115 protein-coding genes (2 of these 115 running past the window's edge) are annotated in these 112091 nt (G+C 62.0%); 43 read left to right on the top strand and 72 right to left on the bottom strand.

The window, feature by feature from the left end; all coding sequences use genetic code 11:
* Positions 1–17 carry the start of an FMN-binding negative transcriptional regulator gene (locus C9411_RS15255; protein WP_107227402.1) on the bottom strand. The gene continues 613 nt to the left of window position 1, outside the view, so 17 of the gene's 630 nt are visible here — the first part of the coding sequence; it begins with the start codon at positions 15–17; its stop codon lies beyond the left edge, outside the window.
* Between the two features lie 56 nt (positions 18–73).
* Positions 74–1498: an MFS transporter gene (locus C9411_RS15250; protein ID WP_107227401.1), complete on the bottom strand. Its 1425-nt coding sequence runs from the start codon at positions 1496–1498 to the stop codon at positions 74–76.
* A 99-nt stretch (positions 1499–1597) separates the two neighbouring features.
* On the opposite strand from C9411_RS15250, the gene C9411_RS15245 reads away from it, so the two are divergent.
* Complete coding sequence (locus C9411_RS15245; protein WP_107227400.1) at positions 1598–2437, top strand: helix-turn-helix transcriptional regulator; 840 nt, start codon at positions 1598–1600, stop codon at positions 2435–2437.
* Here C9411_RS15245 and C9411_RS15240 read toward each other — a convergent pair.
* From C9411_RS15240 to prpB, 4 genes are all read right to left on the bottom strand, one after another.
* Positions 2434–3063 carry a LysE family translocator gene (locus C9411_RS15240; protein WP_048321374.1) on the bottom strand — a complete coding sequence of 210 codons (630 nt, stop codon included), beginning with the start codon at positions 3061–3063 and terminating at the stop codon, positions 2434–2436. The two genes, C9411_RS15245 and C9411_RS15240, sit on opposite strands and share 4 nt — an antisense overlap.
* 79 nt (positions 3064–3142) lie before the next feature.
* On the bottom strand, positions 3143–4594 hold the full coding sequence (locus tag C9411_RS15235; RefSeq protein WP_107227473.1) for a bifunctional 2-methylcitrate dehydratase/aconitate hydratase: 1452 nt from the start codon (positions 4592–4594) through the stop codon (positions 3143–3145).
* A 40-nt stretch (positions 4595–4634) separates the two neighbouring features.
* Positions 4635–5798, bottom strand: coding sequence for a 2-methylcitrate synthase (gene prpC, locus C9411_RS15230; protein ID WP_107227399.1), 1164 nt, complete (start codon positions 5796–5798; stop codon positions 4635–4637).
* Positions 5799–5831: 33 nt separating this feature from the next.
* Positions 5832–6722: a methylisocitrate lyase gene (prpB, locus tag C9411_RS15225; protein WP_063988801.1), complete on the bottom strand. Its 891-nt coding sequence runs from the start codon at positions 6720–6722 to the stop codon at positions 5832–5834.
* 245 nt (positions 6723–6967) lie between these two features.
* Between prpB and prpR the strand changes: the two genes are divergently transcribed.
* Positions 6968–8557: a propionate catabolism operon regulatory protein PrpR gene (prpR, locus tag C9411_RS15220; RefSeq protein ID WP_107227398.1), complete on the top strand. Its 1590-nt coding sequence runs from the start codon at positions 6968–6970 to the stop codon at positions 8555–8557.
* Between the two features lie 3 nt (positions 8558–8560).
* Here prpR and C9411_RS15215 read toward each other — a convergent pair whose 3' ends face one another.
* Positions 8561–9469 (bottom strand): DMT family transporter, encoded by a 909-nt coding sequence (locus C9411_RS15215; RefSeq protein ID WP_107227397.1) that lies wholly within the window; start codon positions 9467–9469, stop codon positions 8561–8563.
* 136 nt (positions 9470–9605) lie between these two features.
* Here C9411_RS15215 and C9411_RS15210 point away from each other — a divergent pair, with 136 nt between their 5' ends.
* Positions 9606–10040 (top strand): Lrp/AsnC family transcriptional regulator, encoded by a 435-nt coding sequence (locus C9411_RS15210; RefSeq protein ID WP_063988798.1) that lies wholly within the window; start codon positions 9606–9608, stop codon positions 10038–10040.
* Here C9411_RS15210 and dinG read toward each other — a convergent pair whose 3' ends face one another.
* From dinG to C9411_RS15190, 4 genes are all read right to left on the bottom strand, one after another.
* Positions 10041–12239 (bottom strand): ATP-dependent DNA helicase DinG, encoded by a 2199-nt coding sequence (dinG, locus tag C9411_RS15205; protein WP_107227396.1) that lies wholly within the window; start codon positions 12237–12239, stop codon positions 10041–10043.
* Positions 12240–12305: 66 nt separating this feature from the next.
* Entirely contained in the window at positions 12306–12698 is a 393-nt protein-coding gene (locus C9411_RS15200) for a tautomerase family protein (RefSeq protein ID WP_107227395.1), read from the bottom strand.
* Entirely contained in the window at positions 12688–13020 is a 333-nt protein-coding gene (locus C9411_RS15195) for a carboxymuconolactone decarboxylase family protein (RefSeq protein ID WP_049200944.1), read from the bottom strand. The genes C9411_RS15200 and C9411_RS15195 overlap by 11 nt, the downstream gene beginning before the upstream one ends.
* 124 nt (positions 13021–13144) lie before the next feature.
* Complete coding sequence (locus C9411_RS15190; RefSeq protein WP_107227394.1) at positions 13145–13801, bottom strand: glutathione S-transferase family protein; 657 nt, start codon at positions 13799–13801, stop codon at positions 13145–13147.
* A 241-nt stretch (positions 13802–14042) separates the two neighbouring features.
* Between C9411_RS15190 and ompC the strand changes: the two genes are divergently transcribed.
* The 3 genes from ompC to C9411_RS15175 all read left to right on the top strand — a co-directional run bounded on the left by ompC (position 14043) and on the right by C9411_RS15175 (position 17018).
* Complete coding sequence (ompC, locus tag C9411_RS15185) at positions 14043–15140, top strand: porin OmpC (RefSeq protein WP_025302059.1); 1098 nt, start codon at positions 14043–14045, stop codon at positions 15138–15140.
* A gap of 178 nt (positions 15141–15318) precedes the next feature.
* On the top strand, positions 15319–16170 hold the full coding sequence (locus C9411_RS15180) for a GNAT family N-acetyltransferase (protein WP_107227393.1): 852 nt from the start codon (positions 15319–15321) through the stop codon (positions 16168–16170).
* Positions 16171–16187: 17 nt separating this feature from the next.
* Entirely contained in the window at positions 16188–17018 is an 831-nt protein-coding gene (locus tag C9411_RS15175) for a 5'-nucleotidase, lipoprotein e(P4) family (protein WP_063988794.1), read from the top strand.
* A gap of 389 nt (positions 17019–17407) precedes the next feature.
* Here C9411_RS15175 and C9411_RS15165 read toward each other — a convergent pair whose 3' ends face one another.
* The 8 genes from C9411_RS15165 to C9411_RS15130 all read right to left on the bottom strand — a co-directional run bounded on the left by C9411_RS15165 (position 17408) and on the right by C9411_RS15130 (position 23218).
* Positions 17408–18055, bottom strand: coding sequence for a hypothetical protein (locus tag C9411_RS15165; protein ID WP_107227391.1), 648 nt, complete (start codon positions 18053–18055; stop codon positions 17408–17410).
* Positions 18056–18186: 131 nt separating this feature from the next.
* Positions 18187–18585 (bottom strand): GNAT family N-acetyltransferase, encoded by a 399-nt coding sequence (locus tag C9411_RS15160; protein WP_107227472.1) that lies wholly within the window; start codon positions 18583–18585, stop codon positions 18187–18189.
* A gap of 50 nt (positions 18586–18635) precedes the next feature.
* Positions 18636–19154: a GNAT family N-acetyltransferase gene (locus C9411_RS15155; RefSeq protein WP_107227390.1), complete on the bottom strand. Its 519-nt coding sequence runs from the start codon at positions 19152–19154 to the stop codon at positions 18636–18638.
* A gap of 2 nt (positions 19155–19156) precedes the next feature.
* Positions 19157–19726, bottom strand: a complete 570-nt coding sequence (locus C9411_RS15150; RefSeq protein ID WP_063988792.1) for a helix-turn-helix domain-containing protein — start codon at positions 19724–19726, stop codon at positions 19157–19159.
* Positions 19727–19794: 68 nt separating this feature from the next.
* On the bottom strand, positions 19795–20106 hold the full coding sequence (locus C9411_RS15145) for an AzlD domain-containing protein (protein ID WP_038880577.1): 312 nt from the start codon (positions 20104–20106) through the stop codon (positions 19795–19797).
* Positions 20103–20813, bottom strand: coding sequence for an AzlC family ABC transporter permease (locus tag C9411_RS15140; RefSeq protein WP_063988791.1), 711 nt, complete (start codon positions 20811–20813; stop codon positions 20103–20105). Before C9411_RS15140 ends, C9411_RS15145 begins: the two co-directional genes overlap by 4 nt.
* A gap of 71 nt (positions 20814–20884) precedes the next feature.
* Entirely contained in the window at positions 20885–21733 is an 849-nt protein-coding gene (locus tag C9411_RS15135; protein WP_107227389.1) for an AraC family transcriptional regulator, read from the bottom strand.
* Between the two features lie 30 nt (positions 21734–21763).
* Entirely contained in the window at positions 21764–23218 is a 1455-nt protein-coding gene (locus tag C9411_RS15130) for an MFS transporter (RefSeq protein ID WP_063988790.1), read from the bottom strand.
* Between the two features lie 103 nt (positions 23219–23321).
* On the opposite strand from C9411_RS15130, the gene C9411_RS15125 reads away from it, so the two are divergent.
* From C9411_RS15125 to C9411_RS25840, 4 genes are all read left to right on the top strand, one after another.
* Positions 23322–23975: a metalloregulator ArsR/SmtB family transcription factor gene (locus tag C9411_RS15125; protein WP_063988789.1), complete on the top strand. Its 654-nt coding sequence runs from the start codon at positions 23322–23324 to the stop codon at positions 23973–23975.
* Positions 23976–24152: 177 nt separating this feature from the next.
* Positions 24153–24647: a DUF2878 domain-containing protein gene (locus C9411_RS15120; protein ID WP_107227388.1), complete on the top strand. Its 495-nt coding sequence runs from the start codon at positions 24153–24155 to the stop codon at positions 24645–24647.
* A 110-nt stretch (positions 24648–24757) separates the two neighbouring features.
* Complete coding sequence (gene yedA, locus C9411_RS15115) at positions 24758–25678, top strand: drug/metabolite exporter YedA (protein ID WP_063988787.1); 921 nt, start codon at positions 24758–24760, stop codon at positions 25676–25678.
* 106 nt (positions 25679–25784) lie between these two features.
* On the top strand, positions 25785–25961 hold the full coding sequence (locus tag C9411_RS25840) for a hypothetical protein (RefSeq protein ID WP_016928550.1): 177 nt from the start codon (positions 25785–25787) through the stop codon (positions 25959–25961).
* On the opposite strand, the gene C9411_RS15110 is transcribed toward C9411_RS25840, so the two are convergent.
* On the bottom strand, positions 25949–26860 hold the full coding sequence (locus C9411_RS15110) for a LysR family transcriptional regulator (protein ID WP_107227387.1): 912 nt from the start codon (positions 26858–26860) through the stop codon (positions 25949–25951). The two genes, C9411_RS25840 and C9411_RS15110, sit on opposite strands and share 13 nt — an antisense overlap.
* A 98-nt stretch (positions 26861–26958) precedes the next feature.
* Here C9411_RS15110 and C9411_RS15105 point away from each other — a divergent pair, with 98 nt between their 5' ends.
* The 3 genes from C9411_RS15105 (at position 26959) to C9411_RS15095 (ending at position 28530) form a co-directional block, all read left to right on the top strand.
* Entirely contained in the window at positions 26959–27324 is a 366-nt protein-coding gene (locus C9411_RS15105) for a DUF6516 family protein (protein WP_107227386.1), read from the top strand.
* A gap of 2 nt (positions 27325–27326) precedes the next feature.
* The gene (locus C9411_RS15100) at positions 27327–27704 is read left to right on the top strand and encodes a MarR family transcriptional regulator (RefSeq protein ID WP_063988874.1); all 378 of its coding nucleotides are present in this window, start codon (positions 27327–27329) and stop codon (positions 27702–27704) included.
* Positions 27705–27810: 106 nt separating this feature from the next.
* Positions 27811–28530 (top strand): SDR family oxidoreductase, encoded by a 720-nt coding sequence (locus C9411_RS15095; protein WP_107227385.1) that lies wholly within the window; start codon positions 27811–27813, stop codon positions 28528–28530.
* A 6-nt stretch (positions 28531–28536) separates the two neighbouring features.
* Here the strand turns inward: C9411_RS15095 and C9411_RS15090 are convergent, their stop codons facing one another.
* The 8 genes from C9411_RS15090 to C9411_RS15055 all read right to left on the bottom strand — a co-directional run bounded on the left by C9411_RS15090 (position 28537) and on the right by C9411_RS15055 (position 36441).
* Positions 28537–29298, bottom strand: a complete 762-nt coding sequence (locus tag C9411_RS15090) for a phosphate/phosphite/phosphonate ABC transporter substrate-binding protein (RefSeq protein ID WP_107227384.1) — start codon at positions 29296–29298, stop codon at positions 28537–28539.
* A 28-nt stretch (positions 29299–29326) separates the two neighbouring features.
* Positions 29327–30100: an ABC transporter permease gene (locus C9411_RS15085; protein ID WP_048233049.1), complete on the bottom strand. Its 774-nt coding sequence runs from the start codon at positions 30098–30100 to the stop codon at positions 29327–29329.
* Entirely contained in the window at positions 30097–31032 is a 936-nt protein-coding gene (locus C9411_RS15080; RefSeq protein ID WP_107227383.1) for an ABC transporter ATP-binding protein, read from the bottom strand. The genes C9411_RS15085 and C9411_RS15080 overlap by 4 nt, the downstream gene beginning before the upstream one ends.
* Complete coding sequence (locus tag C9411_RS15075) at positions 31029–32183, bottom strand: ABC transporter permease (protein ID WP_304574453.1); 1155 nt, start codon at positions 32181–32183, stop codon at positions 31029–31031. The genes C9411_RS15080 and C9411_RS15075 overlap by 4 nt, the downstream gene beginning before the upstream one ends.
* Positions 32184–32250: 67 nt before the next feature.
* Positions 32251–33180, bottom strand: coding sequence for an ABC transporter substrate-binding protein (locus tag C9411_RS15070; RefSeq protein ID WP_060442279.1), 930 nt, complete (start codon positions 33178–33180; stop codon positions 32251–32253).
* A gap of 40 nt (positions 33181–33220) precedes the next feature.
* Positions 33221–34252: a fatty acid desaturase gene (locus C9411_RS15065; protein ID WP_107227381.1), complete on the bottom strand. Its 1032-nt coding sequence runs from the start codon at positions 34250–34252 to the stop codon at positions 33221–33223.
* A gap of 865 nt (positions 34253–35117) precedes the next feature.
* Complete coding sequence (locus C9411_RS15060; protein WP_063991274.1) at positions 35118–35486, bottom strand: cell envelope integrity TolA C-terminal domain-containing protein; 369 nt, start codon at positions 35484–35486, stop codon at positions 35118–35120.
* Positions 35487–35529: 43 nt separating this feature from the next.
* Positions 35530–36441 carry a LysR substrate-binding domain-containing protein gene (locus C9411_RS15055; RefSeq protein ID WP_063991273.1) on the bottom strand — a complete coding sequence of 304 codons (912 nt, stop codon included), beginning with the start codon at positions 36439–36441 and terminating at the stop codon, positions 35530–35532.
* A 140-nt stretch (positions 36442–36581) separates the two neighbouring features.
* On the opposite strand from C9411_RS15055, the gene C9411_RS15050 reads away from it, so the two are divergent.
* The 3 genes from C9411_RS15050 to C9411_RS15040 are packed head-to-tail and all read left to right on the top strand — an operon-like array spanning position 36582 to position 39711.
* A complete protein-coding gene (locus C9411_RS15050; RefSeq protein ID WP_046686653.1) occupies positions 36582–37226 on the top strand; it encodes a hydrolase in 645 nt (214 codons plus the stop codon).
* 46 nt (positions 37227–37272) lie between these two features.
* Complete coding sequence (locus C9411_RS15045) at positions 37273–37818, top strand: antibiotic biosynthesis monooxygenase (RefSeq protein WP_038880135.1); 546 nt, start codon at positions 37273–37275, stop codon at positions 37816–37818.
* Positions 37819–37839: 21 nt separating this feature from the next.
* Positions 37840–39711 (top strand): amidohydrolase, encoded by a 1872-nt coding sequence (locus tag C9411_RS15040; RefSeq protein ID WP_107227380.1) that lies wholly within the window; start codon positions 37840–37842, stop codon positions 39709–39711.
* 102 nt (positions 39712–39813) lie between these two features.
* Here the strand turns inward: C9411_RS15040 and C9411_RS15035 are convergent, their stop codons facing one another.
* From C9411_RS15035 to C9411_RS15025, 3 genes are all read right to left on the bottom strand, one after another.
* Positions 39814–40944: a Gfo/Idh/MocA family protein gene (locus C9411_RS15035; RefSeq protein WP_063991271.1), complete on the bottom strand. Its 1131-nt coding sequence runs from the start codon at positions 40942–40944 to the stop codon at positions 39814–39816.
* 228 nt (positions 40945–41172) lie between these two features.
* On the bottom strand, positions 41173–41796 hold the full coding sequence (locus tag C9411_RS15030) for a glutathione S-transferase family protein (RefSeq protein WP_107227379.1): 624 nt from the start codon (positions 41794–41796) through the stop codon (positions 41173–41175).
* A 9-nt stretch (positions 41797–41805) separates the two neighbouring features.
* Complete coding sequence (locus C9411_RS15025; protein ID WP_107227378.1) at positions 41806–41988, bottom strand: DUF1127 domain-containing protein; 183 nt, start codon at positions 41986–41988, stop codon at positions 41806–41808.
* Positions 41989–42168: 180 nt separating this feature from the next.
* Here C9411_RS15025 and C9411_RS15020 point away from each other — a divergent pair, with 180 nt between their 5' ends.
* Complete coding sequence (locus C9411_RS15020; RefSeq protein WP_107227377.1) at positions 42169–43608, top strand: PLP-dependent aminotransferase family protein; 1440 nt, start codon at positions 42169–42171, stop codon at positions 43606–43608.
* Here C9411_RS15020 and C9411_RS15015 read toward each other — a convergent pair.
* Positions 43596–44018, bottom strand: coding sequence for an NUDIX hydrolase (locus C9411_RS15015; RefSeq protein WP_107227376.1), 423 nt, complete (start codon positions 44016–44018; stop codon positions 43596–43598). The genes C9411_RS15020 and C9411_RS15015 overlap by 13 nt on opposite strands.
* Before the next feature lie 106 nt (positions 44019–44124).
* Between C9411_RS15015 and sseA the strand changes: the two genes are divergently transcribed.
* Positions 44125–44970 carry a 3-mercaptopyruvate sulfurtransferase gene (gene sseA, locus C9411_RS15010; protein ID WP_063991266.1) on the top strand — a complete coding sequence of 282 codons (846 nt, stop codon included), beginning with the start codon at positions 44125–44127 and terminating at the stop codon, positions 44968–44970.
* On the opposite strand, the gene C9411_RS15005 is transcribed toward sseA, so the two are convergent.
* The gene (locus tag C9411_RS15005) at positions 44967–45836 is read right to left on the bottom strand and encodes a LysR substrate-binding domain-containing protein (protein WP_107227471.1); all 870 of its coding nucleotides are present in this window, start codon (positions 45834–45836) and stop codon (positions 44967–44969) included. The two genes, sseA and C9411_RS15005, sit on opposite strands and share 4 nt — an antisense overlap.
* A 105-nt stretch (positions 45837–45941) precedes the next feature.
* On the opposite strand from C9411_RS15005, the gene C9411_RS15000 reads away from it, so the two are divergent.
* The 3 genes from C9411_RS15000 to C9411_RS14990 all read left to right on the top strand — a co-directional run bounded on the left by C9411_RS15000 (position 45942) and on the right by C9411_RS14990 (position 48359).
* The gene (locus tag C9411_RS15000; RefSeq protein ID WP_107227375.1) at positions 45942–46511 is read left to right on the top strand and encodes a DUF4865 family protein; all 570 of its coding nucleotides are present in this window, start codon (positions 45942–45944) and stop codon (positions 46509–46511) included.
* Between the two features lie 76 nt (positions 46512–46587).
* A complete protein-coding gene (locus C9411_RS14995; protein WP_107227374.1) occupies positions 46588–47805 on the top strand; it encodes an FAD-dependent oxidoreductase in 1218 nt (405 codons plus the stop codon).
* A gap of 41 nt (positions 47806–47846) precedes the next feature.
* Entirely contained in the window at positions 47847–48359 is a 513-nt protein-coding gene (locus tag C9411_RS14990; RefSeq protein WP_063991262.1) for a GNAT family N-acetyltransferase, read from the top strand.
* A 22-nt stretch (positions 48360–48381) separates the two neighbouring features.
* On the opposite strand, the gene C9411_RS14985 is transcribed toward C9411_RS14990, so the two are convergent.
* On the bottom strand, positions 48382–48894 hold the full coding sequence (locus C9411_RS14985; RefSeq protein ID WP_063991261.1) for a DUF2165 family protein: 513 nt from the start codon (positions 48892–48894) through the stop codon (positions 48382–48384).
* 134 nt (positions 48895–49028) lie between these two features.
* On the opposite strand from C9411_RS14985, the gene C9411_RS14980 reads away from it, so the two are divergent.
* Together C9411_RS14980 and C9411_RS14975 are read left to right on the top strand one after the other, a co-directional pair.
* A complete protein-coding gene (locus C9411_RS14980; RefSeq protein WP_107227373.1) occupies positions 49029–49292 on the top strand; it encodes a type II toxin-antitoxin system ParD family antitoxin in 264 nt (87 codons plus the stop codon).
* 71 nt (positions 49293–49363) lie between these two features.
* On the top strand, positions 49364–49576 hold the full coding sequence (locus C9411_RS14975; protein ID WP_233221914.1) for a type II toxin-antitoxin system RelE/ParE family toxin: 213 nt from the start codon (positions 49364–49366) through the stop codon (positions 49574–49576).
* Between the two features lie 7 nt (positions 49577–49583).
* Here C9411_RS14975 and urtE read toward each other — a convergent pair whose 3' ends face one another.
* The 15 genes from urtE to trpS form a co-directional block, all read right to left on the bottom strand.
* Positions 49584–50282 (bottom strand): urea ABC transporter ATP-binding subunit UrtE, encoded by a 699-nt coding sequence (urtE, locus tag C9411_RS14970; RefSeq protein ID WP_063991260.1) that lies wholly within the window; start codon positions 50280–50282, stop codon positions 49584–49586.
* A gap of 12 nt (positions 50283–50294) precedes the next feature.
* Entirely contained in the window at positions 50295–51101 is an 807-nt protein-coding gene (gene urtD / locus C9411_RS14965; RefSeq protein ID WP_049195077.1) for an urea ABC transporter ATP-binding protein UrtD, read from the bottom strand.
* Positions 51098–52174, bottom strand: coding sequence for an urea ABC transporter permease subunit UrtC (urtC, locus tag C9411_RS14960; protein WP_107227372.1), 1077 nt, complete (start codon positions 52172–52174; stop codon positions 51098–51100). The genes urtD and urtC overlap by 4 nt, the downstream gene beginning before the upstream one ends.
* The gene (gene urtB, locus C9411_RS14955) at positions 52174–53754 is read right to left on the bottom strand and encodes an urea ABC transporter permease subunit UrtB (RefSeq protein ID WP_063991258.1); all 1581 of its coding nucleotides are present in this window, start codon (positions 53752–53754) and stop codon (positions 52174–52176) included. Before urtB ends, urtC begins: the two co-directional genes overlap by 1 nt.
* A gap of 56 nt (positions 53755–53810) precedes the next feature.
* The gene (gene urtA / locus C9411_RS14950) at positions 53811–55079 is read right to left on the bottom strand and encodes an urea ABC transporter substrate-binding protein (RefSeq protein ID WP_063991257.1); all 1269 of its coding nucleotides are present in this window, start codon (positions 55077–55079) and stop codon (positions 53811–53813) included.
* Between the two features lie 26 nt (positions 55080–55105).
* Complete coding sequence (locus tag C9411_RS14945) at positions 55106–55825, bottom strand: GntR family transcriptional regulator (protein WP_107227470.1); 720 nt, start codon at positions 55823–55825, stop codon at positions 55106–55108.
* Positions 55826–55839: 14 nt separating this feature from the next.
* Complete coding sequence (uca, locus tag C9411_RS14940) at positions 55840–59460, bottom strand: urea carboxylase (protein ID WP_107227469.1); 3621 nt, start codon at positions 59458–59460, stop codon at positions 55840–55842.
* Positions 59461–59462: 2 nt separating this feature from the next.
* On the bottom strand, positions 59463–61298 hold the full coding sequence (atzF, locus tag C9411_RS14935) for an allophanate hydrolase (RefSeq protein WP_107227371.1): 1836 nt from the start codon (positions 61296–61298) through the stop codon (positions 59463–59465).
* Between the two features lie 254 nt (positions 61299–61552).
* Entirely contained in the window at positions 61553–64696 is a 3144-nt protein-coding gene (locus tag C9411_RS14930) for a right-handed parallel beta-helix repeat-containing protein (RefSeq protein WP_107227370.1), read from the bottom strand.
* A 188-nt stretch (positions 64697–64884) separates the two neighbouring features.
* The gene (locus C9411_RS14925; RefSeq protein WP_004939471.1) at positions 64885–65349 is read right to left on the bottom strand and encodes a DUF1456 family protein; all 465 of its coding nucleotides are present in this window, start codon (positions 65347–65349) and stop codon (positions 64885–64887) included.
* A gap of 231 nt (positions 65350–65580) precedes the next feature.
* A complete protein-coding gene (gene phnE, locus C9411_RS14920) occupies positions 65581–66480 on the bottom strand; it encodes a phosphonate ABC transporter, permease protein PhnE (protein ID WP_107227369.1) in 900 nt (299 codons plus the stop codon).
* Complete coding sequence (phnE, locus tag C9411_RS14915) at positions 66477–67340, bottom strand: phosphonate ABC transporter, permease protein PhnE (protein ID WP_107227368.1); 864 nt, start codon at positions 67338–67340, stop codon at positions 66477–66479. Before phnE (C9411_RS14915) ends, phnE (C9411_RS14920) begins: the two co-directional genes overlap by 4 nt.
* Positions 67341–67418: 78 nt before the next feature.
* Positions 67419–68351 carry a phosphonate ABC transporter substrate-binding protein gene (gene phnD, locus C9411_RS14910; protein ID WP_025302014.1) on the bottom strand — a complete coding sequence of 311 codons (933 nt, stop codon included), beginning with the start codon at positions 68349–68351 and terminating at the stop codon, positions 67419–67421.
* A 41-nt stretch (positions 68352–68392) separates the two neighbouring features.
* Entirely contained in the window at positions 68393–69226 is an 834-nt protein-coding gene (gene phnC, locus C9411_RS14905; RefSeq protein WP_063991253.1) for a phosphonate ABC transporter ATP-binding protein, read from the bottom strand.
* A gap of 117 nt (positions 69227–69343) precedes the next feature.
* A complete protein-coding gene (trpS, locus tag C9411_RS14900) occupies positions 69344–70351 on the bottom strand; it encodes a tryptophan--tRNA ligase (protein ID WP_107227367.1) in 1008 nt (335 codons plus the stop codon).
* Between the two features lie 290 nt (positions 70352–70641).
* Here trpS and C9411_RS14895 point away from each other — a divergent pair, with 290 nt between their 5' ends.
* Positions 70642–71517 carry an NAD(P)-dependent oxidoreductase gene (locus C9411_RS14895; RefSeq protein ID WP_107227366.1) on the top strand — a complete coding sequence of 292 codons (876 nt, stop codon included), beginning with the start codon at positions 70642–70644 and terminating at the stop codon, positions 71515–71517.
* 33 nt (positions 71518–71550) lie between these two features.
* On the opposite strand, the gene C9411_RS14890 is transcribed toward C9411_RS14895, so the two are convergent.
* The 3 genes from C9411_RS14890 to C9411_RS14880 form a co-directional block, all read right to left on the bottom strand.
* Positions 71551–72078, bottom strand: a complete 528-nt coding sequence (locus C9411_RS14890) for a cysteine hydrolase family protein (RefSeq protein WP_107227365.1) — start codon at positions 72076–72078, stop codon at positions 71551–71553.
* 29 nt (positions 72079–72107) lie between these two features.
* Positions 72108–73211 (bottom strand): suppressor of fused domain protein, encoded by a 1104-nt coding sequence (locus C9411_RS14885; RefSeq protein ID WP_038880072.1) that lies wholly within the window; start codon positions 73209–73211, stop codon positions 72108–72110.
* 163 nt (positions 73212–73374) lie between these two features.
* Positions 73375–74247 (bottom strand): oxygenase MpaB family protein, encoded by an 873-nt coding sequence (locus C9411_RS14880; protein WP_063991250.1) that lies wholly within the window; start codon positions 74245–74247, stop codon positions 73375–73377.
* Between the two features lie 241 nt (positions 74248–74488).
* On the opposite strand from C9411_RS14880, the gene C9411_RS14875 reads away from it, so the two are divergent.
* From C9411_RS14875 to C9411_RS14860, 4 genes are all read left to right on the top strand, one after another.
* Positions 74489–74932, top strand: a complete 444-nt coding sequence (locus tag C9411_RS14875) for an acetyltransferase (RefSeq protein WP_015377088.1) — start codon at positions 74489–74491, stop codon at positions 74930–74932.
* A gap of 263 nt (positions 74933–75195) precedes the next feature.
* On the top strand, positions 75196–76221 hold the full coding sequence (locus C9411_RS14870; protein WP_063991249.1) for a methionine ABC transporter ATP-binding protein: 1026 nt from the start codon (positions 75196–75198) through the stop codon (positions 76219–76221).
* Positions 76214–76882: a methionine ABC transporter permease gene (locus tag C9411_RS14865; protein ID WP_033637581.1), complete on the top strand. Its 669-nt coding sequence runs from the start codon at positions 76214–76216 to the stop codon at positions 76880–76882. Before C9411_RS14870 ends, C9411_RS14865 begins: the two co-directional genes overlap by 8 nt.
* A gap of 19 nt (positions 76883–76901) precedes the next feature.
* Positions 76902–77720, top strand: coding sequence for a MetQ/NlpA family ABC transporter substrate-binding protein (locus C9411_RS14860; RefSeq protein WP_063991248.1), 819 nt, complete (start codon positions 76902–76904; stop codon positions 77718–77720).
* A 282-nt stretch (positions 77721–78002) separates the two neighbouring features.
* On the opposite strand, the gene C9411_RS14855 is transcribed toward C9411_RS14860, so the two are convergent.
* Entirely contained in the window at positions 78003–78647 is a 645-nt protein-coding gene (locus C9411_RS14855; protein WP_063991247.1) for a TetR/AcrR family transcriptional regulator, read from the bottom strand.
* Positions 78648–78823: 176 nt separating this feature from the next.
* On the opposite strand from C9411_RS14855, the gene C9411_RS14850 reads away from it, so the two are divergent.
* The 3 genes from C9411_RS14850 (at position 78824) to dapF (ending at position 80521) form a co-directional block, all read left to right on the top strand.
* Positions 78824–79081, top strand: a complete 258-nt coding sequence (locus tag C9411_RS14850) for a DUF1471 domain-containing protein (protein WP_033637578.1) — start codon at positions 78824–78826, stop codon at positions 79079–79081.
* A 193-nt stretch (positions 79082–79274) separates the two neighbouring features.
* On the top strand, positions 79275–79532 hold the full coding sequence (locus C9411_RS14845) for a YdgH/BhsA/McbA-like domain containing protein (protein WP_004939517.1): 258 nt from the start codon (positions 79275–79277) through the stop codon (positions 79530–79532).
* Positions 79533–79645: 113 nt separating this feature from the next.
* Positions 79646–80521 (top strand): diaminopimelate epimerase, encoded by an 876-nt coding sequence (dapF, locus tag C9411_RS14840; RefSeq protein ID WP_107227364.1) that lies wholly within the window; start codon positions 79646–79648, stop codon positions 80519–80521.
* On the opposite strand, the gene C9411_RS14835 is transcribed toward dapF, so the two are convergent.
* Positions 80496–81794, bottom strand: a complete 1299-nt coding sequence (locus C9411_RS14835; RefSeq protein ID WP_063991244.1) for an SLC13 family permease — start codon at positions 81792–81794, stop codon at positions 80496–80498. The two genes, dapF and C9411_RS14835, sit on opposite strands and share 26 nt — an antisense overlap.
* Positions 81795–81878: 84 nt before the next feature.
* On the bottom strand, positions 81879–82784 hold the full coding sequence (locus C9411_RS14830) for a helix-turn-helix domain-containing GNAT family N-acetyltransferase (RefSeq protein ID WP_107227363.1): 906 nt from the start codon (positions 82782–82784) through the stop codon (positions 81879–81881).
* Between the two features lie 501 nt (positions 82785–83285).
* Here C9411_RS14830 and amyA point away from each other — a divergent pair.
* Both amyA and C9411_RS14820 read left to right on the top strand, forming a co-directional pair.
* Positions 83286–84776: an alpha-amylase gene (amyA, locus tag C9411_RS14825; protein WP_107227362.1), complete on the top strand. Its 1491-nt coding sequence runs from the start codon at positions 83286–83288 to the stop codon at positions 84774–84776.
* 120 nt (positions 84777–84896) lie between these two features.
* Positions 84897–85745 carry a PA4780 family RIO1-like protein kinase gene (locus C9411_RS14820; protein ID WP_063991241.1) on the top strand — a complete coding sequence of 283 codons (849 nt, stop codon included), beginning with the start codon at positions 84897–84899 and terminating at the stop codon, positions 85743–85745.
* 9 nt (positions 85746–85754) lie between these two features.
* Here the strand turns inward: C9411_RS14820 and C9411_RS14815 are convergent, their stop codons facing one another.
* Complete coding sequence (locus C9411_RS14815) at positions 85755–85973, bottom strand: hypothetical protein (protein ID WP_107227361.1); 219 nt, start codon at positions 85971–85973, stop codon at positions 85755–85757.
* A 69-nt stretch (positions 85974–86042) separates the two neighbouring features.
* Here C9411_RS14815 and C9411_RS14810 point away from each other — a divergent pair, with 69 nt between their 5' ends.
* A complete protein-coding gene (locus C9411_RS14810) occupies positions 86043–86870 on the top strand; it encodes an AraC family transcriptional regulator (RefSeq protein WP_063991240.1) in 828 nt (275 codons plus the stop codon).
* Here the strand turns inward: C9411_RS14810 and C9411_RS14805 are convergent.
* The 3 genes from C9411_RS14805 to lsrG all read right to left on the bottom strand — a co-directional run bounded on the left by C9411_RS14805 (position 86846) and on the right by lsrG (position 88806).
* Positions 86846–87436, bottom strand: a complete 591-nt coding sequence (locus C9411_RS14805) for a LysE family translocator (protein WP_107227360.1) — start codon at positions 87434–87436, stop codon at positions 86846–86848. The genes C9411_RS14810 and C9411_RS14805 overlap by 25 nt on opposite strands.
* Before the next feature lie 83 nt (positions 87437–87519).
* Positions 87520–88425: an EamA family transporter gene (locus C9411_RS14800; RefSeq protein WP_107227359.1), complete on the bottom strand. Its 906-nt coding sequence runs from the start codon at positions 88423–88425 to the stop codon at positions 87520–87522.
* An 87-nt stretch (positions 88426–88512) separates the two neighbouring features.
* Positions 88513–88806: a (4S)-4-hydroxy-5-phosphonooxypentane-2,3-dione isomerase gene (gene lsrG, locus C9411_RS14795; protein ID WP_043146917.1), complete on the bottom strand. Its 294-nt coding sequence runs from the start codon at positions 88804–88806 to the stop codon at positions 88513–88515.
* 192 nt (positions 88807–88998) lie between these two features.
* On the opposite strand from lsrG, the gene lsrK reads away from it, so the two are divergent.
* From lsrK to C9411_RS14765, 6 genes are all read left to right on the top strand, one after another.
* Positions 88999–90564, top strand: a complete 1566-nt coding sequence (gene lsrK, locus C9411_RS14790) for an autoinducer-2 kinase (protein ID WP_165384397.1) — start codon at positions 88999–89001, stop codon at positions 90562–90564.
* Positions 90565–90785: 221 nt separating this feature from the next.
* Positions 90786–91970, top strand: coding sequence for an MFS transporter (locus C9411_RS14785; protein ID WP_063991236.1), 1185 nt, complete (start codon positions 90786–90788; stop codon positions 91968–91970).
* A gap of 59 nt (positions 91971–92029) precedes the next feature.
* A complete protein-coding gene (locus tag C9411_RS14780; RefSeq protein WP_107227358.1) occupies positions 92030–92923 on the top strand; it encodes a LysR family transcriptional regulator in 894 nt (297 codons plus the stop codon).
* A gap of 79 nt (positions 92924–93002) precedes the next feature.
* Positions 93003–93344: an HNH nuclease YajD gene (gene yajD, locus C9411_RS14775; RefSeq protein ID WP_016928619.1), complete on the top strand. Its 342-nt coding sequence runs from the start codon at positions 93003–93005 to the stop codon at positions 93342–93344.
* Positions 93345–93615: 271 nt separating this feature from the next.
* Positions 93616–94251: an AAA family ATPase gene (locus C9411_RS14770; RefSeq protein WP_033637564.1), complete on the top strand. Its 636-nt coding sequence runs from the start codon at positions 93616–93618 to the stop codon at positions 94249–94251.
* Entirely contained in the window at positions 94248–94550 is a 303-nt protein-coding gene (locus C9411_RS14765) for a hypothetical protein (protein WP_033642294.1), read from the top strand. Before C9411_RS14770 ends, C9411_RS14765 begins: the two co-directional genes overlap by 4 nt.
* Positions 94551–94575: 25 nt before the next feature.
* On the opposite strand, the gene C9411_RS14760 is transcribed toward C9411_RS14765, so the two are convergent.
* The 5 genes from C9411_RS14760 to C9411_RS14740 form a co-directional block, all read right to left on the bottom strand.
* Positions 94576–96819 (bottom strand): molybdopterin cofactor-binding domain-containing protein, encoded by a 2244-nt coding sequence (locus tag C9411_RS14760; RefSeq protein WP_063991233.1) that lies wholly within the window; start codon positions 96817–96819, stop codon positions 94576–94578.
* Positions 96820–96821: 2 nt separating this feature from the next.
* A complete protein-coding gene (locus C9411_RS14755; protein ID WP_063991232.1) occupies positions 96822–97274 on the bottom strand; it encodes a (2Fe-2S)-binding protein in 453 nt (150 codons plus the stop codon).
* 16 nt (positions 97275–97290) lie between these two features.
* Positions 97291–98622, bottom strand: a complete 1332-nt coding sequence (locus C9411_RS14750; RefSeq protein ID WP_107227357.1) for a cytochrome c — start codon at positions 98620–98622, stop codon at positions 97291–97293.
* Complete coding sequence (locus C9411_RS14745) at positions 98619–99143, bottom strand: MarR family winged helix-turn-helix transcriptional regulator (RefSeq protein WP_063991231.1); 525 nt, start codon at positions 99141–99143, stop codon at positions 98619–98621. The genes C9411_RS14750 and C9411_RS14745 overlap by 4 nt, the downstream gene beginning before the upstream one ends.
* Before the next feature lie 168 nt (positions 99144–99311).
* A complete protein-coding gene (locus C9411_RS14740) occupies positions 99312–100067 on the bottom strand; it encodes a CDP-diacylglycerol diphosphatase (protein WP_175089884.1) in 756 nt (251 codons plus the stop codon).
* Between the two features lie 236 nt (positions 100068–100303).
* On the opposite strand from C9411_RS14740, the gene C9411_RS14735 reads away from it, so the two are divergent.
* The gene (locus tag C9411_RS14735; protein WP_107227355.1) at positions 100304–101104 is read left to right on the top strand and encodes an alpha/beta fold hydrolase; all 801 of its coding nucleotides are present in this window, start codon (positions 100304–100306) and stop codon (positions 101102–101104) included.
* A gap of 28 nt (positions 101105–101132) precedes the next feature.
* Here the strand turns inward: C9411_RS14735 and C9411_RS14730 are convergent, their stop codons facing one another.
* From C9411_RS14730 to C9411_RS14710, 5 genes are all read right to left on the bottom strand, one after another.
* Complete coding sequence (locus C9411_RS14730; protein ID WP_107227354.1) at positions 101133–101858, bottom strand: substrate-binding domain-containing protein; 726 nt, start codon at positions 101856–101858, stop codon at positions 101133–101135.
* Entirely contained in the window at positions 101851–102630 is a 780-nt protein-coding gene (locus tag C9411_RS14725; RefSeq protein WP_107227353.1) for an ABC transporter ATP-binding protein, read from the bottom strand. The genes C9411_RS14730 and C9411_RS14725 overlap by 8 nt, the downstream gene beginning before the upstream one ends.
* Positions 102623–103624 carry an iron ABC transporter permease gene (locus C9411_RS14720; RefSeq protein ID WP_063991226.1) on the bottom strand — a complete coding sequence of 334 codons (1002 nt, stop codon included), beginning with the start codon at positions 103622–103624 and terminating at the stop codon, positions 102623–102625. The genes C9411_RS14725 and C9411_RS14720 overlap by 8 nt, the downstream gene beginning before the upstream one ends.
* A complete protein-coding gene (locus C9411_RS14715; protein WP_041033993.1) occupies positions 103621–104670 on the bottom strand; it encodes an ABC transporter substrate-binding protein in 1050 nt (349 codons plus the stop codon). Before C9411_RS14715 ends, C9411_RS14720 begins: the two co-directional genes overlap by 4 nt.
* Positions 104671–104856: 186 nt before the next feature.
* A complete protein-coding gene (locus C9411_RS14710; protein WP_038879962.1) occupies positions 104857–105249 on the bottom strand; it encodes a hypothetical protein in 393 nt (130 codons plus the stop codon).
* Between the two features lie 352 nt (positions 105250–105601).
* Here C9411_RS14710 and C9411_RS14705 point away from each other — a divergent pair, with 352 nt between their 5' ends.
* Entirely contained in the window at positions 105602–106630 is a 1029-nt protein-coding gene (locus tag C9411_RS14705; protein WP_107227352.1) for a methyltransferase, read from the top strand.
* Here the strand turns inward: C9411_RS14705 and C9411_RS14700 are convergent.
* From C9411_RS14700 to C9411_RS14690, 3 genes are all read right to left on the bottom strand, one after another.
* Positions 106627–107550 (bottom strand): PEP phosphonomutase, encoded by a 924-nt coding sequence (locus C9411_RS14700; RefSeq protein WP_107227351.1) that lies wholly within the window; start codon positions 107548–107550, stop codon positions 106627–106629. The two genes, C9411_RS14705 and C9411_RS14700, sit on opposite strands and share 4 nt — an antisense overlap.
* 73 nt (positions 107551–107623) lie before the next feature.
* Positions 107624–109921, bottom strand: a complete 2298-nt coding sequence (bglX, locus tag C9411_RS14695) for a beta-glucosidase BglX (RefSeq protein ID WP_107227350.1) — start codon at positions 109919–109921, stop codon at positions 107624–107626.
* A 112-nt stretch (positions 109922–110033) separates the two neighbouring features.
* A complete protein-coding gene (locus C9411_RS14690) occupies positions 110034–110954 on the bottom strand; it encodes a LysR substrate-binding domain-containing protein (RefSeq protein WP_107227349.1) in 921 nt (306 codons plus the stop codon).
* 118 nt (positions 110955–111072) lie between these two features.
* On the opposite strand from C9411_RS14690, the gene C9411_RS14685 reads away from it, so the two are divergent.
* A protein-coding gene (locus C9411_RS14685) for a methionine aminotransferase (RefSeq protein ID WP_107227348.1) crosses the window boundary here: on the top strand, positions 111073–112091 show its 5' portion. The gene runs 136 nt beyond the window's last position; only the first 1019 of its 1155 coding nucleotides appear in the window; its start codon is at positions 111073–111075; its stop codon lies beyond the right edge, outside the window.

Genomic DNA, 112091 nt, shown 5'->3' with positions numbered 1-112091 from the left:
GCGGCGGGTTGAAACATCAGTGTGGCTCCTTACGCTCTCTCATGATGACGACAGTAAAGCACCCGCCGGCGGCCTACTTAAGATCCGCTTTCTGACTATTTCGAGTGATCCGGTTTAACAAGATCAGGGCAATGCCCATCGCCAACAGATTAAATACCATGGCGCCGGCAAAGGCCTGCGCATAGCGTTCCGCCGCGCCGCCGTTCGCCAGCAGCGGCACGAAGCCGACGCCGCTGACCACGATGCCCAGCGCGCCTCCCACCTGCTGCACGGTGGCGACCAGGCCCGCCGCCATGCCCGCCTGCCGCTCCGGCGCCAAACCGAGCACCAGATTCAGCAGCGGCGTCATGCTCAGCGCCTGGCCGAATCCCAGCACCACTAACCCCGGCAGCAGCCGCAGCGGATGCGCCAGCCCCGCGCCCCACAGCGCCTGGGCCATCAACAGCGCCAACCCGGCGGCGTAAATCGCCACGCCCACGCTCAGTACGCCGTTGCCCCAACGCAGCGCCAGCCGAGGCGCGAGCATCGACGCCAGCATAAAGGCCGCGCTGGCCGGGGCGAACAGGCTGCCCGCTTGAAAAGGCGTCAGCCCCGCCCCCGCCTGCAGCAGCAGCGCGAAGCACAAGAAAAACGAGGAGGCGGTGGCATAAATCGCCAGCACCACCGCCATGCCCGGCGCGAAGCCTGCCTGGCGTAACAGCGCCGGATCGAGCACCGCATCACCGCCGCGCCGCGCCAGACGGCGCTCCCAACGCAGGAAGCCCCACAGCGTCACCATCGCCAATGCCAGCATCGGCGCTATCCACCACGGCCAGCCGCGCGCCGGCCCTTCCAGCAGCGGCAGCAGCAACAGCGACAGGCCGATCGCCGCCAGCCACAGGCCTACGCCGTCCAGCCGCTGCGCCTGCGCCACCCGCGATTCGGGAATCCGCCGCGCCGCCCACAGCGCCAGCGCGCCGATCGGCAAATTGATCAAAAAGATCATGCGCCAGCCGCTGCCGAACAGGTTGGCCTCGATGATAAATCCGCCGAGGATCTGGCCGAAGATCGCCGCCAATCCCAGCGTCATGCCCAGCCAGGCGAAGGCGCGCCGCCGCTGTTGCGGCGCGTACAGCACCCGCATCAAGGCGTAAATTTGCGGAAACAGCAACGCCGCCGTCGCCCCCTGCAGGATACGCGCGGCGATCAGCAGGTTGAGCGATCCCGCCAACCCGCATAGCAGAGAGCTCAGCGTGAATCCCAGCATGCCGAGGCTGAACAGACGCCGGCGTCCGAAGCGATCGCCCAGACGCCCACCGGCGATCAGCAGCACCCCAAACGCCAGTTCATAACCGGCGACGATCAGACCGACACCGGCGAAATCGGCGGCGAACTGCCGCTGGATCACCGGCGCCGCCACGTTGACCACAAACAGATCGAACACCGTGACGAAGCCGCCCAACAGCAGTACCGGCAGGCCGGGCAGCGCTCGCCGCTCACGAGATAATGAATATTCCATACCACCTCCAGAGATTATGATGGTCGCAGTATGGAACAGGGTTTAAACTGTTACTATATAGCCATTTATACTATTACTAACAGCAACAGGACGGCCGACATGCCCCCACGCACCCTCGAGCGCACCCGCCACGAACTGGCGGATTTTCTACGTCAAAAGCGAGAACAGCTGTCGCCGGAGGCGGTCGGTTTGCCGAGCGGCAGCCGCCGCCGCACGCCGGGGTTGCGGCGCGAGGAGGTCGCGGCGCTGGCCGGCGTCGGCCTCACCTGGTACACCTGGCTGGAACAAGGCAGGGAAATCAATGCGTCGGTGGCATTTTTGGAAAACCTGGCGCGGGTGCTGCAGCTCGACGCCGCCGGCCGCTACCACCTGTTTTTATTGGCGCATCAGCGGCCACCGGTGCCGGTCGGCCATCAGTGGTGCCAGGTCTCGCCGCTGGTGCGGCGGCTGCTGGACGACCTGCCGCTGCGGCCGGCCTACGTCATGAACCTGAGTTGGGACATCATCGCCTGGAACCCGGCGGCGCAGCGGCTGTTCGCCATCGGCGAACGCCCGGCGGAAGAGCGCAACATGTTGTGGATGCTGTTTGCCGATCCGCAGCTTAATGCGCGCCTGTTGGAGTGGGAGGCGCAGGCGCCGCAAATCCTGGCCAGCTTCCGCCGCGACTACGCCCGCGCGCCGGAGGATGAGGTAATGCGCCAACGGGTACAGGCGCTGGAGCGGGTATCGCCGCCGTTCCGCCGGCTCTGGCGGCAGCACGATATCCACGGGCGCTGCCAGGGGCGGCGCAGCTTCACCCTCCCGGAAATCGGCCCGGTCACCTTTGACCACGCCTCTTTCATCGTCGACGAAGAGAACCACCTGCGGCTGGTAATGTACAGCGCGCTACCGGAGGAACCGGCCAGCGCGGCGTTTGAAGCGCTGCTGCGCGAGGGCTAGCGGCGGCTGTCGAAAATGAGCTTGCAGGCCAGCCCGGCGAACACCCCGCTCAGCAGATAGTTCGGCCAGCGGGCGCTGAAGCGGCGGCCGGCGAAGCGGCTTTTCATGCCGCTGACCGCCAGGATCACCCCGCCGTTAATCAGCAACCCCACCAGATTCAGCACCGTCGCCAGCGCCAGCATCTGCACCACCACCGAGCCTGAACGCGGATCGATAAACTGCGGGAACAGCGCCAGCACGAACAGCGCCATTTTCGGGTTGAGGATGTTGGTGAACAGCCCCTGGCGGAAGATGCGCGCCGTCGGCACCGCCTGCAATCCGGCAGAAGCCTGCAAACTGCTGCCGGATCGCAGCGTTTTCCACGCCAGATAGAGCAGATAGGCGGCGCCCAGCATTCTCACCGCGTCGTAGGCCAGCGGCACGGCGACGAACAGTTGCGACAACCCCAGCGCCGCCGCCAACGCGTGGCAATACGTGCCGAGCTGAATGCCCGCCAGCGAAGCGAAACCGGCGCGTCGCCCCTGGCTGACGCTGCGCGAAGCGATCAGCAGCATATCCGGGCCGGGGGTCAGCGCCAGCGCCACGCAGGCACCGGAAAACAACAACAGCGTTGCGGCATCAATCATGAATCACCTGATAAGAAGATGGACGGGAATGGAGCGTCCATCATAGCGACGCCGACGTGGCTTGTCAGCGTCGCTCGCGTCAGATCACCCACAGATCGAGGTATTCGTTGACCGGCATCTGCGCCAGCCGCTGCCGGTCCAGCGACACCTCGAGAATGCGCTGCTGCTGCAGGGCCGGGAACTGGCGCGCCAGGTTGGTTTTGAACTTCTCGATCAGCAGTGGGATGCCCTCTTCGCGCCGCCGCGCATGGCCGATAGGGTACTCCACCGCCACCTCATCCAGGCGGCTGCCATCAGCGAACTCTACCGTCAGCGCATTGGCGATCGATCGTTTTTCCGGATCGTGATAATCGCGGGTGAAGGCGGGATCTTCATGGCAATGGATCTTGCCGCGCAATGCGTCGATGTGCGGATCCTCGGCCACCCGATCCTCGTAGTCCCCCGCCGTCAGCCGGCCGAACAGCAGCGGGATCGCCACCATATACTGAATACAGTGATCGCGATCCGCCGGGTTATCCAGCGGCCCCTGCTTGTCGATAATGCGCAGGCAGGCCTCGTGGGTGCGGATGCTCACCCTGGCGATGTCGGCGGCGGTTTTGCCGGCGGCCTGCATCTGGCGGTGCAGCGTCATGGCCGCCTCCACGGCGGTCTGGGCATGGAACTCCGCCGGGAACGAAATTTTAAACAGCACGTTCTCCATCACGTACGCGCCGTACGGCCGCTGGAAGCGGAAGGGTTTGCCGTTGAATGAAACGTCGTAAAACCCCCAGGTCGGCGCCGTCAGCGCCGAGGGATAGCCCATTTCGCCGGTGGCGGCCATCAGCGCCAGCCGCACCGCGCGGGCGGTCGCATCCCCCGCCGCCCAGGATTTGCGGGTGCCGGCGTTCGGCGCGTGGCGATAGGTACGCAGCGACTGCCCGTCCACCCACGCCAGCGACACCGCGTTCAGGATCTCCGCCCGGCTCAGGCCGAGCAACTGCGCCACCACCGCGGTGGACGCCACCTTCACCAGCAGCACGTGATCCAACCCCACCCGGTTGAAGGCGTTTTCCAGCGCCAGGCAGCCCTGGATCTCATGCGCCTTGATCATGGCGATCAATACCTGCCGCATGGTCAGCGGCGCCTTGCCCGCCGTCACCGCCTGGCGCGAGAGCCAATCGGCCACCGACAGGATCCCGCCCAGGTTGTCCGACGGGTGGCCCCACTCCGCCGCCAGCCAGGTGTCGTTGAAGTCGAGCCAGCGGATCATGGCGCCGATATTGAACGCCGCCTGCACCGGATCCAGCTGGAAGCGGGTACCCGGCACCCGGCTGCCGTTCAGCACCTCGGCGCCCGGCACCACCGGCCCCATCAGTTTCTTGCAGGCCGGATAGCTCAGCGCCTCCAGCCCGCAGCCGAGGGTATCGAGCAGGCAATAGTGGGCGGTGCGGTACGCCGCCGGGGTATCGACGGCCTCTTTCATCACATAATCGACGATATCGATCATTTCGCGATCGAACGGCGGACGGCGGGTATTGGCAGACTCAAGCATCATGATTCCCGAAGACTCCATAGTGAATAACAATCGGCGCTCAGCGCTGATCCAGCGGTACGAACGCCCGTGCTTCCGGCCCGGTATAGTTGGCGGACGGGCGAATGATTTTGTTGTCCTGCCGTTGCTCGATGATGTGCGCCGACCAGCCGCTCACCCGCGCCATGACAAACAGCGGCGTGAACACTTCGGTGGGCACCCCCAGTTGGTGATAAGACACCGCCGAGAACCAGTCGAGGTTGGGGAACATGTTTTTGGTGTCGCGCATGACGCTTTCCAGCCGATCGGCGATGTCATACAGCTTCATCGCGCCCGCCTCCTGCGACAGGCGCAACGCGATCTCTTTGATCACCTGATGGCGCGGATCGGAGACGGTGTACACCGGGTGCCCGAAGCCAATCACCACCTCTTTGTTGTCGATGCGGCGACGAATGTCGGCTTCCGCTTCGTCCGGCGTTTCATAACGTTGCTGGATCTCCAGCGACACCTCGTTGGCGCCGCCGTGTTTCGGCCCGCGCAGCGCGCCAATGGCGCCGACGATCGCCGAATAGACGTCGGATCCGGTGCCGGCGATCACCCGGCCGGCGAAGGTCGAGGCGTTGAACTCATGCTCGGCGTACAGGATCAAGGAAGCGTGCATCGCCTGTTCCCAGCTGGCGGAAGGCGTTTCGCCGTGCAACAGGTGCAGAAAGTGGCCGCCGATGGAATCGTCGTCGGTCTCCGGCTGAATGCGCTCGCCGTTGTGGCTGTAGTGATACCAATACAGCAGCATCGATCCCAGCGACGCCAGCAGCCGGTCGGCGATGTCGCGCGCGCCGGCCGCGCCGTGCTGCTCTTTTTCCGGCAGCGTGCAGCCAAGGGCCGAGACGCCGGTGCGCATCACGTCCATCGGGTGAGACGCCGCAGGCAGCGCCTCCAACACCGTGCGCACGCTGGCCGGCAGGCCGCGCAGCGCTTTGAGACGGTGTTTATAGGCCTGCAGCTCGTCGCGGTTGGGCAACTTGCCGTGGATCAGCAGGTGGGCGACCTCTTCAAACTCGCAGTGGCGCGCGAGATCGAGAATGTCGTAACCGCGGTAGTGCAGATCGTTGCCGCTGCGCCCTACGGAGCACAGCGCGGTATTCCCGGCGGGTACGCCAGATAACGCCACGGATTTTTTCGGCTTAACGCCAGTCGGGCTTTGCGGGGGGATCGCTTGGCTCATACTGTCCTCATTTGGCTTCTGCGTGAATGGCGCCTATTCGTCGCGCTGGCGAGCGAACAGGGCGTCGAGTTTCTCTTCGAACAAATAGTAGTTGATGCTTTCGTACAGCTCGTTGCGGGTCTGCATGGTGTCGATGACGCTTTTCTGCGTGCCCTCCTCGCGCAGGGCGCGGTATACCCGCTCCGCCGCGCGGTTCATCGCCCGGAAGGCCGACAGCGGATACAGCGCCATATCCACCCGAGCGCTGCGCAGCTCGTCGATGGTAAACAGCGGCGTCGCGCCGAATTCGGTGATGTTGGCGAGGATCGGCACCTGCGTCGCTTCGGCGAAACGGCGATACATGCCCAATTCGGTGATCGCTTCCGGGAACAGCATGTCGGCCCCAGCCGCCACATAAGCCTGAGCGCGCTCGATGGCCGCCTCCAGCCCCTCCACCGCCAGCGCATCGGTGCGCGCCATGATCACGAAGTCCGGATCGCTGCGCGCATCCACCGCCGCCTTGATGCGATCCACCATCTCTTCGGTGGAGACGATGGCCTTATTGGGGCGATGGCCGCAGCGCTTGGCGCCGACTTGATCTTCGATATGCAGCGCCGCCGCCCCGGCCTTGCTCACCGAGCGCACCGTGCGGGCGACGTTGAACGCCGAAGCGCCGAAACCGCTGTCGACATCCACCAGCAGCGGCAGCGGGCAAACGTCGGTGATGCGGCGAATGTCGGTCAGCACATCGTCCAGGGTCGAAATGCCCAAATCCGGCAGCCCCAACGAACCGGCCGCCACGCCGCCGCCGGAAAGGTAGATGGCCTGGAACCCGGCCCGCTGGGCCAGCAGCGCATGGTTGGCGTTGATCGCGCCGGCGATTTGCAGAGGTTTTTCTTTACTCAGGGCCTGACGAAAGGCGAGCCCGGGTGAGCGCAGCGTCATGACGTTCTCTCCGATTAGCTAGATGAAACAGACAGAGCAAAGGGCGGGCCAGGTTGTACTTCGGTGAGGAGAAAAATTAAAAACGTTAAAAATAAGTGAGTTAAAAAATCTGCAGCGCCATTGGCCAGGCAAAGGAATAAAAAACGTTTCAGTTAACGTTTCAATTGCTGTTGCACGTAGCGAATTTGAAACATAGCTGAAACCGGGCTACACCTAATGCAGTCTCTTCCATTCGGTAACCCGCCATGAGCGATCACATCACGCCGGACAAACCGGTGATCTGGACCGTCTCCATCACCCGCCTGTTCGATCTGTTCCGGGACATCAGCCTCGAGTTCGACCATCTGGCGACCATCACCCCGATCCGCCTCGGCTTTGAGGAGGCGGTGCAGCACATCCGCGCTCGCCTGGCTACCGAGCCTTGCGACGCCATCATCGCCGCCGGCTCCAACGGCGCCTACCTGAAAAGCCGCCTGTCGGTGCCGGTCATTTTGGTCAAGCCCGGCGGCTTCGACCTGCTGCAGGCGCTGAGCAAGGCGCGCAGAACAGCCGATCGGATCGGCGTCATCACCTATAAAACCCCCCTGCCCGCGCTGCTGGAGTTCCAGCAGACCTTCGATCTGCCGCTGGAGCAGCGCAGTTACGTCACCGAAGAGGACGCCCGCGGCCAGATCGCCGAGCTGAAAGCCGTCGGCATTCAGGCCGTGGTCGGCGCCGGCCTCATCAGCGATCTGGCGGAAGAGGCCGGGCTCACCGCCATTTTTCTCTATTCCGCCGCCACCCTGCGCGCCGCCTTCAGCGATGCGCTGGACGTAACGCGCCTGATGCTGGGCGGCGGCAAACGCGGCGGTGACTACGCCGCGCGCAATACCCTGCAGCCGCGCTACGGGCTGGGCGATTTGCAGGGCGAGTCCCCGCAGATGGAGCAGGCGCGGCGCACCATCATGCTGTACGCCCGCTCGCCGGCCGCGGTATTAATTGAAGGAGAAACCGGCACCGGCAAGGAGCTGGCGGCGCAGGCGATCCACCGGGAATACTTTTCCCGACGCGGCGCACCGTCCAGGGGCGCGACGCCGCCGTTCGTCGCCATCAACTGCGGCGCCATCGCCGAATCGCTGCTGGAGGCGGAGCTGTTCGGCTATGAGGAAGGCGCCTTCACCGGCTCACGGCGCGGCGGCCGACGCGGGCTGCTGGAAACCGCCAACGGCGGCACCCTGTTTCTGGATGAGATCGGCGAAATGCCGCTGCACCTGCAAACCCGGTTGTTGCGCGCGCTGGAAGAGAAAACCGTCACCCGGGTGGGTGGGCAACAGCCGGTAACGGTCGACTTTCGCGTCATCAGCGCCACCCACAGCCACCTGGAGCAGGCGATTCAACGGGGCGACTTTCGCGCCGATCTGTTCTACCGCCTGAGCGCCCTGCGGCTGCAGCTGCCGCCGCTGCGGGCGCGCGGCGACGATATCGCGATGCTGGCGGAACACTTTCTGAAACGGTCACTGGCGGCGCTCGACGTGCCGCTGACGGAGCCGCTGCGCGCCGCCCTGGCCGGCTGTTACGCCGCGCTGAGTCATTACGCCTGGCCCGGCAACCTGCGCGAACTGCGCAACATGATGGAGCGGGTGGCGCTGATGCTGAGCACCGGCACCGCGCCGAGCGGCGAGACGCTGCGCTGGCTGTTGCCGGAGCTGGCGGCGGCCACACCGCCCGAGACGCCGGTAGCGCCCGTCTCCGCTCATGAGGCGCTGGCGCGGTGCGGGGGCGACCACGCCGCCGCCGCCCGGTTGATCGGGATCAGCCGCACCACGTTATGGCGCCGGCTGAAAAAAACGAACTGAGCATCAGCCGGCGCGCCGGCCGTCTGAGGCCGGCAGCAGTCGCGCTCGCCGCTCGCCCAGCAGGTTCATGCCGGCCGCCGCCAGCAGAATGATCGCCGCGCCCAGCAGCTGCCATGCAGACAGCCTGTGGCCAAACGCCAGGCGATCCACCAGCATGGCGGCGATCGGGTAGATGAACGACAGCGAACCGATCAGGTTAGTCGGCAGCTTCTGCAGGGCGCCGTACATCAACACATACATCAGGCCGGTGTGCAGCACGCCGAGCGTCGCCAGCATTCCCCACTGCCCAGCGCTGGCCGAAACGTGGAAATCCACCAGCGGCAACAGCATCACTGCCCCCACCGCCACCTGGATCAGCGCGATAAGATGCGGCGGCGTGCCCTTCAGTCGCTTGGCCGCCAGCGCCATCAGGGCGTAGAAAAACGCCGCCCCGAGCGCCAGCGCGATGCCCGCCAGATAATGACTCTGTTCCCCCGCCTGCCGCGGCTGCGCCAGCACCACCAGCATCATGCCGCCGAACGCCAGCCCCAGCCACAGCAGTTTGCGGGCGGTCAGCCGCTCCCCCAGAAACAGCGCCCCCAGCCCCACCAGCATAAACGGCTGGGTGTTGTACACCGCCGTGGCGATGGAGATAGACGCATAGGAGTAGGCGGCAAACAGCAGCAGCCAGTTGATCACCAGCGCGACGCCGCCGGCGATCGCCAGCAGCAGCGTGGCGCGCGTCAACGCATCGCGCCGCAGTTGCCCCAGCGCGCCGCACACCGCCAGCAGCACCAGCGCCCCCACCGCGCAGCGCCAAAACACCACGTTGATAACCGGCTGGCCGGACATCAACACAAACCAGCCGATAGAGCCGGAAATCAACATCGCCGCCGCCATCTCCAGCGATCCGCGTTTTATCTCTGCATTCATTCTGCGTTCCTCCAAACTTGCCCAGAGGCATAGCTTGCGGCTTCACGGCACTGCTTTCCATAGCATAAAGAAGGCAGATATGCTTAACTGCCTTTTTCTCGTAGCTATAACAAATAAAATACCTAATGGAGGCGTTATGGATGATATCGATCGCCAAATCCTGACCATTCTGGCGGAAGATGCGCGTGCATCGTTGAAGACGCTGAGCGCGCAGGTGGGGCTGTCGTCGCCGAGCACCTCGGAAAGGCTGCGGCGGCTGGAGGAAAACGGCGTGATCCAGGGCTATACCCTGAACGTCAATCTGCAGGCGGTGGGCTACGCCTTCGAGTCGCTGGTGCGCATCAAGCCGCTGCCGGGCATGTTGAAAAAGGTCGAACAGCTGATTCAGGCGATCCCGGAAGTGGTCGAATGCGATAAGGTGACCGGCGAAGACTGCTTTATCGTGCGGCTGGTGGCGCATTCGATGGAGCAGCTCGATCACACCCTAGATCGGCTGGCCGAACACGCACAGAGCAACACCTCGATCGTGAAAACCACGCCGGTTAAACGCCGCCTGCCGCCGCTGCTCTGATTAACGCCGCCGCTTGCGGGCAAACGGGTTGCCGCGCTTCTTCTCTTTTTTGGCCGCGTCGGCGGCGGATTGCAGCGCCGCCAGATGCGCCTTGTCGGCCTCCGGCACCGCGCGCTGTTCGATCGGGAACACCGGCAGCGACGCCAACAGCCGCGAACCGTAGTTTTTGGTCAACAGCCGGCGATCGTAGATCACGATCTCGCCGTAGCATTGGTTGCTGCGGATCAGGCGGCCGACCTGCTGGATCAGGTTGAACGAGGCGCTCGGCAAGCTCTGCACTTCGAACGGATAGCGCTTCAGCGATTTCAGCCACTCGCCTTCGGTAATGATTACCGGGCTGTCGATCGGCGGGAACGCGATTTTGTGAATGTGTACCTGGGTCAGCAGCTCGCCTTTCAGATCCAGCCCTTCGGCGAACGATTGCAGCCCCACCAGCACGCTGGCGACGCCCTTCTCCACCCGCTTGCGGTGCTCTTCCACCAGCCGGTAGCGCGGCTGGTCACCCTGCACCAGCAGCATCAGCCGCAGATCGGTCACGTAGCTGAGGAAAGTCTGCATCGCCCGGTGGCTGCTGAACAGGATCAGCATGCCTTTGTGTTTGCCGCTCGCCTGCTCGGCGCGGAAACATCGCGCCATCTCCTCGAGGTGCTCCGCCTCGTTGGCGAGCGCCGGTTCAAAGCGCATCTGCGGAATGACAATCTTACCCTGTTCGACGTGATTGAACGGCGAAGAGAGCGTTTCGAAGCGATCACCGGCCTTCTCGCTCAACCCGCTCATCTCCTGCAAACGCGCGAAGCTGTTCAGCGAACGCAGCGTGGCCGAGGTGACCACCACGTGCGGCACCTTGCGCCACAGCAGCTTCTCCAGCTGGTCGCTGACGCGAATGCCGACGCAGTGCAGGTAGAGATGGGTAACGTTATCGCGCAGCTCGCGCGTGACCCATTTGGAGATCGGCGCGTTGGACGATTTATCGAGCGCCGCCAGCCGCCACAGCTTGCTCATCGCCTCCAGATAGCCCAGCGTGCGGCTCATCTGAATGATCGACCGGTGCAGGCGCACGATGTCATGCTTGCCGGTCTGCTCGGTGAGATCGTTAAGCAGGAACTCCGCCAGCCCGCGCAGCGCATCGGTCAGTTTGAACAGCCGCGCGCAGCTCTCCACCATCTCCGCCGGCAGCTCGCCCATCTCGAAACGGTGCTCGGCCGCTACGCTGTCGCCGGGCAGGTAGGCACTGACCTGATGCTCGAAGATCTGCACCAGCTCGCGCAGCTCCTCGCAATGGTTCTTCAACCGCTCGCTGTTGGCCAGCCCCGGCGGATTCTTCGGCCGGTACTGGGTCATGCACTGCTCGACCTGGCGCACGATCATGTCCAGCTGCAGGTTGGTCGACAGCGCGGTGATTTCCCCGTCGATCTCCAGCGCATCGCGCGCCACCTCCGGTAAATGGTGGCCTTCGTCCAGCACCAGCAGCAGCTCTTTCGGGTTCGGCAGCACCGACTCCGTCTCCAGCGCCGCCATCACCAGGGCGTGATTGGCCACCACCACGTCGGCGCTCTCGATCTCTTTGCGGGCAATATAAAACGGGCATTCGCGAATGTAGTGGCAGTTGCGCCCCAGGCAGTTGGCCTTGTCGGTGCTCAGCTTGGCCCACAGCGGATCGTCGATGCTCTGTTGATAGTGATCGCGCAGCCCGTCCCACTCGAAGCGGGCCAGCGCCTTGGTCAGCTTCTGGCACAGCGCCTGCTCTTCGCCGCTGGAGGGCGCCAGCTCGTCGTCGAGGAACAGCGTCAAATCGCCCTGTTGGCTGACGTCGGTGCTCATCGCCGCCAGGTTGCGCGGGCACACGTAGCGCCCGCGGCCAAAGGCGCCGGTAAATTTCAGATCGGGGATAATCTTCTTCAGCAGCGGCAAATCCTTGCTGTAGATCTGGTCCTGCAGCGCCACGTTGGCGGTGCTGACCACCAGCGGTTTGCTCTCCGCTCGCCCGACGGCGATGCCCGGGATCAGGTAAGACAGCGTTTTGCCGACGCCGGTCGGCGCCTCGATCGCCAGATGGCGCGGGTAGTCACCGGCCAGCGTCTTCGCCACCTCGGCGATCATCTGGCGCTGGGGCGCGCGGGAAATAAAATCCGGTATTTGCTGCTGCAGGGCTTTGTACCACTGGCCAATCTGATCTTTAACTGCGGAGGAGAGCGCCATTCAACTCTTATCTAAACGAAATGATGGCGCTATTGTCCCACAGACCGCTCGCGGCGTCAGCCCGAGTTACGTCTGCGGATCGATCATCGAGGCGCGCCCGGCGCTGAACGACCACTCGTCCAACTGGGTGGTGGTGATCACCACCATCACATCCTCGGGGCGCAGCCGCAGGTTTTCCGCCAGCAGCGCCGCCAGCCGCCCGTAGAAGCGCCGCTTGGTGTCGGTGTCGCGCGGCCGCCCGGCGGTGATGTAAAACAACACGAAATCCGCGCTGCGCGGCCCGCCAAGATAGTCGCGATCGTAGACAAGCTCACCGGGGCGGTATTGATCGATCACCTGAAATTTATCCGTCGGCGGCACCTCAAAGGCCTCCACCAGCGCCTGATGCAGACTGTCGGACAAGGTTTGCAGATAGTCGGCGGACTTGCCCTGATGCAGAGCGATGCGGCTAAACGGCATGATTGGCCTCCTGTTCCAGCTCGCGCAGGCGCGCCACGGCCGATGCCGCCGCGGGCCAGCCGGCGTAGAACGCCAGATGGGTGATAAGCTCGGCCAATTGCTGACGCGTCACGCCGTTGCGCTGCGCCAGCTGCAGGTGAAACGGCAGCTGTTCCACGCGGTTGAGCGCCACCAGCGCGGCGACGGTAATCAGGCTGCGCTCGCGCGGGCTCAGCGCCGGCCGCTGCCAAATATCGTCAAACAAAACGCGGTCGCTGAGCTGCGCCAGCTTGGGGGCAATATCGCCGAACGCCTGTTGTCCGGCCTGGGATTCTGATGGCATCACACTCTCCTGTCAGTTGCGGATAGCCTTACGCTACCCGCCGCCGCAGCGAGTGAAAATCGGGATTTTCGGCAGTCTCGGTTCAGAAAAACGGGAGGGTTCCCCGCCGGGCGGCGGGGAGATTTCAGGACTCCAGCGGGGCAACGCCGTCGAACTGCGCGCTCAGCAGCGCATTCAGCGCCGGCCGCTGCTCCACCCGTTCAGCGATGGCGTACAGCCGCGGACAGTGTTGCCGGAACCACGCGCGGCCCGGCCGCCAGTGGCACATCACCGCCACGTACAGATCCAACGCGCTGAAGCTCTTGCCGAGAAACCACGGGCCCGCTGCGCCGGCGGCGGCGTTCAGCTGCTGCAATAAACGCTCGCGATAATCCATTACCGCGTTTTTCAGCTGTTCCGCCCCCGCCGCCTGCGGCTGCCAGCGCTGCGGATGGTCGGCATAGGTGAAGGTGGGGTAAATCTCCGCGTTGATGAACAGCAGCCAGCGCAGAAAACGCGGCAACAGCGGCGAACCGCCGGGCGGCGCCAGCTCGGTGTGCGGTGCGCGATCGTGCAGCAACAGAATAATCGCCGCACTCTCCGTCATCACTTCATCATTGGGCAACACTAAGGTGGGCACCTGGCCCAGCGGGTTCAGCGCCAGCAGGCGATCGCGCTCCGGGCCGTCCTGCGTGTAGTCCACTTCCTCATAGCCCCAGGGGAAAGCCGTCAACACCAACGCGGCGGCCACGATCGTCGAACCGCAGCCCTGCGTACCGAACAAAGTATAAGTATCGTGCATGATTCCTCCCGCAGCGGAACAAGGTATCGGTAACTGTAGACCAGCCGCCGACCGTCGGTTGAAGAAAAAATTCACCCTTTGCGCGACTTTTTTAATCGTTCGACATGAAAATGAATTTTTTGTCATAAATAGATCACATTACTACGGTAAAAATTCTCCGCCGCCAACAATCAGGCGGCACAGTGAAACAGCAATGCAACTGATGATAAGCGTCTTTCAATCGAATAAAGCAGGGTAACTCATGAAACGTAATCTTCTGGCCGTTATTATTCCGGCACTTTTACTTGCGCAAGCGGCACAGGCAGCAGAAATCTACAATAAAGACGGCAACAAGCTCGATTTTTACGGCCGTGTAAAAGCCCTGCATTATTTCTCCGATGATGCCGGCAACGACGGTGATAAAACTTACGTGCGTATCGGCTTTAAAGGCGCGACTCAGATTAATGATATGCTGACCGGCTACGGCCAGTGGGAATATCAGATCGCCGCCAACCATACTGAATCCGACGGCACTAAAGACACCAAAACGCGTCTGGGCTTCGCCGGTCTGAAATATAAGGACCTCGGCTCCTTCGACTACGGCCGCAACTACGGCATCATTTACGATGTCGGCGCCTGGACGGATATGATCCCTGAATTCGGCGACGATGCTTATATCAAGACCGACAACTTCATGAACGGCCGCACCAACGGTGTCGCCACCTACCGTAATAACAACTTCTTCGGTCTGGTTGACGGCCTGAAATTTGCCGTGCAGTACCAGGGCAAGAACGAAAACGACGGCCGCTCCGCCAGCAAGGCGAACGGCGACGGTTGGGGCCTATCCTCCAGCTACGAAATCATCGACGGCCTGAGCGTAGGCGCCGCCTATGCCTCTTCCAACCGCACCGCCACGCAAAAAGCGGGCACCTTCGGCAAAGGCGACAAGGCCGATATCTGGGCCGGTGGTCTGAAATACGACAACAACAACGTCTACCTGGCCGCGACTTATTCGCAGAGCCGCAATATTGCGCCTATTTCCGGCACCGCCACCATCAATAACAACTCGACTTCCGTTAGCGGCTTCGCCAATAAAGCGGAAGGGATTGAATTGGTCGCGCAATATCAGTTCGACTTCGGTCTGCGCCCATCGCTGGGTTACGTTCAGCAGAAAGGCAAAGATATTGAAGGCATCGGCGATGTCGATCTGGTGAAATATTTCGACGTGGCGGCGACCTATTACTTCAACAAAAACATGTCCACTTATGTCGAATATAAAATTAACCAACTCGATGACGACAACAAGCTGGGCCTGAAAAACGACGACGTCGTTGTTCTCGCTCTGACCTACCAGTTCTGATGTGATGAATGAATAACCACCACTGCAAACTTTAGCGTCACTTGATACCCAGAGTTTTATTTCGCCGGGCGGCTGCGTCCGGCTTTTTTGTTTTTATTTTCCCGCCAACGAATGCCCCCGCTTGCCTTGCAAAACAAACGGGTCTACATGTATAGCTTTCCCCCGAGCGGAATCAGCCATGCATAACGACGGACGCTTCGACTTCCACCACGCCCTGCGCTACAGCAGCGACGAGCTGGCAAACATCCTCAACCACTGTTTTGAAAACTACATGGTGCGCTTCGTGCTCGACGGGCCGACCTTCGCCGCCCGCTTCGGTGCCGAAGATCTCAGCCTGAACGACAGCCTGATCGTCACCCATCGCCAGGAACCGGTGGCGGTGGCGCTGATCGCCCGCCGCGGCCGGCACAGCCGGGTGGCGGCCTTTTCCGTGCGCCCGGAGATGCGCGGCCAGGGGCTGGGCAAGGCGTTGATGCAGCGCCTGGTGGCGGATGCCCGCCAACGCGGCGACCGTCGGCTGTCGCTGGAAGTGATCGAAGGCAACGAAGCCGCGCTGGCACTGTATCATCGCGCCGGGCTGCGCATCGTGCGCACCCTGACCGGCCATCAGGCACCAGCGGAAGTGCCGCCTGGCACGGCGGTGCTGCAGGCGGTCGATCCGCTGACCGTCAGCCATCGCCTGACGGCGGAAGGCGCCACCGACCTGCCCTGGCTGATCGCCCCCGAATCGCTGTTCAAGCTGCCGGGCAAACCGCAAGCCTATACGCTCAATCGTCAAGCCTACGCCGTGGTGATGCCCGGCGCCGAGCACTGCTGGCTACGCCTGATCTACGTGCCGCCGCAGCACCGCGGCCAGGGGCATGCCCGCGCCTTGCTGGCCGCCCTGCAAGCGCAATTCGCCCCTTTGCCGCTGGCCGCCAACGTCTTTGTGCCCGAGGTGGCCGCCCCCTTCTTTACGCATCTTGGCTGGCGGCAGGATCCCCTGCGCCAGTTCGAGATGGATATGTTGCTGGACAGCCCACAAGACTAAAACCAAGAGAGATAACGATGGCAGGAAAACAGGCAAGGAAACTCACCCTCGGCGCGGCGGTTGGCGTCGCGCTGCTGACGTTGGCCGGTTGCGCGCAGCCGCCGCACACCGACGCTCAGGCCCAGCAGCGGCTGGCGGATCAGTCAGTGCTGGCGGTGAACTGGTTCCAACAGTCCGGCGAATACCAGGCGCTGGCGCATCAGGCGTTCAACAGCGCGCAGCGCGCCTTCGATCAGGCTAAGACCGCGCCGGGCCGTAAAAAGGCGGTGGTGGTCGATCTGGATGAAACCATGCTGGATAACAGCGCCTACTCCGGCTGGCAGGCGCAGCAGGGCCAGCCGTACGACGGCGCCACCTGGGCCCAATGGACACAGGCCGAACAGGCCGGCGCGGTGCCGGGCGCAGTGTCGTTTGCCCGTTACGTTAACGCCCATCAGGGGACGATGTTCTACGTATCGAACCGCAAGCAGAGCGAATACGCCGCCACGGTGGCCAACATGCAGAAGCTCGGTTTCACCGGCATGTCGGAAAAGACCGTGCTGCTCAGCACCGACACCTCCAATAAGCAGGCGCGCTTCGACGCCATCAAACAAGCCGGCTATGACATCGTGGTGTACGCGGGCGACAACCTGAACGATTTCGGTGCCGCGACTTACCACCAGGACAATGCGCAGCGCCGGGCGTTCGTCAGTGAGAACCAGGGTAAGTTCGGCACCGAATTCATCGTGCTGCCCAACCCGCTGTACGGCGATTGGGAAAGCGGCCTGACCCGCGACTACAACAAGCTGACGCCGCAGCAGAAGCTGCAGGTGCGCCAACAGGCGATCAAAGCCTGGCGCGGGCGCTGATTCAGGAATAGGGAGAAATGCCCCATATAACCTAATATTTTATCAAAAAGGGATTAACGGAGCATGCCGCCGAACCAATGGGGATATTGGCTCGGCGGCGAGAAAATGAGAAAATGAGAAAATGCAGGCGTTAAAAAATAGACAAAGCAGATTGCAAATCATTAACTCGTCGCGCCGTCGACGTCAGCGTAACTTTTTGGCCAAAAAACAGACAAATCTATGAACGATATAGAAAAAAACTACCGTCCCTATGATATAAGTTAGGCGCTCCGTCGCTGTCTCATAGTGAAAGAAAAAATAGATGCATAAAGCAAACATCACAATAAGCAGCAGCTGAAACAACACGTCGTATAAGAACTTCATGCCTCTCTTGAACACGCCAGTGTCTTTCATTGTGCTTTGAACTCCAGAATGTCCAGTATCTTCATAAACGCCCCCTCGCCATAACGGTTACGGACGCTCAAAGCGTCGATAAAAGGTTTCATATACGGCTTAAGCAGGAAGTAAAGAAAATCCAGGTTTCCCGCCCGCCGTAATTTGTAATACACCGGGGCGTTCTCTCGCTCTAACTCAAAGGTCTTGTAGATACAATGTTCGACCAGCCCCCCACTCGTCAGGAAAAACCCCATCGAACCGGCAGAAAATTTCGACAGGAACGAGGCACCGCCTGCCGCTATGACCTGATTAGCTATAGTCGCAGCGACGACACCACTGGTGAGCAGTCTGCCAGCTACCGATGAACCTATACCTCCATAAACCCTGTCTTGCATATCTTTGGGGATATAATCTGTGAACGCGTTAATAACTATGCGGATTGCTCGTAAGATTTGATGACGATTGAATATTCCAGAGCGGATAGCACTAATGAGACGGATACGTTCCGTCTGCAAACGCCAACGATTGCCCGTATCAAAAACGCTCAGCGCTAAATATCCCAAATCAATCGGTATCGATACCGCCCCTTGAGCCAATCCAACAACGCTTCCCGGTGAAACAAGCACTTTCACTATCCTTTCAGCAATATCAGAGTAGTTCATCCTTTAACCCTCTCGATTTTAACCGCCCGGAAAACGCAGCGGCATCTATTCTTTGATTTAACCTGGCCGTAACATAACCAACAAGACAAGGATCTTCAATGTCAAATGGCTATTAGGGACTTGCAACATTATTACAGAACTTTCTCGAAACAGACCGCCTGCAGGTTACCTTGGTAACGGCCATAGTTTTCGCGTATCCGATACCCCTGAGCCAGATAAAACTTGATGGCACGCAGGTTCACTCTTCGAGTTTCCAGCCACAGTTGGCGATACCCCAACCATCGAGCCTGTTGTTCCAGAGCATGTAATAATTTACGACCAATACCATTGCCAGGCTCGCGTACATACATACGTTTTAACTCCGCAACGCCAGAAGTTAATCGACGCAGCGCCCCACAAGCTACGGCTTCATCAGCAGCATTGCGTACCAACATAAAACAACCTCCATCCGCTTCTATAGAAGCAGGATCAAACGAGGATGTACCGCTATCGCCGGTGATCTCAGCGAGTTGCACCGACAATTCCGCCATCAGTGCCAACGCGTCTGAGCTATCGACTTCGCTTAATAGTATTCGAAGGCTCACAGCAGTTTGTACATATAGCAGGTGGCCTCCAACGCCCCGCCGTCGCTGGCGCGGGCGTATTGTGGGATGTCGCCCGCCGCTTCGAACCCCAATTGGCGGTACAACCCCTGCGCCGCGCTGCCGCTCAGGGTATCCAGCACCAGCAGGCTGCGGCGATGACGCGCCGCCAGCGCCTGTACTTCCTGCATCAACAGCCGCGCGACGCCCTGCCGCCGCGCCTGCGGGTGCACCATCAGTTTGACCACTTCCGCCCGGTGGCGGCCATTGTCCGGCATCGCCAACAGCAGCTGCACGGTGCCGACCGGCCGACCGTTCGCGAGCGCCACCAGCATCGCGCGCTCTCCCCGCGCCAGGGCCGGCAGCAGCCCCTGCCAAAACGCCCGCGCCTGATCCACCGTAAAGGGCATGACAAAACCGATGCTGGCGCCGTGCGCCACGCTGGCGTGCAGCATCTCGGCCAAGTCGTCCATGGCGTTTTGCGCCGCGTCGGCGCCCCACTGTTGCAATTCAATCATAGCTATGGCCTGCAGATAACGAGCGTGTAATGGGCCGGCTCATCGCCGGGAACATGGAAACGGGAAGCACCGAACAGGCGGTAGCGCAGACAATCGCCGGGCGACAGCCGGAAAACGCGCCCTTCCAGCGTCAGCTCCAGTTGCCCGGACAGCAGCCAGAGGTGATGCTCCAGCGCCGGAATCGACGGCAGGTCGTAATCGATCTGCGCGCCGGCATCGAGCCGGGCTTCGATAAACTCGGCCTTATACAGCGCGGCAGGCGGGGAAACGGAGCGACGGTGAAAACCGCTGGCGCGATCGATCCACACCGGCTGTTGCGGTGGCCGCAGCAGCTCCGGCGGTTCGTCTTCGATTTCGCTCAGCAGGCGCGACATGGTCAACCCGTAGGCGGCGCACAGCCGGTTCAGCAGCGACGCCGTCGGGCTGGTTTCGGCGCGCTCCACCCGTGAGAGCGTCGCCCGGCTCAGGCCGGTGCGCTGCGCCAGTGCCTCCAGCGACCACCCCTGCTGCTGGCGCAAATCCGCCAACCGCTGCGCCAACTTCTGGTCGGCCGTCTCCAAACCGTTATCCATCGCTCACACTCCGTTATAAATCCCATATAAGAGAAATAATCTCAAAATAGAGATATGGCAAGCGAATTTTAAAAAATGCCGCGCAGCGCGATAAATATCAGCAGGCTCAGCAACACCACCGCCAGCATGTTGCGCAGAAAGAACGCCAATATCACCGCAAACACCGCCCCCCACAGGTAAGGATTATCCGGCGCGGCGCGCAGCTGGTCGCCGCTGAAGGCGACAATCGGCCCGCAAATTGCCGTCAGCACCGCCGGCACGGAAAAGCTCAGCAGGGTTTTGACGCGCGGCGATAACCGCAGCGGCAATCCCGGCGCCAAAAAGCAGTAGCGGTTGAAGAACACCACCAGCCCCATCAAGACTATCGTCAGCCAGATCATCGGCGCCCCCCGCTGCACAGCAGCCCGACCAGCATCGCCGCCACGGTGGCGATCACCAGTGCGCCCGGCGTCTGGAAATGGTGCAACACGATGGAAAGCAGCAGCGCGGTCAGCACGCAGGCCAACACCGGCAGGCTGCGCACCAGCGGCACCACGATGGCGATAAAGGTGGCGACGATGGAAAAATCCAGCCCATAACCGTCCAGATCCCCGGCGCTGCCGGTGGCTACGATGCCGAGCAGCGTGGAGAGAAACCAGCACAGGTAAAAGGTCAGCCCGGCGCCCAGCGCATACCAGCGGTCGAAACGCGCCGGCGCCTGTTCGCCGGTCAGCGCGAACAGCTCATCGGTGAGCAAGAATCCCAGCGCCAGCCGCCAGCGTAACGGCAGCGGCGCAATGCGCTCCCGCAGCCGCAGCGCATAGAGAAAATGCTGGGCGGTGACGAAAAAGGTCGACAGCAGGATCGCCAGCAGCCCGGCACCGCCCTTGATCATGCCCATCGCCACCAGCTGCGCCGCCCCGGCGAACACGATGGCCGACATGCCCAGCCCCTGCGCCGGCGTCAGGCCGTTTTGCAGGGCCATCGAGCCCGCCAGTATGCCCCACGGCACCACCGCCAGGCACAGCGGCAAGATCGCCACTCCCCCCTGCAGCGCGGGGCGCAGGCGGGCAGACGGCGGCGTGATGAGAGGGATTGAGTCAGTCATGGGCTTCTCCTTCGGTTGAAGAAGCCAGCTTACGGCGCAGGCGCACACGGGTATTGCACCCGATTGCCCGACTATTTCAGCGATTTGACGTAGTCGCCCGGCGTGATGCCCATCGACTTGCGAAAATGGCGGTGGAAATGGCTTTGATCGTGAAAACCGCAGCTCAGCGCGCTGTCCAGCACGCTGCTGCCGGCCTTCAGCATGCCGCGCGCCTTGCGCAGCCGCGCCTGAATTTGATAGGCGTGCGGCGGCAAACCGGTGGCCTGCTGAAACTGCCGCAGCAGGTAATAAGGGCTGAGCGCCACCCGCTCCGCCAGCTCCAGCAGCGAAATGTCCGCCTCGGGGAAATCGTCGAGAAAGGCTTTCACCCGCGCCACCTGGCTTTGCGCCCGGCTCTGCGGCGTGGGATCGATGCGGCTTTTACCGTGCCGCAGCATCAGCCAGGTCAGCGCCGAGAACACCATGGTCTCTTTCATCAGCCGGTTCTCATCGCTGCGCAGCAGGCTGAACGCCATCCGCAGCTGGCCGGCCAGGCCGACGTCGTGCACCACCGGGTTGGGGAAATAAGGCGTCGCGCCAGCGCCGGTTTTCAGATCGCGCGACAAAAACGCCAGCAGCTCCGGCGTCGGGTACATCGCCTGATACGACCATCCCTCTTCGGTGGCGGAACTGCCGGTGTGGATGTCGTCGGCGTTGACCAGAATGATGCTGCCCAGCGGCGCCACGTGTTCGCCGCCGGTGCGGTAGAAGCGCTGGGCACCGTCATCGATAACGCCCACGCAGAAGCCTTCATGGCTGTGGCGCGAGAAGGTTTGGCGGCGGTAGGTGGCCTGCAGCACTTCCAGCCCGCCGAGATCGTCGACGTGCATGAAATGGGCCTGTTCCCGGGATGCTTTGCGCGCTATGCCTTCCGCCTTCATCTTGCCTACCTCCGCTGAATGAGCGCCATTCTAGCACTCGCGCGAGGGCGGGTTTTGTACAAAATTGCCCGTCTCGGCGCCCGGCGGCGCGATCGCCGCGCAGCGCCAGGCGCTGAATACCGCCAGCAGCGGCGCCAGCGCGAACGTCAGGAACAGCCAACGCGCCGCCGACGCTGCGCCCGCCGCGCCGCCCGGATCGTTCAGCCCCGCCAGATTGGCGATCATCCCGGCCAGCGCCGCACCGAATGCGGTGGCGAACAGCTGCACCGTGGTAATCGAAGCGCCGGCGATGTCTTTGTCCGCTTCTGGCGCCACCTGCAAAATGCGCGTCAGCAGGTGCGGCCAGCCGAAGCCGATGCCGAATCCCACCAGCAACAGCGCAATGACGATCGGCGCCAGCGCCTGCCAATGGCCGCCGGACGGCACCGGCATCAGGATCGCCAGCGCCAGCAGCCCCACCAGCACAAACAGCGGCCCGCTGACGATCGCCCGGCGAATGCCCGCCCCACGCCAACCGGAGCTGAGGATCTCGGACAGCGTCCAGCCGGCGGCCATGGCGGCGGCGATATAACCGGAGATCAGCGGCGACTGGCCGTGCAGCAGCTGCAGGAAATAAGGCACGAAGATCTCGCTGGTCATGCCGATCACCAGCAACGCGGTCGTGATGTAGAGCGCCGCCAGCGATGAGCCGCGCCGCAGTGCGCCGTGCGGCAACAGGCGGGCCCTCGAGTGCGCTTCACGCTTCAGCAACCAGGCCATCAGCAGCAGCGAGAGCGCGATGCCCGCCAGGTTGATCCAGGCGCTGTGCGCCAGGCTGCCGGCGGACACCACCAGCACCGCCACGGTCAGCAACAGCAGCTGCGCGGTCGGCAACGGCGCAGCCGCCTGCTGCGCTTTGCCCTTGGGCAGGATCAGGAAGGTAAACGCGGCGTACAGCGCCATGATCGGCAGCAGAATGCCGAAGGCCCAGCGCCAGGCGTTCAGCTCGGCGAAAATACCGCCTACCGCCGGCCCCACCAGGGTGGCGATGCCCCACATCGCCGAGATGAGCGCCATGGCGCGCGGCCACAATCGCTGCTCGAACACCAGGTTGATCATCGCGTAGGAGAGCGCAAAGATCAGGCCGCCGCCGAAGCCCTGCACCGTGCGGCCGATCAGCATTACCGGCATGCTCGGCGCCAGCGCGCACAGCGCCGCCCCGGCGATGAAAAACAGCGAAGCCACCAGATAGGCGCTGCGCGCGCCGTAGCCGCTGAGCAGCCGGGCCGACAGCGCGGAACCGAGGATCGACGCCACCACGAACAGCGTGGTGTTCCAGGCGTAGAGATCCAGCCCGCCGATATCCTGCACCACCGAGGGCAGAATGGTGGTGGCGACCAGAATATTGATGGCATGCAGCGCTACGCCGAGCGAAAGCGCGATCGCACTGGCCGCATTTTTGCCGGAGAAAAGGTCGCTCCAGCGGCTATCGTCATGGGTTATCACGGTTGTCGTCCTGTTTTCAGAGGAATGGCATTGAGTTGATCATAAGATTGCGTTAAATTTAACAAGAGTTATCTTGGAATAAGTTAGGGCGAGGCGGAGAAATATGTCAAGAATAAACTTGGAAAATAGCGGCGGCACCGCACAATCGGTCAGTGACCGCTTGCTGACGCTATTGAAAACCCGCGGCCCGCAGCAAGCTTCTGACGCAGGAAAGGTGCTCGGCACCACCGGTGAGGCGGCCCGCCAGCAGTTCGTCAAGCTGGCGAAAGAGGGGCTGGTCGAAGCGGTGGCGGAAACGCGCGGCGTGGGCCGCCCGGTGCAGCTGTGGCATTTGACCTCGGCCGGCAACGCACGCTTTCCCGACACCCATGCGGATCTGACGGTGCAGCTGCTGCGCACCGTGCGCGACAAGCTGGGCGAACAGGCGCTCGACGTGCTGATCGAGACCCGCGAGCAGGAAAACCGCATCAACTACAAGCAGGCGATGATCGGCGCCACCGATCTGCGCGAACGCGTGGCGCGGCTCACCGAAATCCGCTGCCGCGAAGGGTATATGGCCGAATGGCGCCAGGAGGAGGACGGCGCCTATCTGCTGGTGGAAAATCACTGCCCGATCTGCGCCGCCGCCACCGTCTGCCAGGGCTTCTGCCGGGCGGAGCTGAGCATCTTTACCGAAGTACTGCAGGCACAGGTGGAGCGCGCCGAACACATTCTGGCCGGCTCGCGCCGCTGCGCCTACCGCATTTCGCTCCTGTAACACCGGTTTTTGCCCACGTTTTCAACCGGTACAGATTATTCTGCTTGTGCACCCCGCACCTTCCCTTCTAAGGTTGAATTAACGAACATTCAGGCAAACGGCGGGCCTCGCGTCCGCTCTGGCAAATCCGTCGGCGCTAAGCGCGCAGCGGCAGAGTAACCCCACGGGAGTTGAACGATGAAGAAGCCGCATGCCGGATTCTGGCTGGCGACGCTGGGACTGGGCGTTTGCTGGCTGCTGGCGCTGCTGACTCGCGATCGGCTCAATGGCATACTGCTGGCCGGCGCGGCGCTGGCGCTGATCTTTACCCCTGCCGCCCGCCGAAAAGGCGCGGCCCTGGCGGCCCTGGGCGGCATCGGCATGGATGGGCTGTGGAGCTACAGCGGCGTGCTGCACTACAGCGGGGAACACGGCCTGCCGCTCTGGGCCCTCGCACTGTGGATCGGCTTCGGCTGTTGGTGGTATTGGCTGCTGGACGTGGTCAGAGCGGCCCCCTGGCCACTGGCGGTGCTGGGCGCCGCCGTCGGCCCCTTCGCCTACGCCGTGTCCTGGAAGCTGGACGTGTTGCTGCCCGGCGTGCCGCCGGAGTTCATGCTGCTGCTGCTGGCCATCGGCTGGTCGATTTACCTGCCGGCCGTCAGCTGGCTGCAGTGGAAACGACGGGGCAGCTGAACGGCGGCCGGCGGCCGGGAAAAATAATGCCGAAAGCCATTGCTTATCCGCTGCCCGATCGGGTTTACTGAGCATTCTAATAATAATCATCCCTGCAAAACACAATCCCTATGCTTAGCCAACCAAGCCGTCGCGTCCTGCCGTTGATCGGGGCGTTGTTCACGTTATATATCGTTTGGGGTTCCACCTATTTCGTCATTCGCCTCGGCGTCGCGCAGTGGCCGCCGCTGATGATGGCCGGCATTCGCTTTCTGACCGCCGGCATCGTGCTGTTCAGCTTCCTGGCCTGGCGCGGCCATGCGCTGCCGACGCCGAAGCAGTGGCTGGCCGCCGGCGCCATTGGCATTCTGCTGCTGGCGGTAGGCAACGGCCTGGTGACGGTGGCGGAACACCAAGATGTGCCGTCCGGCATCGCCGCGGTGATGGTGGCGACGGTGCCGCTGTTCACCCTCTGCTTCAGCCTGCTGTGGGGCATGCGCAATTCCAAACTGGAATGGGCCGGCATCGCGCTCGGGCTGGTGGGCATCGTGCTGCTCAACACCGGCAACAACCTGGTGGGCAACCCGACCGGCGCGCTGCTCATTTTGCTGGCGTCGGCCAGCTGGGCCTTCGGGTCGGTATTGGGATCGCGCATCTCGCTGCCGGCCGGGCCGATGGCCGGCGCGGCGGAGATGCTGGTCGCCGGCGTGGTGTTATTGGTCGCCAGCCAACTGAGCGGCGAGCACCTGACGCAGATGCCGAGCACCAGCGGCTTTCTGGCGCTGGGGTATCTGATCGTCTTCGGCTCGATGCTGGCGATCAGCGCCTATATGTTTTTGTTGAAGAACGTGCGCCCAGCGGTCGCCACCAGCTACGCCTACGTCAACCCGGTGGTGGCGGTGCTGCTCGGCATCGGCTTTGCCGGCGAATCGCTGGCGCCGCGCGAGTGGCTGGCGCTGGCGATCATCGTGGCGGCGGTGGTACTGGTGACGCTGGGGAAATACCTGTTCGCCCGCCCGGCCCGCGTGCAGGCCATCGACAGTGAACGGTAGCGATCGCAAAGGGCGGTCTGCGGGTCGCCGTTAAAAACGATTCTTGTTTCACCCGGCGAAGGGGCTATAATTCCCGCTGTTCCAAGCAACCTGCGAAATTATTCCTATGCTGAAAAAAGCGTTCGTCATCGTCATCGCCCTGTGCGCCTTTGGTTCTCTGGGCGGCGTATTCCTCGCCGGGCTGAACATCTACACCCGTTCCACCACCCCGCACGAAGAAAGCGCGCCTGCCGGGGATGCCGCCGCCACGCCGGCGCAAACCGAAACCCTTCAGGCCAAGTGATCGTCCATCCAACGCTGGCAGCGCTGCTGTAAAAAGCGCTGCAGCTGCCTGACGCGTTCCGACACCTGCGAGCGATGCGGGCAGACCAGATTGATCGGCACCGCGTCGCTGCGCCATTCCGGCAACAGTTGCACCAGCCGCCCGGCGCGAATATCCGCCGCCACGTCGATCGCCGACTTGCGCACCACGCCGTGGCCGGCCAGCGCCCAGCGCCGCGCCACCTCACCGTCATCGGTAAAATAGCTGCCGTTCAGCGGCACTTCGACCAGCTCCTCACCGCGCCATAGCCGCCATTCCACCTGCCGTTTGCCGCTGGGCTGATACACCAGAATGCTGTGCCGGGCCAGATCGGCCGGCGTTTGCGGCACGCCATGCCGCCGCAGGTAATCCGGGCTGGCGCAAATCAGCCGCCGGTGCTGCGGCAAGATCGGCAGCGCCACCAGCGAAGAGTCGGCCAACGGCCCGAAACGCAACGCCACGTCCACCGGTTCGCGGAACAGATCGGCCTGCCGATCGTTGATCAGGAGCTGCAGCTGAATATGCGGATGCTGTTGCCGGAATTCGTCCAGCCAGCCCAAGAGCAGATTACGGCCGAAATCCGACGGCGCGGAAATCTGCAGCACCCCAGACAGCCCCTGATGCTTTTCGCGGATCGCCTGCTCCCCTTCGGCCAACGCACCCAGCGCCAGGCGCGCGCTGTCGAGATAGCGGGCGCCCTCCTCCGTCAACCGCAGGCTGCGGGTGGAACGCACCAGCAGCCGCGCGCCCAGCTGCTGCTCCAGCCTTTTCACCGCAATGCTGGCCGCCGCCGGCGTCATATCCAGCGCGCGCGCCGCGGCGGAAAAACTGCCGCCGTCCACCGTGCGGACAAACACCTCGAGATCGACAAATGAGGTCATGCATTTCCCTTCTTGGAGAGCCGGTTTCACGGCGTAACGGATTGACGATAAAACGCCCAATTGTTATGATTAGATCATAATAAATGGAGCTTTGATCAATGGATGAACACAACGGACTGGACTACATCCTTAGCCTGCATGGCACGCGGGTCAATCGTGAAGATGGCTATTGGTGGAAAATCGAGGCCTGGACGGTGACCCAAACCGCCTTTATCCCTCACGGCATCCGTTACAATTTGACCCTGCACGATAACCACAATACCCGGGTTTTTGGCATAGACAACGCGCATGCCATTAAAACCCCTCGCAAAGGAAAATTTTCAGGCCGCGTCGTTTACGATCATCAACATGATTCCCCGACGGACAAAGGCTCACCCTACGAGTTTTATTCCGCCTATCAGTTGGTGGAGGATTTTTTTACCCGGATAGATGAAGTCATACGCAAGAGAGAAAATCGAGGTTGATGATGAAAGCACTGATTGGCGTGATGCCTGAAGAACTGATTCGCAAGCGCATACTGGCGATCGCGAAAGGGGAATACCAGCCTCAGGAACGTGAACCCAAAGTCTGGTTCACGTCGATGATTGCGCTGGCCCAGGTGCTCAGCAACGAGAATATCGCCCTGCTGCGTCTTATCGACACCGCTCGCCCCGAGACCATCAGCCAACTGGCCGAACTGTCTGGTCGCCAGGTCAGCAACCTGTCGACCACGCTGAAAACACTGAACGGGCACGGCCTGGTGGCACTGGAAAAACAGGGGCGTTCGGTAAAACCCCGGGCGCTGTTTACCGACTTCGAAATTATCGTGGATCAGAAGTTAAATGCCCGCTTTAGCGCCGCGTGATCTTTAAAATTCATTAACAAGTGTTTGTCAGTAAGGCCGATTGTTAGGTCATTTTCAATCAGGAAAGATAGATCCCGTTGAAACTTACCCTAAAAGAGGCCTTAGCATGACGATTCCCGATTCCCCACTGAAACGACAAAAACTGGTGATCCTGGGCGGCACCAGCGGCATTGGCGCCGCGGTGGCCTACGCAGCGGCGGCGCGCGGCGCTGAAGTGGTGCTGGCTTCGCGCCGCCTGCCCCACGCCAAGGAGAAGAACGACGCGCTGCGCCTGATGCAGGCCGACCTGACCGATGAAGCGTCGCTGCGCGCGCTGTTTGCCGCCGTCGGCGATTTCGATCATCTGGTGATCACCGCCGGGCCGCTGGTGGCAGCGAAGCCGCTGGCGGAGACCGCCTTTGAACAGGCGCAGACCGACTTCAACGTCAAATTCTGGGGAAGCTTGCGCGCGGTGCAGGCTGCGCTGCCGACGCTGTCGCCGCAGGGCTCCATCACCCTGACTTCCGGCCAGCTGTCGCGTAAATACCTCGGCGGTCAGCTGGTCAAAACCGCCATCAACGCCGCACTGGAAGCGGCCGGCAAGCAGCTGGCGAAGGAGCTGGCACCGCGGCGGGTGAACGTGGTCAGCCCCGGCATCACCGCCACCGAAGCCTACGACGGCATGAGCGCCGCGCAGCGTCAGGCGCTGTTCGAACGGGTTGGCGGCAGCCTGCCGGTCGGCAGGGTCGGCCAGGCGGCCGACGTCGCGGCGGGTTACCTGCTGGCGATGGAGAACGGCTTCGTGACCGGCAGCGTGATCGACATCGACGGCGGCGGCCTGTTGTAACGGCAGCTAGAGCGCCGTTACACCCTGCGCGGTGGCCTGCTGTTCCAGCACGGTGATAATCTGGTAGGCCGAACGCGGCACCAGGCTGAAATCGCCGATCAGCAGGCGGTCGCTGACCGCCTCATCCAGCATCGCCCGGGCGCCGGCGCGCAGGATTTCCACCTGTTCCGGCGGCGTGCCTGCCGCTGTGATCAGCGGCAGGCCGGGCACCGCCGCCGTGCGGCCGATGATTTTCAGCCCCTCCAGCGCCTGCGGCTGCGCGCGGCGCAGCAGTTCCATGCTGATCGAATCGATGGCGGCGATATCCGCCTGCCCGCTGCGGATCAGCTTCAGCGACTGATAATGCGCGCCGGAAGCGATAGCCGTACCAAAGAATTTCCCGTCCTGCGCCAGCGGCGCGATCAGCGCGCGCAGGCCATTGTAGCCGGACTGGGAATCGGTGCTGTTATAGGCCACCGTCCGACCGCGAAAATCCGCCAGCCGTTCGCCGGGATCGCCCGCGCGCACCACCAGCCAGCTGCGGTAATTCGGCCCGTCGCACCCTTCAACCCGGTAATGGTAGGTGCCGATCAGCTGCACCTGCGACAGGGTGCTGACCAACGGATAACCGCAGGTTTGGCTGAGCAACAGATCGTCGCGCCGCCAGTGCTGCGCCAGATCGTCCGGCCAGCTGAGCCGTTCCGGCGCCGCCGGCAACCCCAGCCGCAGCAGCTTGCCACGCAATACCTGCCAGAAGGATTCGGCCTGCTCCCGGCCAACGCCGTACATCGGTAGAGACACCTGCATCATTTCCCCCTTACCCCGCCGGAGTGGTCGCCAGCGTCTGCTGGCGCCAGGCGGTGAGATAACGCACCCAACGTTCGAACAGCATATCGGTGATAATAGCCAACAACGCCACCACCGCCGCGCCCTGGATCACATAGGCGGTGTTAAACCCGCTCAGGCCGATGATGATCGGCGAGCCGAGGGTCTTGGTGCCGACGGTGGAAGCGATGGCCGCCGTGCCGATGTTGATGATCACCGACGTGCGGATCCCGGCGACGATCACCGGCGCCGCCAGCGGCAATTCGACCCGCCACAGAATTTGCCAGGCGCTCATCCCCACGCCGCGGGCAATCTCGCGCGTGGCGGGCGGCACCGATTCGATGCCCGCCAGCGTGCCCTGCAGGATCGGCAGCAGGCCGTACAGCACGAGCGCAATGATCGCCGGCTGTTCGCTGAAGCCCATCACCGGCACCGCTACCGCCAGCACCGCCACCGGCGGGAAGGTCTGCCCCACCGCCACCACCGTTTCCACCAGCGAACGAAACTCCCGGCCGCTGCGCCGGGTGACGGCCACGCCGGCCGCCACGCCGAGAGCCACCGCGATCAGGCTGGAGATCGCCACCAGCGACAGGTGCGCCCCCACCAGCGCGATAAAGCTGTCCTGCTGATAAATGGGCCGCTCCAGATCGGGGAACCAGGCGGCGAACAGGCCGCGCAGATGATCCATGCCGAACACCAGCGCCAACAGCAGCGCCAGCGTCCAGGGCAGCGGATCGCGCAGCAGGCGCCAGACGCGCCCGCTCATGACAGCGCCTGCCCGGCGATCAGATCGTTGAAGTGCAACACCCCCAACGCTTCACCCCGTTCATCCACCACCGGCAGGCAGTCGCTGCCGCGCGCCACAAACACCGACAGCGCCTCGCGCAGGCTCATGGCGGCGGCGATCGGCTCGCCTTCGGCGGCGCCGGGCCGCACCCGCTCCGCCACCGTCCCCAGCGACAGCAGCTTGATGCCGCGATCGCTGCGCCCGAAGAAATCCCGCACGAAGTCGTTGGCCGGCGCGGTCAGCAGCGCCAGCGGCGTGCCCTGTTGCACCACCCGCCCCTGATCGAGCAGCACCAGGCGGTCCGCCAAGCCCAGCGCTTCATCGATGTCGTGCGTCACCAGCACGATGGTGCGGCCGGAGAGCTGATGAATGCGCGCGATCTCCGCCTGTAGCGCCGCACGGGTGACCGGATCCAGCGCGCCGAACGGTTCGTCCATCAGCAACACCTCGGGATCGGCGGCCAGTGCACGCGCTACCCCGACCCGCTGCTGCTGCCCGCCGGACAGCTGGTGCGGATAGCGGCGACGAAACAGATCCGGCTCCAGATGCAACAGCTCCAACAGTTCGGTCACCCGCTCGCGAATGCGCGCGCGCGGCCATTTCAGCAGCTGCGGCACGGTGGCGATGTTCTCCTCCACCGTCCAGTGCGGAAACAGGCCGATCGACTGGATCGCATAGCCCATGCGCCGCCGCAGATCCTGCGGTTTGAACGACTGGATCTCTGCGCCGGCAAAGAGAATCTTGCCCCGATCGTGTTCGATCAGGCGATTGATCATTTTTAACGTCGTGGACTTGCCGGAACCCGAGGTGCCGATCAACACGGTGAATTCGCCTTCGGCGATGTGCAGCGTGAGATCGTCTACCGCCGGCTTGCCCTGAAAAATTTTGCTGACTTGCTCAAAGTGAATCATCGGCGCGATACGTCCAGGATTGAAACCCAAAATTTAAATAGCGAATCGACGATGACCGCCATCATGACCACCGGGATCACCCCCAGCAGAACCAGATCCAGCGCGCTGCTGAGCAGCCCCTGGAACACGATGGCGCCAAAGCCGCCGGCGCCGATCAGCGCCGCCACCACCGCCATGCCGACGGTTTGCACCGCCAGGATGCGCACGCCGGTCAGGAACAGCGGCAGCGCCAACGGCAGCTGCACGCGCAGGAAGATCTGCCCGCGCGTCAGCCCCATGCCGGTGGCGGATTCGATCACCCCGGCCGGCACGCTTTGCAGCCCCGCCACCACGCTGCGCACCAGCGGCAACAGCGCGTACAGCACCAGCGCCACGATCGCCGGCGCCATGCCGATGCCGCTGACGCCGTGCTCCGCCAGCCAGGGCACCGCCGTCGCCAGCCCCGCCAATGGCGCGATCAGCAGGCCGAACAGCGCGATGGACGGCACGGTCTGGATAATGTTCAGCGCGGAGAAAATCGGCCGCTGCCAGCGTTCGGAGCGAAAACACAGCACCCCGAGCGGCACGCCGATCGCCAGCGCCGGCGCCATCGTCGCCAGCAGAATCGTCAGGTGCTGCAGCAGCGCGGCGTCAAACACCTCCTGGCGATTGTGGTACTCCTTCAGCAGCGACAGCTGATCGAGCTGATGCCCGAACAACAGCAGCGCCGGCGGCACCAGCACCAGCGCGTTGCCGAGCATGCGCCACAGGTGCGACGCGGTGATGCGCGCCATGGCGTCGGCGGCGATCAGCAGGCTCAGCGCCATCGTCAGCCAGCATCCGCTGCCCCAGGAGGTGCGCGCCAGGCGCGATCCCTCTTGCGCCAGGCGTTCGGCGGCCTGCCCGCTGATCCAGAAAGCCAGCGTCAGCACCCCACAGGCGGCCAGCGCCGCCAGCAGCGCCCGCCACCGCGTCGGCGGCAACAGGCTGAGGATCGCCAACGCCGCCAGCGGCAACAGCAGCCACAGCGCCGGGCCGTGCAGCAGGGAGAACAAGGAGAGACTTTTGCCCGACAACAGGCGATTGGGGGCATAACTGAGGAACGGCAGGCCGAAAGCGGCCAGCAGCAACAGCATGAACAGCGTCAACAAGACGCGATGTTTTACGACGATAGTCAAAGAAACGCTCCGGCTCCCTCGGTTTACCCCCTCTCCCGACGGCAGAGGGGGCACCTCGGCATTATCCCTTAACAAACCCTTTCTCTTTCAGGTAAGCGGCCGCCACCTGTTTGGCGTCCTGGCCTTCCACGGCGATCTGCGCATTGAGTTTTTGCAGCGTCGGCCCGTCCAGCGAGGCGAACACCGGCTTGAGCAGCTCAGGCAGATTGGCGTGCGCCTTCAGCGCCGCTTCACGCACGATCGGCGCTGGCGCGTAGATCGGCTGTACGCCTTTCGGGTCCGCCAGCGTCTGCAACCCCAGCGCCGCCACCGGGCCATCGGTGCCGTAGGCCATCGCCGCGTTGACGCCGGAGGTCTGCTCCGCCGCCGCCTTGATGGTCACCGCCGTGTCACCGCCGGCCAACGACAGCAGTTGGTCCTGATTCAGTTTGAAGCCATAGGCATTCTGGAACGCCGGCAGCGCATCCGGCCGCTCGATAAATTCCGCCGAGGCCGCCAGCTTGAACTTGCCGCCGCCGTTGATCCACTTGCCGAGATCCGACAGCGTCTTCAGATGGTTGGCCTCCGCCACGTCCTGACGAATGGCGATGGTCCAGGTGTTGTTGGCCGGCGCCGCATCCAGCCAGACGATTTTGTTTTTGTCGTAGTCGAGCTTTTTCACCTTCTCGAAGCCGGCCTGGGCGTTCTTCCACGCCGGATCTTTCTCATCGGAGAAGAAAAACGCGCCGTTGCCGGTGTATTCCGGGTAGATGTCGATCTCGCCGGAGGTGATGGCGCCGCGCAGCACTTTGGTGGTGCCGAGCTGCAGCTTGTTGGTGGTCTTGATGCCGTTGGCTTCCAGCACCTGCACGATGAGGTTGCCGAGCAGCGAACCTTCGGTATCGATCTTGGAGCCGACGCGCACCGAGTCGGCCGCCTGCGCCAGACCGCCGGTGGCCAGCAGGGCCAGTGCGACGGCAAAGGAACGTCCGCGTGATAAGGTGATTGCCATACTTTTCCTCTGGTTATATGTTTTCCGGCTCATGGGCCGGTTAGGTTGGAAAATCCTGAGAAACGCGCTTCCAGCGCGCAATAAATTTTTCCGTCGGCAGGGCATCGCCTTCCCCCTGCGGTTCATCGGCGCGCAATGGATGAACGCCAACGTCGATCGGCGTTAGGGCGTAATCGCGCAGCCACTCGCCATAGCCTTGCGCGACAAATCCCTGGCTGCGCTGCTGATACGCCTCACGCTCCGCCAGATAAACTTCGCGCAACCCATACCAGGGCAGGCCGGGCAGATCGTGATGCACTAAATGGTAGTTCAGATTGAGAAACAGTAGCCGCCACGGCCAGCCCGCCTCATTAATAATAGAACGTGCCTGCGGTGCGTCCACGGCGCGATGCTCAAAAAACGATCTTACCTTGGTCAGCGCCAGCGCCGGGTAGCTGATGACCAGCAGGTAAAACGCCGTGCCGATACCCTGCGCCTGCAGCCAGTTCAGCAACATCGCCAACAGCGACAGGTGCACCAACCACCTCGCCCAGGCGCGCCACTCCCCGGCGGCGAGCGCTTTCGCCGCCCCGGCCAAGGTCGCGGCGATATCCAGCGCCGGGCCGAGAAGCACCCGGCCGATCAGCGTATTGCGCACGGCAGCCAGCAGCGGCAACAGGCGGGGATAGCGCCGCCACTGCGCGGCGCTGAAGTAATAGCTTTCGGGATCTTCGTACGGATCGGTCAGGTGGTCGTTGCGGTGGTGGCGCAGATGCGAATCGCGATACAGCCCGTAGGGATACCACACCGCCAGCGGCAACAGGCCGAACAGCTGATTGACGCGCGGCCAGCGCGTCGGATGGCCGTGGATCAGCTCGTGTTGCAACGACAGGTACCAGGTGGTCAGGAGGATCAACAGCGGCGCGCCAAGCCACGGGCCCAGCGTTTGCCATCCCATCGCCACGCCGAACCAGCCGCCGTACACCGCCGCCATGATCCCCCAGGTGGGCAATTCCATTCGCCAATACCGGCGCCGATAAAGCTGCCTGATTCGTTCGCGCTGTTCGGGGTGCAAATAGTGGGCGTGGGACATGCTGCGGCTCGCGGTAAGAGATTTTCTCCCAGTATCCGTGAGCCGTAGCGGCGTTCAAAATAACGAAAATGGCAAAGCTAAGTGAAAATTCAGCGGGTTGCGTACTCGTAAAAGCGAAAAAACGGGCCGCGGAGGCGGTAATATCAGTCAGTTAAACCTGACTGGCATTTTTTATCCCATCTTTGTGTGTTTCGTGTAGCCTGAATTGCCGTAAATGTTCCGCATTTCTCTGTTACTACAATGAACGGCAATTGGAGGGGCCGAAGGCGCGGCCCCTCCACCCGCGCCTTCGCTTAACACCGTCTGTCCGCTGTGCGGATACCCTCGCCGCGTCTGCATTGTCGGGCGGGTCGGCTGCGACACACGTCCCTGTTAGTCTCGCCTCAACCGGCCTTCCCTGGCCGGTTGCCCCTGACAACGCCGTCTTGCTCGGCAGCCGGTGATGCACACTAAAGGTCAACACCCAAGCAGGCAGCTACCGCGCTATCTGTCCGTTATGAGTTTATGGCAGAGAAGAGGAATTGGAGATGAGCACGGTATTGGACGCCCTTGAAGACGCCGAACGCAGGCATAGCGCATTAGGAGAAACCGCCATGGACGGCGGTTTCAGGTGAGACAGGCAGGGACGCCTGTCGCAACCGGCCTCAATGCGCTATGGCGGAGGGAGGGGAGTTGGCAAAGCCAACCGTCTGATAGGGCAAAGGCGCAGGTTGCCAGGGGCCGCGCCTTCGGCCCCTGGCTCGGTCGAGGTGCAGGAGCCTCATGATGCACCTCTCATTTATCGACCGAAAACGTCACGAGTACTTCAAAAAAAACGCTAACAGACAAGCATTAACCGCGCAGGCGGCCCGTCCTTTACCTCCCTTCAGGGAACGAAATCGAGCACCACGGCGTTGAACAGCGCGTACTCAGTGGCGGTGGCCATCGGCGGAAACTGCGCGTGCTGCACCGCCGCGCTGGCCGCTGCGCACAGTGGCGCGTCGCCTCTTACGATCTTGCTGCTCGCCAGCTTGCCGTCCGGCCGCAGACGAATGCTGATGGTGCAGCGTTGGCCGCGCGCGCGTTCAGGCAAACGCAGCTCGCGGCTCACCGCGTTATGCACCCGCACCGGATAGCTGAGCGGTGCCGTGGCCTGCGTCTCGGCCTGCGGCTCCGGCAACGGGATGCCGGCCTGACGCCCGGTGCCGCAGCCGCTCAGCAACAACAACGCCAACAGGCCTAGTGTTTTTTTCATTCCCGATGTCCTTATTGGGGGATTTATCCTTATCGAGCGGCCCTCACTGCGCCGCCGGGTAAGCCTCGCCGTCATCCGCGAAACGCTGCAGCCGCTCACGCCACCACTTGGCCGCCAGACCGCTGGCGCTTTCCCGCCAGCCGAAATAGGCAACGTCGCTGCAGCGTTCAGATTCCACGCGTTTCGCCACCAGTTCCCCGCTGTTCAGGTAAGGTTCCGCCAGAGAACGCGGCAGATAGCCGCAGCCCAGCCCGGCCAATTGCGCCTGCAGCTTGGCGTCGAAGCCGAAGACCGTCAGCGTATCCTGTTCTTCCAGCAGGTTCAGGCTCTGCGGCGCGTTGACCCGCGAGGTGTCGCGCACCACCACCGCCCGGTGCTGACGGATTTCGTCCTTCGGCAACGGTTCCGGCAGCGCCGCCAGCGGATGCTTCGGCGCGACGGCGAACACGTAATCCAGCTGCCCCAGCCGGCTGAACGCATAGCCCACCCGCGACGGCGGCTCGCAGATGGCGCCGATGATAATGTCGGCGCAGCCATAAACCAGCGATTCCCAGGAACCGGCCAGCACCTCGTGGCTGAAACGCAGCCGGGTATGATGATGCTGCCGATAGAACTCGTCGATCAGCGGCAATAGGCGGGCGAACGGGAAGGAAGCGTCGATCCCGAGCGTGATCTCGCTTTCCCAGCCGTTCTCCACGTAGCGCGCCTGCTGCTCCAGATCCTGCGCCGCTCGCAGCAGCACCCGGCCTTTTTCCAGCATCAGCTTGCCGGTATCGGTGAACTTCGCCCGGTGGCCGGAGCGGTCCAGCAGGGTGATGTCGAGATCGTTCTCCAGCTTCTGCACCATATAGCTCAGCGCCGAAGGGGTTTTAAACAGTGCGGCGGCCGCGGCGGCGAAAGATCCGTGCCGGTCCAGCGCGTCCAAAATCAGCAACGCTTCCAGGTTTAATCTCATGCTTTCTCCCGTGTATAAAAAAACTCAACAAGTCGGCAAAAATTCTGCGGTATCTTTGAAATCGCCCTCTGCCTACCATGGGTTTTATCGGCGTTACACTCATCAGATGTTCAACCGAGATATCACTGGGAAGGTAAATTATGTCCAAGTTTCAACTGCTTGATAAAGACAACTCCGCACTGATTTTTATCGACCATCAACCGCAAATGGCCTTCGGCGTGGCTAATATTGATCGTCAGCAACTGAAAAACAACGTTGTTGGTTTGGCGAAGGCAGGCAAGATTTTCAACGTCCCTACCCTTTTCACCTCGGTAGAAACCGAAAGCTTCAGCGGCTATATCTGGCCGGAACTGCTGGCGGTACACCCTGAAATCACCCCGATTGAACGCACCTCGATGAACTCCTGGGAAGACGCGGCCTTCGTTAAAGCCGTGGAAGCCACCGGCCGCAAAAAGCTGGTGATCTCCGCGCTGTGGACCGAAGTGTGCCTGACCTTCCCCGCGCTGATGGCGCTGGAAGCCGGCTATGAAGTGTATGTGGTGACCGACACCTCTGGCGGCACCTCCGTCGATGCGCACGAGCGTTCGATCGAGCGCATGGTGCAGGCCGGCGCCGTGCCGGTGACCTGGCAGCAGGTGCTGCTGGAGTACCAGCGCGACTGGGCGCGCAAAGACACCTACGACGCGGTGATGGCGCTGGTGCGCGAACACAGCGGCGCGTACGGCATGGGCGTCGACTACGCTTACACCATGGTGCACCACGCACCGGCTCGCACGGTGAAATAATCCCTTGCCCCGGCCCTGCGCCGGGGTATTTTCAGGAGTCGGTTTTATGGCCCATCCGCAGCATGTCACGCTGGTGATCACCCACCGTTTGGCGCCGGGGAACGAGCAGGCCTATGAGGCCTGGCTGAACCGCATCATGCCCGACGCCGCGGGCTTCACCGGCCATTTGGGCGTCAACGTCATCCGCCCTTCCGGCGACGAACAGGCCTATACGGTGTTGGTCCGCTTCGACAACCTCGACAACCTGTACCGCTGGATCCACTCGCCGCTGCGCAAGCAATACATCGAAGAAGTCACCCCGCTGCTGCTGGAGAGCGACCATATCGAGATCCGCCCCGGCGCGGAGTTCTGGTTTACCCCGCCCAACCCCGGCGTGCGCCAGCCGCCCCAGTGGAAGCAGTTCATCATCACCCTGCTGGTGATTTTCCCTTCCACCAATCTGGTGCCCTGGTTTTGGGGGTTGGTGCTGCCGCAGTTGGACGGCACGCTGCTCGGCCATTTTCTCAATGACGCCACCGTGGTCGCCCTGGTGGTGTACCTGTGGATGCCTATCGTGACTCGCGTTTTTCATCAATGGCTGACCCGCCGCTAGGCGGTTCGCCGGGAGAATGTTATGAACCACCACGCTTCATTGATCATCACCAACGGCAAGTTTCACACCGTCGATCGCCAAAATCCCACCGCACAGGCGGTCGCCATCCGCGACGGCAAGTTTCTGGCGGTCGGCAGCGAAAGCGAAGTCATGCAGCACGCCGGGCCGGAAACCCAGGTGATCGATCTGCACGGCCACACCGCCATTCCGGGCCTGAACGACTCGCACCTGCACCTGATCCGCGGCGGCCTGAACTATAACCTGGAGCTGCGCTGGGAAGGCGTACCTTCGCTGGCCGACGCCCTGCGCATGTTGAAAGAACAGGCGCTGCGCACGCCGAACCCGCAGTGGGTACGGGTGGTCGGCGGCTGGACCGAATTCCAGTTCGCCGAGCGCCGCATGCCGACGCTGGACGAGATCAACCAGGCGGCGCCGGACACGCCGGTGTTCATTCTACACCTCTACGATCGCGCGCTGCTCAACCGCGCGGCGCTGAAGGTGGTCGGCTACACCAAAGACACACCGAACCCGCCCGGCGGCGAGATCCAGCGCGACGCCAACGGCAACCCGACCGGCATGCTGATCGCCAAGCCCAATGCCATGATCCTGTACGCCACGCTGGCGAAAGGGCCGAAGCTGCCGCTGGAGCAGCAGGTCAACTCCACCCGCCAGTTTATGCGCGAGCTGAACCGTCTGGGCCTCACCAGCGCCATCGACGCTGGCGGCGGCTTCCAGAACTACCCGGAGGATTATCAGGTGATCGCCGAGCTGCACGAGAAAAAGCAGCTGACCCTCCGCATCGCCTATAACCTGTTCACCCAGCGGCCGAAGCAGGAGCTGGAAGACTTCGAGCTGTGGACCGACATGCTCAAGCCGGGCCAGGGCACCGACTTCTATCGCCACAACGGCGCCGGCGAGATGCTGGTGTTCTCCGCCGCCGACTTCGAAGACTTCCTGCAGCCGCGCCCGGATCTGCCGCCGGGCACCGAAGACGAGCTGGAACGGGTGGTGCGCCATCTGGTCGAGCACCGCTGGCCGTTCCGCCTGCACGCCACCTATGACGAATCCATCAGCCGCATGTTGGACGTGTTCGAGAAGGTGAACCGCGACATTCCGTTCAACGGGCTGCACTGGCTGTTCGATCACGCCGAAACCATTACCGAGCGCAATATCGAGCGGGTCAAGGCATTGGGCGGCGGCATTGCGGTGCAGCACCGCATGGCGTTCCAGGGCGAATATTTCGCCGACCGCTACGGCATCGAAGCCACCAAACATACGCCGCCGGTGGCGAAAATGCTGGCGGCCGAACTGCCGGTCGGACTGGGCACCGACGCCACCCGCGTCGCCAGCTACAACCCGTGGACGGCGCTGTACTGGCTGGTTTCCGGCCGCACCGTCGGCGGCATGGCGATGTACGACGACAGCGCCCGCCTGGATCGCGAAACGGCGCTGATGCTGTGGACGCAAGGCAGCGCCTGGTTCTCCACCGAACAGGGCAAGAAAGGCCAGATCAAGGTCGGCCAGTTGGCGGATGTGGCGGTGCTGTCGCAGGACTATTTCAGCGTGCCAGAAGAGCAGATCAAAGGCATCGAGTCGGTGATGACGGTGGTGGACGGCAAGGTGGTCTACGCCGCCGGCAGCTTCTCGCCGCTGGCGCCGCCGCCGCTGCCGGTGCTGCCGGAGTGGTCGCCGGTCACCCAGGTGCCGGGCCACTACCGCTCCGCGCCGCCATCGGCGGCGGCCAAAGTCGGCGTGCTGAGCCAGGCGCACCAATGCTGCGGCCCGTGCGGTGTACACGCGCATCAGCATGACATTGCGCGCCGCTCCAGCATCCCTGTGTCGGACGAGAATGCCTTCTGGGGCGCGTTCGGTTGTTCGTGCTTCTCATTCTAAGTTGCTAGGTCAGCAACTTATTATGTAACTAGCTTAATAAGATATTAAGTTAGCAACATAGCAAACTAATGGCGCTGTCCACGGGAGAGCGCCATTTCATTTTCAATCGCGGTTGATCTCCAGCCAGCGCCTCTGCTCGGCGGAGGCGGCTATCGCATCCAGCACGCAAGACACCTTCCAGCCTTCTTCAAAGTCCGGCCACATGCGATCGCCCGCGGCGATGCCATTGACCAGATCGCGGATCTCCACCGTCTTCTGATCGTTAAAGCCGATGCCGTGCCCGGCGCTGATGCAGAACGCCGCGTAGTCCGGGTGCTTCGGCCCTACCAACAGCGTTTTGAACCCTTGCCGCTCCGCCGGCTCATCGTGCCGATACAGCTTCAGCTCCGCCATCCGTTCCTGGGTATAGCTCAGCGTGCCCTTGGTGCCGGTGACCACATAGGTCAGCCCCATCTTGCGCCCGCAGGCAATGCGCGAGGTTTCGATAGTGCCCATCGCCCCGCCGGCGAAACGCAGCAGCGCGCTGGCCTGATCTTCGTTTTCCACCGGCAGCAGGCGCGCCGGGTCTTGCGGATCCGGACGCTGTTTGATCACGGTCTGCATATCGCCGGAAACCGCCACGATATCGCCCACCAGGTAGTGGGCCATATTGACGATGTGCGCCGCCAGATCCCCCAGCGCACCCAGCCCGGCGCTGGCGCGACGGCAGTGCCAGTCAATCGGCGTGCGCGGGTCAGCCAGATAATCCTCATTGTGGGTGCCGTAAAAATGCACCACTTCGCCGATTTCGCCGTTGGCGATGATCTCGCGCGCCAGCTGGCTGGTCGGGTTCTTCATGTAGTTGAAACCGACCAGCGTTTTTACGCCCTTGGCGCGGGCGGCCTGCACCATCTCCGCCGCGTCGGCGGCGTCCAGCGCCAGCGGCTTTTCCGAATACACGTGCTTGCCGTGGCGTATCGCCTCCAGCGCCATCTCTTTGTGCAAGAAGTTGGGCGCGCAGATGTCCACCACGTCGATCGCCGGATCGGCCACCAGCTGCCGCCAATCGCCGGTCGAACGCGCAAAACCGAACTCGGTGGCGCGCTGCGCCGCCAGCTCGGGCGTCACTTCCGCCAGCATCTCCAGCACCAGCTCCCCTTTCAGAGGAAAGACCGTGGCGGCCTGCGCATAGGCGATAGCGTGACAACGCCCGATATAACCGGTGCCGATTAACCCAACGCGTACCTGTTTCATCATTTTCTCCCGTGATCGACATCCTGCATAGAACAAGGCGCTGCTTAATGAAACGCGCCGGTTGACAACGGGTTTATATGGAATATAAATTTCAATAACAAGCACACGGAAAAATAAAGTTCATATTCGTGATGCCGTTCATGAAACGTTGACGGGATGATGCAACGGGGAAAGTCCGGACACGGCGGGTCGTATCCGGACGAGATAAAATGAATCGTTTATTTCATATCAAGGTAAACCGTTGGCGCCGTGCTGCACGTAGCCGGGGCGTTGCAGCAGGCGCTGCTGATAGGCCGCCAGCGCCGCATAATTCGGCCGCTCGAACGGCGTCATCAGCCAGCGGTTTAGTGACAGCCCCAGCACCACGTCCGCCAGCGTAAAGGCGGCGCCGGCGGCATAAGGGCCGTGCTGCGCCAGATGCCTGTCCAGCAACCCCATCAGCCGGTTCCACTCGCGCTCGGCGGCGGCCAGGCTGGCAGCATCCTGATAATCCGCATGCCCACGCACCCGAGACATGAACACATAGCGCCAGGCGCCGTTCAGATCGGTGGCCTGCCAGTCCATCCACATCTCCACCGCCGCGCGCGCGCCGGGTTCCTGCGGCAGCAGATCGCGGCGCCCTTCTCGCCCCACCAGATAGCGGCAGATGGTGTTCGACTCCCACAGCACCCGCTCGCCGTCGATCAGCACCGGCACCAGGCCGTTGGGATTCAGCGCCAGAAACGCCGGCTCCTGCGTGGAGCGAAAGCCGCTGCCCCAGTCCTCCCGCGCCAACGGCAGCCCCAGCTCCTGGCAGGTCCACAACACCTTGCGCACGTTGATCGATGAAGCCTTGCCCAAAACTCTCAGCATCGGTTTTCCTTATTCTTTCCAGAACGGTTTATAGCCTTCACGCAGCGCTTCCGCACGCGACAAACCAATATCGATCAGCCGTGCATCGTCCAGCAATAATAATTCTTTTCGCGTCCTATAACGTTGCAGATACAGACGCCAGCGTGACCAACCTACCGAGCGCCGCCGCGGCGTACCAGAAAACAGAGCCATGTTGTTATTCTCCCTGATGTTTTCACGTTGCAGTCATCATGCTCGCCGGGAGGAAAACAATACAGATTCACGCTGGCGCTATTTTTTTCATACAGCTGCGCCAAAAAACCCGCTGAATGGTTTACTTTGAAAGCATCTGTACCGGTTTTTGAATCCTTTATCACGATGAGAGGCTTCTGTATGACACGCTACGCGACGCTGGCCGCCATTCTCAGCCAACGCATTCAGCAAGGGCTGTATCCGGCCGGCCATCGCCTACCTTCGGTGCGCGCACTCAGCCAAGAGCACGGCGTCAGCATCAGCACGGTGCAGCAAGCCTACCGGCTGCTCGAGGAACAGCGCCTGGTGGAAGCGCGGCCGAAGTCGGGCTACTTCGTGCATACGCGGCGCGCGCAGGCCGAGCTACCCGCCATGACGGCGCCGGTGCAGCGGCCGGTGGACATTTCACAATGGGAGCAAGTGCTGGAGCTGGTGCGCAGCCGGCCGCGCGAAGGCCTGATCCAGCTGGGGCGCGGCATGCCGGATATCGCCGAGCCGACGATGAAACCGCTGATCGTCGCCCTGCGCAACGCCGCCCGCCACGGCGACCTGCGCAGCCTGTATTACGACAGCATTCAGGGCGTGGCCGCGCTGCGCGAGCAGGTTGCCCGCCTGTTGCTGGATTCCGGCTGCCAAATCGGCCCCGATCAGTTGCTGATCACCACCGGCTGCCAGGAAGCGATCTCCGCCGGGCTACGCGCCGTTTGCCAACCCGGCGACATCGTGGCGGTCGATTCGCCCTGCTTCCACGGCACCATGCAGACACTGAAAGGGCTGGGTATCAAGGCGCTGGAAATCCCCACCGATCCGCTCACCGGCGTCAGCCTGGCGGCGCTGGAGATGGCGCTGGAACAGTGGCCGGTCAAAGCCATTTTGCTGACACCCAACTGCAATAATCCGCTGGGCTACATCATGCCAGACGCCCACAAACAGCGGCTGCTGACGCTGGCGCAGCGCCACGACGCGGCGATCATCGAAGACGACGTTTACGGCGACATCGCCTATCACTACCCGCGGCCGCGCACCATCAAGTCGTTCGACGACGACGGCCGCGTGCTGCTGTGCAGCTCGTTTTCCAAAACGCTGGCGCCGGGGCTGCGCGTGGGCTGGATCGCGCCCGGTCGCTACCTGGAGCGGGTGCTGCACATGAAATTCATCGGCTCCGGCGCCACCGCCACCCAGCCGCAGCTGGCGATCGCCGAATTTATCCGCGGCGGGCACTATCTGCAGCACCTGCGGCGCATGCGCGCCCGCTACCAGCAGAACCGCGACCGCATGACCGACCTTATCCTGAAGCACTTCCCGGCCGGCACCCGCGTCAGCCGGCCGCGCGGCGGCTTTATGCTATGGATCGAACTGGACGAAGCGTTCGACACCCTGCGGCTGAACCGCCACCTTGAGCCGCAAGGCGTACAAATCGCCGTCGGCAGCATTTTTTCCGCCGCCGGTAAATACCGTAACTGCCTGCGCATCAACTATGCGCCGACGCTGACGGCGGAGATCGAACAGGCGGTGCAGCGGGTCGGCGCCACCATCCAGCGGCTGATGCCAAGCGGCGTGCTGCAACCTCAGCCGGACTGAAGCAAAAACTCCGCCACCCGGCGGCGCAGATGTTCGATGCCCTGCGGATGGTGAATAAACTGCGCCACTGGCATCATTTGCCAGCGCTGGCCTTCATCGCCGAAGCGAATGGCGGCGATCTGCGCCGGGGCGATCTCGCTGGCCATAAACCAGGTCGGCGGGGAGCCGGGCAAAATGCCGTCGTAACGCCGCCGCCAGATAACCTGGCATTCGGCGATCGCCACGCCGAATTCTTCCTGCGTCTCCCGCTGCACGCACTGCAGCGGCGTTTCGCCGTTTTCCCGCCCGCCGCCGGGCAGATCCCACAGGCCGGGCCACGGAATGCCCGGCTTGTCGTCCCGTTGGTAAACCAGCAAGCGATCGTCGCACAGCAGCGCGATCTTGGCCCCGCCAAACGCCTCGTCCGTCATGTTTTCTCCGCCCCTTGCCCATCCTCTTTGACTGAACATCATACTTCATCCCCGCGCGGCCTGGTGTATAGTGAAAATCCGTTTTCACAACAGGCGAACAATAACGATGAACTCTCCGTTTCTGGTGACCCCTCAATGGCTTGCGCAACATATCAACGATGAAAATCTGGTGGTGATCGACGTCCGGATGTCGCCGGTCGGGCTGACGCCGAAGAAAGACATGCTTGCCGAGTTCGAACGCGGCCATATTCCCGGCGCGGTCTATTTCGATATCGACGAGGTGGCGGACAAAAACACCGCGCTGCCGCACATGCTGCCGACGGCGGCGGAGTTTGGCGCGGCGGTGGGCCAATTGGGCATCAGCGAACGCGACACCCTGGTGATTTACGATGAGGGCAACCAGTTCTCCGCGCCGCGCGGCTGGTGGACCTTCCGCAATTTCGGCGCCCGGCATGTTTACGTGCTGGACGAAGGGCTGAACGGCTGGACCGCGCTGGGCCAGGCGCTGGCAACCGGCCCGGCGCAGCCTGAGCCGCAGACGTTCAACGCCCGGTTCAATGCCGACGCGGTGGTGGATATGCAGCAAGTGGAACGGGCGTTAGGCACGCCGGTGCAAATTCTCGACGCGCGCGCCGCGCCGCGCTTTTATGCCGAAGCGCCTGAGCCGCGCCCCGGCCTGCACCGCGGCCATATTCCCGGCAGCATCAACATTCCGTACGGCGAGCTGCTGGAAAACGGCCGCTTCAAATCGCTGGAGGCGCTGCGCCAAACCTTCAGCGACAAGGGTGTGGACATCAACGGGCCGATCATCACCAGCTGCGGCTCCGGCGTGACGGCGGCGGTGCTGGCGTTCGGCCTGCTGTCGCTCGGCGCGCCGCAGGTCAAGCTGTATGACGGCGCCTGGAGCGAATGGGGCCAGCTGAGCGGCAAGCAGCCTATCGCCAAAGATTAGGTTTCGATCCGCTCGACCACGATCTGCGCCAGCCGCTGCACGGCGGCGGAAGGCTGATCCTCGGCGCGGTGCAGCACCACGCCAAGCTGGCCGAGAGCGGGCAGCAGATCGGGCGCCAGCGGCGCCAGGCCGGGCGGCAAACCCGCCGCCGTGCGCACCGTAACGCCCAATCCGGCGTTCACCGCCGCCCACACGCCGTTCAGGCTGCGGCTGGTAAAGGCGATGCGCCAGGGAATGCCGGCACGATCCAGCGCCTGCGTCGCCGCGCTGCGCATCAGGCAAGGCGCGTCGAACATCACCAGCGAAAGCGGCTCATCCCCTTCTCGCCAGGGCGCCAGCGCGAAGCCGGGCGAGGCGATCCAGTGCAGCTGCCGCTGCCCCAGCGCCTGATGAAACGGCGTGCTCAAGCCGCCATCCCACGCCAGCGACAGATCCAACTGGCCTTTCAGCACCCAGTCGATCAGCTCGGCATTGCGGGCGATGCGCGCCTCGATGCGCACCTTCGGATTGGCGCGCGCGAAGCTGCCCAATACCTGCGGCAGAAACGTCTCGCCGAAGTCCTCCTGCAGCCCCAGCCGCACCGTACCCTGCAGATCCAACCCGCGCACCGCGGCGGCGGCTTCGTCATTGAGCTCCAGCAGGCGGCGCGCGTAGCCGAGCAGGGTTTCCCCCGCCTCGGTCATCACCATGCCGCGCCCGGCCTTGCGCAGGATCGGCGCGCCGACCTGCTGTTCCAGCTTTTTCAAATGGGCGCTGACCGCCGACGTCGAGCGCCCTAACCGTTCAGCGGCCTTGGCGAAGCTGCCCAGTTCGACGCCGGTAACGAAGCTGCGTAAATCCTCGAGATCGAACGTTATTCGCCCCATGCTGACCATCCTGATTTTCTGAACCATCAATCAAAATAATACCGATTTTACTGATAAAGATGGCGTGTCACGCTCTCCAGGTCAATGTTTTTCCGGAGAATCCTTATGCTCGCGATGCAATACCGTTTCACCCTGCCCGCCGATTACGACATGGCGATCGTCCGCCGCCGCATCGCCGATTTCGGCCACCGGCTCGACGCCTGCCCGCAGCTGATCGTCAAAGCCTATCTGTACGCGCAGCGCAGCGAAGGGAGCGCCGAGAATCTCTATGCTCCCTTCTACCTGTGGAACAGCAGCGCCGGCATGAGCGACTTCCTGACCGGCGAAGGTTTCAGGGGCCTCAGCCAGGCGTTCGGCTGGCCGCGCGTCAATCATTGGCTGCCGTGGCTGGCGCATTTCGATCGTCCTCATCTGACCGAGGCCGCCTGGGCGACCTGCCAGGAACGGGCCATCATCCCCTACAGCGATCTGCCTGCGCTGCGTCGGCAACAGCAGGCGGCGCCCGGCGCGCTGGCCTCCATCGTGGTATTCGATCCCGCCGAGTGGCGGTTAGTGCGGCTGCATTTATGGCGTGAACCGCCGCAGTCCCCCGCACAAAACGGCCAGCTGTTCCGCGTCGGCCATCTGTCCGTCCCCTTTGACCACACTGCGCCGCGGGTTGACAGTCAAACTTGATATTGATAATCATTATCAACATTAAACATTCATTTGCGGTTCGCGGGATGCGGGCCGCTCTCCGGGGTCAACCGCCATGCCGTCATCACCGATCACACCTTACGCCACCACCTGCTGCATCGTGGGGGGCGGCCCCGCCGGGCTGATGCTCGGCTATCTGCTGGCGCGGGCGGGGATCGACGTGACGGTGCTGGAGAAGCACGCCGACTTCCTGCGCGATTTTCGCGGTGACACCATTCACCCGTCGACGCTGGAAGTCATGCACCAGCTGGGCCTGCTCGATGAACTGCTGACGCTGCCGCACCAGCGCGCCGAATCCCTGCACGCCGAAGTCGCCGGGCGCGACATCAAGCTCGCGGATTTCACCCGCCTGCCGACGCGCTGCAAATTTATCGCCTTTATGCCGCAGTGGGAGTTCCTCAACTTTTTGGCGCAGCAGGCCGCCGCATTCCCCCATTTCAGGCTGCTCACCTCGACGCAGGTTCATGAGCTGCTCTACGACCGCGGCCAGGTATGCGGCGTGCTGGCCGACACGCCGGAAGGGCCGATCCGCGTCCGTAGCCAGCTGGTGATCGGCACCGACGGCCGCAACTCGGTGGTGCGCGAGCAGGCGGCGCTCAGCAGCCGCTCCTTCGGCGCCCCGCGCGACGTATTGTGGATGAAGCTCAGCAAGCAGCCGGGCGATCCGGCCTGGTCGATGGGCCATACCGGGCCGAAGCAGAACTTCATCATGATCGATCGCGGCGACTACTGGCAGTGCGGCTACTCGATCGATAAAGGCAGCTTCGACGCGATCCGCCGCAGCGGCCTGGAGAAATTTTTGCTGCACCTCGCCGAGGTGGCGCCATTCCAGGACGATCGCCTGCAGGAGATCGTCGAGTGGGATCAGGTGAAGCTGCTGAGCATCCGCATCGATCGTCTGGATCGCTGGGCCAAACCGGGGGTGCTGTGCATCGGCGACGCCGCGCACGCCATGTCGCCGATCGGCGGCGTGGGCGTCAACCTGGCGATTCAGGACGCAGTGGCCGCCGCCAACGCCCTGATTCCGCCGCTGCGCCAGCAGCGGCTGCAGCTGAAGCATTTACTGAGCGTGCAGCGCCGGCGCGAATTTCCCACCCGGGCCATCCAGTTTTTGCAGATCAAAATGAGCCAACGCAAGCCGGGCGAACGCCGCGCAGCGGGCGGTTCGCGCCTGATCGCCCGCGTCGGCAACAGCCGCTGGCTGCCGCGCCTGTTCGGCCGCATCATCGGCCTGGGTTTTCGCCGCGAAACGCCGCGACATCTTGAAAATTAACCCGCTATACTCATCGGTTCCCGCTTCGATGAGGTTCATTCATGTTCACCGTCCGTCAGGCATTGCTGGAAGATTTAACCCAGGTGCGCGATATCGGCATCCGCACCTATCGCGCGCACTTCGGTGAGCTGTGGCGCTACCCGCACGAGCTGGAGGCCTTTCTGGCCGAGGATTTTTCCGTCTCCGCGCTGGAACGGACGCTGCGCGATCCCGACGTGTGCTGGCTGTTGGCCTATGAGAATGACGCCCTGGTCGGCTATGCGCGGCTCAACGTCGACAGCCTGCTGGCGCCAACACAAACCCGCGGCGCAGAGCTGCAGAAAATCTATTTCCTGCCGGGCCATGCCGGCAACGGCTATGGCCAGCGCCTGTTCGAACAGGTGCAGCAGCGGGCCATCGAGCGCCGGCAGAAGACGCTGTGGCTGGAGGTGCTGCAACGCAACACCGGCGCCCAACGCTTTTATCAGCGCCAGGGATTGAGCATTTGTGGCGAGACCTGCTACACCAGCGCCCAGGGCTCGATAGGCATCTGGTATATGAGCAAGGCACTGTAACCGCGCCCCGCTCCGCCGTCGTTTAGCGCGGCTCCCGCTGCAGCATCAGGAACAGCAAGGCAAACGCATTGGGCGCCAGGTAGATCAGCGCCCCCAGCTGCACCGCCAGCGGATCCTTCTTGGCCTGCCAGGCCATAAACCAGTCGCCGGCGACCACCATAAAGCCGACGCCCCACACCGCGATCGCGCAAAGCGCCCCCAGCATCGCCCAGGCCTTGCCTTTGGCGAAGGCGGCGTAAGGGCCTTTCAATCGCCCAAGCATCAGCGCCACGCCTACGGCCGCGAATAGGCCGGCCAGCGTTTCCAGCGTGGTGATGACAGCCAACCCCAACATGCAGGCCCAGTCGGCGCTGATCGCGCGCCACATCAGCCCCGGCGTTTGATAGGTATCCTGCATGGCGAGCAGCGGCCCCACCGCATTGCGCGCAGTGCCGGCGAAATCCGCCGTATTGTTCAACAGGCTGAACAGCCCCCACAGGGCTGGAAACAGGGACAGGACGATGCAACCGAGGCGTGACACAGTGATTTCGTTCATGGTTATCCTTAATGAATAAACGGGTAACTCCCGCCCTCATGACGGGACCGCTATTGAGATCCTGATAGTTTGACGTGCACAATGTAAGAACTAATCTTACAATGACGCAGCATAGCCGAAAGTGAGGAGGAACAATGGGCAGAACATTAACGGTAGATCTGGGTGACGAACTGCGTAGTTTCGTCGAAGACCTGGTGGCCAGCGGCGATTACCGCACGCCCAGTGAAGTCATCCGCGAATCGGTGCGCACCTTGCGCGAACGTACCGCCACCTCAAAGCTGGAAGAGCTTAGGCGCCTGATCGCCGAAGGAGAGAACAGCGGCGAAGCTGTCGAATGGGATCGTGATGTGTTCATGGAAAGAATACGGGGCAAAGCAAAAGGATGCGCAGATAAGTAACCGTTCGTCCAAAAGCGTTGGACGATATGGAAGAGATCTATTTTTACGGGTTGGCGCGCTTTGGCTTATAGGTGGCCGAAGATTATCTGCGCCGCCTGCATCAGGCTTTCGATAACCTTAGCCACCACCAACTCGGCAGAAACATCGATGCTATCGGCCCCGGCCTATGGGTATTGCCCGTCGCCAACCACCTGATTTATTTTCGTCAGCACAGGCGGGAGGTGAATATCATCAGAGTGCTGCATCATTCCCGCGATCCGCTCAGTCAATCCTTTTTCAGCTGATCCAACGTCAAATCGCCACCAGCCCGCGTACGCCGTCCTGTTCCATGGCGCTGCCGGCGCCGCGCTGCACGATGCTGCCACGCGACATCACCAGATAGCTGTCCGCCAGATCGGCGGCAAAGTCATAGAACTGTTCCACCAGCAGGATCGCCATATCGCCCTTCGCCGCCAGCTGCTTGATCACCGCGCCGATCTCCTTGATCACCGAAGGCTGGATCCCTTCCGTCGGCTCGTCGAGGATCAGCAGTTGCGGCCGGCAGGCCAGCGCCCGGCCGATCGCCAACTGCTGCTGTTGCCCGCCGGAGAGATCGCCGCCGCGCCGATCCTTCATTTGCCGCAGCACCGGAAACAAGTCATAGATCGGATCCGGCACCGTGCGCGCAGCGGCGCCGGAAAAGCGCGCCAGCCCCATCAGCAGATTTTCCTCCACCGTCAGGCGCGGGAAAATCTCCCGACCCTGCGGCACATAGGCGATGCCCGCCTGCACCCGCTGATGCGGTTTTTTACCGGTGATGGTTTCGCCCTGCCAACGGACGCTGCCGCTGCGCGCCGGGACCAGCCCCATCAGGCATTTCAGCAGCGTGGTCTTGCCCACGCCGTTGCGCCCCAGCAGGCAGGTCACCTCGCCGATGCGCGCCTCGAACGACAGGCCGCGCAGAATGTGGCTGCCGCCGTAATACTGATTCAATTCCTCTACCTGCAGCATCGTTACGCCTCCTCAGCGCCCCAGATATACCTCAATCACCCGTTCATCGGCCTGCACCTGCGCCAGCGATCCTTCCGCCAGCACCTGCCCCTGGTGCAGCACCGTCACGCGATCGGCGATGGTTTCCACAAACCCCATATCGTGCTCCACCACCATCAGCGAATGCTTACCCGCCAGCTCGCGGAACAGTTCGGCGGTGTAGTCGGTTTCGGCGTCGGTCATGCCGGCCGCCGGCTCGTCGAGCAGCAGCAGGTGCGGCTCCTGCACCAGCAGCATGCCGATCTCGAGAAACTGTTTCTGCCCGTGGGACAGTAACCCGGCGGGCCGGTGGCGCTCATGCCCCAGCCGCAGGGTCTTCAGCATCTCGTCGATGCGGTCGCGCTGCTCGCTGCTTAACCGAGCGCGCAAGCAGGCCCACACCGACTTGCGGGTTTTCTGCGCGATCTCCAGATTCTCGAATACCGTTAGCGCCTCGAACACCGTCGGTTTTTGAAACTTGCGGCCGATGCCGGCGTGGGCGATCTGCATCGGCGCCAGCCGGGTCAGATCGACGGTCTGATCGTAAAACACCCTGCCGCTGTCCGGCCGGGTCTTGCCGGTGATCACATCCATCAGCGTGGTCTTGCCGGCGCCGTTGGGGCCGATCACGCAGCGCAGTTCGCCGACGCCAATGCGCAGCGACAGATCGGTCAGCGCGCGAAAACCGTCGAAGCTGACGTTGACGCTATCGAGCTGCAGCACCGGATCGGTTTGCTGCCGGTATTTATCCGCCGGCAGCGGGTGGGTAAACAGCTCGTCGGTCACTTGCATCGCTTTCATGAGGTTTTCCTCCGGCGCAGCAGGCCGATCACCCCTTTGGGCAGAAACAGCGTGACGACAATAAACATCAGACCGAGGAAGAACTGCCAGTATTCGGGAATGGCCATGGTGAACCAGCTCTTGGCGCCGTTGACGATGCCGGCGCCGAGCAGCGGCCCCACCAGCGTGCCGCGCCCGCCGAGCGCCACCCAGATGGCGGCCTCGATCGAGTTGGTCGGCGACATTTCGCCGGGGTTGATGATGCCGACCTGCGGCACATAGAGCGCGCCGGCCAGCCCGCACAGCACCGCCGACAGCGTCCAGACGAACAGCTTGAAGCCCTTCGGATCGTAGCCGCAGAAGGTCAGTCGGTTTTCCGCATCGCGCACCGCGGTCAGCACCCGGCCGAACTTGCTGCGCGCCAGCGCAAAGCCGATGACCAGGCTGGCGGCCAGCAGCAGTACCGTCGCCAGAAACAGCGCCACCCGCGTGCCGGCGGCGGTGATGGGAAAGCCGAGCAGCGTGGTGAAACCGGTAAAACCGTTATTGCCGCCGAAGCCGGTCTCGTTGCGAAAGAACAGCAGCATGCCGGCATAGGTCAGCGCCTGGGTCATGATCGAGAAATACACCCCTTTAATTTTCGAGCGAAAGGCGAAGTAGCCGAACAGGAAGGCCAGCAGGCCCGGCACCAGCACGATCAGGCACAGCGCCCAGGCGAAATGCTGGGTGCCGCTCCAGAACCACGGCAGCTCATTCCAGGAGAGGAACGCCATAAACGCCGGCAGCCCGTCGCCTGCCGCCTGCCGCATCAGGTACATGCCCATGGCGTAGCCGCCGAGCGCGAAGAACAGCCCGTGGCCGAGCGACAGCAGCCCGGCATAGCCCCACACCAGATCGAGCGCCACCGCCACCACCGCGTAGCACAGGATCTTGCCCGCCAGCGTCAGGGTATAGGTGGACACCGCCAGCGGATGATCCGCCGGCAACAGCGTCAAGAACGGCATCACCAGCAGCGCCAGCAACGCCAGCGCGCCGATGCTTAACGCCAGCCGGGGCGCTTTCTGCACGCCGGTTACGGTCAATGGTTGGCTCATCAGTCAATCACCCTGCCCTTGAGGGCGAACAGCCCCTGCGGGCGCTTTTGAATAAACAGAACGATCAGCACCAGGATCAGGATCTTGCCCAACACGGCGCCGATCTGCGGCTCGAGGATCTTGTTGACGATGCCGAGGCCGAAGGCCGCCGCCACCGTCCCCGCCAGCTGGCCGACGCCGCCGAGCACCACCACCAGGAACGAATCGATGATGTAACCTTGCCCCAGCTCCGGCCCGACGTTGCCCAACTGCGACAGCGCCACCCCGCCGAGTCCGGCGATGCCGGATCCCAGCCCGAAGGCCAGCATGTCCACCCGCCCGGTGGGCACGCCGCAGCAGGCCGCCATCGCGCGGTTTTGCGTCACCGCACGCACGTTCATACCGAGCCGGGTCTTGTTCAGCAGCAGCCAGGTCATCGCCAGCACCAAGAGCACGAACGCGATCACCGCGATGCGGTTCCACGGCAGCACCAGGTTCGGCAACAGCTGCACGCCACCCGACAGCCACGCCGGGTTGGCGACCTCGACGTTCTGCGCGCCGAACAGCACCCGCACCAGTTGGATCAACACCAGGCTGATGCCCCAGGTGGCCAGCAGGGTTTCCAGCGGCCGGCCATACAGGTGGCGGATCACCGTGCGCTCAAGCAGCATGCCGATCCCGGCGGTGATGGCGAACGCTACCGGCAGCGCCGCCAGCGGATAGAGCGCCAGCCAGTGCGGCGCAAACTGCTGAAACAGCCCCTGCACCAGGTAGGCGGAATAGGCGCCGAGCATCAGCATTTCGCCGTGCGCCATATTGATGACACCGAGCAGGCCGTAAGTGATCGCCAGCCCGAGCGCCGCCAGCAGCAGGATCGAACCGAGCGACAGGCCGCTGAACGCCTGGCCGAGCAGATCGCCGATCATCAGGCGATGCTGCACCTGCTGCAGGCTGCGTTGCGCCTCGGCGCGCACCGCGGCGTCCGGTTCATTGGCCACGTCGGTCAACGCTTGCAGCCGCGCGCGGGTGTCCGGCTCACCCGATTCGCCCAACAGCCGCACCGCATTGAAACGCACCTGCGGATTGCCGTCGGCCAGCTGCAGGTTAGCCAGCGCCAGGCTCAGCGCGTCGCGAACCTGTGGGTCTGTTTCCCGCGCCAGCTGCCGGGCCAACAGCGGCAGCTGCTCGCCGTTCGCTTCGCGCTGCAGCGCGCTCGCCGCCTGCAGCCGCATCGCCGCGTCCGCGCTGACCAGCCGCTGCGCCGACAATGCGTTGGCGATCAGAATGCGTAGCCGGTTGTTCAGCCACACCTTCTTCGGTTCGCCAACCGGGGCCGCCTCGCCCTCGAGCGGCAGATAGCGATCGCCCTGGCGGATAAAGGCGCGCTTCGCCCCGTCGATCGCCACGGTTTCCTGCTGCAGCCCCTGCAGCAGCGGCAGGCGCGCGGCGTCCGGCTCGGCCGCCCAGGCCTGCAGCAGTTTGGCCTGCTGCGCACGATTGGCCGCCGCGAACTCATCGGCCGGCCCGGCCTGCGCCAGCAGGGGCCAGGCACACAGCAGCCACAGCCCGACGCGCAAAGAAGATAAAAACGGAGATTGCATCAGCTGCCTCTTCTGTTGGGCCGGCGGGCGTTGGGCCGCGCCGGCGCTGAGTGACGTTACTTGCCGCCTTTCACCGGGTAATCCGGCTTCTTGTCGTTGCCGGCGATATACGGGCTCCACGGCTGCGCGCGCACCGGCGCTTCGGTCTGCCACACCACGTTGAACTGGCCGTTGCCCTCGATCTCGCCGATCATCACCGGCTTGTGCAGGTGGTGGTTGGTCTGGTCCATGGTCAGCGTGAAGCCCGACGGCGCGGCGAAGGTTTGCCCGGCCATCGCCGCGCGCACCTTATCGACGTCGGTAGTACCGGCCTTTTCCACCGCCTGCGCCCACATGTGGAGGCCGACGTAGGTGGCCTCCATCGGATCGTTGGTGACCGCAGTGGCGTAATTCGGCAGGTTGTGCGCCTTGGCGTAGGCTTTCCACTGGCTGACAAACTGTTTGTTGGTCGGGTTATCCAGCGATTCGAAGTAGTTCCAGGCCGCCAGATTGCCCACCAGCGGTTGGGTGTCGATACCGCGCAGCTCTTCCTCGCCGACCGAGAAGGCGATCACCGGCACGTCGGTGGCCTTGACGCCCTGGTTGGCGAGTTCTTTGTAGAACGGCACGTTGGAGTCGCCGTTGATGGTGGAGATCACCGCGGTGTTGCCGCCGGCGGCAAACTTCTTGATGTTGGCGACGATGGTCTGGTAATCGCTGTAGCCGAACGGCGTGTAGACCTCTTCGATATCCTTGTCCTGCACGCCTTTGCTGTGCAGGAAGGCGCGCAGGATCTTGTTGGTGGTGCGCGGATAGACGTAATCGGTGCCCAGCAGGAAGAAACGTTTGGCGCCGCCGCCGTCCTCGCTCAGCAGGTATTCCACCGCCGGGATCGCCTGCTGGTTCGGCGCCGCGCCGGTATAGAACACGTTCGGCGACATCTCTTCGCCTTCGTATTGCACCGGGTAGAACAGCAGCCCATTCAGCTCCTCAAACACCGGTAACACCGACTTGCGCGACACCGAGGTCCAGCAGCCGAACACCGCCGCCACCTTGTCCTGGCTCAGCAGCTGGCGCGCCTTTTCGGCGAACAGCGGCCAGTTGGAGGCCGGATCCACCACCACCGGCTCCAGCTTTTTGCCGAGCACCCCGCCTTTGGCGTTGATCTCGTCGATGGTCATCAGCGCCACATCCTTCAGCGGCGTCTCGGAAATCGCCATGGTGCCGGAGAGCGAACTCAGAATGCCGACCTTGATGGTGTCGGCGGCCTGCGCGCTCCAGGCCAGGCCCAGGCCGACAGCGGCGGCGGACAGCGCAAAAGCTTTGATAAAACGACGACGTTGCATAGTTCAAACTCCTGATGTGTGTGAAATCAAAATCGTTGCGCCGAGCGCGCAGGCTGCTGGGCCCGCGCCTGGTGCAACATGTGCAGCGTTATTTTTCGTACCTCTGCCTTGCTGACGGCGATATGCTCGCCGAGCAGCGCTTGCGCCGCCCCGCTTTGCCGCTGCAGGATCGCCTGCAAAATGGCGGCGTGTTCGCGGTAGGTGGCGTCCACCCGCGCCTGCTGGGTGAAGTCCAGCCGGCGAATGATGCGGATCTTTTCGGTCAGCTCGCGGTGAATGCGCGCCATTTCGCCGTTGCCCGCCGCGGCCACCAACGCCTGATGAAACTGCTCATCGTGCTGCGACACCGCCTGGCCGTCCGCCAGGCGCGGCGCTTCGGTCCAAAAATGGCTCAGCGCCGCCAGCGCGGCCAGCGTTTCCCCGGCCGGCCATTCGCACAGCCGTTTCACCGCCTCTTGTTCCAGCACGATGCGCAGGTCGTACAGCTCTTCGAAGTAGGCGAAGTCGAACGGCCGCACCTGCCAGCCGCTGCGAAACAGCACCTCGACATAGCCTTCGCGCTCGAGCCGAAACAGCGCCTGACGCACCGGCGTGCGGCTGGCCGCCATGCGCTGCGCCACGTCGCTTTCGCTGAAGCGATCGCCCGGCAGCAGGCGAAACTCGAAGATGTCGGCCTTGAGCTGCAGATAAATGCGCTCCGCCAGTCCCTCCGGCCGCGCCTTGTGCTCCCCGTTGGTGATTTGCATCATCGCCTCTCCGTTCAGACCGCTTTTTCCAGCCACAGCAGGGCGTCGCCCGGCCCGACCGGCCGCCCCTGCCGGCAGCTGATACGTTTGACGATCCCGGCGCGCGGCGCGGTGACCGCCAATTCCATCTTCATCGCCTCGACCACGATCAGCGGCTGCCCGGCCGCCACCGCCTGCCCCGGCTCCACCAGGATCTTCCACACGCTGCCGTTCAGATCGGCGCTGACCAAATCGCCGTCGATCGCGTCTTCTTCAACCGGCGGCAACAGCTGCGCCTCGGCCTCGTCGTCATCGCTGCGCCAGCGCGCCACTTCGGCGCTGAACGCCTGCTGCTGGCGATGCTGGAAGTCGGCGATCGCCTCGGCGTTGTCGGCCAGGAAATCGGTGTAGGCAGCGAAGTCGAATTCGCTCTCTTCGATACGCACCTGCATGCGCCCTTCGCGGAACGCTTCGCGCTGCTCGTCCAGTTCTTGCTCGCTGACCGGGTAGAAGCGCACCTGATCGAAGAAGCGCAGCAGCCAGGGCTCACCGGCGGTGAACTGCGGGTTTTTGAGGAATTTGTTCCAGATCGGCAGCGTGCGCCCCACCAGCTGGTAACCGCCCGGCGAATCCATGCCGTAAATGCACATGTACATGCCGCCGATGCCGACCGTTCCTTCGGCGGTGTGGGTGCGCGCCGGGTTGTATTTGGAGCTCAGCAGGCGATGGCGCGGATCGAGCGGCACCGCGCAGGGTGCACCGAGGTAGACGTCCCCCAGCCCGAGGATCAGGTAGCTGGCGTCGAACAGAATGTCGCGCACCTGCTCGCGTTGGCTCAGACCGTTGATGCGCTGAATGAAATCGACGTTGTTCGGCAGCCAGGGCGCCGAGGCACGCACCGTCTGCTGATAGCGATCCACCGCGCCCAGCGTGGCCGAATCCTCGAACGCCATCGGCAGCCAAACGGTGCGCGTCGGCACCTTCAGGCGGCTGACGTCCCCCAGCGCCCGTTCGCGCGCCAGCAGGCGCTGCAGCAGATCGGCCTGGCTAATCTGCCGGCTGTCGTAGCGGATTTGCAGCGAACGCACGCCCGGCGCCAGCTCCGCCACGCCCGGTATCGCCTCCTGCCGCAGCGACTGCATCAGCAGATGAATGCGCAGCCGCAGCGCCAGATCGAGCACGTTTTCGCCGTACTCCATCAGGAGGTAACCGTCCCCCGCCTGGCGATACGCCACCGCCGGGCTCCCTTCCGCCGCCGGCAGCGCCGCCAGCACCGCAGCGGAAACGGTCTCCGCCGGAGCCAGATCCGGCGGCGGCAGGGTGATGGCCTTCACCGCCGCCAGCGCTTCGATGCTGCCCAACTGCGCCTGCTCCAGCGACTGCGCCTGGCGAAAGCCGATCGGATGGAACCGGATGCGGTCGCCCGGCTTCACCTGCCCCACTTTCCACAGCTCGGCCTTGGCGATGGTCACCGGGCAGACGAAGCCGCCGAGGCTGGGCCCGTCGCGGGTCAGGATCACCGGGAAGTCGCCGGTGAAATTGATCGCGCCGATGGCGTACTCGCAGTCGTGCACGTTGGAAGGATGCAAACCGGCTTCGCCGCCGTCCTCCCGCGCCCATTCGGGCTTCGGCCCCGCCAGGCGCACGCCGAGGCGGTTGGAGTTGTAATGCACCTGCCAGTCGGTAGCGAAGAAGGCCTCTATCGATTCGGCAGTGAAAAAGTCCGGCGCGCCGTGCGGACCGTACAGCACGCCGATGTGCCACTGATCGCCGTAGTGCGGGATCAAGCTGTCGTCCATCGCCTGTGGCGCGGCGATCGGCGCCGGCGTGGTGCAAGCAGCCAGCGTCGGTTGAGCGATCGCCAGCATGTCCGCCACGCGCAGGGTGCGCCCGGCGTGGCCGCCGAACTGGCCCAGCGCAAAGGTGGAGCGGCTGCCGAGATACACCGGCACATCAAAGCCGTTGCGTACCGCCAGATAGGTGCGGCAGCCGTGCGTGGCGCGCCCCAGCGTCAGCACCTGCCCGGTCCGCACCGCGATCGGCCGCCAGTAAGCGACCGCTTCGCCGTCCAGGTCGGCCGGGCAGCTGGCACCCGTCAGCGCGATGATGGCGTCGCAATGAAAGCGCAGCGTCGGCCCCTGCAGGGTAAACTCCAGCCCGGCGGCCGCCGGGTGGTTGCCGACGATGCGGTTGGCCAGCCGGAACGCGAAGTCGTCCATCGGGCCGGACGGCGGTACGCCGATGTCCCAATAGCCGAGGCGGCCGGGATAATCCTGCACGCTGCTGTAGGTGCCGGGTTGCAGCACTTCGAGGCAGTGCGGCTGGAAACGCACATCGTCCAGCAGGCGCGTCCAAACGTCGCCGCGCTGAAATTGCGGCGTGGCGATCACCTGTCGCAGATAATCGAGGTTGGTGGCGATACCGTGCAAACGGGTCGCCGCCAGCGCGACGCGCAGTTTTTCCAGCGCCTGCGCGCGGTCAGCGCCGTGCACGATCAGCTTGGCGATCATCGGATCGTAAAACGCCGAGACTTCGCTGCCGGTCGCCACCCACCCGTCGAGGCGCACGTCGGCGGGGAAATGCACTTCAGTCAGCACGCCAGGGCTGGGCTGGAAGTTTTTCAACGGATCTTCGGCGTAGAGGCGCACTTCGATCGCCGCGCCCTGCGGCGCGCGTTGCAGCGCCGCCCAATCCAGCGCGTCGCCCGCCGCCACCTGCAGCATGCCTTCGATCAGATCCAGGCCGGTGACCATCTCGGTGATCGGGTGCTCTACCTGTAAGCGGGTGTTCACTTCCAGGAAGTAAAACTCGTCGCGCGCGGCGTCGTAAATGAATTCCACGGTGCCGGCGCTGCGGTAATTCACCGATTCGCCCAGCGCCACCGCCGCCCGATGCAGCGCTTGACGGGTCGCTGCCGGCAGGTGCGGCGCCGGGGTTTCTTCCACCACCTTTTGGTTGCGGCGCTGCAGCGAGCAGTCGCGCTCGCCGAGCGCCACCACCCGCCCCTGGCCGTCGCCGAAAATCTGTACCTCGACGTGGCGCGCCCGATCGACAAAGCGTTCGATAAAGGCGCCGGCGTCGCGGAAGAACTGCTCTCCCAGCCGTTTGACGCTGTCGTACGCGTCGCGCAGTGCCGCCTCATCGTCACAGCGCGTCAGGCCGATGCCGCCACCGCCGGCGGTGCTTTTCAGCATCACCGGGTAGCCGATGCGCGCAGCGGCGGCAACCGCCTGCTCGACGCTCTCCAGCAAGCCGGTGCCCGGCGTCATCGGCACTCCGGCCAACGCCGCCAGCTCGCGCGCTCGGTGCTTGAGGCCGAACTCGCGGATCTGCGCCGCCGTCGGGCCGATAAAGGCGATGCCCGCTGCCTCGCAGGCGTCGGCAAACTCGGCGCTCTCGGACAAAAAGCCGTAGCCGGGGTAGATCGCCTGCGCGCCGGTGGCCGCCGCCGCCGCGAGGATTTTGTCGATGCGCAGGTAGCTGTCGGCGGCCTTGTCGCCGCCGAGCGCCACTGCCCTGTCGGCCTCAGTGACGTGCGGCGCATTGCGGTCGGCGTCGGAATAGACCGCTACGCTGGTGACGCCCAGGCGTTTCAGGGTGCGAATGGCGCGGCAGGCGATCTCTCCGCGGTTAGCGATCAGTACGGTAGTAAACATGTTCATGCCCCCTTAACGCCGGCGAGATAGTCACGCCAGCCGCCAAACTCGGTAATATCCGTGGCGCCTTCCAGCGCCCAGGCTTCGCAGATAAACCCCTTCACCCGCCGGCCGTCCGCCAGCAGCAGCGTGCCGATGCCCAAGGGCGACGGGATTTCCGCCACAAACTCGCCGAAACGGGCCAGCGGGATGTCCCACAGCTCAACGCGGATCGCCGCCCCCTGCGCCACGCGCGCCAGACCCGGCTTCGGCGGCTCGGTATCGGCCAGCGCATACAGGCGATAGCAGGGGGCGGTGACGGTTTGCTCCACCCGCACCGCGTCGCGCTGCGTCAGCTGGACGTTGAGCGGCATGCCGCTGAGGTGAGCGCCCACTACCGCCAGACGCACATGTCCCGCCGACGGCGCCGGCGCGGGCGCGGGCTGCGGCGGCAATGCTCGGCCGATAGCGCCGAGCGGCAAGGCGCATTGCCGTTGCCAGCGCAGGCCAAACGCCGCCAGCGCCCGGTCATGCCAGGCGGGCGCAATCAGGGTAATGCCCGCCGGCAACCCGTCTTCGCGCAGCGGTCCCGGCAGCGCCAGCGCGCTCAGATCGGCCAGGTTGGTGAAATTGGTGTAAGTGCCGAACTGCGAATTGAACAGCACCGGCTCCTGCGCCATCTCCGCCAGGGTGCGAATAGTGGGCGCGGTCGGCACCACCAGCGCGTCGAACGGCGCCAGCCGCTGGGCGATCTGCCGCGCTAATTCGGCACGCAGGTATTCCGCCTTGTAGGCGTCGCAGGCGCTGTAGCCCAGGCCGTTGCCGACGATGCCACGCACCACCGGATCGATAGCCTGCGGGCTCGCTTCCAGCACCTGCTCAATCGCCACGGTGCGCTCCGCCACCCAGGGGCCGTAATACAGCTGCTCCGCCAGGGTGCGAAACGGCGCGAAATCGAGGGGTTCCAGCGTGGCGCCGCCCGCCTGCAGCTGCGCCAGCGCACGGTGAAACGCCCGCTCAGCCTGAGCGTCACCGAAAAACTCCAGCTGGGCGGGGATGGCGAAACGCGGCGCGGCGGGAATATCCGCCGGCGCGGTATGCGGATCGGGGCGGGAATACGGATCTGCCGCGTCAAAGCCGCTCGCCAGCTCCGCCACCTGCGCGGCATCGGCCACCGTCAGCGCGAAGACCGACACCGTATCGTTCAACCGGCAGGCCGGCACCACGCCGCGGTTGGACAGCCGCCCTTTGGTCGGCTTCAGCCCGACGATGTTGTTGAACCCAGCGGGCACGCGCCCCGAACCGGCGGTGTCGGTGCCCAGCGCGAACGGCACCAGGCCGCGCGCCACCACCGAGGCGGAGCCGGAGCTGGAACCGCCGCTGACGTAGCGGCTGTCGAAGCTGTTGACCACCGCGCCGTAAGGTGAGCGGGTGCCCACCAACCCGGTAGCGAACTGGTCGAGGTTGGTTTTACCGAGGGCGATCGCCCCGGCGGCGCGCAGATGGGCGACCACGGTGGCGTCCGCCGCGGCTTGATAAGTGAACGCCGGGCAGGCGGCGCTGGTCGGCCAGCCGCCGACGTCGATATTGTCTTTGATGGCGAAGGGCACGCCGAACAGCGGCAGGCGGCTGAGATCGCCGGCGACCGCTTCCAGCCGTTGCGCGAGCTGCCGATACTGCTGCTCGCGCTGCGCCGGCGTGGCGAGATACAGCCAGGCGTTATCGTCCGGGTTCAGCCCGGCGATCAGCGTTTCGATCGTCGCGCAGACGCAGGCGAGGCGCTCGCCCGCCGGACGGGTTTGATAATGGTGCTGCCATTCACTGAGGGTAAAACCGCACGCTTCAACAGGGTCGCTCATCGGCTGAATTCCATCTGGTACACAAGATGGGATTCAACAGAGCAACCGGCGTGCCAATTTTTAATCTCATGATTTCAATAAATTATAATTAAAACTTATGACGACGAGGGTGAACGGCCTGCACCAGCGGCGCGCAGCGGGAGAACAAAAAGAGTGCAATGGCGGGATGGCAAAGCGTAAAAATCGGGGCGACGACACTCGCCGCCCCGGGAGGCCGATGGAGATCAATACGCAATATGTTGCAGGCCAGGTTGCTACCAGTTTTCTAACGTGATCCTTCTCCAGGTATTGGCCGCCGTACAAACATAAAAGAATGCGGCGTCTGCCGACCATTGGCCGACTTTACCGGGGGCGGCGGCCGAAGCGGGGACGGCGACTCTGACACCTATGGGGTCTCCGTTCACGTTTGCTGAATCATAAATATTCAACACTTTTATGTGGCCAGAGGAGAATTGGTTATTCGGCCCACCAATAGGGTAAGCGCCGTTGCCGGCCGGGTAAATGCCATTATCCGCAACCGTTAACTGCTTAGTGTACAACCCGCTCCATTTGAATGAAGGTTGTCCTAAGGCGATCGCGATATCCTTCTGCGGCGAAAAATCCGCGGGGGAGATGGATACGCCACTGCTGGTCGTATTGTTATTAGCGCCAAGCGTAAACTTAGGTGCAAAACTAATGAAAGAAGCCCCGTCCTGAGCCAGTCTTACGCCTGGTTCAAACCCCTGAAGGCTATTGCCTGGAGAAATGCCGCCAAAGTAATGGTAGTTGGTATTCCCCCCTCTGGCGGCATAGAACAGGTTATCGGATTCACCCTTGATGCCATGAAAAATGGCTGGATAAGCGCCATTGCTGGCCCTGTCCGCCAAGGACCACGGAAGCTGCCTCGGAGCCATATCGGCGATTGCCGCGTTGGCGAATCTTGCCGTATTGCTCATCATGTTATCAAACACAAATGCCGCCGCGATGCCGTTTACCGGCTCTGCCGCCACATTGTAAGTGGTATTACTCACGTTATAGAAACCGCCTCGACATTCAAAGGTGCTTCCATCACTCTGAAGAATGGTTTCACCTTCGCAAGTAAACTGCCCCAGGATGTTATTGGTGTTGGTTCGGGTGAGTTTAATCGCCGTAGCGCCGACGCCGCCGAACAGGTGGATATAACAGAAACCATTGTACCACCGCACCGTGTTGGCGTTTCCTCTCAGCTCCAGCCCCACGCCGGCATCCGTATTTGTGCCACCATCGCCCGGATTGCCGGAGACTTTGATCTGACATTGAATTTCGTGGAACCCCACGCCGTGGAAGGAGCTATCCCCGCCATTGCTCTCCATCAATATGTTGGACAGGCCGCGGTGGAACCGGCAAGAGTGAAAACTTACGAACTCGGTAAACGCACCGGCATAGCCATTCAACAGATGTAGGTTCACAAAAAATTTCATAATCAGCAGTCTTTCATGCCGCATGAAGCAGGAACCATTGATCCGATAGCCGGTGCCCGTATATAACGCACCCTTGGACGGCGTAATCGTCACGTCGCTGATATATCTGTTGGTATGGATCCCGGAACCGCCTTTCGACTCAAAACACGCATGATTATTAGACGTCGGTTTAAAGAAGAATGTCGTACTAATCCAATTTTCACCCTCTATCGCAATGCCTTTATCTCCGGTGTAGTTTCCCCCCCCTAAATTTAACGTATCCGTAATGTAATAGTTGCCAGCAGGAACATAGAGCTTCTTGTAGCCTTGATTAATCGCATAGGCGATAGCCTGTTTAAACGCCTGCGTATCATCCGTTCCAACGCCGGCTGTATCATTCCAATCGCCCTTCGCACCGAACATCTGAGGGGTAATGTGGTCCACGCCTTCATTCGGGAAGGAATATTGAATAAGTCGATTGCCCGTTACCCCAGCAATCGTAGAGAGAATCGGTTTAAAAGCGCAATCCCAGACGTTCTTGCCAATGAGGGTCGTTTCGTCAAATGCCCCGCCTAACTCCAGTGCCCGGGCAGGCGCAGCAAGCTTAATCACATTCCCTTCAATAATAGCGTTTTTCCCATTCAAAAAGCGGATATAACCAAAATCAGAGTCCGTTACCCGATTGCCGGAAAACACCGTGCGGTCGCCATAGAGCTTGATCCACACCTGGCTGCTGGTCCATCCGGAGTTGGTTATTTTGTTGCCGGTCATCACGCAGCTATTGGCGAACAGGGCGACCTTACAGTTATTGATAATATTGCCTGAAAGGGTCGCCTCCGTTGCGGCAATGCCATTGAAGGCCGACGCCGTGGAGGTACCACAGAAATTTAAAAAGTTATCTGCGATAACAGACTCCGCGACAGAAATATCGTTATTTCCGTGATAGTCGATGCCATTCTCAACGGTATCTTCAACGTGATTCCCAATAATTCGTGAATTATTCGTAGGAATTTTGGTGGGGTTATTTACTAAGGAATAGTCTATCTGAATGCCGAACCTTTCGATCGTTTTGATATAGTTATTAGAGATATTAATGTCACTGATTCCACCCAGTGCGATGCCATAGCTGGTATTAACAATATGGTTATTGGCAACGGTCAGGTTAGTGAATGAATGAGGCGTTCCGGTCACCTCGTTATTGAGCGTCACCCCGCCCCCTCTTTGCGTGTGCCCTGCCCCTGCCGGTTTCGCAGGCTTGTGCCCATCGTGAATATGATTGTTCACGATTAAGATGTCATAAGCCTCTCTGTTCACGCCCGTTTTCAGCAGGATCCCGTCGCCCTGGTGATTCGTCAGCTCGTTATTCTGGATCGTGATATGGCGGCCGCCACGAACCGCGATAGGTTCCTCTCCCAGATCTTTAAGTAAATTGTTCTCAAGAGTAACGGACGTACAGTCAGAAAGGCCTAAAGCATCAGTATGCATACTGATGACGCAATTCCTCACCGTGAAGTTTTCACAACGGGTGAAAGCCATGCCGGTACACGCGCGAGTGGCATACCACCAAATAGGATCTGCATCTTTCTGGGTCGCCTTTCTCGTGATCCTCAGATCTTCTACGATAAAATTCGACTGCTCAACGGTATTAAAAATGTTGATTTGAGGCGTATCGTCATCCAGGTGAATTTCACCACCGCCATAAACATGACAGTTGCTGGGGATCTGCAAAGGCTGCCAAGCCGTACCCAGCGTCAATCTATAAACATTCGCCATTCTGACCTGGCGTTTTTTTATCGATTTAGCGGCGTCGATAGCCACTTTAGCGAACATGGCGCTGACAGCCTCTCGATCATCGGCCAGGCCATCGCCTACGGCGCCGAACTGTTCAGGGGTATATTCAACGAATTCGCCGCCGTCATTGACCTGAGCGGCGGCTTTTCCTGCGTTGAACTGCGGATCTTCTTTTGACATTTGAGCCATTGAATTACTCCTCTGGATTTTACGTTTCAATCGACATTGAACGAACCCTGGAAAAGTAACCGGAGGGGCGGCCCGCCCACCATCGATGGCGGATGGCTGAGGGCCTGTACAACAACGGCAGGCGGGAGAGCGGCAATAAAAAAGGCGCAACCTTGCGATTGCGCCCGATGTTCGGTGAACGTTGCGTATTACTCGCCGCGAACGCGCTGCGCCAGCCCTTTGAGGAAGTAGCGCAGCATCTGATCGCCGCACGGGCGGTAATTCTTGGTGCCTTCTTTGCGGAACAGCGCGCTCAGCTCCGGCTTGGAGATGCGGAAGTCCACCGCGGTGAAGATCTGGTGCATGTCGGTGTCTTTCAGCTCGAACGCCACGCGCAGCTTTTTCAGCACCAGGTTATTGGTGATCGGCAGTTCAACCGCCGGCGCCGGGAACTTATCGTCCTTACCGCGCTTGAAGAACACCAGGCCGTTGAGGAAGTGTGCCATCACTTCGTCCGGGCACTTCTCGTAGCCCGGCTCGCCTTCTTTAATCACGTAAGCGTCCATCGCCGACACCGCCACCTCGAAATCGTCCAGTTTGATAATCTCGACCATTTTGGCGTTGTTAATGCTCAGCATATAGCGCACGCTGCGCAGCACGTCGTTGTTCATCATGGGATTGCATTGCCTTTACTTGTCTAACGGGGACGTGCGCATTGTAAAAAAATGCCCCATACCCAAAATAATTGGAGTTGCATTGCGGCGGCAAATTTGTAAACCCCCGGAGCATAGTTAACTATGTGACCGGGGCGCGCAAATGCAGCCAACAAAGAGGCAGCTCCAAGTATGACGGGTATGGCCGCACACCTTGAATGTGCGGCAGTATAGGGATCGGCAAGGGGTTTCTCAATCGATTTGGCTTTTTTGCTGATACAGCGGGATGTCTTCGCCGATGATGTACTTGTTGCGCAGCATCGACGAGACCTTGTCCATGATCATCACCACTACCACCAGGATCAGGGTGATGAACATCACCACGTCCCAGTTCCACAGCCGCATGTTCTCCGCGTACACCAGGCCGATGCCGCCGGCGCCGACGAAGCCCAGCACCGCCGCAGAGCGGGTGTTGGACTCGATCTGGTACAGGCTGAGCGCCAGGAAGGTGGGAAACGATTGGGTGAAGATGCCGTAGCGGTGCTTCTGCAACCCGTTGGCGCCTACCGCCGTCAGGCCGCGGCTGGGGGACTTGTCCACCGCCTCGTGCCCTTCGGCGTACAGTTTGCCCAACAGACCGACGTCCTGCATCACGATAGCCAACACCCCGGCCAGCGGCCCCATGCCGACGGCGCGCACGAAGATCAGCCCCCAGATCGCCATATCAATACCGCGCAGCACGTCCAGCAAGCGGCGCACCAGCACGGAGATCGGCCGCAGCAACGGCGTCGACATCACGTTGCGCGCGGCGAAAAACGACAGCGGCAGCGCGATCAGCGACGCGGTGATGGTGCCGGCGAACACGATGGCGATGGTGATGCCGATCTGCTGGAAATAGTACATGAACGGCCAGTTGGCGAAGTCGTGCCAGACGAACATGCGCAGGAAATAACGCCCCAGCTGCTGGCAACCGTTGATAAACTGCGGCCAGGTAATGCCGAAGACCAGGAAGAAGAACACGTAGTACAGCACGATCGCCAGCGCGATCAGGCCGACGGTGCGCAGGTAGCGCCCCTGCTGCGCGAAGATCGCCGGATGCTGCTGTTTCAACTGGTGCAGCGTTTCCGCCGATGCCGGAGTGCCCGCTATCATTTTGTCCCCTCCACCACGCGCTTGCGCAGCTCGCCCGACACGTAGTCGAGCACGGAAACCACCACGATGATCAACAGCAGCGTCATGCTGACCTGATCGTAGCGGTCGAGTTTAATGTTGGTCATCAGCTCCTGGCCGATGCCGCCCGCCCCCACCAGCCCCAAAATGGTCGACTGACGGAAGTTGATCTCCAGCCGCATGAAGCTGTAGGAGAGAAACACCGGCTTCACCTGCGGCCACAGGCCGAAGCGCATGCGCTGCAGCGGCGTGGCGCCGCAGGCCGCCAGCCCGCGCACCGGTTTGTTGGAGGCGGTTTCGATCGATTCATAGAACAGCTTGGTCAGGCTGCCGATGGTGTGCAGCGCCAGCGCCAGGAAGCCGGGAATGGCGCCGATGCCGAACGCCATCACGAACATCACCGCCCACGCCAGCTCCGGCATGGTGCGCAAAAACGCCACCAGCGTGCGGATCGCCAGCCGCACCGAGGCCGGGGTATAGGTGTTGCCGGCCGCCAGAAACGCCAGCACGGTCGCCACCAATACCGAGAAAATGGTCGCCGCCAGCGCCAGCTGCAGGGTCTCCCAGATCAGCGGCAGCTGGATGTTCAGGCGGTAACCCCAGTAGGCCAGCGAGCCTTCGGTGCGCCCGTCGGCGAACAGCAGAGGCCAATGCAGCGTCGGAACGGTTTCGGCCAGGTAGTCGAAGAAGTGCGGAATAGACACCCAGACGGTGTGCAGGTTGAACTCGGCGAGGTTGCCGGCGCCCAGGTACAGCACCACCAACCCGAGCGACCACAGCAGCGCTTCGCGCTTTTGCTTGCTGCGGATCCGTTGGTAATAGTGTGCGAAATCGGTATTCAAAAGAGGTCTTCCATCTTTATGGAACAAGGGGTTCAGCATGCTGAACCCCTTCATTCGGACGGCCGAGGCAGCCGGGAATTAACGGTCGCCTTTGGTCAGCTCGCGCTTCATATCGATGATGGTCTGGTATTCCGCCAGGGTGGTGTCGCCGATGTGTTGTTTGCCGCCCATCGCTTTGATAAAGCACTGGTGATCGTCTTTATCCAGCTTCTTGATGGCGGTGACCACTTTGGCCTTGAAGTCGGCCGGCAGCGAGTTGCTCACCAGGATCGGACCGTTCGGGATCAGCGGCGACTGCCAGATGATGCGGATCTGCTTCATCAGGTCCGGGTGATCCATGCGGATCATGCGAGTGAACGCGCCGCTGGTGTAGCCGGTGTTGTAGTCGCCGATCATCGACGCCCAGGTCACCGCGCCTTCGAACTGGCCGTTCAGCACGCCGAGGATGTCCTGCTCGTGGCCGCCGGAGAAGGTGACGCTGGAGAAGGTGTTGTTGTATTTGTTGTCGACCGTGCCGCCGAACAGCTTTTTAAACGCCTGGTTCGGGATCAGGAAGCCCGAGGTGGAATCCGGATCGGCGAAGCCGATGGCCTTGCCCTTCAGGTCTTCCAGTTTCTGGTACGGGCTGCCGGCCTTCACCACCACCACCGAGTGGTAGCCGCGCGACTGGTCGACGTCATCGACCGCGATGCCGACGATGTCCACCGCTTTCGGATCCTTGATGTAGACCGAGGCGAACGACGACGGCGACATGCTCAGCACCAGGTCAATCTTGCCGCCCAGCAGGCCCTGGATCACGCCGGAATAGTCGGACGAGTTGCGCAGCTTGGTATCGACGTTCAGCTCCTTGTCCAGGAACTGCTTCACGCACTGGTTATCGCCGATCTGCTGGGTGGCGTTCTGGCCGCCGAGAATGCCCAGGTTCAGCTCTTTCGGCGCATCCGCTGCGGCAGCATTAAATACCATCATCGCGCCGGCCATCAGGGTGGTCAGACTCAATACTTTTTTCATCAGGTGTGCCTTGTGTGTAAAGGGTAAAGGTCAAAAGTGCTTCAATGGATCTGATTGGCTTCTTCGCCATACAGCTGGTGCAGGATCCGTTCGTTCAGTTGCGAAGGATGCCCGTCAAACACGATCTTCCCGTGGGCGATGCCGATCACCCGCGAGCAATACTCTTTCACCAGTTCGACCGAGTGCAGATTCACCATCACCGCGATGCCGTCTTCGCTGATTTTCTGCAGCGCGTCCATGATGCGGCGGGTGTTTTTCGGATCGAGCGACGCGACCGGCTCATCGGCCAGCAGGATTTGCGGGTTTTGCATCAGCGCGCGGCAGATGGCGACGCGCTGCATCTGGCCGCCGGAGAGGTTCTCGGCGCGCTGCAGCGCATGCGGCAGCATGTTGAGCCACTGCAACAGCTCGATGGCGCGAGCGCGGTCGGCGTCATCGAACAGTTTGAAGAAGGATTTCAGGGTTGAAGTGTGGCTCAGACGGCCCAGCAGCACGTTGGTCATCACGTCCAGCCGCGGCACCAGGCAAAAGTCCTGGAAGATCATGCCGCAGCGCGCGCGCCACTGGCGCATCTGGCGGCCGGCCAGTTGCGCGATATCCTGCGCGATGCCGTCGTCTTCGAAGCGCAGCATCTCGCCGCAGCTGGAAGGAATGGTGCCGTTCAGAGTGTGCAGCAGCGTGGACTTGCCGGCGCCGGAACGGCCGATCACCGCCACGAATTCGCCGGCGTGCAGATCGAAATTGATGTCATCCAGCACGCGCTGCTGCGCTTTGTAGGCCTTGCCGAGTCCCTTTACCGATAATACTTTGCGGGATGCGGCGGCGTGCTGCCCTGGAAAGTCGTGCTGTGCCAATTTTAACAGTGCCTGAGCCATATGATTTCTCTGGTTTCAGTGGCTAATCATTATGGGCACCTATTAACGGATAAGTTTATGACAGTGGGATGATCGTTTTATGGCCGGGGCGTGACGCGTGCCGCCCCGGCGTTCGCCTCACGCCAGGGTGAAGAAGTCCAGCCCCAGCGCCGTCTTGACCTGCTGCAGCGTCTGCTGGCTGACCTGATGCGCGCGGCGGGTGCCGTGCTGCAGGATGCGCGTCAGCTCGCCTTTATCGGCGATGAATTCGGTGCGGCGGGTGCGGATCGGCTCAAGCAGGCTCTGCAGGCAATCCTCCAGCAGCCGTTTGATTTTCACGTCCCCCAACCCGCCGCGACGGTAATGCGCCTTCAGCTCCGCTACCAGCGCGGCGTCTTCGCAGAAGGCGTCCAGGTAGGTGAACACCATGTTGCCCTCCACCCGGCCGGGATCGCTGACGTTGAGATGCCCGGGATCGGTGAACATGCTCATCACCGCCTTGTGCACCTCGTCGGCGCCGGCGCCAAGCTGGATGGCGTTGCCGCGCGATTTCGACATCTTGCCCTGCCCGTCCAGCCCCGGCAGACGCCCGACGTTGCTCAACAACGGCTGGCACTCCGTTAATATCGGTTGGCCGACGATGTGGTTGAAACGCCGCACGATCTCATTGGTTTGCTCCAGCATCGGCAGCTGATCCTCGCCGACCGGCACGTGGGTGGCGCCAAAGGCGGTGATGTCCGCCGCCTGGCTGACCGGATAAATCAAAAAACCGGCCGGCAGGCTGCGAGCGAAATCCTTCTCGGCGATTTCGTTTTTCACCGTCGGGTTGCGTTCCAGCCGCGCCACGCTGACCAAGTTGAGGTAGTACATCGTCAGCTCGGCCAACGCCGGCAGCGCCGACTGCAGGCAGATCGTGGTCTTGTGCGGATCGATGCCCACCGCCAGATAATCGGCCACGACGTTAAGCACGTTGGCGCTGATTTTTTGCGGGTTGTTGCCGTTGTCGGTCAGGCCCTGCAGATCCGCCACCATCACCGTTTGGTTATGCTGGTGCTGCAGTTCGACGCGCTGGCGCAGCGAGCCGACGAAGTGGCCTAAATGCAGTGGGCCGGTGGCGCGATCGCCGGTAAGAATGGTGTAACTCATGACAGTGCTCCTGAAGGTCTGTAGACCGCCGGATCAACGCCACAAAAAATAATGCCGCCAAACCGGCGGCATTAAAAAGAGATGTGAATACTCGTGCCGCCTCAGAAGAGGCGCCACCATGACTGATTGTGGGTGGAGTGCATCGATATATTCATGCCATCAAGGTATACCCGCAGCGGCAGCGCGTCAATAGCCCGCCGCCGGCGCGTAAGACGGCGTTACACTCCGACATTTGCGTTCCTGGCCTGGCGCGCTAGGGTAAAACCTTCAACCTGAAAAAGGAGCGCATGATGAAGATCGGATTTGCCGGACTGGGTGGGATGGGCAGCGCCATGGCGGCCAACCTGTTGCAGGCGGGCTTCGCCTTAACGGTATGGAACCGTTCGCCGCAGGCGGCGCAGCCGCTGGTGAGCGCCGGCGCGCGGCAGGCCGAACGGCCGGAACAGCTGGCCGATGCCGACGTGCTGATCACCATGCTGGCCGACGATGCCGCCACGCAACAGGTGGTGGTGGGCAGCGGGTTGCTGCAGCGGATGAAACCGGGCGCGCTGCATATCAATATGGCGACCATCTCGGTCGAACTCGCCAGGCGTTTGACGGCGCTGCATGAGGAACACGGCATCGGCTATCTCGCCGCGCCGGTGCTGGGGCGGGTCGACGTGGCGGCCGCCGGCAAGCTGAATATTCTGGCGGCCGGCGATAGCGGGCTCCTGAAGAAAGCGCAGCCGCTGTTCGATGCCCTCGGCCAGAAAACCTGGCACTTCGGTGCCGATCCGGCGCAGGCCAACGTCGTCAAGATCGCCACCAACTTTACGCTGGCCAGCGCCATTGAAGCGATGGCGGAAGGCAGCGCGCTGGTGCGCAACTACGGCGTGTCCGGCGCCGACTACCTGCAGATGCTGAGCGGCACTGTCTTCGCCGCCCCGGCCTATCAAGGCTATGGCGCGCTGATCGCCGCCGAGAAGTATTCCCCCGCCGGATTCCGGCTGGCGCTGGGGCTGAAGGACGTCGGGCTGGCGCTGGCTGCCGGGGCCGACAGCCATACGCCGATGCCGTTCGCCGGGGTGCTGAAAGACAATTTCCTCGACGCGATGGCGCAAGGGGATGCGGATCTGGACTGGGCCGCGCTGGCCAAAGTGGCGGCGCGGCGGGCGGGCCTGAAATAACGAACGGGGGCGTTAGCCCCCGTTTTTCCGTTCTCAGAACACGATGTCCGCCGCGGGCACGGCGCGGATCGGCACGCCGAAGCTTTCGATATTCGACAACGTCTCGTTATGGTGGGTGCGGATCAGCAGACCGTCGGCATAGGGTTTGTCGTGGCAGGTGTGGGCATCCGCCGCCAGCGTCACCGGATAACCGTGCGCCGCCGCGCTGCGCACCGTGGTGTCGATGCAAAACGGCGTGGAGTAGCCGCAAACCACCAGCTGCGATACGCCGTGGGCGATCAGTAACGCGCCCAGCGAGGTGCGCAGGAACGAGTCCGGCGTGGTTTTATCCACCCGGTGATCGCCGGGCGCCACCTTTAGCGCCGCGAGCACTTGCCAGGCGGCGCTGCCGTGCCGCAGCTCATCGTCCGGCGTGTGGTGCTGAATCACGACAACCGGCACGCCCGCCAAGCGGGCGCGCTCGCTCAGCTGATTGATGCGCGCAACGGTGCCCGCGGCATCCGCCGGCGGCGGCGTAAACAATCCTTCCTGCACATCGATAATCAACAGCGCGGTGGTCATGGCGGCTCCCGAAGAGAAGATAAATAGCGTCAGCACACCGGCTGGCGCGGGCGGAAAATATGGTCGACGCCCTGCTCACGTAGCCGGTTCACCAGATCGTGCCCGCCGTTCGGCGTGGCGTGCGCCAGCTGCCGCTCGGCGGTAAACACCGGGCTGGCCCAGAACAGGTTCACCGGATCGCCGTACTGCTGCGGCAGAGCCAGGTGCGCGCTGTGCGGGTAGAAGGACGACGATAAAATATAACCCTCGTAGCCCAGCGGCGCCACGTCCGACTCCAGCGTATGCCCTTCGCCGATCCAGGTCAGCCGCGCCCACGGCGCGTGCGCGAAACCGGCCAGTGCGCTGGCCATCTGCACCGCGTTGTCTTCGGTCATGTATTGGCTGTCGATGGCGATCGCCATCTCCATGCGGCGATAGCGCGAAGCCTCGTCGTTGAACAGGATCTCCACCCACGGCATCGGCCGGATGCTGACCCCCATGGTGAGGAAGTAATAGATGCCGTCGCGCTCGTGCTGGGTGATGGCCATCGGCGGCCACTTGCCCTGATCGATGGCGTAGTACTTCACCGAAGGGCCAAAATGCGGCTCATAGCGCGCCTGAAAATCGCGCTGCATCTTCGGCCACGGGTTGCCCTCTTCACGCTGCCAGCTGCGCCAGAACTGGCGGGTGCTCTCCGCCTGCGCATACTGGGTGTTGGTCGAGGCCGAGCCGAGCGGATAAGCCAGTGGGCTCTCCTTGATGCAGCTGGCGGAATAGCACACCGAATGGTCGATATACAGACTCCAGCCGGGGATCACCGCCAGCAGTTGGCCGTAATACCACAGGGCCGCGCCGTCGTCGCTTTCGCTCCACACCACCATCAGCCCTTCCGGGTTCAGCGGCGCTTCGCCTTCCAGGTTGCGGCAATACTCCGCCGCCAGCATCGGCGGCTGCCCTTGTTCCAGCGCGGCGCGATCTTCCTGCAGCGGCGCGGCGGCCAGGTTGCGCAGCCAGCAGGCGCGCACCTGATAGCGATCGCTGTAGGCTTCGGCGGGATAGATATAAAAATAGGCTGCCCGGTGATCTTGCTGAACCACCGCAACCAGCGTCTGGTTCTCATTGCTGACTTCAGCAAGTACGTATGACTCGTTCATATCACCTCAATAGGGTCAGGGCGCGGCAGAATCGGCTGCGCGCCAAAAATGGAATGTGGCTTTGCCCCCAAGTGTAAAACGCATTACTGGCCGGATCACCCGTAAAAGTCTCAAAAGCGTCCGTAAACGAAGATAAACAAAGGTTAATTATAGCGGCTGTGACTCATGACGGCTGAGTGATGCGCCGCACCGCGCGCTGATAGGAGCCGTTGCGCATCGACGCGCCCAGCACCTTGCCAAGGCCTGCGGCGCCCATCCGCACCAGCCGCCGCCGCAGCGCACCCGGATGAAAACCGAACTGCCGCTGCGCCCAATCGGGTAACAGATCGATGCCCGCCTGCATCACCACCCCACCGAGCGGGCGCGCCAATACGCTCGGCGCCGGCGCTTTCAGCAGAATGCGCGCCACCTCTTGCGTGCGTTCATCGCAAACCAGCTGGGGCCGCATTGCCTGCAGGTATTCTTCTATCTCCGCGCAGGACTGAGGAATTGCGGTCGCCCCCAGCGCGGCGGCCACGCGCGCCGCTTCGCGGTAGTATTGATCCTGCAAATCGCGGGAAAGATGGGGGTTGCGGTAGCGCAGGTGACTGGCCAGAAAACGGCTGCTCTCCGCGACGTGCACCCAGGTGAGCAGCGCCGGATCGCTGGCGGCATAAGGCGTGCCGTCGCTGCCGACGCCGGTCACCCGCAGATGGATAGCTTTGACTTTGGCGATCAGCCGCTCCGCCTCGGCGGTCGGGCCGAAGGTGGTGACCGACACGAACTGGCTGGTGCGGCGCAGGCGGCCAATCATATCGTCGCGGAAGTTGGAGTGATCCCACACCCCGGCCAGCGCCAGCGGGTGCAGCATCTGCAGCAGCAAGGCACTGACGCCGCCGCACAGCATCGGGGTGAAATCGCGGTGTACCTGCCAGATGACCGACTGCGGGCCAAACAAGCCCGGATCGCCCGGCGGGTTCTCAAAATCGACGCCGCCGAGCGCCAGCCCGGTCAGGCTGAGCACCTGTTTTTCTATCGCTGCGCGTACCGCTTCCATCCTGCTGCCCTCTCGCTCATTCAGCGGCCAGTGTATCACGCGGCGGGCGCCCCATTACGCCCTGCGGCGGTTGAAAGCATTAACTTACTGAATTACAGTTGTTATACCGCTGGCAGAAAGGCGGGCCTATTCGATCCACTGCAGAGGCGCTTTGCAGGGCGTTAACCCACGTTAATTCGGCACTAACCCCACAAAACCTCTATCTAGTTTTTTTCCTCCAACTTAGATAGCAGAGAGTTCGATGATTACCATCAGAGCACGCGCGGCGGAAGACAACGCGCAATTGGCAGATATCTGGCTGCGTTCGGTGCGCGCCACTCACCATTTTTTAACCGAAGACAACATCGCGCAGCTGTTCCCGCTGGTGCTGAACGACTACCTGCCGGCGGTTAACGTCTGGGTGGCCGAAGAGCGGCCGGGGCACCCCTGCGGCTTTATCGGCCTGAACGGCAACAAGGTGGAGATGCTGTTTATCGACGCCGATCAGCGCGGCAAAGGGGTGGGCAAAGCGCTGCTGACCCACGCGGAAACGCTGCACGATGAACTGCAGCTGGACGTGAACGAGCAAAACCCGCAGGCCAGCGGTTTCTATCGCCACTACGGGTTTGTCATCACCGGCCGCTCGCCGCTCGACGGCCAGGGCAACCCGTTCCCGCTGCTGCACATGAAGCTGGATAAACGCTAGCCCTCCCGCCGGCCGCCCTGCGGCCGGTTTTCTCCCCCCTGTTTCACCCGCCGTTTTATATATCAAATCAGAATAAGTAATAGAATTTACATTCTTCCTGTCACTATAAACCCTCGGTAGGATTGCCCGGTATTCACCCGCAACAGAGGTTCCGTCCGCCACTCCCCGCCGGGTTGTGCCCGCCGAAAAGCCGAACGATCCCTGTCCGGCGCACCGAGCTCTGGACGGAATGCTGTGAAGTATCGATAAGGATCCGCTTCGCTATGATCGTTCTTTCGAACGTTTGCAAAACTTTTGACAGCACACAGGGCCGCGTCGTGGCGGTAGACAACGTCAGTCTGGCGGTAGAGGCCGGGCAAATTTACGGCATCATCGGCTACAGCGGCGCCGGCAAAAGCACGCTCATCCGCCTGCTTAACGGCCTGGAAACGCCCACCAGCGGCCGCATTGACGTAGGCGGCTTCGATATCGCCCGCGCCAAAGGCAGCCACCTGCGCCAGGCGCGCCTGAAAATCAGCATGGTATTTCAGCACTTCAACCTGCTGTGGTCGCGCACCGTCAGCCAAAACATCGCTTTTTCCATGCAGATCGCCGGCGTGCCCAAGGCGCAGATTGCGCCGCGCGTGGCGGAACTGATCGCGCTGGTCGGCCTGCAGGGGCGCGAAGACGCCTATCCGTCTCAGCTCAGCGGCGGCCAGAAACAGCGCGTCGGCATCGCCCGCGCGCTGGCCAATAACCCGAGCGTGCTGCTGTGCGACGAGGCCACCTCGGCGCTCGATCCGCAGACCACCGACGCCATTCTCGACCTGCTGCTGGACATCAACCGCCAGCTGAAATTGACCATCGTGCTGATCACCCACGAGATGCACGTGGTGCGCAAAATCTGCCACCGCGTGGCGGTGATGGAAAACGGCCGCATCGTCGAAGAAGGCCCGGTGCTCGACGTGTTCACCCGGCCGCAGCAGCCGATCACCCGGCAGTTCGTCAAACAGGTGTCACAGTATGCGGACACCGAAGAGAGCTTCAACCCGCTGCTCACCGCCCACCTGCCGGGGGCGATTTTCAAGCTGACCTTCGTCGGCGTGCAAACCCATCAGGCGGTGATCTCTGAAGTGATCCGGCGCTATGCCCTGACCGTCAACATTCTGCACGGCAAGATCAGCCACACCCTCAACGGTTCGTTCGGCGAACTGTATATCCACGCCGAAGGCAACGAACAACAAGTCGCCGACATGCTCAACCTGCTGCACGAAAGAGACATCGCCGTCGAGGTTATCCAACATGATTGAATCCCTGTTCCCCCACCTGCGTCTGGATCAACTGTGGGACGCCACCTGGGAAACGCTTTACATGACCGGCATCGCCGGTTTGGCCACGCTGGTGCTGGGCATCGTGCTCGGCGTGCTGCTGTTTTTAACCTCGAAGGGCCAGCTGTGGCAGAACCGGGCGGTCTACTCGCTGATCTCCGTGTTGGTCAACGTCTTCCGCTCCATTCCGTTCATCATTCTTATCGTGCTGCTGATTCCGTTCACCAAGTCGCTGATCGGCACCATTCTCGGCGCGGACGCGGCCCTGCCGGCGCTGATCGTCGGCGCGGCGCCGTTCTACGCCCGGCTGGTGGAGATCGCGTTGCGCGAGGTCGACAAAGGGGTGATCGAAGCGGCGCGCTCGATGGGCGCCAAAAACCGCACCCTGATTTTCCGCGTATTGCTGCCGGAGAGCTCGCCGGCGCTGGTTTCCGGCATCACCGTCACCCTGATCGCGCTGGTGAGCTACACCGCGATGGCCGGGGTGATCGGCGCCGGTGGCCTGGGCAACCTGGCCTATCTGGAGGGGTTCCAACGCAACCACAGTGACGTGACGCTGGTGGCGACGCTGACGATTCTGCTGATCGTTTTCGTCATTCAGTTCATTGGCGACACCCTGACAAGAACGCTCGATAAACGTTAATTAACCAAGGAAAACGATGATGAAAAAGCACCTACTGATGTTGGCTTTCGCCTCTGTCGCCACCCTCGCCTCTTACGGCGCCGCCGCCGCGACCAAGCTGGTGGTCGGCGCCTCCAACGTGCCGCACGCCGAGATCCTCGAACAGGCCAAACCGATACTGGCGAAGGAAGGCATCGATCTGCAGATCAAGCGCTTTCAGGACTACATCCTGCCGAACACCGCGCTGGCCAGCCACGACATCGACGCCAACTACTTCCAGCACGTGCCTTACCTGAACTCGGTGCTGAAAGACCACGCCGACGACAAGAGCTACGACTTCGTCAGCGCCGGCGCGATCCATATTGAGCCCATCGGCATCTACTCGAAGAAGTACAAGAGCCTGAAAGATCTGCCGGAAAACGGCAAAATCATCATGCGCGACGCGGTGGCGGAAGAAGGCCGCATCCTGTCTATTTTTGAACGGGAAGGGGTGATCAAGCTGAAACCGGGGGTGAGCAAGGTGGACGCGCGCATCACCGACGTGGTGGAAAACCCGAAACACCTGAAGTTCCAGGCCAACGTTGAGGGCGCGCTGCTGCCGCAAATGTACAACAACGACGAAGGCGACGCGGTAGTGATCAACGCCAACTACGCCATCGACGCCGGGCTGAATCCGACCAAAGATCCGATCGCGGTCGAAAGCGGCGAAAACAACCCATACGCCAACATCATCACCGTGCACAAGGCCGACGTGAACAAGCCGGAGATTGTGGCGCTGGTGAAGGTGCTGCACTCCAAGCCGATTCAGGACTTTATCCGCGAGAAATACCAGGGCGCGGTGATCCCGGTCAATCAGTAATCGGTTACACGGCCCGGTAAAAGCCGCAATGCCGCTCACTTAAGCCTGAGTGGCATTTTTTTATCCAGCCTCTGGGCGTTCTGTGCAGGGGAATTGCCGTAAATGTCCGCATTTCTCTGTGGCCAATATGAACGGCAATTGGAGGGGCCGCGCCTTCGGCCCCTGGCTCGGTCGAGGAGCGTGAGCCACATGGGGCATCTCACTTTTATCGACCGAAAATGTCACGAACGCCTGCAGAAAAACGCTAACTGATCAGCATTGCGGTAAAAGCCGGGCCGGTTGTTACACCTTATTGCCAATCTGGCTGAGCCGCGGCCACACCAGCATCAACGCCTCCAGCAACCGCAGCAGATCGCTCCGGCTTGCCCCTTCGCGCGCCTGCACCGACATGCCTTCAATGGTGCAAATCACGTATTTCGCCAGCAGTACGGTGTCGGTTTTCGCCAGCAGTTCGCCCTGCTGCACCTTGCGATCGAAGCAGGCTTTCAGCGCCGCTTCCTGCGCATGATGCTTCCTGCGCAGCATCTGGGCGACGTCATCGGACGCCGACGACAGCGCGGCCGAGGCGCACACCATGAAACAGCCTGACGGCGTATCGGGATCGGTAAACACTTCGACGGAAGAGCGCACGTAGGCTTCGACGATCTCGGCCACCGGCAGATCCTGCTCCAACAGTTGGTTGGTGCAGGTGGTGTATTTTTGCAGATAGCGTTCCACCGCCGCGCGGAACATCCCTTCCTTGTTGCCGAACTCCGCATACAGCGTCGGCGCCTTGGCGCCGGTCACTTCCACCAGATCGGCCAGCGAGGTGGCTTCATAGCCGTGCCGCCAGAACAGATCGAGCGCGCTTTCCAACGCCCGATCGCGATCAAATTGTTTCGGTCTGCCGCGGCTTTTTTTGCCGCAGACCGCTTCATTGATGCCCATCGTTCCTCTCCTATCCCGCTCCACGGCAGGGTTAGCACAAATAACTTAACGATCATTATAAAAAAATATTGCGCCCTCGTCGAGAACCGATTAGCATTTAGTTATCGATCGTTAAGATAATTTAGCGAAGCAGATTAACCCCCTCTATTTACCGTTATCGGAAAGGAAATAACATCATGAAAAACTTAAAATTAACCTTAGCAGCTCTCACTCTGGCCAGCGTTTCCTTCGGCAGCTTCGCCGCTGATTTGGTCCAGAACCAACCGGCAGACCAGCAGAAAGTGGGCGTCATCACCGTCAGCGGCGCATCCGATCTGACCTCGCTGGAAAGCAGCCTGGCCGCCAAAGCCGATCAGGCCGGTGCCAAATCCTTCCGCATCATCGGCGCCGGCGGTAACAACCAACTGCATGGCACCGCAGAAATCTATCAATAACAAGGTATTAAACCAGCGGATCGCGAGAAATTCTGCTCCCGACGCCAGGGCGTTAAAAAAAATTAATTAACGAGCATTAAAAAAATACTTGCAATCCGTCAAACCGGCATCTAACATTAAATTATCGATCGTTAATTAATTTAACGACCTTACAAAACTAACATCGTAAAGAACAAAGATAGGAAATAAGACCATGAAAAACCTGAAAATGACCATCGCCGCCATCGCACTGGCTTCCGTCTCCTTCGGCAGCTTCGCCGCCGAACTGGTCAACGCTCAACCGGCCGATCTGCAAAAAGCCGGCGTCGTCACCGTCAGCGGTGCTTCCGACCTGAGCAGCCTGGAAAACAAACTGGCGGCCAAAGCCGACGCAGCCGGCGCCAAATCCTTCCAGATCATCGCAACCACCGGCGACAACAAATTGCACGGTACCGCGATCATCTACAATTAATTGCCACACCGGCAATCGCGCAAAAGGGCGGCTCAGGCCGCCTTTTGTTTGTTTTGATGCCAACGTTCTGTTGTAAGCTGTAGCAACCTTTTCTTGCTGAGCCGAGCAACGCCATGACTCCCCTGCTGTTTCACAAATATCACGGCCTGGGTAACGACTACCTGGTTTGCCACCGTTCGGTCGCCGATCGTCTGAGCCAGGAACAGATCCGCCTGCTGTGCCACCCGCATTACGGCATCGGTTCCGACGGCCTGCTGATCGACAGCGGCGACGCCGTCAATCCCACCCTGCGCATCATCAACCCGGACGGCTCCGAAGCGGAGAAAAGCGGCAACGGCCTGCGTATCTACGCGCGGTATCTGTTCGACAGCGAGCGCGTGGGGCATCAGCCGTTTCTGGTGCATACCGCCGGCGGCGACGTGCGTTGCCAGGTGGCGGAAGACGCGCATCAGATAACCGTGGAGATGGGGCGCGCCAATTTCAGCCCGGCGGCGCTGCCGGCCTTGATCGATCTGCCGGAGGCACTGAACTATCCGCTGCCCCTGATGGAGGAGACGTTAAGCGTTTCGCTGGTGTCGATGGGCAACCCGCACTGCGTGGTGCCGGTGGAAAAACTGGATCTGGCGCAGGTGCATCGGCTCGGACCGCAGATTGAACGCCATCCGCTGTTCCCGAAACGCACCAATGTACAACTGGTGGAAGTGGTCGATCGCCAGACGCTGCGCATCGGCATCTGGGAGCGCGGCGCCGGTTTTACCCTCGCCTCCGGCAGCAGCAGCTGCGCCGCCGCCAGCGTGATGCGCAAGTTGGGACAAGTCGACGATCGGGTTAGCGTGCGGATGCCGGGCGGCGAACTGCAAATCGCCTTCAGCGGCGATTTTCAGGTCAGCATGCGCGGACCGGTGCATAAAATCGCCACCCTGACGCTGGACGAAGATTGTTTTGCCGGCGGCGCGGGGCTGTTTACGGGATCCACCCCAGCAGCCTGAACCACAGATAATCCAACGGCACCAGCAGCGCAAAACTGAGCGCGGCCAACAGCAGGCACAGCTTTAGCCCTTCGCGCGCCGGCACTTTGCCCATCCCCATCGCCACCACGATCGGCGAGGCCTGATACGGCAGCAGCGGCGTGGCGTAACCGATCACCTGGGTCATCAACACCGTCAGCAGCGGCAGACCGCTGCCCGCGGACAGCGCCTGCGCCAGCGGGGTAAACAGCGCCGGCACGCCGTTGGCGGTCACCACGAAATTCAGCAACGCGGTGATCCCCACCAGCGAACCGAATGCGGTGAACGGTTTGCCGTGCAGATCCGGCATCATCGCCAGCAGCGCACCGCCCAGCCGATCGCCAAGCCCCGAGTGGCTGACCAGCGCAGTCAGCCCCAGGATCCCCGCCACGTAGATGCAGGTGCGCACGTTAACCCCGGCGGCGAACTGCTCGCCGTTGAGAAACCCGATACGTGGCAACAGGCAGAAGCAGGCCGCCGCCAACCCGATCCAGGCGGGGGCGATGCCGTGCCAGCTGTCGGTCATCCACAGCAACACCGTGGCACCCAACAGTGCGATCAGCCGCCATTCGGCGGCGCTGAGCGGGGTTTGCGCCGCCTCGGCCGCCACCGGCTGCGGCCGCGCACGGAACAGGCCGCAGATGCACAGCGTCAGCAGCGCGCCTTTGGCGATCCCGAGCACCGGGGCGTGCAACAGCAGGTAGGAAAGATAAGCGAAGTGGCTGCCGTAGGCGCTTTCCGCCGCGCCGCTCATCACCAGATTGGGCACGTTGGCCGGCAGGATGCTGGCGGAGAGCTGGAAGGTGCCGAACCCCACCGCCAGCGCCAAACCGATGCGGCCGCGCGAGCCCTCCACCAAACCGGCGCGATCGGCCAACGCCATGACGATCGGCATCAGCAGCGTAATGCGCCCCATGTTGGAAGGCATGACAAACGCCAGCGCGTAGCTTATCGCCACCACCCCGCCCACCAGGCGGAGCCAGGAGCCGGCCAGGTGCGGCAAGAGCCGGTTGGCCAGGCGATCCGCCAAACCGGTGCTGCGGATGGCGGTGCCCAGCACAAAACCGCTGAGCACCAGCCAGAATGCGGAAGACGCGAAACCGGAAAAGGTCACCGCGGCAGGCGCCAGCTGCAACACCATCACCGCCGCGAAGAACAGCAGCGCGACCAAATACTCCGGCAAGCGGGCGCTGGCCCATAGCGCGATGACCACCAGCGTGACCAGCGCGGACAGCGCCATCGGATCCCCTAGCATAGTTTCCTCCCTGATAAAACGTTGTGATTGTTATCAAACGGTTAACAGGGTGGCACAAGGCGCGGGCGCTAACCTTGAAACCGCTCACATATCGCCGTTCTTCAGATTTTTCAGCATGCACACGTTGCAACCGTGATGGCCGGTGTTGCCGCGCCGTTCCGTCAGCAGCGTGAATCCCAGCGCGTAGTACAACCCGATCGCCTCTTTCAACTGTTCGGTGGTTTCCAGGTAGCAGTAGCGATACCCCGCCGCCCGCGCCGCCTTCAGCGCCTGCACCACCATATAGCGCGCCATACCCAGCCCACGCGCGCCGGGTTTGAAGAACAGCTTCTGCAGCTCGCAATAGCCGGGCTCTTCGCCCGCCAACGGCGCCATGCCGACGCCCCCCACCACCTGCCCGTCCCGCTCCAGCACCCAGTAGTGGCCGCCGTTGTCGCGATACAGGCCGGTCAGCCGATCGAGATCCGGATCGTGCAGGCTGACGCCTTCCATCTTGTCCATGCCGTACTCACGAAACACGTCGCGAATGATCGCCGCCATCGCCGCATCGTCGCGCGCGGCGATCGGCCGCACCCGCAGGTTGGCGTCGCGCTGTTTGCGTGCGCTGCGCAGCGCCGCGGTCATCTTTTTCATCGCCGCGGTGGTGCTCGCCAGCTCATCGTCGTCCAACTGCGCCAGCGCCGCCTGCATAAAACCGTCGGCGTCGCTCTCGATGCCGGCCAGCGCCTTGCCGCCGTTTTTACTCAGCCGATGCAGGTTGTGCCGCTTGTCATCCGGATGATCCACCGTTTCTATCACGCCGGCGGCGACCAGGCTGCGCAGCGCCCGGCTGGCGCTGGCCTTGTCGATGCAAAGCCGGGCCGCCAGCTCGGTGACGCCCAGCGGCTGCTCGCTGACTTCGATCATCAGATGGATCTGCAGCGGCGAAAAGCGCGAGCCGTTGCTCTGCTTGTTCAACATGCCGAATTCTCTGACCAAACTGCGCGCCAATGCTCTGAAATCCCTGATGTTCACGACGTTATGCTCCCCTGTTCTTCCACCTTCACGCTAGGTTGGATGGATTATTGGTTGATAGTGTTACCTAATTTCGAACATAACGATAACGCATAAACAATTGCGAATGAATAACCAACGGGGCACCTGAATATGTCAAAATATTTCACACACAAGAACTTAAAACCAAAAAAAACAATCATTTTAAAAATTAAAACCCAAATTAAAATTTAAAATTAAAATAAAAAACCAATTAAAATGAGCGCAAAAACAGCAAACCTTGAAATAGCAAAAAATAAAATAAATATCTATTTGAAAAATAAAATATAAAAATTAAAACGTGAAAACTTGATAGCAACAACTTAACCGCTATCTGGTCAACGTCGGTTACATATTTACGCCTGCCTTCGCACGCCTCCCTGCACCATTGTCCCTTTTGCCAAAAGTAGCCCATGCTTTAACTGCTCCTCTCCTTCTGGCTAACCGGGACGCTGGCTCATGACGAAAAAAACCACCCTGCTGCAATTCTTTCACTGGTACTACCCCGACGGCGGCAAACTGTGGCAGGAGGCCGCCGAGCGCGCCCCGCACCTGGCCGAACTGGGCATCACCGACCTGTGGCTGCCGCCCGCCTGCAAGGGCGCTTCCGGCGGCTACTCCGTCGGCTACGATACATACGATCTGTTCGATCTCGGCGAATTTGACCAGAAAGGCAGCGTGGCCACCAAATACGGCGACAAGGCGGCGCTCGAACACGCCGCCAATACGCTGCGCGAACACGGCGTGGGGGTGCTCTACGACGTGGTGTTCAACCACAAGCTCGGCGCGGACGAGAAAGAACAGGTACACGTGTTCAAGGTGGACGCCAACAACCGCAACGACATCGACGACCAGGGCTTCGACGCGCTGGCCTACACCCGCTTCACCTTTCCCGGCCGCCAGGGCGTGCATTCCGAGTTTATCTGGGATTACACATGCTTCAGCGGCGTCGATTACGTTGAGCAGCCGGACGACAAAGGGGTGTTCAAAATCGCCAACGACTATGGCGACGACGGCTGGAACGATCAGGTCGACGACGAAAAAGGCAACTACGACTATCTGATGGGGGCCGACGTGGAGTTCCGCAATGCCGCCGTGACGGAGGAGCTCAAATACTGGGCGCGCTGGCTGTTGGAAAGCCTGCCGTGCGACGGCTTCCGCCTGGACGCCGCCAAACACATTCCCGCCTGGTTCTTCAAAGAGTGGGCGGATCACGTGCGCGGCAGCGCACAGCGCGACCTGTTTATCGTCGCCGAATACTGGTCGCACGATCTCGGTGCGCTGCAACAATACATCGAGTTGGTGGACGGCAAGGTGATGCTGTTCGACGTGGCGCTGCACCTGAAGTTTCATCAGGCGTCGAAACAGGGCGACGGCTTCGACATGGCGCAGATCTTCACCGATACCCTGACCGCCGCCGATCCGGCCCACGCGGTAACGCTGGTCGCCAACCACGACACCCAGCCGTTGCAATCGCTGGAAGCGCCGGTAGAACCCTGGTTCAAACCGCTGGCCTACGCGCTGATCCTGTTGCGCGAACAGGGCGTGCCCTGCGTGTTTTACCCCGACCTGTATGGCGCCAGCTACCGCGACAAGGGGCGCGACGGCGGCGAGCACCAGATTGACATGCCGGCGATCCCGGAGCTGGAGAAGCTGATTGCCGCCCGCCAGCGTTTCGCCAACGGCCCGCAAACCGACTACTTCGACGACAGCCACTGCGTTGCCTTCAGCCGCGCCGGCACCGCCGAGGCCCCCGGCTGCGTGGTGGTGCTGACCAACGGCGGCGAGAGCGGCAAGACCGTCGCACTGGGCGCCGATTTGGCGCACACCGCCTGGCGCGATTTCCTCGGCAACCGTCAGGAGGAAATCACCACCGACGACCAGGGCAGTGCCCATTTCCCGGTCAACGCCGGCAGCGTCAGCGTTTGGGTGCCGGCCGCCAGCCTGTGAGCGCCCGCCGCCGCGTAATGATGACGCGGCGGCAAAACTAATGTTTGCCTTTCGGGTCTAACTTACGCTATCAACTGCGCAAGCCATTCACACCGGAGCCTAAATAGGGTACAAGGCTGCATGAAAATTCCAAAACGACTCCAGCCGCTGGTTGATGACGGGTTAATCGACGACGTCATCCGCCGGTTGAAAAGCGGCAAAGAAGCCGACGTGTTTATCGTGCGCTGCGGCGATGAGATCCGCTGCGCCAAAGTGTACAAAGAGGCAGAGAAGCGCAACTTCAAGCAGGCCGTTCACTATCAGGAAGGGCGCAAGGTGCGCAACAGCCGCGACGCGCGCGCCATGAGCAAAGGCTCCAAATTCGGCCGCCAGCAGCAGGAAGAAGCCTGGCAAAACACCGAAGTGGACGCACTGTATCTGCTGGCCAAGGCCGGGGTGCGGGTGCCGCAGCCGGACATCTGCCTGGACGGCGTGCTGCTGATGGAGCTGATCACCGACGAAGAAGGCCTGGTGGCGCCGCGCCTGAGCGATGTCATCCTGACGCCGGAACAGGCGCGCGCCGATCACGCCCTGATGATGAACTATGCGGTGCGCATGCTGTGCGCCGGGCTGGTGCACGGCGACCTGTCGGAATTCAACGTGCTGATGGATAAAGACGGGCCGGTGATCATCGATCTGCCGCAGGTGGTGGACGCCGCCGCCAACAACCACGCCAAAAGCATGTTCGAGCGCGATATCGGCAATCTGGCCGAGTATTACGGCCAGTTCGCGCCGGAGCTGCGCGACAGCCAATACGCCAAAGAGATTTGGGCGCTGTATCAGGAAGGCAACCTGACACCGGACAGCACTCTCAGCGGCCGGTTCAGCGAAATCCAGAAACGCGCCGACGTCGGATCGGTGCTGGAAGAGATCCAGGCCGCCGGCGAGGAACACCAGCGCCGCATGATGGCGCGCAACGCGGAAGAGTAACGCGCCGCGCTATTCGACGCGAAACACGTCCGGCCGCTGCGGCGTCGCCGCCTCGTGATAGATATCCCCCAGATAGCCGGCGATCTCCTCTTCGCGCAGATCGGCCGGCAGCACGATATCGTGACTGGGGGCATATTTGCGCTCCGGCAACGTCACGCGGAACAACCACCATTCGTCCCCGATGCGCTTCACGCCCAGCAGACGGCCGAACACGTTAAAAATCATCATCCGCCATTCCCTCTCTCGTCGCTTTCAGGCTATAACACTGTGATGCCGCCGCAGTGAAAAGGAAAGCGTATGAGTGAAAAAACGCCGCAGTTCTGGCGCGATCCGCAGTTGCCGTTCGTCGAAGCCCGCGCCATCGCGGATGGCCGCCAGGTGTGTTACAGCCTGCACAGCCACGAATTCTTTTCCATCGGCGCCATCACCGGCGGCGTCAGCACCTATGTCAACGGCGAGCGGCGCATGCAGGTCAGCGCCGGCGATTTGGTTGTCATCAACCCGCAGCAGGCGCATGCCTGCAACCCCATTGCCGATCGCCGTTGGTCGTACATCATGTTCTATCTCGATCTCGCCTGGCTCGGCGCGCTGCAGCAGGAGCTGCTCGGCGGCGACGGCGATCGTTTTGTTCCGTTCAGCCAGCCGCTCAGCCGCGATCCGGCGCTGTTCCACGGCCTGAACCGGCTTTATGCGCTGCTGACGGATCCGCTGTGCTGCGCGCTGGAAAAACAGATCGCCATGGTGGAGTATTTCAGCGCCCTGCAGCTCGGGCTGGGCGATGTCCGCCAGCCGGAGACACCGTCGCATACCCGACTGGAAGCGGCGGCGGCGTTTATCGACGCGCACTGCACCCGGCCGCTGACGCTGGACGACATTTGCCGCGCCGCCGCGCTGTCCCCTTCTTACCTGATCCGCGCCTTCCGCCAGCGCTACGGCATGACGCCGCACGCCTATCTGGTCAACCGCCGCGTGCAGCACGGCCATCGGCTGTTGAAGAGCGGCCTGCCGATCGCCGCAGCCGCCAGCGAAAGCGGCTTTGCCGATCAGGCGCACTTCCAGCGCACCTTCAAGCAGCTGCTGGCCGCCACGCCGGGGCAGTATCAAAAACCTTCCGCCAGCAGATAGCAGGCGCTGGCCGCCAACAGCAGCGCCATCGCCCGGTTGAAACGCCGCACGTTGCGCGCCTGCCTGAGCAGGCCACGCAGCATCGCGCCGACATAGGCCCAGCAGGCCACCGAGGCATAGCAAATCACGAAGTAGAGCCCGGCGAACTGCCACAGCAACAGCACATCGCCGTCGCCGACAAAGGCGCCGAGGCTGGCCACCGACGCCAGCCACGCCTTGGGGTTCAGCCATTGCATCAGCGCGCCGTACCAACAGGAAGGCGCCCGCGCCGCGCCGTTGCCCAATCTGCCGTCGTCAAACGCCAGCCGGTAGGCCATAAACAGCAGGAAGGCCACGCCGGCCCACTGAATCAAGCGGGTCAATGCCGGCCACAGGATCAGCAGCTGGTGCATGCCCAATCCCAGCAGCACCAGCAACAGGGTAAACCCCAGCGTAGCGCCGAACACGTGGCGCTGGGTCGCGCCAAAGCCGAATTGCGCCCCGGCGCTCAAGGCGACGATGTTGACCGGGCCGGGAGTGATGGAGGCCGCCAGCGCAAACGCGGCCATGGAAAGGTAGATGTTCATGATGGGCACCTGAGAAAGTATTCACAGGCGCCAGAATGCCGGCCGCCGCCGACAACGTATTGAACAGAATTGCCCTGTTCGGTTTAACGCGCGATCGCCGCCCGACGGCGCGGCAGCCCGAAGGTGTTGACCGCCATGCCGGCCAGCACCAGCAATGCGCCGCCGAATTGCGCCGGCGACAGCGCTTCGTCCAGCAGCAGCCAGGCGGCGAACAACCCGACCAGCGGCACCAGCAGCGTCAGCGGCGCAACCCGCCAGGTTTCATAGCGCCCCAGCAGGCTGCCCCACACCGAATAACCGAACAGCGTGGCGGCGAACGCCAGATAGGCAACCGCCAGCCAGGTGCCGACCTGCACATGACTCAGGCTGCTTAGCACCGCCTCAGGGCCGTCGAACAGCCAGCTGCAAGCCAGGAACGGCACGACCGGGATCGGCGCGCTCCACACCACCAGCGATAAAATATTACGCTGCGGGAAACCGGCCAGGATCTTCTTGTTGGTCAGGTTGCCCAGCGCCCAGGAAAACGCCGCCGCCAGCGTCAGCAGCATGCCCGCCAGGGGGACCGCGCCGCTGCCCGGCTTATGCAGGCTGGCCTGCGCCAGCACCAGCATGCCGCCGCTGGCGATAGCGATGCCGACGAAATGGTTGACGCGCAGCTTTTCGCCCATCAGCACGACACCCAACAGCAAGGTGAAGAACACCTGCGCCTGCAGCACCAGCGAAGCCAGCCCCGCCGGCATCCCCACCTTGATGGCGACGAACAGAAACGCGAATTGCGCGAAGCTCATGGTCATGCCATACAGCAGCAGCCATTTCCACGGGATAGTCGGACGCGGGATAAAAAAGATCGCCGGCAACGCCACCAGCAAAAAACGCATCCCGGCCAGCAGAAACGGCGGCATGCCCTGTAAACCGAACTTGATCACGACGAAATTCACGCCCCAGATCACCACCACCAACAGCGCCAACAGCCGATCGCGCAATGTCATCCTCGCCCCGCTTATCCCATTGAAAATTCGCTTTAGCTTGCAGGTTACAACCAAACCGGGCGCATGGACACCGGCAAACGCCGGCGATTATTCCGGCATCAGGCCGATAAAGGTGGTCTTCTTGCGCGGGCCGGTCATCAGCGCTTCCAGCTTCTCCACGCACTGCAGGTAGTGCGGGGTCTGCTTGTGCGCCGCCACCGCCTGCTCGTCGCGATAAGCTTCGTAGATGTAAAACCGCGTCGGAATCTGTTCATCCTGCAGCACGTCGAAGCGCAGGTTGCCCGGCTCTTCGATTGCCCCCCGATGATTGGCGCGGAAAACATCGATAAATTCGTCGATTTTGTCCTGTTTAACGTTGATCTCAACCAATGTGACGTGCATGGCAACTCCTTGTTTAAACGGCGTACCGCAAAATGACTCTTTCCAACCATAGGTTTATTCCCGTCGATTGCCCGCCGCAACGGCAATTTTGCCGCCTGGCTCACAAATCGCATCGGCGACGCCCACTCCTTCCCCGGCGGGGTAAGGCGGCGGCATCTATAGTTAACACTCCTCCCCCTGAGAGCATAGGCTATGGATAACTACTTGATGGCGCTGGACGCAGGAACGGGCAGCATTCGCGCGGTGATCTTCGATGTGGCGGGCAACCAGATCGCGCACGGCCAGGCGGAGTGGCAACACCTGGCGGTGTCGGGCGTGCCCGGCTCGATGGAGTTTGACCTCAGCCGCAACTGGCAGCTGGCCTGCCAGTGCATTCGCCAGGCCTTGCAGCGCGCCGGGCTGACGGCGCAGGCGATACGCGCGGTGGCCTGCTGCTCGATGCGTGAAGGCATCGTTCTGTACGACCGCAACGGCGTGCCGATCTGGGCCTGCGCCAACGTCGATGCGCGCGCCAGCCACGAAGTCAGCGAGCTGAAAGAGCTGCACAACCACGGCTTCGAACGCGAGGTGTATCAATACTCCGGCCAGACGCTGGCGCTGAGCGCCATGCCGCGCCTGCTGTGGCTGGCGCACCATCGTCCGGACATCTACCGCCAGGCGGCGACGCTGACCATGATCAGCGACTGGCTGGCCAACATGCTCAGCGGTGAGCTGGCGGTCGATCCTTCCAACGCCGGCACCACCGGCATGCTGGATCTGACCAGCCGCGACTGGCGGCCGGCGCTGCTCGACATGGCCGGGCTGCGCGCCGATATTCTGTCGCCGGTGAAAGAGACCGGCAGCGTGCTGGGGCGCGTCACCGAACAAGCGGCGCAGGAGAGCGGGCTGCTGCGCGGCACCCCGGTGGTGATGGGCGGCGGCGACGTGCAGCTCGGTAGCCTGGGGCTCGGCATCGTGCGCGCCGGGCAGACGGCGGTGCTCGGCGGCACCTTCTGGCAGCAGATCGTCAACCTGCCGGAGCCGGCCATCGATCCGGAGATGAACATTCGCATCAACCCCCACGTCATTCCCGGCATGGCGCAGGCGGAATCCATCAGCTTCTTTACCGGCCTGACCATGCGCTGGTTCCGCGACGCTTTCTGCGCGGAGGAAAAATTGCTGGCGGAGCGGCTGGGGGTCGATGCCTACAGCCTGCTGGAAGAGATGGCGGCCAGGGTGCCGCCGGGTGCCTACGGCGTGATGCCGATCTTTTCCGACGCCATGCATTTCAAAACCTGGTACCACGCGGCGCCATCGTTCATCAACATGTCGATCGATCCGGAACGTTGCAACAAACAGACGCTGTTCCGCGCGCTGGAGGAGAACGCCGCCATCGTCTCCGCCTGCAACCTGGAGCAAATCGCTGCCTTCTCCGGCGTGCAGGCGCGCTCGCTGGTGTTCGCCGGCGGCGGGGCCAAGGGCAAGCTGTGGAGCCAGATCCTCAGCGACGTCACCGGTTTGACGGTGCGGGTGCCGGTGGTCAAAGAGGCCACCGCGCTGGGCTGCGCGATCGCCGCCGGCGTCGGCGCCGGGCTGTACGAGTCGCTGGCCGAAACCGGTGAGCGCCTGGTGCGCTGGGAACGCGAGTATCAGCCGGACATGGCCCACCACGCGCTGTATCAGGAACAGAAAGAAACCTGGCGGCAGGTTTACGCCGATCAGCTGACGCTGGTGGATAGCGGCCTGACCACTTCGCTGTGGAAAGCGCCGGGGCTGTAAACGCTACGCGGCATTCGGTCATAACCTTATGCCGTTTTATTCCTTTCCCCTCAGCGCGGCGCAAGCCGCGTTTCCACTCGCCGCCGGCGATTGTTTCCCCTCAGAAACAGTGTAACCACCGCAAACGGATTTATCCGCGGCTTCGGCCTGCCGTAGATTGTGACTTCGGTCACACCGCGCCCCGAGCGCGGCCTGCGCATTCACCCAAGACGAGCGGCATTATGCTGAATAATAAAGATAAACCTGCATCATCCCCGTGGCCGGCGATCTTCTCGCTGACGGTCGCCTGTTTTGTCATGGTCACCACCGAGTTTCTGCCGATCGGCCTGCTGACCAACATCGCCCCTTCGCTCGGCGTCAGCACCGGCACTGCCGGGCTGATGGTCACCATGCCCGGCATCGTGGCGGCGGTGGCCGCCCCCGCATTGAGCCTGATTTCCGGCCGCCTGGATCGGCGTTTACTGATGCTGGGGCTGTCGCTGCTGCTGATCGTCTCCAACCTGGTGGCGGCGCTGGCGGTCAACTTCCCGATGATGCTGTTGGGCCGCGTGCTGCTGGGCATCTGCGTCGGCGGCTTCTGGTCGTTCGCCGCCAACTACGGCCGCCATCTGGTGCCGGAAGCCAGCCAGGGCCGCGCCACCGCGCTGATCCTCAGCGGCATCTCGGTCGGCGCGGTGTGTGGCGTGCCGGCCGGGGCGCTGATCGGCGATCTGTTCGGCTGGCGCGCCGCCTTCTTCGGCGGTGCGGCATTGGCGGTTGGCGTGCTGCTCGCGCAGCTGCGTTTGCTGACCTCGGTGCCGCCTTCCCGGCCGGTCACGCCGCGCGATCTGGTGCTGCCGCTGCGCCTGCCGATGGCGCGCATCGGCCTGATCGCCATCGTGCTGTTGTTCATCGGCCACTTTGCCGCCTACACCTATCTGCGGCCCCTGCTGCAACAGGTGTTCGTCCTCAGCCCGTCAGCGATCTCACTGCAGCTGTTGGCCTATGGCGCCATCGGCCTGCTGGGCACCTTCCTCGGCGAGCGTCTGGGGGAGTACAGCCTGCGCGCTACCTTCATCCTGATCGCCGCCATGCTGGCGGGCATTCTGATTGTTTCGCCGCTGCTCAGCGGCCTCGGCGGCGCCACGCTGATGGTGTTGGTCTGGGGTCTGGCCTTTGGCGCGGTGCCGGTATGCGCCACCAACTGGATGTTCGCCGCCGTGCCGCAGGCGCCGGAAGCCGGCCAGGCGCTGCTGGTGTGCGTCATTCAGATCGCGCTGGCCTCCGGCGCACTGCTGGGCGGCGAGGTGGTGGACTGGCAAGGCGTCAGCAGCACCATGCTGTTCGGCGGCGCGCTGATCCTCTCCGCCACGCTGGTGTTCGGCCTCAGCTTGCGATCCGGCGCGATTGGCGCTAAACAGTGTTAATCCTTATTTATCCGCAGAAACATGCCCCGGCCGTCGCCGGGGCATGACGTTGAGAACCTATGGACCATCATTTGCTCGCTATCCGGGTATTTAACCGCGTGGTGGAAACCGGCGGCTTTACCCGCGCCGCCGATTCGCTGGGCATGCCGAAAGCCACGGTGACCAAGCTGATCCAGAATCTGGAGGATCACCTGCAAACCAAGCTGTTTCAGCGCACCACCCGCAGCGTGTCGGTTACCCGCGAGGGCGAATGCTATTACCAGAATACGGTGAAATGGCTGGCGGATTTGGAGCAGATGGAAGGCTGCCTGACCGAATCGCAAAGCTCTCCGCAAGGCGTGCTGCGCATCGACACCGGCGGCGGCACCGCGCGCCGGCTGCTGTTGCCCGCCCTGCCCGACTTTCTGGCGCGCTACCCGCAGATCCAGATCGATCTGAGCGTCGGCGACCGCGTTATCGATCTCATTAGCGACAGCACCGACTGCGTGATCCGCAGCGGCCCGCTGGCCGACTCCAGCCTGATCGCCCGCCGCCTGTTCGATCTGGACTGGGTGAGCTGCGCCACCCCGGCCTACCTGGCGCGCCACGGCACACCGCGCCACCCGTGCGATCTGGAGCAGGGTTTCCCGATGGTGCACTATCGCCACCCGCTCAACGATCGCATTCACCCGCAACGCTATGTCGAACGCGGCAAAGAGATCGCCATCCAGCAACGCTATCCGGTCAGCATCAACGAAGGCAACGCGCTGCTGGCGGCGAGCCTGGCCGGGTTGGGCATCATCCAGACCTACCGCTTTATGGCGCAGCCGCATCTCGACAGCGGTGAGCTGGTCAGCCTGCTGCACGACTGGCAGCCGCCGCCGGAGCAGATGTACGTGGTTTACCCGTCCAACCGCCACCTCAGCGGCAAGCTGCGGGCGTTTATCGACTGGGCGGTGGAGACGTTTCGCTAGCGGCAGGATGAGCCGCACGTTGTAGCCGCACGCAATGTGGTATTATTTGCCGCATAGTGATTCACGACGGACGACCACCATGGCCTATATCCCCAAAAACTATGCGAAGCTGGAAACCGGCTACCGCGAAAAAGCGCTGAAACTGTTCCCCTGGGTGTGCGGGCGCTGCTCGCGCGAGTTCGTTTATTCCAACCTGCGCGAACTGACGGTGCACCACATCGATCACGATCACAGCAACAACCCGGAAGACGGCAGCAACTGGGAAATGCTGTGCCTGTACTGCCACGACCATGAACACTCGAAATACACCGAGGCCGATCAATACGGTTCGACGGTGGTGGCCGGTGAAGACGCGCAGAAAGATGTCGGCGTCGCCACCCACAACCCGTTCGCCAATCTGAAGGCGATGATGAAGAAATAATGTCGGCGACAGCTTAATAGGTAACTAACTTATTAAGCTGTTAAATTAACAAAACCTGCCTCCGCACCGCCACTTCCCAGAGAATTCCTACTTACCCATCCGGGCCATCCAGCGCAAAATAAGCTGCGCAGTTAACGACATACTGGCTTGGCAAGCCGCCGCAGTTGGTGCATATTGTTCGCGAGTTGTTCTTGTTAACCTGTTTGATTATCAACCTAATAAGCACATTAACTTAATAAGTTATCAGCTTAATAACTTGAGAGATGGCAGCATGATTGTCCTGATTGGCTCGCAAAAAGGCGGCGTCGGCAAATCGACGAAAGCGGTGAATATCGCCGGGTATTTGATTCTTAAGCAAGGCAAGACGGCGATCATCGTCGATGCCGACGACCAGAAATCGATCATGACCTGGTACAACGACCGTCAGAACGTCGAGGGGTTACCGCACATTCCTGTGGTGGCCGCATCGGGCAAAATCAAGGAAACCCTGCTGGAGCTGGATCGCCATTACGACTACGTGATCGTCGACACCGCCGGCCGCGACAGCGCCGAACTGCGCTCCGGGCTGCTGGCCGCCGATCTGTTCCTCTCGCCGCTGCGCCCTTCGCAGATGGATCTCGACACCATAGGCTATCTGTCGGAAATGTTCTCCACCGCGCAGGAGTATAACGAGAAGGTCAAAGGCTACATCGTGCTGAACATGTGTCCGACCAATATCTTCATCAATGAAGCCAACGAAGCGGCGCAGGTGCTGAGCGAATACCCGGAGTTCACCCTGGTGAGCCACCGCCTGTGCGACCGCAAGATTTACCGCGACGCCTGGGGCGAAGCCATCACCGTGCACGAGGCGAACAACGAAAAGGCACAGAGCGAAATTGAATGCCTGGTGAAAGAGGTGATCCTGTGAAGAAGCGCACACCCACCCACCGCATGTCGGAAGACGAATTCATCAACAGCGCCACCTCGCACACGCTGCCGGTCGCGGCGCCCGCACCGGAAGCCAAACCGGCCGGCCGCAAGCGCACCTATAAGGCGATCTCCGTCAGCCTGACGGACAACCACATTGAAGCGATCGATGAAGTGATCGTGCAGGCGGCGCGCAACGGCATCGTGCGCATCACCCGCTCCGACATCATCAAGCTGGCGATCGACGGGCTGGCGGAGAAAAGCGAAGCGCAGCTGCTGGCGCTGCTGAAGAAGCTCTGACCGCGCGGCAGCCGCCGACGGGCCGTTAAACCGAGGAAAACTCGCGTGGGAACGGCATAGTACGATAGGTTTTGCCGGTGGCCTTATGCAGCGCGCTGGCCATTGCCGGAGCGACCACCGCAGTCGATACTTCCCCGCATCCCTGCGGTGCACGCGCGCTGTCGAGCACCGCCACTTCCACCTTGGGCATTTCGGCGATCGCGAGCAGCGGATAACGATCGAAATTCCCTTCCACCACGCCGCCCCGTTCAAAATGCAGTTCGCTGTGCAGGCAGGTGGTCAGCGCAAAGCCGATGCCGCCCTCTACGTTGGCGCGCACCAGATTTGGGTTTATCACCTTGCCGCAGTCAATCGCACATACCGCGCGGAGCACCCGCAGTCGCCCCTCCTGAATGGCGATTTCAACCACCAAACCGACGTAGGTGGTGAAAGCGTTATTGCGGCCGAGCCAAATATTGCACGACATACCGCGATAAACGCCCGGCGGCGGTTCGTGCTGCCAACCCGCCGCCGCCGCGGTGGCGTCCAGTACGCGCAACGCTTCCGGAGTGTCCTGCAGCAGATGCCGCCGATACTGATACTCGTCTCGCTTGGCCTTATGGCTGAGTTCGCTGATAAAGCTTTCCAAAAAGAACAGGCTGGCGACGCTGCCGACACCGCGCAGATAGCTCAGGGAAATCGGCTGTTCAACGATGCCGGCCTCCACCTTCAGATGAGGGATGCGATACGGCGTGCTGTAAACGCACTCCACCATACTTTCATCCCATCCCCCGGCCTCGTGTACCGTTTCGCGCCGCATTTGCCAAAAGAGAGACTGCCCCGCATAGCGCGCCCACAGCGCCAGCGGGTAGCCGTTTTCATCTAGTAGCGCCCGATAATGGCTGATGCAGGCCGGACGATAATATTCATGCCGCATGTCAATCTCGCGCGGATAGATCACCTTGACCGGTTTTCCTACCGCCCGGGAGGCGGCGGTAGCATGCATCACGGCATCCGGCAGATATTTGCGCCCAAAGCTGCCCCCCAGGTAGGTCGTATTCACCACCACATCCGCCGGCTTCAGCCCGAACATTTTCGCCAGAACGTTGCGCACCATGTCCTGCCCCTGGAAAGGGCCCCAGGTTTCGATACGGCCCTCTTCATAATGACTGGTGGCATTGCAAGGCTCCAGGGTGGCATGCGCCACATAAGGCGCGCTGTAACGCGCCTCATGCAGGCGCGAACCCTGCTCAGCGTCATGGATCAACGCCGACGCCTCACCGCGATCAACCGCCGGCACCAAGGTATCGCCGTCCAGCATCGCCAGATTCTCCGCCGCAATCGCGCTATCGTTCAGCGCTTGCCCTGCGCCCGGCAGCCAGTCGACCTCCAGCAAATCCGCCGCCTTTTTGGCCTGCCAATAGCTCTCCGCCACCACGATCACCGTATTGAGCGACATATCGTGATCCAATCCGACCATGTTGTTCATCGACCACTGCCGGGTCAGCACCAGATCCACCACGCCCGGCATGGCCCGAATCTGCTGTTCATTACGCACGGCGACCAGCTTTCCGCTGAGGTCGGGCACCATCCAGGGGACGCCGATCAGCATCTCCGGCAGGTCGATATCGATACCGTAAATCGCGCTGCCGTCCACTTTCTCCGGCGTATCGACCCGCAACAACGGCTTGCCGATGAAACTCTCTTGCTCTTGCGCTTCGCTCTTTAAACCAGGCTGCGGATCCAACGGCAACTCGGCGGCATAGCGCACCAGATCGCCGTAGGCGACCTTGCGCTGACCGCCTTCCTCAATCACCCAGCCCTTCTCCGTGCGACACTGCTGCGGTGAAAGCGCGAGATGTCTCGCACCGGCCCGCAGAAAGAAATCTCTCGCCTGCGCGCCGGCCAGCCGGGTGCGCTGATAAAATTTGGTCATGGAGGTTGAAGCGGCGACAAATTGCGCGAAAGCCTCGCCCCCGGCAACCTGACGGTAGGCATCGCGGCCGGTGACGAACTTCACCGTCACCTGCGCCCAATCGGCATCCATTTCCGCCGCCACCACTTCGGCCAGGCCGGTGTAAATCCCCTGCCCGACCTCACATTGCGACACGCCGATAACGATGCGGCCGCCGCTATCGATCCAGATCCAATCGTTCAATTCGTACTGACCGTCGGGCGGCACCGCGTCCTGTGAAACCACGGCCGCCAGGCTGCGCGTCGATATCGGCAGCAGCATGGCGGCCACCGCCAACGCGCTGCCTTTTAGCAAGGTTCTGCGGGTGATCGCCATGCTTAGGGTTCTCCCTTGTCGGCGGCGCGGTGCACCGCTGCGCGGATACGGTGGTAAGTGGCGCAGCGGCACAGATTGGTCAGGCCCGCCTCTATCTGCCGGTCGTCCGGCTTCGGGTGCTCCGCCAACAGCGCGCTGACTGCCATGATCATGCCCGATTGGCAGTAGCCGCACTGCGGCACATCCTCCGCAATCCAGGCCTGCTGCACCGGATGACTGCGATCGGTGGACAACCCTTCGATGGTAGTCACCTGCCGATCGCGTACCAATTGCAGCGGATAGCAACATGAACGCACTGCCTTGCCGTCGACATGTACCGTACAGGCGCCACAGGCGCCGATACCGCAGCCGAACTTGGTGCCGGTTAACTTAAAATGTTCCCGGATCACCCACAGCAGCGGCGTATCCGGCTCGCCGTTAAATTCGACCGCCTGGCCGTTCAGATTGAACTTCATGCCATCCTCTCCCCAATCAATGCTTCATCCGACGTTTCACCCACGCCCCGATGACGATCAATGCCAGCAATACACCGCCCCAGAACACATAAGGCAATGACGCAATCAACCACGGTTTCTCACCGCCAGCCCGCTGCCGAGCCACTTGCTCCGGCGTTATCCTGACTGCCGGATTGCCGAATTGCTGTAATACGTAATTGCCCAACTCGGCCAGTTGCCGGTCATCCAGGCTATCAGCAAATCCCGGCATCCAGGTTTGCAGCGTCTCTCCCTGGCGCTGCACGCCATGCAGCATCACCATGATCAGGTTATTGGCCTGCTCGCTGCCAACGGTGGAATTGTGAGTCAATGAAGGGAAATGGCCGTCGTAGGCGCCTTCGCCGCCCAGGCGATGGCAGCTGGCGCAGGCAGCGGCATACAGCGCCTGCCCGGCTGCACGGCCTTCACCGCCCCCCTGGTATTGATAGGCTGCTTTCGTTCCTTGCACGGTGACGATCGGCGGCGTCTGTTTAAGCCAGTCGGCGATGGCGTCGAGATCGTCGTCACTCAGGAAACGCAGGCTATGCTCCACCGCCTCCGCCATGCCGCCGGCCGCCTGGGCTTTGTCATTGCGCCCGGTGCGCAGATACTGCGCCAACTCTTTCCGGCTCCAGCCGCCGATGCCGCTGACGGGATCCGAGGTGATATTCGGCGCGATCCAACCGCCGGCCTCTCCTCCCGCCAGATAGCGATCGTCGCGTTCGGCCATCATCCCGTTACGCGGGCTGTGACACGCCGAGCAATGCCCCAAAACATCCACCAGATAGCGACCCCGCGCTTTTTGCTCATCTTCATCGTCGGGCCTTTTTTTCAGAAACAGCCAGTTCCAGCCGTGGATCGCATAACGCCAGGAAAAAGGGAACGCCAGTTGGGTCTCAGGCACCGCACGATCGACCGGTGCGACCCCGGTCATAAAATAACGATACAGCGCGTGCAGATCGTCATCGCTCAATCCCCGATAAGCGGTATAAGGCATGGCGGGATACAAGGGTTGACCATCCCGCCGGATGCCCTGCGTTAACGCGCGGCGAAACTCGGGTTCACTGTAGTCGCCGATGCCGGTTCCTTTGGCGGGCGTGATATTGCTGGCGATGATATCGCCCATCGGCGAAGCGATGGCATAACCGCCGACGTAGGGGGCGTCCTGTTGGCTGCTGCCGCGGTGACAAGCCGCGCAATCTGCGGCGATCGCCAGGTATTTTCCGCGTGCGATGACCTGTTGGTCATTCTGGCTGGCGAAGACCGGGCAGGAGAAGATCCCCAACGCGATAACGCACAGCTGTCGTGCTCTTCGCCAGCCGCCGTTCACGCTTCACCTTCCGGCTTCACCGCACCCGCTCGCTCCTCCGCCAACAGCGCAAACTCGTCCGGCAACAGATTTTCCTGTTCGAGCATCGCTATCGCGTTATGTTTGATGCCAAACAATACGCGATAAAAAGCCTCCAGATCGCCGGCCGAAATGCCGTTGAGCAGCTTTTGCCGCGCCTGTTGGCTGGAGTGATCCAACTGCGCCAGCATCTCCTGCCCGGCCACGGTCATTCTCACGCCTTTAGCGCGCTTATCTTCAGACAGGGCATCGCGAGCGATCAGCCGATTTTTTTCCAAAAACAGCAACGCACGCGACATCGTCGAGACTTCGGCGTTCAAATGCTGCGAAACGTCTTTCAGGGTGCAGCCATCCCCCAAATCGGCAATCGCACTCAGCGCCAGCCAGTGCGGGCGCGTCAGATTGGTCATTTTCACCGACTGGTCCATCGCCGTGCGCCACAGGCGATTGGCCACATCCAGATGGATGCCCAGTGCAGCAGGAAGTTTGCGTGGTTGTGACATACCGGTTTGCTCTCGATTATTTATTTGCTTGTGCAAACAAATAATAGATCGGACGTTATGACGGGATCAAGCAGATGTCGCAGAATAAAATAAAATCTAGTTAATACAGATCGGTATAGCGCATTTTAACAGATTCGCTCCCCGGTAACGGGGAGCGATAAGAAAAACTCAGTTGCCCGCCACCGCGCATTGGTAGTCCTGAATTTCGCCGGCCGAGCCCAGATTCAGATCGGTCAGCTTCAAACGGTTCGCCAACAGCAGCATCTCGCCCTGTGGGTTGACCGCCAACGCCAGGCCATAATTGCCGATGCTGTCGCCCTGCTCGACCACATAGTTCTGCAGTAAATGGAAAGGATCTTCCTGGGTTAAATCGGTGCCCGCCAATTTTCTGGCCAGATATTGGTGACCGACCAATTTCACCGCCAGCGGGCGCCACTGTTGATCTAATTGTTCCGCCTGCTGCCCCAGTGCGTTATAGACATCCTGACGCAGGCAGGCGACGTGAATATGCAGCTGATTCTGAGAACGACCATATTTCGAATTGACCGCCAGAGAAAGCCACGCATCTTTTAACGGTTTACCCAGCTCGCCGGATATATGTTCCCTGTTATTCCAGGCCTGGGCGAAATAAGGCGGCGCGTGCTCCGTCTGCAATGCCGGGCTCTCGATGCCGCTGACCTTTTCGGTTGGCATCACCAGATCGTGATAGGGGCCTTTGCTGTCCTTAAACAGCACATAACCCTCGGTTAAATCAACCTTTAAGCAGGGCGCCGGATCGTTGTTCTGCTGCTGATTAGGCACGCACTGTTGGCTGACGATTTGCCACAGCGCATTCGGATTACCACGCCCGAAGAACCACCACAGCACCGCCGCCAGCAGCAAAATGACAAGCAAAATAATTAATAGTCTGAAAAGTCTTTTCATCGCGACTCCCTGTTTACCTATTCCATCTTGAAAGGAACGCCAGCATAAACCAAGGCTCTTATCGTCACCAGAATATTATCCTTAGCGTTACCTTTCATTGACGTCTTGTTATCAAGAGAAATTAAAAATAAGGGTTTACCTAAGTAATTTAAGGTAAATTAATACCGCAGGTTGAATATGAGTGTGATATAAGCAGCCGGACTCTCTTTATATAAGGAACCGATAAGATGCCAACGATGGGCAAATCCCTGCATTATCTCGACGTGGGCTCAGGCTTTCCGTTGCTGCTGGGCCACAGTTATCTGTTCGAGCTGAACATGTGGGCACCGCAGTTCGAAGCGCTGGCGAAACGCTACCGCCTGATCGTGCCGGATCTCTGGGGCCACGGCGACTCACCGGCGCTGCCGGCCGGGCGAAACAGCCTGTCGGATATCGCCGCCGATCATTTGGCGCTGATGGATCATTTGGATATTGAAGAGTTCGGCATCGTCGGCCTGTCCGTCGGCGGCATGTGGGGCGCCGAACTGGCAGCACTGGCGCCGGAGCGGGTCAAGGTGCTGGCGCTGATGGACAGCTATCTGGGCGACGAAACGCCGGAGGCGCGGCAGCGTTATATGGGCATGCTGGCGGCCGTTGAACAGGCCGGTGCCATCACCTTGCCGTTGCTGGAGTATATCGCCGCGCAGTTTTATTCCGACGAAGTACCCGATGCGCTGTCGCAACCATTGTTGGCCCATCTGCAGAGCCTGCCCGCCGCTCGCCTGCGCGAGAGCATCGTCCCACTGGGCCGGATGATCTTCGGTCGCCCCGACAAGCTGCCGCTGCTGAAAAACATTACCGCCGCCAGCATCGTCATCACCGGCGCGCAGGATAAACCGCGCCCGCCGGCGGAAGGCCAGCGCATGGCCGATCTTCTCGGCTGTCGGCACGTGCTGATCCCCAACGCCGGGCATATCAGCAACAAGGAAAACCCGACGGCGGTCAACGAAATCCTGCTGGCGTTTCTGGCTGAAAACACCACCCCGCTGTTCTGGTAAGATTCCCCGGGCCGCCTGGCCCGGCGAGTCATTCCGCGCGCCGCATAAACCCGTGTCGGCTCAGGATTGCCTGCCCCGTTTCGCTCAAGATAAATGCGGCCAACCGCTGCGCGCCGCCATCCAACAGGCATAAACCGTAATCTGCCTCGATGTCCAGCGGCGGCGCCAACGGCCGCACCGCCAACGTCGGGTAGGCGGCTAAAGCCGGAGCATAGCTGGCGTAGCCGAGAAAAATATCCGCCTGCCCGCCGGCGATCAGATATTCCGCCGCCAATCGGCCCGCCGGCACCGGGGCGGAATCCATGCCGCCAACCAACGGCAGCGCCCGGCGGCGCAATGCTTCCCCTTGCCCCGGCCAGTATTGCTCACAGCGTTCGAAAAGCTGCAGCGCATAATCGCCGGAAGGATCCGCTCCCGGTGTCGAGGTAGCAAGGCGCCAGTGCGGATCGAACAGCACCTGCGGCAGCGGACGTTCGGTTAATGCCGGCACGTTACGAACCGTCACGCAGAGCCGATTGCGCGCAAAAATCTGCACCGCCCCCGCCATCCCAAGATCCGCCAACCTTTGCGGGTGCGCCACGTTGGCCGAAGCGAACAGCTGTGGCCGCTCACCATTCTCTATCCGTTGGCGCAACAACCCCGCCGGGCCGAATTCCGCCGTGACTTTTTGCCCGGCGTGCCGCTGAAATGCCGACAGCAGCGGCGCAAACGCCAGCCGCAGGCTGCCGGCGGCAAACAGCAGGAGATCACTCATCATGTCGCTCCAATTGGCTGCGATACAGCGGCACCAGCGTCGCGTAGCGGCGGCCCGCCACCGTCAGCGGCACCCGTTCGATCGCCAGTTCGAACAGGGGTGACAAGGATTGCGCCGTTAACACCTCGCGGCAGGCCCCGAGCCGGCTGCGCCCTTCCTTGCCCAACAGCAAAGCCCGATCGGCCACCGCGTGAGCATGGTTGGGCTGATGCGTGGAGAACACCACCGCCAACCGCTGTTCCCGCGCCAGGCGGGCCATCAGGCTCAACACCCGATCCTGGTAATGCAGATCCAGCGCCGAAGTCGGTTCATCCAGAATCAACACCTCGCAGCGCATCGCCAACGCGCGGGCGATCATCACTAATTGACGTTGGCCGCCGGATAGGCTGCCAAACTCACGCTCTGCCAGGTGCTGCAAATCCAACGACTGCAACGCTTCTCTCGCCAGCCGATGGTCCTCGGCTGACGGTGAACGGAACAGGCCGACATGGCGCGCCCGCCCCATCAATACGATATCCAGCACCCGATAGGCGAACGGCGGCGCAAAGTACTGCGGGACAAAGCCCATCTCACCGCGGCGCTCAATCTCGCCGGATTGCGGCGTCAGGCTGCCTAACAACAGCTGCAGCAGCGTGCTCTTGCCACGCCCATTCGGGCCCAATATCGCCAGCACTTCGCCGCGCCGCAGCTGAATGTCCAGATGTTGGAACAGCGAAGCCCCGCCCGGCCAGGCGAAACTCACGCCCCTGGCGGCCAATAAGGTGTCAGTCATGCCAGCCTCTCACTTGCGCGCGGCGCAGCAGCAGCGCGAACAGCGGCGCGCCAATCAGCGCGGTCAGAATGCCCAGCGGGATTTCGCTGCTGCTCAGCGTGCGCGCCAAATCGTCGATCACCAGCATGTACAAGGCCCCCAGGCAAAGCGAAGCCGGCAGCAGACGCCGATGATCCGGCCCCACCAGCCGCCTCGCCACGTGCGGGATCACCAAGCCGACCCAGCCGATGCTGCCGCTGACCGCCACCTGGGCGGCCACGATGGCGGCGCACAGCGTCAAAATCAACCAGCGGGTGCGCTCCACGTTGATGCCCAATGCACCGGCATCCTCATCGCCCAACGACAGCAGATTGATGCGCCAGCGCAGCGCCAACAGCAAGCCGCCGGCCAACAGCAAAGGCACAAACAGCATCAGCAGCTTTTGCCGATCGGCGGTGGCAAAGCTGCCAAGCAGCCAAAACACGATGCTCGGCAGTTTCTCTTCGGTATCCGCCAGATATTGCATCAGGCTGACGCAGGCGGAGAAGAAGCCGCTGAGGATCACCCCCGCCAGTACCAAAGAGAGGATATTGCGCCGCGCAATGGCGCTGGTGAGAGTGAAAATCAGCAGCAGCGCCGCCATGCCGAAAACAAATGCCGACAGCAGCAGCGCCGCCAACGGCAGGCTGAGCAGGATAGCCAGCGTGCCGCCAAAGGCCGCGCCGGACGACACACCGATGATATGCGGATCGACCAGCGGGTTGCGAAAGACGCCTTGCAAAGCCGCGCCGCACAGGGCCAGCGCTGCGCCGGCGCCCATCGCCAACAGCACTCGCGGCACGCGCACGCCCAGGATCACCTGGCGTTGGATAGCATCGATGCCGGCATAATGCTGCCCGGTGAACGGCTCCAGCAAAATCATCAGGCTGTGCGTCATCGGCACCTGAAAGCGGCCAACGCCGAGTGAAAACAGTGCACAGCACAGCGTCAACAACGCCAGCCAGCCCAGCCTCATTGCCCGCTCTGGCAGCAGGTGGCGCGGTAATAACGTTGATAGTAAGCGTCGACCCGCTGCTGCAGATTGATATCGGCAAAACGCTGCGGGTAAAGTTTTTTCGCCATCCACAACTCACCCAACGCCATCGCCTCCGGCATTGGATACCCCCAGGCCTTGGCGTACTCCGGCATCAGGTAGACCCGCTTATTCTTCACCGCATCGATCGGCTGCCACTGCGGTGACGTCAGGATCTGTTTCACCACGTCCGGGTAGCGCTCCTGCACGAAAATCACCGCCGGATCCCACTTCAGGACATCCTCGATAGAAACCTGTTTAAACCCCTGAATGTCCTTCGCCGCCACGTTGAGCGCCCCGGCGTGCCGCATCATCAACCCGGTATACTTGCCGGCGCCGTAAGTGGTGAGATCGGGGTTGGCCATATACACCCGCACCCGCTGATTTTCCGGCAGATCGCGCAGCCGTTCGGCGACCAACGCGCGCTGCTGAATAACGTCCTTAATCAGGGCTTCGGCCTGAGGCTGACGCGACATCACTTCGCCGATCAGGCGAATGCCATCCTGCAGCCCCAGCGTATAGGCCCGATCTTCATCGCTCAGCTGCGGATTCATTTTACCCGCCTGATCGGCCGCCTCGCGGCGCAGCGAGATAGCCACCACCGGAATGCCCACTCGTTCGATCTGCGCAATCATCTCCGGCGGCGCATAGTTGGCCACGAACACCACCTGCGGATGCAGGCCGAGCAGGCTCTCGATATTCACCGACGTCAGATCGCCCGGCATCGGCAGGGTTGCCAACGTCGGCGCCAGCCGCAGGTAGTTTGGCCCCAGCTGCTTTTTCCAACTGCTGAGCACACCGACCACCTGAGGCATCGCATCAAGCTGCACCAACAGGTTCAACGTCTGGTGTTGCAGCACCACCGCGCGAGTGATGCGATCGGGCAGCGTGACCTGGCGATTGAGCTGATCGGTGACCTGGCGATCCGCCTGGGCGGCGGTGGAAAACAAAACAAGCGCCAACAGCAGGCGCGGGAGAAAGTTAAACATGGCAGTGACCGGTTGATTATCGTTGTATAGCAAATGATATAGCGATGAGCATGGCGAAACAATCAGCGGGATCAAACCGGATGCGGGTACTCGGGAGGTAAAACGAGGCGTGAATGCGATCCTGGAAGCGGATCCGCCGGTGTGGCGACGGATCCCATCGGCCCTGAAAGGGCGCGTGAAGAAGACTTATTGACCGATAGACGTCAGGCCCTGGCGGATCCCTTCGTCAGCCTGCTGGCACCATGCCTGCAGCCCCTGCGGCGCTTCTTTTTCCAACGCAACCACTTTGCCGTCGTCGTTCAGCACATTGCCTTCACGGCCCATCGCTTCGCGCTTGTCGCCGTCGCGGGTGTCGACGCCGCCGGGAATAGCCGCCACGTAGGCCACCATTTTCTTGGCGTTGTCGATGCTATCGGCTTTCAGGAAACCTTTATCGACGCAGTAAGACATCAGCCCGGCGGTATTGCGCGTGATGTCATAGACGTTTTTCAATGCGGCAGGATCCATCCCTTCAGCGTTAGCGGTGTTGAACAGGCCCAGAGTCGCGGCAATCATGCCGGTCAGAATGCTTTTTTTCATTGTTAACTCGTTTTAATAATGAATTATTTAATTTTTAATTATTCACAAATACAATGTGAATACCGCTACGGTATAACGGCGACCTAGATTAGCACAACCCTAATGCATTAATAGCGGTGATTAAGTTAACTCTCAATAAAATAAAAACGCATGATGGGGTAATAACCTCCGCCCGGCGTCATTTTTTCACGTTAGGTTTGGCCGTGCTCAATTCATAGTAAAAATAATCTCACCCAGGAATTATTTACAACGAAAGCGTTGACCTGCGGCCAATCGCGCGCCCCCCTTTGCCAAAACCACCGGCGTGGCATAGCCTGTTAAGACGCGCCATGCCTAGTGGGAGGGGATTCACATGAACCATTCCGTCCGGCCGCCGCAATGCGACGACAAAACCATTCTTGATATCACGATGAATTTATATCTCTATCCGGCGGTGCTTATCGCGCATCGCCTGGGTATCTTTGAGTTTATTGCTCTGCACCCCCGCAACCTGACCGATATATGCGCTCAGGCCAATGTGGAAAGACGCCCGGCGGAAACGTTGGTCATGGCGTTATTGGCATTGAAATTGATAGACAGAGACGGTGAAACATTCTCTCTCTCACCGGAAGCAGAAACCTTTTTGTTAAAAAACAACCCGCATTATTTCGGTTATTTCTGGGATTTGATGGTTGAAAACAGCGACATTTTCTCGCTGAAAAACCTGGAAAGCGCCATCAGAAAGAATACTTCGCAGGTGTACGGCGAGCAGGAACTGTTTGAAACGCATACGCTCGACGCCGACAGAATGCGGCGGTTTACCCACGCCATGCACAGCCTGAGCATGGGATCGGCCAGCGTTTGGCCGGCGCTGTTGCCCCTCGGCGCCTGCCGCGCGGCGCTGGATATCGGCGGCGCCTCCGGCGCCCATGCCATCAGCCTGGCGGCCCACTGGCCGACGTTGACCTGCACCGTGTTCGATCTGCCGGAAGTGTGCCCGCTCGCCGCCGACTACGCGCGCCATTACGGCCTCAGCCACCGCATCGGCACTCACAGCGGCGATATGTGGCGCGATCCCTACCCGGCGGCGGATCTGCACCTGTACTCCAATATTTTCCACGACTGGCCGATGGACAAGAACCGCTTCCTGGCGCAAAAGAGCTATGCGGCCCTCCCGCCCGGGGGCAGGATCGTGATCCACGAAGTGCTGTACAACGATGACGGCGATGGCCCGCCTGCCGCCGCGGGCTACAGCCTGATGATGATGGGATGGACGCAGGGCCGCCAATACTCCGGCAGGGAAATCGGCGACCTGCTGCGCGACGTCGGCTTCGGGCCTGCTCAGGTGCTGCCGTCGCTCGGCTATTTCAGCATCGTGACGGCGCAAAAACGCCAGGCTTAGCGGTTCACCGAGCGCGCCATGCGGCTGTAGGTGTGGCGCACGCCGCGAATCGCCACGCTGTAAGCGAAGATGTTTTCCGGCAGCGCCAGCCCCAGATAGCCGGTATCGCCGATATGGTGCAGATCCGCCCCAGCCATTTTGCTCATCAGCGCAATCTGCCGCACGGTCTGCACGTCGGCCCCCTCTTGCGAGGTGCCGATCGCCGTCATCGCCAGCGCGCCTTGCCGCTGGGCAAAGGCGATCAGCGCCGCCACTTTCTCCTGCGACATGCCGGGAATGGTGCCCGGCGCCGGCAACAGCACGATGTCCGCACCGTTCTCCACGAACAGCGCGATGTCCCGCTCGCCGATCAGCTGGCTGCCGCTTTCGCGCACAATACCGGCGCCGTGCATCTTGCCGGTCACCAGCACCATCTCGTCGCCCACCTCATCGCGGATCGCTTTCAGCGCGGCGGCGATCGCCTGATTGCTGACGCCGTTGCTCGGGTTGCCGGTCAGCACCAGCATGCGCGCGCCAAGCTGATACAGCTTGCGGGCATTCTCGGCGGTGGCGGCTCGCCCCGCCGTCATCTGCCAGAAATCGTTATGTTCGGTGGCGAAGGCCGGATCGACGGCCTCCAAGTTCACGCCGATCACCCGTCCGGTCAGCCGCTGCAGCGTGCGCAGCGCCTCCCGTGTCGGCACATCAGCGGGCAGGCCCGCAATATGCGGCTGGTCAACGTCGAACAGGTTCAGCAGCAGCAGGTCGGCGCCCTGGCTGGCCGCCAGCTCGGCGTTGGTGACGTTATTGAGCAGCGGCTGAGTGACCGCGATGGTTTCGCTGACCAAAATGCGCCCTTCGCTGGCGCGGATGGCATAGAGCAGATCGGCTTTGCCGATATCGGCCAGATCGCTGGCGCTGCAGTCCAGATAGCGTTTCATGAGGCAAGCTCCGATGACGTTAGCGGGAATGGATGCCCCCTCGCTCAGCGCGGCTGAACGAGGGGGGGCAGGGTTACTTCAGCGTAAAACTTTGCGCCTGCACGTTGTCGGAGTCCAGGCCGACGAACACGTTGAATTTGCCCGGCTCCGCTCCCCATTTCAGGCTTGCGTTGTAGAACTTCAGATCGTCTTCGCTAATCGGCAGCTCAACCTGCTGCGACTGGCCGGCCTTCAGCGTCACTTTCTTGAAGTTGCGCAGCTCTTTTACCGGCCGGCTGACCGAGGCGGTCACGTCCTGCAGATACAGCTGCACCACCGTGGCGCCGTCGTACTTGCCGGTATTCTTCAGCGTGACGCTGGCGGTTAGCTTGCCGTTGCGCGCCATCGTCGGGCTGGACAGTTTCAGATCCGACAGGCTGAAGGTGGTGTAGCTCAGGCCGTAACCGAACGGATACAGCGGGCCGTTCGGCGAATCGAAGTAGCGCGAGGTGTACTTGCCCGGATTCTCCTTGCCGAACGGGCGACCGGTGTTCAGGTGGTTGTAGTACATCGGGATCTGGCCGACCGAGCGCGGGAAGGTCATCGGCAGCTTGCCCGACGGGTTGTAGTCGCCGAACAGCACGTCCGCCACTGCGTTGCCGCCCTCGGTGCCGCTGTACCAGGTTTCGAGCATGGCGTCCGCCTGCTCGCTCTCCCAGCTCAGCGCCAGCGGCCGGCCGTTCATCAGCACCAGCACCAACGGCTTGCCGGTGGCTTTCAGCGCGGCGATCAGATCGCGCTGGCTCTGCGGAATCGTGATGTCGGCGCGGCTGGAGGCCTCGTGCGCCATGCCCTGCGATTCCCCCACCACCGCCACGACCACGTCGGCCTTGTTCGCCGCCTGCACCGCTTCGTCGATCATCTGCTGCGGCGAACGGGTATCGAACGCCACCGCCGGCTCATACTCGTTAAGGTAGTCGATAATGCCTTTATCCTGCGTGACGTTGGCGCCCTTGGCGTAAAGAATGCGCGCCTTGTCGCCCACCGCCCGCTCCAGCCCTTCGCGCAGGTTGACCGACTGCTTGACCACCCCGGCGGCCGACCAGCTGCCCATCACGTCGCGCTGGCTGTCGGCCATCGGCCCGACCAGCGCGATGGTCGCCTGTTTGCTCAGCGGCAGCGTCTGCTTATCATTCTTCAGCAGCACCATCGTCTTGCGCGCCACCACCCGCGCCTCGGCGCGGTGCAGGCGGCTTTCGGCGTTGGTGTCCTGCGGGTCGGAACCCGCCGGGCCCAGATGCACGTATGGATTGGTGAACAACCCCATGTCGTACTTGGTGTTCAGCACGTCGCGGCAGGCGCGATCGATATCGCTTTCAGGCACCAGCCCGTCTTTCACCAGACCCGGCAGGTATTTGTCGTAGAACTCGTCGCTCATGCTCATGTCGACGCCGGAGGTGATGGCCAGCCGCACCGCGTCGCGCGCGTCGGCGGCCACGCCGTGTTTTATCAGTTCTTTAATCGCGCCGTGGTCGCTGATGGTGATGCCTTTAAAGCCCCACTGATCGCGCAGCAGATCTTTCAGCAGCCACGGGTTGGCGGTGGCCGGCACGCCGTTCACCGAGTTGAGCGACACCATCACCCCGCCGCTGCCGGCATCCACCGCCGCTTTGTAAGGCGGCAGATAGTCCTGATGCATGCGCAGCGGGCTCATGTCGACGGTGTTGTAATCGCGGCCGCCTTCGACGGCGCCGTACAATGCAAAGTGCTTAACGCTGGCCATCACCGAACCGGGTTTGGCCGGATCGCCGTTCTGGAAACCGTCGACCATTACCTTGGCGATTTTCGATACCAGCCAGGTGTCTTCGCCGAAGCCTTCGGAGACCCGGCCCCAGCGCGGATCGCGGGTGATATCGACCATCGGCGCGAAGGTCATGTTCAGGCCGTCGTCGCTGGCCTCCTGCGCCGCTACCCGAGCGCTGAGCGCGATGGCTTCCAGATCGAAGCTGGCCGCCAGCCCCAGGCTGATCGGGAACACGGTGCGCTGGCCATGCACCACGTCATAGGCGAAGAACAACGGGATCTTGAGGCGGCTGAGCTGCATCGCCTGATCCTGCATCACCCGAATGTCCGGGCGGGTGACGGTATTGAAGATGGCGCCGATCTGCCCTTTGCGGATGCCCTCGCGGATCGCTTCTTTCGGGTTATCCGGCCCAACGCTGATCAGCCGCAGCTGGCCGATCTTCTCTTCCAGCGTCATCTGCTTCATCAAATGGGACACGAAGGCGTCGCGCTGCTGGGCGTGAATGCCCTGCGTTATCGGCGTTTCCTGCGCAAAAGCCGGGCTGAGGGCCAGACCGGACAACATACTCACCACACAAAGCCATTTCATCTTGTTTTATCTCAGGCGTGTTTCCGCCGCCAAAGCCGCGGGGTTTAATCGGAGTGAAGAAACAGTTTGCCACACTCTGTTTCATCGCCAAGGGAATTCGCATCGGTAATGTTTACAAAGCATTACAGGTTATCGGCAGGTAATTCTGCAGCCGGGCGCGGCTGTCGGCAGCCTCCGCCGCCAGAAAATCGACCAGTGCGGTTAACGTCGGCGGCGCTACCGTGCGTTCAGGATAGACCAAATAATAGGCCGCGCCGCTGCTGACGCAGAGCGGGAACGGCGTCACGATGCGCTGCGCCTGGATATCCTCCTCCAGCAGGCACAGATCGCCGATGGCGATGCCAAACCCCTGCAGCGCGGCGCTCATCGCCAAATCGAGGGTATCGAAATGCTGGGCCTTGCCGGACGGCAACGCATCGGCGCCCGCCGCCTTCAGCCAGCGCAGCCAGTCGCGCCGATCGCGTGTCGGGTGCAACAGGGTTTTATCCGTCAAATCCGCCAGCCGGGGCGCCGGCGGCAGGAACGTCGGCGTGCAGACCGGCGTGAGGATTTCATCGAACAGCAGGTGTGCGGTCAGCTTTTTACCCGGCGGCCGGCCGAATACCACCGCGGCGTCAAACTGCTCGGTACTGAAATCCAGACCGTGCGACACCGAGGCGGTCAGCTCGATATGCATGTCCGGCCGTTCATTCTGCAGGCGAATGATGCGCGGCAGCACCCAGCGCATGGCGCAGGTCGGGCATTTGATGCGCAGCGCCCCCGGCGGGGCGGCGGCCCGCGTCAGCGCCTCGTCCAACTGCCCCAGCGCCAGCTGCACCGGCGCCAGCAGTTGCGCGCCCTGCGGCGTCAGCGCCAAACCGCGCGCCTGGCGGCTGAACAGCGGATAGCCCAGGCGCTGTTCCAGCCCGAGAATTTGCCGGCTGACCGCTCCCTGCGTCAGGTGCAGCTCCCGAGCGGCATGGGTAAAGTTGAGGCGTTGCGCCACCACCACGAAGGTTTTCAACACGTCGAGCGACGGCAGGGATATCGGCATAGCGGGCCTCGATTAGGTATGATCATAGTGCATGGCAAGTATGACAAACTTTCCCTTGTCCGCCTACGCCGGCTGATGCTTAATCGCTCAACACTTCCCTGTTTGCCTGGAGCCCATCATGCAGAGCGCCTGCTCATCCCGCTCGAAGCTGCCGGACGTCGGCACCACCATTTTCACCGTTATTGGCCAACTCAGCGCCGAACATCAGGCTCTCAATCTGTCGCAGGGCGCGCCCAACTTCGCCGGCGACCCGCAGCTGATCGAGGCAACGGCGCAAGCCATGCGCGCAGGTCATAACCAATACGCGCCGATGAGCGGCGTGGCGGCGTTACGTGCTGCTCTGGCGGAAAAAGCTGAACGATTGTATGGCGCACGCTATGACGCCGACGAAGAAATCACGGTGATCGCCAGCGCCAGCGAAGGGCTGTACTCGGCGATCAGCGCGCTGGTGCATCCCGGCGACGAGGTGATCTATTTCGAACCGGCGTTCGACAGCTATGCACCGATCGTGCGCCTGCAGGGCGCCACGCCGGTAGCGATCAAACTGTCGCTGCAGGATTTTCGCGTCGACTGGGATGAAGTGGCCGCCGCCATCAACGGCAAAACGCGCATGATCATCGTCAATACGCCGCACAACCCGACCGGCGCAGTGTTTGACGAGTACGACATTGAACGCCTGACCGCCCTGACCCGCGACACCGATATCGTGATCCTGTCCGACGAGGTCTACGAACACGTGGTGTTCGACGGCGATATTCACCACAGCATGGCGCGCTACCCGCAGCTGGCGGAACGCAGCGTGATCGTGTCGTCGTTCGGTAAAACCTACCACGTCACCGGCTGGCGCGTCGGCTACTGCCTGGCGCCGGCGGCGCTGATGGACGAGATCCGCAAGGTGCACCAGTTTATGGTGTTCTCCGCCGATACGCCGATGCAACACGCCTTCGCCGCCGCGCTCGCCAACCCGCAGAGCTACCTGGGGCTGGCGGCGTTTTACCAACAAAAGCGCGATCTGCTGGCCAGCGCCTTGCAGGATTCGCGCTTTGAGCTGCTGCCCAGCCGCGGCAGCTTCTTCATGCTGGCCCGTTTTAGCGGCTTCAGTCACGAAAGCGACAATGATTTCGCCGTCCGCTTGAT

Origin of the sequence: Serratia sp. Nf2 (assembly GCF_003028435.1) — a bacterium.
Lineage (GTDB): Bacteria > Pseudomonadota > Gammaproteobacteria > Enterobacterales > Enterobacteriaceae > Serratia > Serratia marcescens_L.
The sequence above is the reverse complement of the archived record's forward strand: the minus strand, read 5'-3'. Positions and strand labels throughout refer to the sequence as shown.

Bases quoted from the DNA above. Each gene is read 5' to 3' on its own strand.
- C9411_RS15250 (WP_107227401.1), bottom strand. From the start codon at position 1,498: ATGGAATATTCATTATCTCGTGAGCGGCGAGCGCTGCCCGGCCTGCCG.
- C9411_RS15245 (WP_107227400.1), top strand. From the start codon at position 1,598: ATGCCCCCACGCACCCTCGAGCGCACCCGCCACGAACTGGCGGATTTT.
- C9411_RS15240 (WP_048321374.1), bottom strand. From the start codon at position 3,063: ATGATTGATGCCGCAACGCTGTTGTTGTTTTCCGGTGCCTGCGTGGCG.
- C9411_RS15235 (WP_107227473.1), bottom strand. From the start codon at position 4,594: ATGCTTGAGTCTGCCAATACCCGCCGTCCGCCGTTCGATCGCGAAATG.
- prpC (WP_107227399.1), bottom strand. From the start codon at position 5,798: ATGAGCCAAGCGATCCCCCCGCAAAGCCCGACTGGCGTTAAGCCGAAA.
- prpB (WP_063988801.1), bottom strand. From the start codon at position 6,722: ATGACGCTGCGCTCACCCGGGCTCGCCTTTCGTCAGGCCCTGAGTAAA.
- prpR (WP_107227398.1), top strand. From the start codon at position 6,968: ATGAGCGATCACATCACGCCGGACAAACCGGTGATCTGGACCGTCTCC.
- C9411_RS15215 (WP_107227397.1), bottom strand. From the start codon at position 9,469: ATGAATGCAGAGATAAAACGCGGATCGCTGGAGATGGCGGCGGCGATG.
- C9411_RS15210 (WP_063988798.1), top strand. From the start codon at position 9,606: ATGGATGATATCGATCGCCAAATCCTGACCATTCTGGCGGAAGATGCG.
- dinG (WP_107227396.1), bottom strand. From the start codon at position 12,239: ATGGCGCTCTCCTCCGCAGTTAAAGATCAGATTGGCCAGTGGTACAAA.
- C9411_RS15200 (WP_107227395.1), bottom strand. From the start codon at position 12,698: ATGCCGTTTAGCCGCATCGCTCTGCATCAGGGCAAGTCCGCCGACTAT.
- C9411_RS15195 (WP_049200944.1), bottom strand. From the start codon at position 13,020: ATGCCATCAGAATCCCAGGCCGGACAACAGGCGTTCGGCGATATTGCC.
- C9411_RS15190 (WP_107227394.1), bottom strand. From the start codon at position 13,801: ATGCACGATACTTATACTTTGTTCGGTACGCAGGGCTGCGGTTCGACG.
- ompC (WP_025302059.1), top strand. From the start codon at position 14,043: ATGAAACGTAATCTTCTGGCCGTTATTATTCCGGCACTTTTACTTGCG.
- C9411_RS15180 (WP_107227393.1), top strand. From the start codon at position 15,319: ATGCATAACGACGGACGCTTCGACTTCCACCACGCCCTGCGCTACAGC.
- C9411_RS15175 (WP_063988794.1), top strand. From the start codon at position 16,188: ATGGCAGGAAAACAGGCAAGGAAACTCACCCTCGGCGCGGCGGTTGGC.
- C9411_RS15165 (WP_107227391.1), bottom strand. From the start codon at position 18,055: ATGAACTACTCTGATATTGCTGAAAGGATAGTGAAAGTGCTTGTTTCA.
- C9411_RS15160 (WP_107227472.1), bottom strand. From the start codon at position 18,585: ATGGCGGAATTGTCGGTGCAACTCGCTGAGATCACCGGCGATAGCGGT.
- C9411_RS15155 (WP_107227390.1), bottom strand. From the start codon at position 19,154: ATGATTGAATTGCAACAGTGGGGCGCCGACGCGGCGCAAAACGCCATG.
- C9411_RS15150 (WP_063988792.1), bottom strand. From the start codon at position 19,726: ATGGATAACGGTTTGGAGACGGCCGACCAGAAGTTGGCGCAGCGGTTG.
- C9411_RS15145 (WP_038880577.1), bottom strand. From the start codon at position 20,106: ATGATCTGGCTGACGATAGTCTTGATGGGGCTGGTGGTGTTCTTCAAC.
- C9411_RS15140 (WP_063988791.1), bottom strand. From the start codon at position 20,813: ATGACTGACTCAATCCCTCTCATCACGCCGCCGTCTGCCCGCCTGCGC.
- C9411_RS15135 (WP_107227389.1), bottom strand. From the start codon at position 21,733: ATGAAGGCGGAAGGCATAGCGCGCAAAGCATCCCGGGAACAGGCCCAT.
- C9411_RS15125 (WP_063988789.1), top strand. From the start codon at position 23,322: ATGTCAAGAATAAACTTGGAAAATAGCGGCGGCACCGCACAATCGGTC.
- C9411_RS15120 (WP_107227388.1), top strand. From the start codon at position 24,153: ATGAAGAAGCCGCATGCCGGATTCTGGCTGGCGACGCTGGGACTGGGC.
- yedA (WP_063988787.1), top strand. From the start codon at position 24,758: ATGCTTAGCCAACCAAGCCGTCGCGTCCTGCCGTTGATCGGGGCGTTG.
- C9411_RS25840 (WP_016928550.1), top strand. From the start codon at position 25,785: ATGCTGAAAAAAGCGTTCGTCATCGTCATCGCCCTGTGCGCCTTTGGT.
- C9411_RS15110 (WP_107227387.1), bottom strand. From the start codon at position 26,860: ATGACCTCATTTGTCGATCTCGAGGTGTTTGTCCGCACGGTGGACGGC.
- C9411_RS15105 (WP_107227386.1), top strand. From the start codon at position 26,959: ATGGATGAACACAACGGACTGGACTACATCCTTAGCCTGCATGGCACG.
- C9411_RS15100 (WP_063988874.1), top strand. From the start codon at position 27,327: ATGAAAGCACTGATTGGCGTGATGCCTGAAGAACTGATTCGCAAGCGC.
- C9411_RS15095 (WP_107227385.1), top strand. From the start codon at position 27,811: ATGACGATTCCCGATTCCCCACTGAAACGACAAAAACTGGTGATCCTG.
- C9411_RS15090 (WP_107227384.1), bottom strand. From the start codon at position 29,298: ATGTACGGCGTTGGCCGGGAGCAGGCCGAATCCTTCTGGCAGGTATTG.
- C9411_RS15085 (WP_048233049.1), bottom strand. From the start codon at position 30,100: ATGAGCGGGCGCGTCTGGCGCCTGCTGCGCGATCCGCTGCCCTGGACG.
- C9411_RS15080 (WP_107227383.1), bottom strand. From the start codon at position 31,032: ATGATTCACTTTGAGCAAGTCAGCAAAATTTTTCAGGGCAAGCCGGCG.
- C9411_RS15070 (WP_060442279.1), bottom strand. From the start codon at position 33,180: ATGGCAATCACCTTATCACGCGGACGTTCCTTTGCCGTCGCACTGGCC.
- C9411_RS15065 (WP_107227381.1), bottom strand. From the start codon at position 34,252: ATGTCCCACGCCCACTATTTGCACCCCGAACAGCGCGAACGAATCAGG.
- C9411_RS15060 (WP_063991274.1), bottom strand. From the start codon at position 35,486: ATGAAAAAAACACTAGGCCTGTTGGCGTTGTTGTTGCTGAGCGGCTGC.
- C9411_RS15055 (WP_063991273.1), bottom strand. From the start codon at position 36,441: ATGAGATTAAACCTGGAAGCGTTGCTGATTTTGGACGCGCTGGACCGG.
- C9411_RS15050 (WP_046686653.1), top strand. From the start codon at position 36,582: ATGTCCAAGTTTCAACTGCTTGATAAAGACAACTCCGCACTGATTTTT.
- C9411_RS15045 (WP_038880135.1), top strand. From the start codon at position 37,273: ATGGCCCATCCGCAGCATGTCACGCTGGTGATCACCCACCGTTTGGCG.
- C9411_RS15040 (WP_107227380.1), top strand. From the start codon at position 37,840: ATGAACCACCACGCTTCATTGATCATCACCAACGGCAAGTTTCACACC.
- C9411_RS15035 (WP_063991271.1), bottom strand. From the start codon at position 40,944: ATGAAACAGGTACGCGTTGGGTTAATCGGCACCGGTTATATCGGGCGT.
- C9411_RS15030 (WP_107227379.1), bottom strand. From the start codon at position 41,796: ATGCTGAGAGTTTTGGGCAAGGCTTCATCGATCAACGTGCGCAAGGTG.
- C9411_RS15025 (WP_107227378.1), bottom strand. From the start codon at position 41,988: ATGGCTCTGTTTTCTGGTACGCCGCGGCGGCGCTCGGTAGGTTGGTCA.
- C9411_RS15020 (WP_107227377.1), top strand. From the start codon at position 42,169: ATGACACGCTACGCGACGCTGGCCGCCATTCTCAGCCAACGCATTCAG.
- C9411_RS15015 (WP_107227376.1), bottom strand. From the start codon at position 44,018: ATGACGGACGAGGCGTTTGGCGGGGCCAAGATCGCGCTGCTGTGCGAC.
- sseA (WP_063991266.1), top strand. From the start codon at position 44,125: ATGAACTCTCCGTTTCTGGTGACCCCTCAATGGCTTGCGCAACATATC.
- C9411_RS15005 (WP_107227471.1), bottom strand. From the start codon at position 45,836: ATGGGGCGAATAACGTTCGATCTCGAGGATTTACGCAGCTTCGTTACC.
- C9411_RS15000 (WP_107227375.1), top strand. From the start codon at position 45,942: ATGCTCGCGATGCAATACCGTTTCACCCTGCCCGCCGATTACGACATG.
- C9411_RS14995 (WP_107227374.1), top strand. From the start codon at position 46,588: ATGCCGTCATCACCGATCACACCTTACGCCACCACCTGCTGCATCGTG.
- C9411_RS14990 (WP_063991262.1), top strand. From the start codon at position 47,847: ATGTTCACCGTCCGTCAGGCATTGCTGGAAGATTTAACCCAGGTGCGC.
- C9411_RS14985 (WP_063991261.1), bottom strand. From the start codon at position 48,894: ATGAACGAAATCACTGTGTCACGCCTCGGTTGCATCGTCCTGTCCCTG.
- C9411_RS14980 (WP_107227373.1), top strand. From the start codon at position 49,029: ATGGGCAGAACATTAACGGTAGATCTGGGTGACGAACTGCGTAGTTTC.
- urtE (WP_063991260.1), bottom strand. From the start codon at position 50,282: ATGCTGCAGGTAGAGGAATTGAATCAGTATTACGGCGGCAGCCACATT.
- urtD (WP_049195077.1), bottom strand. From the start codon at position 51,101: ATGAAAGCGATGCAAGTGACCGACGAGCTGTTTACCCACCCGCTGCCG.
- urtC (WP_107227372.1), bottom strand. From the start codon at position 52,174: ATGAGCCAACCATTGACCGTAACCGGCGTGCAGAAAGCGCCCCGGCTG.
- urtB (WP_063991258.1), bottom strand. From the start codon at position 53,754: ATGCAATCTCCGTTTTTATCTTCTTTGCGCGTCGGGCTGTGGCTGCTG.
- urtA (WP_063991257.1), bottom strand. From the start codon at position 55,079: ATGCAACGTCGTCGTTTTATCAAAGCTTTTGCGCTGTCCGCCGCCGCT.
- C9411_RS14945 (WP_107227470.1), bottom strand. From the start codon at position 55,825: ATGCAAATCACCAACGGGGAGCACAAGGCGCGGCCGGAGGGACTGGCG.
- uca (WP_107227469.1), bottom strand. From the start codon at position 59,460: ATGTTTACTACCGTACTGATCGCTAACCGCGGAGAGATCGCCTGCCGC.
- atzF (WP_107227371.1), bottom strand. From the start codon at position 61,298: ATGAGCGACCCTGTTGAAGCGTGCGGTTTTACCCTCAGTGAATGGCAG.
- C9411_RS14930 (WP_107227370.1), bottom strand. From the start codon at position 64,696: ATGGCTCAAATGTCAAAAGAAGATCCGCAGTTCAACGCAGGAAAAGCC.
- C9411_RS14925 (WP_004939471.1), bottom strand. From the start codon at position 65,349: ATGATGAACAACGACGTGCTGCGCAGCGTGCGCTATATGCTGAGCATT.
- phnE (WP_107227369.1), bottom strand. From the start codon at position 66,480: ATGATAGCGGGCACTCCGGCATCGGCGGAAACGCTGCACCAGTTGAAA.
- phnD (WP_025302014.1), bottom strand. From the start codon at position 68,351: ATGAAAAAAGTATTGAGTCTGACCACCCTGATGGCCGGCGCGATGATG.
- phnC (WP_063991253.1), bottom strand. From the start codon at position 69,226: ATGGCTCAGGCACTGTTAAAATTGGCACAGCACGACTTTCCAGGGCAG.
- trpS (WP_107227367.1), bottom strand. From the start codon at position 70,351: ATGAGTTACACCATTCTTACCGGCGATCGCGCCACCGGCCCACTGCAT.
- C9411_RS14895 (WP_107227366.1), top strand. From the start codon at position 70,642: ATGAAGATCGGATTTGCCGGACTGGGTGGGATGGGCAGCGCCATGGCG.
- C9411_RS14890 (WP_107227365.1), bottom strand. From the start codon at position 72,078: ATGACCACCGCGCTGTTGATTATCGATGTGCAGGAAGGATTGTTTACG.
- C9411_RS14885 (WP_038880072.1), bottom strand. From the start codon at position 73,211: ATGAACGAGTCATACGTACTTGCTGAAGTCAGCAATGAGAACCAGACG.
- C9411_RS14880 (WP_063991250.1), bottom strand. From the start codon at position 74,247: ATGGAAGCGGTACGCGCAGCGATAGAAAAACAGGTGCTCAGCCTGACC.
- C9411_RS14875 (WP_015377088.1), top strand. From the start codon at position 74,489: ATGATTACCATCAGAGCACGCGCGGCGGAAGACAACGCGCAATTGGCA.
- C9411_RS14870 (WP_063991249.1), top strand. From the start codon at position 75,196: ATGATCGTTCTTTCGAACGTTTGCAAAACTTTTGACAGCACACAGGGC.
- C9411_RS14865 (WP_033637581.1), top strand. From the start codon at position 76,214: ATGATTGAATCCCTGTTCCCCCACCTGCGTCTGGATCAACTGTGGGAC.
- C9411_RS14860 (WP_063991248.1), top strand. From the start codon at position 76,902: ATGAAAAAGCACCTACTGATGTTGGCTTTCGCCTCTGTCGCCACCCTC.
- C9411_RS14855 (WP_063991247.1), bottom strand. From the start codon at position 78,647: ATGGGCATCAATGAAGCGGTCTGCGGCAAAAAAAGCCGCGGCAGACCG.
- C9411_RS14850 (WP_033637578.1), top strand. From the start codon at position 78,824: ATGAAAAACTTAAAATTAACCTTAGCAGCTCTCACTCTGGCCAGCGTT.
- C9411_RS14845 (WP_004939517.1), top strand. From the start codon at position 79,275: ATGAAAAACCTGAAAATGACCATCGCCGCCATCGCACTGGCTTCCGTC.
- dapF (WP_107227364.1), top strand. From the start codon at position 79,646: ATGACTCCCCTGCTGTTTCACAAATATCACGGCCTGGGTAACGACTAC.
- C9411_RS14835 (WP_063991244.1), bottom strand. From the start codon at position 81,794: ATGCTAGGGGATCCGATGGCGCTGTCCGCGCTGGTCACGCTGGTGGTC.
- amyA (WP_107227362.1), top strand. From the start codon at position 83,286: ATGACGAAAAAAACCACCCTGCTGCAATTCTTTCACTGGTACTACCCC.
- C9411_RS14820 (WP_063991241.1), top strand. From the start codon at position 84,897: ATGAAAATTCCAAAACGACTCCAGCCGCTGGTTGATGACGGGTTAATC.
- C9411_RS14815 (WP_107227361.1), bottom strand. From the start codon at position 85,973: ATGATGATTTTTAACGTGTTCGGCCGTCTGCTGGGCGTGAAGCGCATC.
- C9411_RS14810 (WP_063991240.1), top strand. From the start codon at position 86,043: ATGAGTGAAAAAACGCCGCAGTTCTGGCGCGATCCGCAGTTGCCGTTC.
- C9411_RS14805 (WP_107227360.1), bottom strand. From the start codon at position 87,436: ATGAACATCTACCTTTCCATGGCCGCGTTTGCGCTGGCGGCCTCCATC.
- C9411_RS14800 (WP_107227359.1), bottom strand. From the start codon at position 88,425: ATGACATTGCGCGATCGGCTGTTGGCGCTGTTGGTGGTGGTGATCTGG.
- lsrG (WP_043146917.1), bottom strand. From the start codon at position 88,806: ATGCACGTCACATTGGTTGAGATCAACGTTAAACAGGACAAAATCGAC.
- lsrK (WP_165384397.1), top strand. From the start codon at position 88,999: ATGGATAACTACTTGATGGCGCTGGACGCAGGAACGGGCAGCATTCGC.
- C9411_RS14785 (WP_063991236.1), top strand. From the start codon at position 90,786: ATGCTGAATAATAAAGATAAACCTGCATCATCCCCGTGGCCGGCGATC.
- C9411_RS14780 (WP_107227358.1), top strand. From the start codon at position 92,030: ATGGACCATCATTTGCTCGCTATCCGGGTATTTAACCGCGTGGTGGAA.
- yajD (WP_016928619.1), top strand. From the start codon at position 93,003: ATGGCCTATATCCCCAAAAACTATGCGAAGCTGGAAACCGGCTACCGC.
- C9411_RS14770 (WP_033637564.1), top strand. From the start codon at position 93,616: ATGATTGTCCTGATTGGCTCGCAAAAAGGCGGCGTCGGCAAATCGACG.
- C9411_RS14760 (WP_063991233.1), bottom strand. From the start codon at position 96,819: ATGGCGATCACCCGCAGAACCTTGCTAAAAGGCAGCGCGTTGGCGGTG.
- C9411_RS14755 (WP_063991232.1), bottom strand. From the start codon at position 97,274: ATGAAGTTCAATCTGAACGGCCAGGCGGTCGAATTTAACGGCGAGCCG.
- C9411_RS14745 (WP_063991231.1), bottom strand. From the start codon at position 99,143: ATGTCACAACCACGCAAACTTCCTGCTGCACTGGGCATCCATCTGGAT.
- C9411_RS14740 (WP_175089884.1), bottom strand. From the start codon at position 100,067: ATGAAAAGACTTTTCAGACTATTAATTATTTTGCTTGTCATTTTGCTG.
- C9411_RS14735 (WP_107227355.1), top strand. From the start codon at position 100,304: ATGGGCAAATCCCTGCATTATCTCGACGTGGGCTCAGGCTTTCCGTTG.
- C9411_RS14730 (WP_107227354.1), bottom strand. From the start codon at position 101,858: ATGAGTGATCTCCTGCTGTTTGCCGCCGGCAGCCTGCGGCTGGCGTTT.
- C9411_RS14725 (WP_107227353.1), bottom strand. From the start codon at position 102,630: ATGACTGACACCTTATTGGCCGCCAGGGGCGTGAGTTTCGCCTGGCCG.
- C9411_RS14720 (WP_063991226.1), bottom strand. From the start codon at position 103,624: ATGAGGCTGGGCTGGCTGGCGTTGTTGACGCTGTGCTGTGCACTGTTT.
- C9411_RS14715 (WP_041033993.1), bottom strand. From the start codon at position 104,670: ATGTTTAACTTTCTCCCGCGCCTGCTGTTGGCGCTTGTTTTGTTTTCC.
- C9411_RS14710 (WP_038879962.1), bottom strand. From the start codon at position 105,249: ATGAAAAAAAGCATTCTGACCGGCATGATTGCCGCGACTCTGGGCCTG.
- C9411_RS14705 (WP_107227352.1), top strand. From the start codon at position 105,602: ATGAACCATTCCGTCCGGCCGCCGCAATGCGACGACAAAACCATTCTT.
- C9411_RS14700 (WP_107227351.1), bottom strand. From the start codon at position 107,550: ATGAAACGCTATCTGGACTGCAGCGCCAGCGATCTGGCCGATATCGGC.
- bglX (WP_107227350.1), bottom strand. From the start codon at position 109,921: ATGAAATGGCTTTGTGTGGTGAGTATGTTGTCCGGTCTGGCCCTCAGC.
- C9411_RS14690 (WP_107227349.1), bottom strand. From the start codon at position 110,954: ATGCCGATATCCCTGCCGTCGCTCGACGTGTTGAAAACCTTCGTGGTG.